Raw genomic sequence first — 115,343 nt, 5'->3', positions numbered from 1 at the left:
GGCTTCCCGCTTCATCTTGATGCTTTTCTTTTAAAATCGGGAATAAGTGATAGACGTATTCCAAGGAATCCTTGATCTCCGCTTTTTTCTTTCGATGCACATAGGCACCCATCCGCAGATTTTCCTGAACGGTCATCTGTGGAAACAGTTTACGTCCTTCGGCACACTGAACGATCCCCTCCCGGACATTCTTATCCGGGGCACGGCCCCCTATCGGCATGCCCAGAAAATGGATTTCCCCCTTGGAAAGCTTACTGATTCCGCTTATGGAACGAAAAGTCGTGCTTTTTCCTGCCCCATTAGCTCCTAGCAAAACAACGATTTCTCCCTCGGCAACTTCGATATTCACATGGTTTATCGCAGTGAAACTTCCATAATTCACGGCGACATCTGTTAACTTAAGCACTGGCACTCCCTCCCAAATAGGCTTTAATGACCGCTTCATTTCCGCGGATTTCCTTAGGTGTGCCCTCGGCAATTTTTTCTCCGTAATTAAGGACCATGATGTGGTCTGCCAAGTTCATGATCATATGCATTTTGTGCTCGATTAAACAAACGGTCAGTCCCGATCGATTCAATTTTTTAATCAGTTCTGTCAAACCTTCCGTTTCATCCGGGTTGATTCCCGCAGCAGGTTCATCAAGAAAGATGATTTCCGGTTCTGTCGCTAGGGCTAGGGCAATGGCTGTCCGTTTCTTTTCCTCCTGCGAGATGCTCGAGACCATTCTGTCAGCCGATTCCGTTAATCCGACAATATCAAGCACCTCCATAGCCTTATCCCTGCAAGCCGCTTCCTCCCGTTTTAAACGTTTTGTTCTTAGAATGGCATCCACCAAATTGGATTTTGTTCGCAGTCTATGACCGACAATGACATTATCCAACACGGTCGATTGATCGAAAAGGCTTGTCGTTTGAAAGGTTCTTGAAATTCCGAGCCCCGCAATTTCATTGGCAGGAAGTTTGGTGATATCAATCCCTTTAAAAAGGACCATCCCGGAAGTTGGTCGATGAAAGCCACTGATCAAGTTAAAAAAAGTGGATTTCCCTGCACCATTTGGCCCGATTATTGCATTGATTCTACCTTTTTCAATTGAAAAATCCACATTATTGACGGCCGCCAATCCTCCGAAACGCTTTGTCAAATTCTTAGTTTCGATTAGCAAATTCATCCCTCCTCAGCTTTTATGTGCAATTCGCCCCTAACCCCGGACAGCGCATTATCTTTTCGCTTTCTTTGCCAATCAAAGAAGGCACCTGCTATTCCGCGCGGATAAAAGATAATGATCACCGTAAGTAATGGTCCGAATATCAACATTCGATATTCTTGAAGGAATTGCAGATTCTGCGACAGAATTACTAATAATAATGTTCCTACCAATGGACCTGAAAGTGTCCCGATTCCACCAACCAATAAATACATCAATAGATCGAACATGATGGCAGTTGATCCGATATCAGGTCCAATGAAACGAATGAATGAAGCATACAAGGCACCTGCCAAACCTGCGAAGAATGTGGATAGGACAAATGCGGTTAACTTATTCTTCATTGTGGATATACCAATCGTTTGTGCAAGGTCCTCGCTGTTCCTGATGGCTATATACGTTCTGCCGGTCAACGAGCGAATAATTCGATACACGATTAAAATCACTGCAAGCAGGAAAATGAGAACGAGATAATATTGGGATGCTGCAGTATCAAATGTGACCGGCCCTATATTTCCAGGAGCAGGGATCCCGATTAATCCCCTAACCCCCTCTGTAAGTCCCTCCCATTTATCGATCACCAGATATATGATGTAACCCACACATAGGGTATAAATCGCGAAAAAGTGTTCCTTTGTCCTCAGCGCAATCAAACCGATTAAAAACCCAATGGCACATGTGATTAAACATGCACATATTAGTGCCAGCCAAAAGTTCATTCCCGCTTTTACTGTGAGCAGGCCAAGAGAATATGCTCCAATAGCAAAAAATCCAGCATGTGCAAGCGAGAGATATCCAGTATAGCCTGATAATAAATTGATTCCATAAACAGCTATCGCCCAGATGAACGAAAGTGTCAGCATATGGAGATAATAATCGTTTTGCGCGATATAGGGGAATGAAAAAGCAAAGACGATAAGAGCGATAATCCCATTTCTTTTCGTTAATATCTTCACACTACCTCTCCCCCTTTGCAAAAAGACCTGTTGGTTTCACCGTTAATATGATGACTAAAAGTATGAATGCAATGATGTCTTTATAATCATTTGAAATATAAGTTGCACCTAGGCTCTCACTGAAACCTAGGATATATCCACCTACGATCGCCCCCGGGATGCTGCCCATCCCACCCAATATGATAATGACGAAGGCTTTTAGGATGACTAAATGCCCCATGCCGGGAAAAACAAGATTAATCGGTGATGCAAGGGATGAAGCGATGGCTGCTAATCCCCCCGATATCATGAAGGTAAGCATCGCGACTTTATTAATGTTGATTCCTACTAATGACGCCCCTTCACGGCTTTGGGACATTGCAATTATCGTCGAACCGGCATAAGTTTTCTTTAGGAAAAGGTAAAGTAAAACCATCACTGCGATAGCTGACACGATGATCAATAATCGCTGAAGTGTGAACGTCAGTCCCAGGATATTGACGACTTGACCATATGGAGAAGTCATAGTATGGAAGTCGGCACCCCAGACAAATTGGGCAAAAGCTTCAAGAAAAAGGAGAATCCCGATTGCTGCAATCTTATCGTGCAACGGAGGTGCCTCCCTTAACAGGCGGAACACGAAACGTTCCAAAAGGACTCCCAACAAACCAACAACGATAATGGATACGAACATGGCAATCCAGTAATTGACCCCATATAATGTCATCATTGACAACGTGATATATCCTCCCAACATATATAGGGCACCGTGTGCAAAATTCGGAATATGCAAAATTCCATATACTAGCGTCAATCCCAGTGCAACAAGACTATATACGCTGCCAATCGTCAAACCATTAAAAAGCTGCTGGATCAAAATCTCCATTTACTTCCTCCTTGAAAATTAATGAATTTCACTTTGCTGTTCATTCCCTGGCTCACATCCTGTCCATATTTTGAAAGCACACCTCTGCGATGAAAAACACTTTCAATTTTTTCCTCACAGGCTCAAACTCCCGGGGTGGAACAGTAAGTTTTATTTCCCTACATTCTCCGCCTACAGATATAGCTTAGGTGTAGCGAAAAAAACACTCGATTGGTTGTTAGCGCTTTCATTTATAATAACAACTTATTAAATACATGCACCTTACGTTTTTTCCTCATTCTATCTGGATTCTAGGCGGTACGATTGTGTAGACAAGCATATGCTGTTTTTAGGGATAGCAAATGATCCATCTTCTCTTTAATAACGGTTTACCTATACCTATGGTAAACGTCTGATTCTTTCACCCCTTCCACACCACTAAAGGACCATTACGTAGATTAATTTCCTGTATGTAGATTATTTCCTGTATATAAATGCAAGTGCCGTGCCAACATTAACTCACCGACAATAAGGCTATTCATCATTAAGTGAATTCATTATTGAATTGTAAAAATCAAAAGTAACGATTCCATAAGGGATGTCCGTCATTCACTATTGACTGAAAAAATCATTTTTGAATCAATAAAGAATTAAATGAAGACATAAAATGAAAAGGATTCAAAAATCCCCTTCATAACTACAATGTTTTCATGCAATAGCAGTTAATCATGTACAAAAAAACAACTTTACAACCCATAATATCTTAAAAATTCTTTAAAGATTAGGTAACTCTATCTGTACTGTTTGTAAAGAAGGCTACCTACCAAGATGAGGTGATTTAATCATAAAAAAGTATTACTTCGTTCTTTAGTAATGGGCTCTATATCTCTTAAGAGAATAACTCAAACCCTAGAAACACTGATATATCAGTTTTCTTTCTCTCCTGATTAGTAGAAGAATGTAAAATAACCTATCTACTGGGAGAGGGAGGTTTCAACACTTCCGTTATAAAATAAGTTTGTGGGCTGACGCTTTTTTTTACGTCGAAAAAGGGGGTCTTTTTAAAAGTCAAAGATGGTGTGGACTCGGTTGCAAATATATCGAAATGAATTGCTTACGTACAAAAAAAGGATTATGAAAAGTGTAGGAAAGCTAAATAGGAAAATAAAAGTCAAGGAAAAAACAAAGAAAAGCCCTCGTCGAAGAGGGCTTTCATTACTTATTCAACTAGTTTTTTTTATCAACATCACCATTCATGAAATATATTAACAATATAATATTAACAAATATTATACCTGCCAAAGAAAAAATCCCTTGCAATAAATATCTAATATTATAAAAAGCTTCCGTTCTATCTTCTTTAGCCAATGGATATATTGATTCTAGCAGACTAGGAATTTGCAAACTTCCAATAATTATTATAAGCATAAAAATTATAATTATATATTTTTTTTTCATTTAAGCTTCAATCCTTTATTTATAGGTATAAACTTTTTTATAAGATACACCATAAGCTTTTTTTGCTGTGCCTGTTCCTTGTTTAGTCCAACTAAAGGAATTCCATGGCATTTTATATACATCATATAGTTTAGTTTTATATACAGGATATGCTGTGAATTTTAATGATTTAACACTTTTCCCATTTACCTTACTCGGAACTTTAAATGTACCAGAAATCGTTATAGTTGTTGTACCCGTAACACTATACCCTAGAGCCCCTGATAGTGCAGCATTACTAGCACCAAAATTCGCACTAACTGTGGTAGCTACTGATTTATTCTGGCTAATATTTAATACTACTCCTGGACCACCAATAGCAGTGGCAAGTCCGCTAGATCCTGTTGCATCAGACCCTCCCCGTACATTTTGAACTTTATACTTATTAATTATAGCACGTGCGTTAGTGCTAGGGCCATTCTCTATAACATTACTCTCTATTAATAACGACTCATCAAGAACAATTAACTCATCTATATTTGGATCACTTAGATACTCATTAATTATTGAGTTTTGTTCACTAACTGTCATGGTATCGTCTAAAGTTAATACTGTACTTTCTGTACTTATTGATTCATTGTTCTTTTGGGCATGTCCCACACTCGGTAAAATTCCTCCAACTAGCATAACCACTGATAAAAGCATGATTACAGTCATCGATAATTTCTTACACATTATGTTCCCCCTTATTTTTTATAGTACATATGCAACACAACCTTAACAAACAATGATGCATATTCCCTAAAATTTTGACTTTTAATGGTACATAAGTAATAATATGCAAAATATACAAAAAAGTAAAGGGTTAAAACGAGGAATGTTTGAGTAGAGTAATATTTTGATTGATATTGATCTTATACAAGGTGTGACTTCATGTATTTAAATGAGTTTATGAAGTTCCACCTCGAGCCCATTATTGGTCAATAGAAGCTCAAGGGGTAATCAGAGGTACGGTGACATTAACTTAAAGTGCATATTGGGGAGTTAGATTTAAAAATAGAGCATCTGAAAATTCAAAATTGACAGTTGCAAGAGTATATACATGGGTTGTTAAAGACAAATATTGGTTAGAGACTACTTATTGAAAAAAAGAAGGTGATTACATGATTGTATATATTTTGGATAATTTAAAACCCTAACTTGATCTTGCTAACACGATAATATTTCTACTTATTTATTTGAATATTAGAAAAAATAATAAAGATAAATTATGAATATAAACTGAATAACAATCTATAAAATGATGAAGCTTTTCCTTCCAAGCACTTAACCCCATGTAATTTTTCGCCTATCGTAATTTTTAGTCAAAAAACAGCACCCTCCATTGTTGGATGGTGTCCAACAATGGAGGGTGCTGTTCAAACTCATCTATTCTTTTCCACTGACCTTTAATCGATATTTTTTAAGTTTCCTTACGATTGTTGCCTGACTGGATTCCAGGGCTTCTGCTATTTCATATGTAGTTTGGTAAGTTTGAGCCGCTTTCGTCAATATTTCCTTTTCGGCTCTTTCCACCGCTTCTTTTAAAGTTAAGGTAGCATTGTGGTTCGGTTGATTCCGATTTTCCGGCTGATATTCTTCCGGAAGGTCGTTAATCGATAATATTCGATTATCCGTCAGCACGACGAGCCTTTCCACTATATTAATCAATTCACGGACATTTCCTGGCCAATCATGTTGATAAAAATATTCTTTCAACCGCGAATCTATTTCTTTTGAGAATTTATATTGTTCGTTTGCTTTTGTTAAAAACAAGTCAGTCAATGCCAAGATATCCTCTCTTCTTTCCCTTAGAGGAGGGATCGTGATCGGAATGACATTCAACCTATAAAAGAGGTCTTCTCGAAAATCACCCGATTTGACCATTTCCGTAAGATTTCGGTTCGTGGCTGCTATTATGCGAACATCGATTTTCTTTGGTTTTGTACCCCCGATTCTTTGAATCTCCCTTTCCTGAAGGGCCCGGAGCAGCTTCACCTGAAGTTGCAGGGGAAGCTCACCTACTTCATCCAGGAATAGGATACCACTCTCTGCCAGTTCAAACATCCCTGGTTTTCCTTTTTGATTGGCTCCGGTAAATGCCCCTCCTTCATATCCAAAGAGCTCGGATTCCAATAAATCAGCGGGAATTGCCCCGCAATTTATTTTGATGAAGTCTCCTTTTTTAGATCGGATGCTCCGATTATAGATATTTCGGGCAAGGACATCCTTTCCAACACCCGTTTCCCCCAGTATGAGTACTGTCGCATCAATATCCGATATCCTTTCTGCTATCTCATAAATCATTTTCATTTTATCACTGACGAATACGACTCCATCTTTGCTCGTTATCTTCCGCAGTTTCTCAATTTCCTGCTTATATTGATTATTCAGTTCATTAGCTTTCGTCAACTCATGCATCAGTTCATTTAAATCAGATAAATCCCTTATATTCGTAACGACTTGCTCTATTTCCCCTTCTGCATTAAAAACGGGACTCCCTGTTATCAATGTTTCCTTTCCCGCAAAATTATCCTGTACGACTGATACCGTTCGTCTCAGCTTCACTACCTTATGAGTCACCGACGCATTCAGTATGCCTCGTTTAATCAATTGGTCCACAGATTTTCCGATATAATACTCTTTTGGTATGCCTGTGATCCGTTCAATTGCCGAATTGGTATAAAGTGTGATTCCATCTTGATCGGTGATGTATATTCCATCATAGGAATTTTCGATTATTGCATCCAGTGCGCGATTCAATTTATCCGTTTCATGAGCATCAATCAGTAAATCGTCCAAAAATTCTGTTTCCCTGCCTATATAAAGAATATTGTCAGCATCCATTTGTTTCATTAATAAAAATAAATACCGTTTATCATGCAGCCTTGCAGCTGCAAGCCTTTTATTATCGAGAAATTGCCACTCATCGAATTGTTCGGTTAATGTATTATTACCATCCTGGCTTAACAATTGATTAAAATAGTTTCCCCAATCCTTAATCCGATTTGCAGAATCCACGACTAGTGCAGGAAAGGTCCACTCTTTGAGCAAATTAAGCTGAGAATCCTGTTTCACTTGATTCATTACTATTCACCGCCGCAAAAAGAATTCTTTTTAAGTACAATTCTGGATAATTTTCGAAACTCCTTTAAAATTGTCGAATTTCGCTCCTAAAAAAAGTAGTGATGAAATAATTTTCATCACTACTTTACCTCAGTAAGTCTTAAAAATAACCTCTCCACTGATCGTTTCCTTACCTGACTGGTTAGTGGCCGCTACGTTGAAAAAATATCTATTCCCATTTTTTTCTTTTAGATCCGCTTGAAGAGTTATGACATCATTCAGGAAAACCATGCCTTTGAAACGAATCTTGTATTCTTCGATAAATCCAATTTCATAAAGATTACTGAATAGCTTTGCGAGGTTTCCCATCGTCCACATCCCATGTGCGATGATACCTGGAAGACCAGCATTTTTTGCTTCCTCATCAATGGTATGAATGGGATTGAAATCACCTGATGCGCCGGCATATTTAATGAGGTCCAGTCGCGTTACAGGTGCAAGCTCGATAGAATGTAACGAGTCACCAATATGAAGTTCGGTTAATGTCGTCACTTACTCATCACCATCCTTCTGATCGTTTCATTTAAAATGACAAGCTGTTCAGCAGTGAAGACAATTTCCCCATTTGCATCCGTCCCATAATTTTTAAAGGCTAGAAATCCCATTTCCCCTTGTTTCCCTTTTTTCTCATAATAGTCTTTCACTTCCGTATAACAGGTGATTTCTTCCCCTACCTTCAGCGGCCTGTTATAGCGATATACCTGCTCACCGTGAATCAAGCCTTTATTCGGGAGATTTAAGCTTTCAATCGTCCCAAAATCAAAGACCCTTGGGAAAGTTGGTGGAGCGATATTCGTACCGTACCTTGATTGCCTGCCTGTTTCTTCATCAATGAAAATCGGGTGGGGATCACCAATCGATAATGCGAATTTTTTAACGGCTCCCCGTTCAACTATATTTTTAACGGGTTTGGATCGTTTTCCAATACTATCGTTGAACATAACATCCCGCCTTTTCCCTTAATTTTTTGGACCGCCCGCAACATATAAAACCTGCCCGCTAATGAATGAGGATGCCTCATCGGCAAAAAATGCAACAGCATGAGCAATATCACTTGGCAAACCGCTTCTGGCAACCGGAATACTATTTGCCCTATCCTGGATGAATTGTTCAAAACTCACTCCCACCCGCCTAGCTGTTTCTTTCGTCATTTCGGTTTCTATAAAGCCTGGTGCGACCGAATTAGCCGTTATCCCATATTTTCCAAGTTCAATCGCCAGTGTTTTTGTTAACCCCTGAAGCCCAGCTTTTGCGGCTGAATAATTAGCCTGCCCGCGGTTCCCAAGGGCCGAAGTGGATGATATATTGATGATTCTTCCGTACTTATTTGCAACCATATGCTTCTGGGCGGCACGTACTGCATTGAAAGTACCTTTTAAATGCACATCCATTACCGTCTGCCAATCTGAATCGGTCATTTTAAAAAGTAAATTATCCCGGATGACCCCAGCATTATTCACGAGAATATCAAGCGATCCGAATGTGTCGGCTATTTCTTTTATCGATGCTTCCACCTCTTCTGGATTGACCACGTTGGTCACTTTGGTAAAAATGGTATAACCCTTGTCCCTTAATTCATTTCCTGTTGCTGTCAAAACCTCTTCGTTGATATCAATAATCGCCACGTTTGCGCCTTCACTGGCAAACAGTTCGACGATCGCCCGGCCAATCCCCCTGCTTCCACCTGTAACTAAAGCTGTTTTCCCTGAAAATCTCCCTGACATAATCGTTTCCTCCTAATCTATTATAAGAATTGTCCTAATTTAACATGACCCTTAATCAAATTTCGGGAAATGATCATACGCTGTATTTCATCCGTACCATCATAAATCCTCCAAAGCCTTGCCTCGCGGTACCAACGTTCGATGGGAAGCTCCTTCGTATAGCCCATGCCACCATGTATCTGCAATACTCGATCCACGACACGATTCCCCATATTGGCTCCATAGAGTTTAGCCATTGAAGCTAAATGGCGGTTGTCTTCTCCATTATCAAGTGTAAAAGCCGCATTCAATACAAGCCATCTTGCCGCTTCAATCTCTACAGCCGAATCAGCTATCTGCCATTGAATGGCCTGGCGCTCAGCGATCGGTTTACCGAATGTGACTCGTTCTTTAGCGTATTCTATTGCCATTTGCAGCAATCTTTCTGCAGAACCGACAGCGCGTGCGCCTACGATCCATCTTGCAAACCCTATCCATTCCAAGCCTAGTTTATAACCGCCATGCACTTCCCCTAAGATGTTTTCTTCGGGTACCCTGACATTATCAAAAACTAAACCGGCCGGTCCCCATTCTCCCATCGTATTGATATACTCTGATCTCCAGCCCATATCACGGTCTACAATGAAACAGGTTACCCCTTCCGTTCCGGTCGCTTGATGACGTTCTTTGTCTGTTACGGCAATGACCATGACGAAATCGGCATCATTTCCTCCGGTAATGAACGTTTTTTCACCGTTCAGCACCCATTCGTTCCCTTCTTTTACTGCCGTCATTTTAATATTTCTCGTATCGGACCCAGCTCCCGGTTCCGTCATGGCAAAACAGGACTTTTTATCACCATTAATCGTAGGGATCAGATATTTCTGTTTCTGTTCTTCATTTGCATAATAAAGGATGTTATCAGCCGAACCTCCAAAACTGAATGGTACAAACGTTTTTGATACTTCCATCAAGACAATTGCCATCATGAGCTGACCTAGGTCTGCCCCGCCAAATTCCTCCGGGGTATTAATGCCCCAAAACCCGGCTTTTTTTGCTTTTTCCTGTAAATCTTTCAATGTCCCCTCTGGTAAACTAGGTTTTCCTGCCATTTCATTGCGAAGTACTTCATTTTCCAATGGAATCAATTCATTTTCCACGAACTTGCGTATTGTTTTTTGCACCATTTTTTGTTCATCTGATAGTCGTAAATCCATTTTAACCCCTCCGCTTTCCAATTAGACTAGTTTTGATATTTCTTTAATTGCCCGGTAATGATATTCTTTTGGATTTCGGACGTACCTTCATATATTCTGGTGATTCGGGCATCCCGATAGAAACGTTCAACTGGATAATCCTTCATATATCCCATCCCGCCATGAATCTGAACGGCCTTATCAGCGATACGATTATATACTTCCGAACCATACAACTTGAGCATGGCCGCTTCTTTAATGATTTTTTCTTTCTGATCGACCATCCATGCGACCCTGTATGTGAATGAGCGAAGTGCTTCTATTTCCATTGCCATCTCTGCAATCATATGGGATACGGCTTGATGATCAATGATCGGGACATTGAATTGTTCACGTTCTGTGGCATATTTGGTAGAAAGATCGAGCAGGTATTGACAGGACCCTAAATTACGGGCAGCAAGGCCTGCCCGACCATTTGCAAGGATTTTCAAGGCATTTACATACCCTTGGCCGACGTCCCCCAGTACATTTTCAGCAGGAACCTCGCAATCTTCAAAAAATAATTCGGCCGAATGTGAGCCTCGAAGACCCATCTTCCTTTCCAGGCTACCAACTCTAAAACCCGGAAAATCCTTTTCTACTATAAATGAGGTGATCCCTTTCGCTCCTTTATCTTTGTCTGTAACGGCCATAACTGTAAAAATATCTGCTACATCTGCATTCGTTATATAATGCTTAGTACCATTTAAAATATATTTATCGCCATTTTTGACCGCCGTCATTTTGAGATTCGTAGCATGGGACCCCGCAGCAGGCTCAGTTAAAGCAAAAGCGCCAATTCTATTACCGCTTGCCATATCTGGTAGATATTTTTCCTTTTGCATTTCAGTGCCCATTTCAACTATCCCTACCGTCCCTATACCGGTGTGGGCCCCAATCAGAGTGGTATATCCATTATGTGTTTTGCCGATTTCCTCATATAAAGCACATTTTCCCACCATCCCGATTCCGAGTCCGCCATACCTTTCCGGGATACTAAGTCCGAATAGCCCGATTTCCTTCGATAAACTTATGATGGATTCCGGGATATGATCTTCATCCTCTATCTGCATGGAAAATGGATCGATTTGTTCTTCGATAAACTGGCGTATATTTTCTTTAAGTAGCAGGATGTCTTCATCTAAGCGAAAGTCCATTTGCATTCCCCTTTATCTGCGAATTGGTTGTTAACGCTTTCATATCTAGTTCGAATGAGCGATATGTTTTTCTTGAAGCTTGCGTTTTAAAATTTTACCGACCGCCGTCTTCGGAAGTTCACTTTCAAATGTGATTGCTTTTGGGACCTTGAAGGCAGCGAGCTGCTTTCGGCAATAATCCTTCAATTCGTTTTCAGTTATTCTTTCACTTGGTTTTAGAACTACCGCTGCATGTACCGTTTCACCGCGATATTGATCGGGAACGCCAAAGACGGCAGCTTCCAGAACCTTAGGGTGGCTGTATAGTATATCTTCAATTTCAATTGGATAAATATTGAATCCGCCTGCGATGATCATCTCTTTCTTCCGTCCCACAATGTAAAAGAAGCCATCTTCATCCATCTTGGCCATATCACCGGTATGCAGCCATCCGTTTTGAATCGTCTGCCGCGTCTCTTCAGGCATGCCCCAATAACCTTTCATTACCTGTGGACCCTTAATGACCAATTCACCTGGTGTATCAACCAAGAGGGCTGGCTCTCCTGTAATGCTGTCAATTATGGCTGCATCCGTATTTTGTATCGGAATCCCGATACTTCCGGGTTTTTGCAGGCCGCTGACTGGATTCCGGTGCGTGACTGGTGACGCCTCGGACAGTCCATAGCCCTCAGCAATCTTTGTTCCACTAAGTTCGTTAAACCTTGACAATACATTCAATGGCAATGGTGACGAACCCGAAACGCAAGATTTCAAAGTATGCAAATCAAATGGATGGGACTGGTAATATTGTAATAAAGCAATATACATCGTCGGTACCCCTGGAAAAATAGTCGGTTTAAGATTAGTGATAATATCGACGATCTCCGTTACCTGAAATCGGGATACAAGAATTAATTCCCCGCCATTATAAAACGTCAGGTTCATCCCTGAAGTCATGCCGTAAACATGAAATAATGGGGAAACGCCCAGTACCCTTTCCTTCCCCTTTTGAGTATTGGTTCTTGAAGTGGCTGCACTTTGCAGCGTATTGGCTACGATATTACGATGGGTTAGCATCGCGCCTTTAGAACGCCCTGTCGTTCCTCCAGTATATTGGAGGACGGCGACATCTCTAGCAGGTTCAATCTCCACAGTGAAATCCGCCTCTGTTACAGATAGCAGTTTTTTTGTCATTTCACATTTTCCCTTTTCCAGAGACACAATCAATACCTTTTCAACATCGGTTTCAGCTATGACGGCTTCAACTATGGGCAATAAATCGTCGAGTACAATGATGTGCCTTGCACCTGAATCCTTCAGTACATGCATTAATTCGTTCGCCTTATACATTGGGTTGATTTGGACAACAATGGCTCCATTCAAAAGAGTTCCAAAAAAACCAATTGGATATTGGGGACAATTAGGAAGCATGAGAGCCACACGATCTCCCTTTCCAACCCCTTCATCAGCAAGCAATCGGGCACATCTTTTCACTAACTTCCCCAACTCTGAATATGTATACCTTTCCTCCATGAACGTTACTGCTGTATTATCCGAATACTGTTCGACTGATTGAAAAAATAGTTCTGTCAATGAAATTTCAGGAATATCAATCTCGATTGGATTTCCGGACGGGATATGCTTTATCCAAGGTCTATCCATTGGTCCTCCCCTTTCTTCATTCAAAAATAAAGAAGTCATACTAACAATATGCAAGGAGTGTGCCAAAAATAAATCGTTTTGATACGTTGATTCAGTTAATGCTAAAATTCAAAATTGAATTATTTGCTGCGTTCTTAATAATATTAGGTTCATAATACTAGGATTTAAATTTGACTCAATAAGTCATTTTTGAATTAAGACAATGCTTTCGTAAAAAGACTCAGCTGTAGTGCTGGCCTGTGGATATAACTGCATTTTCAGGAAAATAAAACGGGATGCTGATCAAGGCCAGCATCCCGTTCAAAAAAATGATTCACTGCTCTATGGCGGTGTCATCTTCCAATGATATTTTCCATAATTCTTTCGCTTTTCCACTAACCGTTTCATCAAAAACAAATGATCCATTCGTATATCGATCATGATTTTTTAATGAAGCGGCATGAATCGTTTCAATGGTTCCCTTTTCGGATAGAATGAATAGACTGTCGGTTTTGTTAATGATATCGAAACCAATGACCCTATGAGGATTCGATTTCAATTCCCTCAAGACCACGACACCGCGTTTTGCCCGGCTCGTTTTTTCAAACTCGGTTAATTTCATTTTCTTTATGGCCCCGCGCTGTGTAACGATAAAGATTGATTCTTTACTATCCTTGGCCAAAACTTTTCCGCCAATGACATAGTCATCTTCTTTCAAGTTAATCCCTTTGACTCCGGCTGCCCGGACACCGACAACACTTACTTCTTCTTCATCAAACCATAAACCATAGCCATTATGAGTGACTAGGAAAAGGTCAGCCTGCCCATCGGTATGATGGACATCGACCAGTTCATCGTCACCTTTTAAATTGACACCAACCAGCGGTTTTGAATGACGCTGGGCTTTATAGGAAGCTAATTCTGTCTTTTTCACCATACCATTTTTCGTGATGAACACTAAGAATTCCGGCATGGTAAAATCTTTGATTGGAATCGCTTTTATGATTTGTTCTTCCCTGTCAATTGGAATGATGTTCGCGATATGCTGTCCGGTTTCCTTCCAGCGAATATCAGGAAGCTGATGAACTGGACAATAGAGGTAGTTCCCTTTGGATGTGAACAGCAACAGGACATCTGTTGTATTCATCTCAAGCCTCTGGAGCAGGCGATCGGAATCCTTCATGCCAAAATCAAGACCTCCTGACGCTGCATAAGATCGTAACGATGTCCGTTTGACATAGCCTTCTTTCGTAACGGTAACCATCACGTCTTCACTCGCAATCAAGACTTCAAGATTTATTTTGATTTCTTCAATCTCTTTTTCGATTTTGGAACGCCGTCCGTCATCAAAGCCCTTTTTAATGAATCGAAGTTCTTTTTTAATTACTTGAAGAAGAACTTTTTCACTGCCAAGAATCTTTGTCAATTCCTCAATTTTGTCCTTCAATTCCGCTGCCTCTGCTTCAAGTGCTGTAATATCCGTATTTGTCAGCCTATATAACTGCAAGGAGACAATGGCTTCAGCTTGCGCTTCTGTAAAAGCAAATTTAGCTATAAGGTTATCTTTAGCGTTCCGTTTGTCTTTAGATGCCCGGATGACAGCGATGACTTCATCTAATATGGATAAAGCTTTCACTAATCCATCGACGATATGTGCCCTGTCATGTGCCTTTTGCAGCTCATAACGTGAACGGTTCACGATTACCTCTTTACGGTGTTCGATATAAGCATCGAGCATTTTAGGCAGGCTCATCAATGTTGGCCGTTTTTTATAAATCGCAACCATATTGAAATTGTATGCAATTTGGAGATCGGAATTTTTGTATAAATAATGCAGGACTCCATTTGCATCTGCTTCTTTTTTCAGTTCGATGACAATGCGCAGTCCTGTACGGTCGGTCTCATCCCTTACTTCGGCGATACCTTCCACTTTCCGGTCTAGACGGAATTCATCCATTTTCTTAACAAGGTTTGCTTTATTGACTTCATATGGGATTTCAGTGATGACGATTTGCTGTTTGCCGCCCCGAATCGTTTCCACTTCCGCCAACCCGCGAATGATTATTTTCCCTTTACCTGTTTCATAGGCCTTACGAATGCCCTCAATTCCTTGAATGATACCGCCAGTAGGAAAATCCGGCCCTTTAATGACAGTCATTAAATCAGCGACTGTCGCTTCCGGCTTATCGATTCGCATAATGGCAGCATCAATGACTTCACCTAGTTGATGTGGGGGGATTTCAGTGGCATAGCCGGCTGAAATTCCTGTAGAGCCGTTTACAAGCAGGTTAGGGAACATTGCAGGCAATACAATGGGCTCTTCTGAAGTATCATCAAAGTTCGGTACAAAATCGACCGTCCTTTTTTCAATATCCCGCAGCATCTCGGAGGCAATCGATGAAAGCCTTGCTTCCGTATACCGCATCGCAGCAGGCGGATCACCATCAATGCTACCATTGTTTCCGTGCATTTGGACCATGACCTTCCGCAGCTTCCAGTCTTGGCTCATCCGAACCATTGCCTCATAAACGGATGAATCTCCGTGAGGGTGATAGTTACCGATTACATTACCGACCGTTTTTGCGGATTTCCTGAATCCTTTTTCCTGAGTGTTTCCTTCGACATGCATCGCATACAATATCCTGCGCTGCACCGGTTTTAAGCCGTCCCTTGCATCAGGAAGTGCCCGATCTTGGATAATATATTTACTATAACGGCCGAAGCGGTCACCAATTACCTCTTCAAGCGGCAAATCCCGAAACGTTTCTTCAAATACCATCGTTAATGACCTCCTCTTCAATCGACATATTTTCATTATCTAAAATATTCGATTCCTCTTCGAGACCAAAAGCGACATTGGCTTCAATCCACTTACGACGCGGTTCAACCTTATCTCCCATCAAAGTTGTCACACGTCTTTCTGCACGTGCTCCATCATCGATCTTCACACGTATCAATGTCCTTGTTTCCGGGTTCATGGTGGTATCCCATAATTGATCGGCATTCATCTCACCCAGCCCTTTATAGCGCTGAATCATATAGCCTTTCCCTACCTTGTCTATCGCTCCCTGGAGCTCCTCATCGCTCCAAGCATATTCAATGACTTCTTTCTTCCCTGTCCCTTTGCTCACTTTATATAAAGGGGGCAAGGCAATGTAAACCTTTCCTGACTCTATTAACGGCTTCATATATCGGTAAAAGAAAGTCAGCAGCAGCACTTGGATATGGGCCCCATCCGTATCGGCATCAGTCATGATGATCACTTTATCATAGTTAGTGTCCGGCGTATTGAACTCCGCCCCGACACCTCCGCCGATGGCATGGATGATCGTATTTATTTCCTCGTTTTTAAAAATATCCGCCAGTTTTGCCTTTTCCGTATTGATAACTTTACCCCGCAAAGGTAGAACTGCTTGGAAACGGCGATCCCGCCCTTGTTTAGCGGATCCCCCAGCAGAGTCACCTTCTACAAGATACAATTCATTTCGTTCGGGATTTTTCGATTGGGCTGGTGTTAATTTCCCGGAAAGGATGGCATCGGATTTTTTCCGTTTCTTCCCGCTTCTTGCGTCTTCACGGGCTTTACGTGCCGCTTCCCTTGCCTGGAACGCTTTAATCGCTTTTTTAACCAATAGGGTACTCGTGGTCGGATCTTCTTCAAAAAAGTAGGCTAGGTGCTCTGATACGATGGAATCGACTGCAGAACGGGCTTCGCTGGTTCCAAGCTTGCTTTTGGTTTGTCCTTCGAATTGAAGAAGTTCTTCAGGGATGCGCACTGAAATGATTGAAGACAAGCCTTCACGTATATCGGTACCTTCGAGGTTTTTATCTTTTTCCTTTAATAGCCCCATTTTTCTGGCATAATCATTAAATGCCCTTGTCATGGCCGTTTTTGCACCAATCTCATGGGTGCCTCCGTCTTTTGTACGAACGTTATTCACGAAGCTTAGAATATTTTCTGAATAACCATCGTTGAATTGAAAGGCAAGTTCGACTTCAATCCCATTTTGTTCCCCTTCTAAGCTGACTACACTATGGAGTGTTTCTTTCTCTTCATTTAAATAATCGACAAAAGCTTCAATGCCATTTTCATAGTGGAAAATTTCATTATGGTCGTTACGCTCATCCGTCAATTCTATCTTCATGCCTTTTAAAAGAAAAGCTGATTCGCGAAGACGCTCACACAGAATCTCATAATTAAAAGTCGTCACCGAAAATATTTTAGGATCGGGCTTGAAGTGGATTTTGGTCCCAGCTTGATTTGTTTTGCCGATTTTCTCCAGTGTGGTTTCTGGCTTTCCGCCATTGAAAAAACGTTGTTCGTAAATGAACCCGTCCCTCTTGATTGTCACGACAAGCCATTCAGACAACGCGTTAACGACCGAAGCACCGACTCCATGAAGGCCTCCACTCGTTTTATATCCGCCTTGTCCAAATTTACCTCCAGCATGAAGAATCGTTAATATGACCTCAGGCGTCGGTTTACCTAATTTATGCATGCCAATAGGCATTCCACGCCCTTTATCGGACACACTTACACTGTTATCTTTATGTATTTTCACACTAATTTGGTCTCCATATCCAGCTAAAGCCTCATCTACGGAGTTATCTACAATCTCGTACACTAAATGATGAAGTCCGCGTGCATCAGTACTGCCGATATACATACCGGGACGTTTTCTGACCGCTTCGAGTCCTTCCAGTACCTGAATTGCATCATCATTGTACTCGATTGTTTTTACTTTCTTTGCCACAGAAATTCCCCTTTCCTTACTAAACACAATTTCCGGGCCAAATCATACTGCAATGAAATGACTCACTAGCTTAACAAATCCATTAATACGTTATTATCATTATAACAAGTATAATACTTTCACGAACAAAGAACAAGTGTTCTATTTTTTTGTCCTTTTTATTAGCGTTAGCACATTTGTATGGAACAAAACGTATCATAGCTACCATTCTAATTGTAGCGGTAAATTTTCATTTGGCAAATATACTTTTATTATTTTAATCAAATTAAGCTTTAATGGCTTAATTTTGCCCGACCGCTCAATGCCCGCTATGGCTGCCTTTTAGTTTTTCTCCAGAAATAAAGCGATACCTTAAAAAAAGAGCGGAAGTTCCGCTCTTCATTTTACTTAGTAAGGGCGTGTTCGACTTTTATACATCGATTCATGATGACAGTATGTCCTTTTTCTTTCAAAAAATTATAGGCTTCTTCATTTTCCACTCCTAGCTGCGCCCAAAAGATATCTGCATCGATTTCTGCAAATTCCTTGGCTATCTCCGGAAGGAACTCTGAACGGCGGAAAACATTGACGATATCGATGTGCCCTTCAATATCTTTCAGTGCCTTAACTGCCTTTACACCCAGCACTTCGGATACAGCAGGGTTTACAGGAATGATTTCATATCCGCTATCCTGCATGGCCTTCGATACCATATAAGAAGTGCGCTCAGGGTTATCAGATAAACCAACGACAGCGATGCGCTTCGATTTTTTCAACATCTTTCCCATTTCTTCTCTGCTTGGATTTTCTATCATTCTTTTCAATCCCCTTTATAATAAAATGTAATATTTGATTAAAGAGTATTCCTAACAAAGGTATTTTACAGAGAAAAGCTGTTTATTACCATTATTAAGAAAAATCATTATACAAGAAAGAATAAGTTTCGAAAAGGCATGACTCATTTAACTTTCTTATGTTCATACAGACTACCACGTATTGTAACAATTTATACAAGGAGGCATCGTTCATTTTATATTTACGAAAATAAGGAAGTCTAAACCTTTTACCGTTCATGAACTTAACGTATATCAAAAGATGTAGGTCCATCAAGGAAAATTCATTTTTTTAGTGGATTTTTTTTGGACAGCCGTACCATTTTGTCACGAAAATGTTACAATAAGAGAAGCTTAACAGGTATTTCAGGCTGTTTTTAGCTATTTCTACACGTTTATTTTTGAAAAAGGGAACAATCTTCCTTAAACGTGATAAAAAAAGAAGATTTTTCTTAAAGAAAGGGTAATAGAATGCTTACATTTATCACTATACTGGCTGCCTACCTGATCGGTTCGATTCCGTCCGGTTTAATAATCGGTAAAACATTTTACAAAATCGACATCCGGGAGCATGGCAGTAAAAATCTAGGCGGGACAAATACCTTCAGGACACTTGGTTTCAAGGCAGGACTAACCGTTACTACCATGGATATTCTTAAGGGTACCCTAGCAACTCTTCTGCCGGTTCTGCTTGGCCTGGGAATGAATCCATTGCTAGCCGGAGTATTTGCGGTCATCGGTCATATGTTTCCCATTTTCGCAAACTTTCGGGGCGGTAAAGCTGTTGCAACTTCTGCTGGAGTCATTCTTGCATATGAACCATTGTTTTTCGTTTTTGCCGTTTTCATATTCTTCATATCCTTATATATATCCAAATATGTCTCGCTTTCTTCCATGATTGCTTGTCTACTTGCTCTCATCTACAGTTTAGTGTTTCATACTGGTGATTTGCCGCTCATTATTGTAATCGGTATAATAACGATCTTCATTTTTTACCGGCATCGTGCAAACATCAAGCGGATTATCGATAAAACTGAACCTAAAGTAAAATGGTTATAAGAACATGTGCATTACCATGTGAAGATAGGCCCGTACATGGGCCTATTTTACTTTCTACAATTCATTTGCCGTGTTATTCAGGATACCGGCATGCCTCGAAACCTTTTCAGTAGCGTTACCGATTTCCTGGATGATTGACACTAATCCCTGAATTGTCATTTCCATTTCTGCAGAATCCGTTATATTCCCTTTGATGACTCCGATTATTTCATTGAAGGAATTTTCCGTTAATCCAGATTCCTTCTCACCTGCTTGAACCACTTCTTTGACCCTTAGGACAGAATCAACAACATCTTTCATATATACATTTGATGATTGCACGATTGCATCTATTTCAGCTATCGACTTTTTAGTCTGTTCAGCAAGTTTCCTGACCTCTTTCGAAACAACCGCAAATCCATTACCATGTTCACCTGCCCGTGCTGCCTCGATGGCTGAGTTCAAAGATAGTAAATTTGTCTGGTCGGCCATTCCCTGTACAAGCTTAACAAACTCGGTGATGCTTAAGAAAGATCGGTTTAATAAAACGATCTTTTCATCAACATTTTTCATGAAATTAACAAGGTTTTGTATCTTTTCCGTTAAGATCTGCATACGCTTCTGCCCCTCTTCAGCCATTGTTTTTGAACGAAGTGATTGTTCAGCGCGCGTTGCGATCTGCATTTTGACAAATTGCCCGTTTTCAATCAATTGCTTAACGGAAGCATCCGTTTCTTCACTTAAATACAAGACTTCTTCACTAACCAACGAGATTTTCCTTTTTACTTCATCTTTTATTTCTTTATATTGATTTTCCCTAGCCTTTAAATGTTCCACTTCATATGCCTCAAGGACTAATTGCTGTTCGAGATTGAGTATCTTTCCTATCGCTGATATTAATGCCCGCTGCTCATCTTCATTTTTGGTTTGTTCAAAGACAATTCTTTGCAAGTGATTCTGTACATTTTGAAAACCGGATGAATACCACCGGGGCTGTAAGCCAATACGATAATGAGTCTTCGCCACCTTTGTCCGCAATTTAACAAAATCATCGTCAATCACACCATTGAATAAAGATAACATATGAGTAATTAACGTTTTTCTCAATCTTCCCACTGTGCTGTGCGCCGTTATAATCCCTTTCAATTCAGGAACCTGCAGAATCGATTGATAAAAGGCATCCACAACTCCCTCGACCTGGGGTTCGATTGCCTCTCTAAAAGCATGGATCAGCTTTAAATCGTATTCCGTTAAATCGATGATATTAACCTGAAGTTTCACCTGTTCACTGCTTACATCCAATATGCCATCTGTTTCATTTGCTTTTTGAAACCAGTTTGCTTTTATTGGCTTCACTTTATGAAAATCCCCATATCCCACTCCCCCTGATTTTGTAAATCACGACAAAGCTAATCCATTATATCCAAACAAAGAAACGTGAATCTTTATACCCATTTAATTGAAAGGAAGTCAGACCATCCTTGAAAAAATGAACTATTTAGACTATTTATATTTCATTGTGGACTCTGCACGATTCTTTTGTCAAGGTAAAAGGACCTAAACCATTTCTACATTACTTCAAATCGAAAGAATGGTTTGGAATTCGTTTATTGGAGAAAGAATCAAGTAAGGATTGAATAATTGTTGAACAGAGGCTACACTGGAACTAGTTATTACATATCGATAGGAGAAAGTGCCATGAAGCCACTGCAAATATCACCGGAAACTGCATTAAAGTTATCCAAGTCACTTAACTTGCCTTTAGAGCAAATCATGCATATGCCCACACCAGTCTTGCTGAAAAAGCTTGCCGAGGCTGAAGCAAAAGAAAAAGGCAATACAAAATAGCTGCAGGAATCTGCAGCTATTATTGTGTGTGCTCATATGTGTACGAAACGATCTTACGGGCAATACCATTCCGTATACCCTTTTACCGGCCCCGTCTTTATGAGGAAATTAATTAGATGGCATTTCGTTTTATCCTCACAATATATAATTTCAGAGTCTTGTATAACTCATAAATATATCAATAGTCCGAATATTCCCCTGCCACTTTGTTAGATGGCTCAGGAATCAAAAAGGCGGTTTTCAATTGTAAGTCAATTCTTTTGCCATATCAGGCAGAGGCTTCTTTTTGACTGATATTAAATGTTCATTTTCATAGGTGCATGCAAATTCTTGTGGTGGTTCATCCTGTAATATATCTTTCAGGTAATACTTTATGTTGGACACTACATCACTTGCCTCCATAACCCATTGAAATGGCTTCCAGGCAAGTTCCCCTTCATCACAGGCAGATAGCCCTCCCCCTGCATCTTCAGCTCTGTAAACATACATTCCACCTGTTTCATTCCATGTCACGATCCCTCGAAAGCTCATCCCCTTTACTTTCAAACCAGTTTCTTCAAGAATTTCGCGTTCCATCGATTCATCGATGGTTTCACCTTTTTCTATTTTCCCGCCTATGCCATTCCATTTATGCCGATTGGGATCCTTTTGGCGAAATAGCATCAACACTTCGACTTCGTTGGATCTTTTTCGAGTTATGAAACAAATATTGTATATAATATTCATGGTTGTTTCCTTTCTTAAACGCACATTATTAGCATCTACCGCATAATTACTTTATACTTAAATAACCAACCTCTAGGAAGGAGAATGAGTATGAAACTGACCATTTCCGATCAAGCAGCTAAGTGGTATATTGATGAGCTAGGGCTTCAAGAAGGCTCTCATTTGCGTTTTTATGTAAGATATGGCGGGCATAGTACCGTCCAAAGCGGCTTTTCATTAGGTATCATGCAAGAAGAACCGGAAAATGCAGCGGCCGCAACGACTATGAACGAGATTAATTTTTATGTAGAAGAAAAAGATTTATGGTACTTTGATGGCCACGATTTACTTATTACTTTTAATGAAAAACTGACTGAACCAGAATTTCAATATGAAAAGAGTGCTTGACAATAAAGCAGCGGTGTAAACTGCTGTTTTTTCTTGTTCAATCGAGCAGGCGCTCTTCAATATCTTCCGCCCTAAGAATTTCCGCTTGTTTATCCCCTAAAAGATCAAAATGAGAATAGCCATCCTTCCTGTGATGAATCCACTCTTTTTTTAGCCCGTATTGCTTACCCCACTCCGATAAGCGCCTTAAATCCTTGCATCCGACTTTTGTTACCGTCTTGCAACCGGGAAATCGGTCATCCAGCCAATAATGAGTTAAAAAAGCTATTTGGCCTTGATCGATTTTCTGCTTCCAGGCTACCACGTCTACCCGTTTAATCCCAAAAGCCATTTTTGATCACCTCAATAATTGTAATTAAACCAATTCATCCTGCTTTTTATTTTTCTCATAGGCCTCATGCCATTCAGGATACATGCGTTTAATGGATATCGGGCGGAAGCTCTCCTTTTTAACGCAAACGTGGGAAGAATGACCTGTAGCCGCCACTTCATTTTTCCCATTAACGATCTCATACCCATAAACGACGCGTAAACCATCATATTTTTCAATCCAGGTTTTAATTTTTACCTTATCACCATATCTAACAGGGATTTTATAAGAAGCCTGAATATCCATAACAGGTGAGAGGATGCCATCCGCTTCCATATCAGCATAATAAAACCCTAAATCATTTATCAATTTTGTCCTGCCTAGTTCCATCCATATTAAATAATTCGCATGGTAAACGACACCCATTTGATCTGTCTCTGCATACCGCACTTCAATTTCGTTTTGAGCTATGAACATTTTGTTTCCCCACTTTCATTTCTCTTGCAATAAACATTTTACCATAACAATTGTGCAAATTTCATTTAAGCTGTCTTTATAGACTTGCGTTGAAACTAAAATGAAAGGGGAGAAAGATTTCTCATCTCTTTCTCCCCTTTTTGTTTAAATATTATCGTTACTATAACCGCTTTCCCGTGCTTCTTGCTCATCTTGCATTTCTTCCTTCATTCCATCAATGCTCTTTCTTCTTCGTTCATTTTTAGCCTGAATTGCCTGTTTTTCTTCCCCTGAAGAGAATGATAACGTTTCATTTGCAGCGGTTATGTTCTCTTCCGTATTTTCTATTGCATCTTGAATTTTTTCAACATTATCCAAACGATTATCCGGATTGTGCTTATTTGTGCCCATTATTTTCACCTCATGTTTTATTATTTACATAATATTATTACGATTACTTTATTAGCTTGTCCCTTGATTACTCGCCCTTAGTTTGAATGACCTGAGCATGTTTGCCGGATTTGTCCTGCATTTTCTTACCATTGTTCCCACCCGCTGCTATTGGCTGTGTTCCTTGATGGCTCGGTCTAAAGTGTTTGGAATCTTTTTTTGGATTACCCATTCTATCGCCTCCTTCTCTTATCATGGATATAAAAGAGGAAATTCATGAATGCCATTTTTTGAAATAGTTATGAAAAAAGAGCCAGCACCTTGAAGGAACCTTCATGGCACTGACTCTTTTTAAGCAAAGACTATTCAGCCTTTTGCATATGTTTTTTTTCAAGACGTTCTTCAAGTCTTTCCATTTGTTTAACGTCCATCAATAATTCCCTTTTATTTTCTTTAATTAATTCTTCAAATGTCCTTTTTCTTTTTTTCATGCTTTTCACCTACTTATTTTTAATATACAATTCAGCATTGCCAAATTAACGTAAAATTATGACTATATGGTTTCCATCCCTTTAATTGTCATAATTATCAGATTTTTATCCTGATAAAAATTCCATTTCTCCGCTCTCTATACTTTAACCCTTTTTTCATAAACTTTAACCATAATTTTTTAATTTTTTTGATTTTTCCATTAAAATTTGACAACTTTGTTAACATACAATAAAAACGGAACCTCATAAGGTTCCGTCTTGTAATAAAAAACGTTCCTTTTTTTCAGAAATCGTCTGTCGCCTAGTAACATGCCGGGTTTTCGGCAGAAGTGTGTCGCAAACCACTTCAAACTTCATGAGATTACCCTACTGCATACTATTTATATTTCGTTCCATATCTTTTAATGTCATGGCTGAAATTACCTTATTCCTGATAATGCCTTTTTTGTCGATGAAATAAGTTGTCGGTATGCTAAGAATTTTGTAGCGCTCATTCACTGGATTTTTTGCACTTTGACTGTCCAGCGGTATGGTAAATGTAATTCCATTATCCTTCACAAATGCTTGTACATCATTTTCAGGGTCAATATTGACTGCAAGTACGACGACATCATCACCCGCTTGTTGTGTGTATTTCTCCATATCCGGCATTTCCTTCTTGCAAGGCGGGCACCACGTTGCCCAAAAATTCAGCATTACCTTTTTACCCTCATAATCCGATAATTCAACTTGTTTACCATCCAAAGTTTTCAAAGAGAAATTCGGTGCTTTAGCTCCAATTTTCAATCCGCCCAAAGCATCTTTTTCGTCATTTCCCTTCGATTCATTATCCATCGCCTGCACGATCGCTACAGTAATAAGTGATAGTAAGGCCACCGAAGCAATAATTTTTTTAAGCATACTCGTCCTCCTAGTCCCATTACAATAAAAATATTAGTCCATTTCCAGAATTAGAACAACTTCCCTATTCCATCTTAACAATAAAAGGGTATGCGGAAAAGTGCAATTCCTATAAATCATATCATGATATCTCATTGTTTCATAAACTTGACACAAAAAAAGCGGTAAACCTATTATAGGTTTACCGCTTCCCAAAAGCTGAAATCAGCCTTTTAATTTATTACGTAATACCATTTGAAGGATACCACCGTGACGGTAGTAATCGATTTCGATTTCGGAATCGAAACGAACAAGCACATCAAATTCTTTTACGTTTCCAGCTTCATCAGTAGCTGTAACTTTTACGATATCACGCGGTTTAACCGTTTCGTCGATTTTAACTGCGATCGCTTCTTTACCAGTCAATCCAAGCGTTTCAGCGTTTTCGCCTTCTTTGAATTGAAGTGGAAGAACACCCATTAATGCAAGGTTAGAACGGTGAATACGTTCAAAGCTTTCAGCGATGACTGTTTTGATGCCAAGAAGGTTAGTACCTTTCGCAGCCCAGTCACGAGAGCTTCCCATACCATAGTCTTTACCAGCGATTACTGCAAGACCTGTTCCATCAGCTTTGTATTTCATACAAGCATCATAGATAGCCATTACATCGCCTGTTGGCCAGTAAGTTGTGTATCCACCTTCTGTACCTGGAGCAACTTGGTTACGGATACGGATGTTTGCGAATGTTCCGCGCATCATCGCTTCATGGTTACCACGACGAGAACCGTAAGAGTTAAAGTCACGCGGTTTCACACCGTTTTCACGAAGATAGATACCAGCTGGTGTATCTTTACCGATTGCACCTGCAGGAGAAATGTGGTCAGTTGTAACTGAGTCACCGAATTTACCAACTACACGCAAGCCGGAAAGTGGGTTAACTGAACCCGGTTCTGGTGATAATCCTTCAAAGAATGGAGGATTTTGAATGTATGTTGATTTAGAATCGAAAGCATAAATCGCTTCGTTGCTTGTTTGGATTTCATTCCAACGTTTGTTATCGTTGAATACTGTTTCGTATTCTTTACGGAATAATTCCGGTGTAACTGTTGCTTTAACAGCAGCGTTAACTTCTTCTTGTGATGGCCAGATATCAGCAAGATATACATCGTTACCATCTTTATCTTTACCAAGTGAATCATTGTTAAGATCGAAGTCCACAGTACCAGCAAGTGCATATGCAACAACCAAAGTTGGAGAAGCAAGATAGTTCGCTTTAACTAGTGGATGAATACGGCCTTCAAAGTTACGGTTACCAGAAAGTACTGAAGTTACCAGAAGATCTGCCTCAGCAACAGCTGCTTCGATTTCGTCAGCCAATGGACCTGAGTTACCGATACATGTTGTACAGCCGTAACCAACTACGTTGAATCCTAATTGATCAAGGTATGGTTGAAGACCTGCATCACGAAGGTAACCAGTAACAACTTTAGAACCTGGTGCCAATGATGTTTTTACATAATCCGGAACAGTCAAGCCTTTTTCAACTGCTTTTTTAGCAATAAGACCTGCTCCAAGCATTACGTACGGGTTAGAAGTGTTCGTACAGCTTGTGATTGCAGCAATTGCAATCGCACCTGTTTTCATTACCGTTTCTTTGCCATCGGCAAATTTAACAGTTACTTCTTTATCCAATTCAGAATTGTCCATGCCAAAACCTTGGTTGCCCATAGGTGCATTGATTGCGTCATGGAAAGATTTTTTCATTTGAGAAAGTGGAATCAAATCTTGCGGGCGTTTAGGGCCTGAAAGGTTTGGTTCAATTGCTGAAAGGTCGATTTCCACAACATCATTGTATGCTGGATCTTCGTTTTCAGGAGAGTAGAACAAACCATTTTCTTTGCAGTATGATTCAACCACTTTAATTTGTTTTTCATCACGGCCAGTTAAGCGCATGTAATCGATCGCTTCTGCATCAACAGGGAAGAAACCAACTGTAGCACCGTATTCAGGAGCCATGTTAGCGATTGTTGCACGGTCAGCAAGTGGAAGGTATCCTACTCCTGGGCCGTAGAACTCAACGAATTTACCAACTACGCCGTGTGCACGAAGAACTTGTGTTACTTTCAATGCAAGGTCAGTAGCTGTTGTACCTTTAGGAAGTTGGCCAGTCAGTTTAACACCAACGACTTTTGGAACTGGGAAGTAAGAAGGCTGTCCAAGCATGCCTGCTTCTGCTTCGATACCGCCGACACCCCAACCAAGAACACCAATACCGTTGATCATTGTAGTATGTGAATCTGTACCGAAAACAGAATCAGGGAATACTTCGAAGTCACCGTTTGGAGTTTCAACAGCATGAACCACGTTCGCAAGGTACTCTAGGTTAACTTGGTGAACGATACCAGTTGCCGGTGGAACTGCACGATAGTTGTTGAAAGATTTTTGAGCCCAGCTTAGGAATTGGTAACGCTCTGCATTACGTTCGAATTCAAGATCCATATTGGCATCTAGGGAATCCATTGTACCCGCTTTATCAACTTGTACAGAGTGGTCAATTACAAGGTCAACCGGGATTTCCGGGTTGATTTTGTCAGGATCTCCACCAAGTGCTGCGAAAGCATTACGTAAAGAAGCTAAATCAACAACAACTGGAACACCAGTGAAATCTTGTAGGATTACACGTGAAGGCTTGAACGGAACATCTATATCTTGTTGCTCGCTTGTTCCCCATTTAGCAAGGTTCGCAACGTGTTCTTTTGTGATTACTCTTCCGTCTACTTGGCGAAGTACCGCTTCAAGTAATACTTTAATGGAATATGGAAGGCGTGATACTTGGCCATCCCCTGCTTTTTCAATAGCGTCTAGGCTGTAGTAGTTGTAGCGTTGCCCATCAATTTCAAAGGACTTACGCGCTTGGTATACGTCATTTTTCGTCATGAATATTACCCCCTATTAAACTGTCAGAACGTATTCTGCACATGAAAGTAAAACCTGGTTCACTGAAACCATGTTTACTATAAATATAAGTAAAAAAGTTAGTTTGTCGAATTTTCTCTCTCTTCTCCCACCCTAACTCTTCCTTCAACTTAATACTAATATAGAAATGAGTATAAGTAAATAACAAGAAAGTTATTGTTTTTGATAAGTTTCTCTTATAGAAAAAAATCCCCCACATATTAAAGTGCATTTAAGAAGCCTTGCTGATATGCATTTTCTTGAAAATACCCCTATTTTCGGCCTGATAAATTATTCCAGCAAAACATATTGATACTTCATACATAATCATTCGACATTATCGCATTCTATGGGTGGAGGTGTCGAAATGACAAAACAAAAAGCAAATCATGTTATACCAGGTATGAATGCAGCAAAAGCGCAAGGTAATGGGGCTGGATACAATGATGAACTGGGAAATGAACCGCCATTATCGGAAATGCAAAGGCAGAACAATAAAAAAAGAAAGAAAAACCAATGATTCCCCTCATTTCTAGGCTTTAAATAGGATAGGCTTTTTGAAATGGCAGATGTCCTGCATTTTTCAAAAAGCCTATTCCTTTCTAAAATCAGGAAACGCACAAGTAAAACGCGCAAAACTCACGACTAATGCGCATGGACTCATGACGAAAGAACCTGTCACTCAATAGTCCTCAGAATTGACCTCATTGACGATTGCCTGGATATCCTGTTCGAATTTTTTCAATTGTTCTTTCTGATGTTCGGAAGCGGTGACTAAAGCAGATTGTATTTGTTGATAGGCCTCGTTCACTTCCTGCTTCACATGTTTCAATTCCGTTCCGTAATTCGGTGCGCTTTTCTCAATGGATGAGTAAACATCAAATACTTGTTGATAACTTTGTTGGGCTTCCTGGAAAGTCCTTCGCTTATCTTGTTTATCCTGCATTTGGAATCAGCTCCTTAAATATAGTGTCCATCAATAGCATGTACGAGGTTTGCAAATATATGTATGTGAATAAAATTTCACGGACTGATTATCTTAAGAGATAGGAGGGATCGAACATGAACAAAAACGATGGTAAAGATATGCGAAAAAATGCTCCTAAAGGAAATAACCCAGGTCAACCAGCACCGTTAAGCGGTTCTCATAAGGTGAAAAACAGGCAGCACTCCCGTCAGAAGCATAATAGCAGTCATGATATGTAAGCTGCTTATATAATCGTTCCATAACAAAGCGGTGCCGCCCCAAAAAGGCAGACACCGCTTTCGTTTTATATTTCTGAAGCAAATAAGTCACATTGGGAAAATGTTCGATACCTTCCTATTATAAGGGCATCTTTTTTTGGCACTCTTTCACGGGTATAAACGTGAATTGCAAGTCGGTGCCATTTCAGCCAAAATAACGATGATATAACGTTTTTGCTTCTGCAATATCTTTTGTTCCATGAATCAACGCCCGCCCGTCTTTAAAAACGACCAACCGATGGGTTCCAATGGTAAATGAAAGTAAATACGGATTCCTGTCGATCTTACCACCTTGTGCGATAAGATTATTTTCGAGTTCCGCTAAGTCTCTTTCAACCTTCACTGCCGGCCGGATTTGGACAGAATCCCTTCCGCATAAAACGGCGGTCTTTGTTCGATTTGAATAAGAGAGGTGGGGATACGTTCGATTTGCCCCACATGACAAACAAGTATCCTTTTTTAATTTTGCTACATTTATGGATGAATGTTCATTTTTCCAAAGATCAAATGAAACGATTTTGTTTCTCAGCGATTCATGATCTTCGACAAGGATTTTTAAAGCTTCCGCCATTTGATGGGCAACGACCGTTTGAACGGCAGGGCTGATGATTCCCGCCGTATCACAAGTCAGTCCTCCAATCGGGACCGTTTCCAGCAAACAATTCAAACATGGTGTCGTCTCTGGGATTACCGTGTAACTTATCCCATAACTCCCTACACAGGCACCGTAAATCCAGGGAATTTTATATTTTTGTGCAGTATCGTTAATAAGCATCCTTGTATCGAAATTATCAGTGGCATCCAATATCAAATCCACGCCTTCAACAAGCTTCGCCAATTCATCAACCGAAACATCCGCCACAAGTGATTTTACGATTACATCTGAATTTAGCGCATTCAGGCGATTCTTTGCTGCCACTGCTTTCGGTATTCTTTTTTGTGCATCATCTTCACAATAAAGCTGTTGTCTTTGAAGGTTGCTCCACTCTACATAATCCCTGTCAACAATGGTGAGTTTCCCAATTCCGGCTCGTACAAGGCCTTCCGCAGTTCCCGTACCGAGAGCACCCGCTCCAATCACCAAAACGTGTTTTTCGCGAATTTTCATTTGCCCTTCTTCCCCAATAGGACCAAATAGTTCTTGACGTGAATAACGCTCATTCATCCAATGCTCAATCCTTCAACCGGGCTGCTTGCAATCGCGTAATCATTTTTTTCGATTCTTCCTGCTTCATACCCCAATCGCCCTGCCTCAATGGCAAGTTTCATTGCCCTCGCCATTTTGACTGGGTCTTTTGCTCCGGAAACAGCAGTGTTAAGTAATACACCATCCGCCCCTAATTCCATGGCGATTGCTGCATCAGAGGGTGTTCCGATCCCTGCATCAACAATTACCGGCACCTCTGATTGTTCCATGATGAACCGTAAGTTCAGTGGGTTTATAATGCCTTGACCAGAGCCAATTGGTGAAGCTCCGGGCATGATTGCATGGCACCCCACTTCTTCCAGGCGTTTAGCGAGCAAGACATCATCCGAAGTATAAGGTAATACGGTGAATCCCAGCTTCACTAATTCTTCAGCAGCTTTCAATGTTTCAATCGGGTCAGGCAGCAGTGTTTTTTGACAGCCAATGACTTCAACCTTAATCATGTCACATAAGCCAGATGCTTTTGCAAGCTGGGCTATGCGCACTGCTTCTTTGGCTGTTTTAGCTCCTGCCGTATTGGGAAGGAGTGTGTATTTCTTCAAATCAAGCTTTTCCAAAAAATTGGGCTGACTGGCTTCAAAAATGTTCATTCTCCGGACCGCGAATGTTAATATTTCCGTCTCCGAAACCTCCACTGATTGTTTTTGAATATCGAAATTTGGATATTTTCCAGTACCTAATAATAATCTTGAGGAAAATTCATAAGAACCAATCTTTAACATATCATCCGCCTCCTACAAAATGTACAATCTCTACCTTGTCACCATTTGACAAAAGTGTTTCACTTAGACTTTCTTTTGCTAATATTTCATCATTCAATTCAACGATCACTACTTTTTGATGTAGATTAAAGTGTTGTAAAAGCCCTGTAACTGTTGATTCTTCAGCAGGAATCCGTATTTTTTCCCCGTTAATAATCAATTCCAATTCATCCACCTCCATCAAGAAAAAAGGGGCTGTATCGAACGGTCCAATCGAAAAGGGGACCATTCGGGATTTGCCTTCCTTTCCAAAATATCCGCTATAAGTACACCTGTAATCGGAGAAAGCAAGATGCCATTCCTATAGTGCCCCGTTGCAATGAAAAGTCCTTTGCATGCCGGATGTTCACCAAAGTACGGCAAGCCGTCCCCAGTTTGGGGGCGTATACCTGCCCATGTCTTTTCCAATTCGGTACCTTTAATCGCCGGAAGCAATTGCGTTGCTCTTTCTATTAACGTAGAAATCCCCTCAAGACTTACCTTTTGATCGAAAGTGTTCGCTTTAACCGTTGCCCCGACAATGATTCTTCCGCCAACTTTGGGCACAAGATAGCAGCCATGTGTGAAGATTGTCTTTTCAAGCAATGGACGATCGGTCAGGACGGAAAAGCACTCTCCCTTTACTGGATAACTGTCGAGCCTGATCCCTGATTTTACTAGAAGGAAAGCACTCCAAGCGCCACCTGCCACGATGACATTTTCACTTGAAAATCCACCTATGTCCGTGACAACTCCCGTTACACATCCGTTTTCCGTAACCAAATCGGAGACATGAACAAATTCCTTTATATCCACACCAAGTGCAGCTGCAGATTCAGTAAAAGCGAGCGATAGCCTCGTGGCTGAAACTTGTCCATCATTCGGAATGAACATGGCTCCTTTTATCTCATCCGATAAAAGCGGTTCCGTTTTCCTTATTTCGGCGGTCGATAGCCATTCAGCCTCAAGCCCCGCATCTTGCTGGACTCTGATCATGTTCTTTAACTCCGCTACTTGATCACTCGATAGCGCCACCTTAAACATGCCCTTGTTCACTAATTCGATGTCTATTCCACTTATGTCTTTTAATTCTTCCGCCAGTGCAGGAAACATCCCCCTGCTTCGGCTTGCCAATGTAAAAAGGGGATTATCAGCATCTAACTCGGCTTGTGCCCCTAACATCCCGGCTGCAGCACTGGATGCTTTACTGGCAAGTCTGTCTTTTTCCAATAAAAGCACCTTTTTACCTCGCTTGGCTAATTGAAATGCAATGGACCCACCAATTACTCCTCCCCCTACAATGATTGCATCATATATGGAATTCATCTTATGTCTCCTTTCCCAAAGACTTCGCATATTCTTTAACGGCTTCAATCGGATTTTCAGCTTCAAGCACACCTGACATGACCGCAATTCCGCGTGCCCCCGCATCCAGCACGACTTGGCAATTGAAAGGTGTTATTCCTCCTATCGCAATTATCGGAAGATTGGCATTTCTTGAGATTGCATGAAGCTCCTCAACTCCCCTGGGAGGAAGGCCCATTTTTGAAGCCGTTTCAAAAACATGTCCATAAATTGCGTAATCGGCCCCTTTGCTGAATGCAGCTTTCGCTTCATCCATGGAATGGATCGAACAGCCAACATTCATCCCTGGAAAAGCTCCTTTTACGACTTCTGCATCTAAACTATGAAAAGCCAATTGCACACCAAATACTTTGTGTACCCAGGCTACATCCACCCGGTCATTAATGATGATCTTAGAAAGCGGAATCTTATTATCATGTAATAGCCTCACTGCTTGATAGAGTTCCGATGCACTCCTATGCTTTTCCCTTAGATAAAAGAAATCGACATGTTCCTGAATGTTTGAAGCGATTTCCACAAACTTTTCAATTGGCTGTTTCCCAGTGGAAATAATATGCAATTCATGTGCATTCATACTAGAACCCCCAACTAGTAAAGTTACAATCTCATAAAATCAAATGGATACTAACGGGAATTGAATCGATAGATAAAAGCCGGCCAACAGCAGGATGATAAAATACAGAATGAAACCATGGTCCTTTATTGAAAACCCGAATTCATAATAGTATGTTCGATCCCGACTGTCTGTAAATCGCTTTGCCTCCATCGCAACCGCGATTCGGTGTGCACGTCTGATGCTTCCGGATAACAACGGGATGGAGTAGGCTTTCATTTTAAAATATACCGATTTTATTCCTTTTCCCCTTTCGAAACCGCGTACCTTCATCGCGTTCCGTATCGTTTGGAACTCCTCCATCATGATGGGAATCAGCCTTAATGCCGCCATGAAACTATAGGCATATTTCGGTTTAAGCCTAACTTGCTGCATTAACGAATAAAACAAGTTCACTGGTCTCGTCGTTAAGGAAAAAGTTAAACCAAGGACCGCAAAGAACAAAGCTCGAAAGCCTACGAGTAATCCCCTCATGAAACTTTCTTCCGTAATCGATATGAGTCCCCACTCAAACCAAAGCTTTTCACCTTGCCCGAATAATATCATGGCAGACGAGGTGGATATAAAAATGAAACAAAAGGGAATCGACAAAAGCAGGATGCGTTTTATCGAATGCCCGGTAAAAAACAAAAATAAAAGTAAAACGCCAATGGTGATATTCATCATATAATTCAGGTCGTGAATGAATAACGCCACGATGCATAACACAATCAGCACACCAAGTTTAAGGCTTGGATTAATTCCATGGAGCCATGTTTCCGCGTTTGAAACATTCATCTACATGACACTCCTTTTAACTTTGGTCTCAACAAATCCGGCTTGCGCGATGTTTTCATCACTTATTACGTTTCCGTCCTTAACCGTCCAGATCCTGGTTGCAAAGTTTTTTGAAATATGATCGTCATGAGTTACCATGATCACTGTTATTCCACGTCTTCGATATTCCTCAAACCATTCCAGTAATGCAAAGGTATTTTTCGAATCTTGACCAAAGGTCGGCTCATCCAGGAGAATGATTTTTTTGTCTATTACGATTGAGGCTGCTACGCTTAAGCGACGCTTTTGCCCCATTGATAATTGAAATGGATGTTTATCCCGATGTGCCTCAAGACGGAAAACTTTAAGCAATGAGCGGACTCTCTCATCTATTTCTTGTTGCCGCCTTTTATCAATACGCAATGAATAAGCAATCTCTTCATATACAGTATTTGCAACGAACTGAAACTCAGGATTTTGAAAGACAAACGTCATATGATCTGTTGGATTTTTCACCATTTTAATGGGGTTCCCCAATAATTCATACGTACCTTTCGTTTTTATGAATTGCATCAATGCATGCAAAAGTGTACTCTTGCCCGCGCCATTTTCTCCCCTGATCACAATCCATTCTCCTGAATGCACCTTCAGCTCTTCAACCTTGAGTTTTTCCTCTTTATTCCGAAAACCGCTAAATCCTTGCACATCCAGAAGGGGTAAACCATCTGTAAAATGGTATTCCCTAGTGGGTGCATTACTCTGTATATATTCATCCCAAACACCAGGGAACCAAATTCCATGTTCTCTCATTTCATTTTTATATAGGGAAAGAATGGTGTCTCTTGGACCATCAGCTATGATTTGACCGTCATCGTTTAAAAGCACGATTCGTTCGATGAATTCTAAAACATGGTCAATTTTATGTTCGACGATAATAACCGTTTTGTCTTTTCCGACTTCCTTCAACAAGTCCCAGATTTCTTTCGTTCCTTCTGGATCAAGCATGGCGGTCGGTTCATCTAAAAATATAACTTCTGGTTCAAGGGCCAATACTGAAGCAATTGCCAGACGCTGTTTCATCCCGCCTGATAATGTGTCAATACTTGTATGGTCCAGGTTCAATCCTACTTTACGGAAATGATTTTGAATCTTCTCTTTCATTTCTTCTTTAGGGACGGAAAGATTCTCTAGGACAAAGGCAATTTCCTCATCGGCAAATGGCATGCAAAACTGGCTATCAGGGTCTTGAAAAACATACCCCCATGAAGAAGGGCATTTCAATTTCTCCGCTTTCATCGGGACTTCGATGGAATTCGGAATCAATCCGCTTAACACTTGCAACAGAGTGGACTTACCACATCCAGATGGTCCCAACAATAACACTTTTTCTCCCTGATCAAATGATAGTGATAGGTCCTTGAATATCAAAGATTCATCACCGGGAAATTTCATTCTTAACTTTTCAACAGAAACGATTGGTTCCATGGCCCTCAACCTCTTCTTTTAATCAAGTTCTGCATAATCTTTATTGGAAACCGGACGCACAAGATTAGTTACCCCTGTTGCTTCCAGGACTTTAACTAGATAATAAGCGGTCACACCTGCAAAGAATATGGAACCCACAAACCTCGCTATCATGAATAACGATAGATTCCAAGTAGAAAGCGCACCTATTTCCCCGTATGCAAAATCCATGATAACTGATGCCAGGCAGGAAGCCATCGCAGCTAAAACGGCCACCGGCATATTGAATTTTTTATATTTGAACCCCATGAACACCAGTTCCGCGAACAAACCTTGGACCACCCCATATAACAGTACAGTCAGCCCCCATGGGGAACCTAGAAAGAATTCCCCTGAAGCTGCAGCTATCTCCGCCAAAAGTGCCACACCCGGTTTCCGTAAAATGAAAAAGGCGACAGGGCCAGCTATAAACCACATTCCATAAATAAGTTGATCCAGATGTAATCCTAATGGTTTAACGGAATAATAAATCGAACCCCAAAGGATATAAACGATTCCAAATGCTACCGCAATCACGATCGTGACTAATATATCCGTTAATTTCAATCCTTTTTTCATTGTTTCATTCTCCTTTTATACTTCTAATGTTTCCTTATGAACGGGCCATGTCTCTAAACGATAAGCCATTTCCCAAAATGAGTATTCATATTGGCTGCTGAGAATAAAATGCTCTTTCATTCTCGCCTTATCTTCTTCAGTTACTTTTTCAGCAATCTCATCCAGCCTCGCAATTTGTTCTTCCACCAAAGTGCGGAACCACTCTCCTCCGTAAGCCGCTATCCATTCTTGATAAATCGGCTCTTCGGGCATGCACCCTTGCAGCTTTTCACCTATCTCATAATACAGCCAGTAGCACGGCAAGATAGCTGCAATAACATCTCCTAAATGTCCCGAATAAGCCGCACGATACATATGGGAAGTATAAGCATAGGCAGTCGGGGCAGGCTTGAAATCTTCCCGTTCTTCTTTTGTGATGCCTAATCTCTCGGAAAAATTCTCATGAAGCTTCAACTCCGCTTCATATGTTCCTTGTGCATGGCCGGCAAGCCTGCTTGTTGTATGTAAATCTGTAGCTTTGACTGCCCCTAAGGCTTGAACTCTAGCAAAATGAGATAAATAATAGGCATCTTGCATGACATAAAAACGGAAACACTCCAATGGCAATGTGCCATCTCCTATTCCTGCTACAAACGGATGATTAAAACTAGCTTCCCAAATGTGATCAACTTCCTTACGGATTTCCTCTGAAAACTTCATGTCCATTACCTCCAAATTGTATTTTTTCATTGAACGATACAGAAAAAAACACTTATCACCCCTTTTTTTGCAAACAAAAAACCACTTTCTTAAACGTAAAGAAAGTGGTTGTACAAGAAATAATACAGAAATGTATAGTTCCAGACCCCACTTCCCTACGCTGGTATAAACCAGATCAGGTTCTAAGGGTCTTAAAGTCATACTTTAATCTCAGCTTTTGTGGGTAAAAAATCAACTTTTACCTATAAAGCACCCCTAGTGGTACAAATTGTATATTAAAATTCATTTGCCTTTATATTAACACGATAAATCCAATTGTCAAACGTATTAGAAAAGTTTTCTTGATTTAGGGTTACTAAACTTTCAATCTTCCATACCCACATAACCACGATCTATTAAACCATTGTTAATCCACCATTTACGGAAAGAGTTTGCCCCGTAATATACCCTGCCTCTTCCGAAACGAAATAGGAAACAGCACTGGCAATGTCCTCTGGTTGTGCTAGCCGGCGGAATGGAATCGCTTTTTCCAAGGCGCTAGCTATACCTTCATTATATGAGCCTATTTCTTGAAATAGGGGCGTATCAGCAGGACCTGGCGCTATACAATTGATGTTGAGTTTATGACGTGCCATTTCTCTTGCTATCGTTTTTGTAAAGGCAATAACCCCTCCTTTAGCAGCCGAATAAACTGCTTCTCCACTTGATCCGACTCTAGCTGCATCGGATGCAATATTTACTACCTTACCGTATCCATTTTCAATCATGAGAGGTAAAATTTCCTTGCATGTATGGATCTGCCCAAGTAAATTAATATCGATAATCCTTTTCCATGTGCTGGGATCACTTTTTAAAAATGGTTCCACCTTATCCCAGCCTGCATTATTAACCAATATATCTATTCTATGATAATAGTTCACTGATTCTTCGACGGCTTTTTTTACACTTTCTAATTTCGTTACATCACAATGGACCGCTCTGGCTTCAAAACCCGACTTTTCGATTAAAGAAACCGTTTCCTCTGCATTTTTAAGATTAATATCAGCCACGATGACGTTAATATTGCGAGAAGCCAATTTTTTTGAAATTTCTCTGCCAATTCCGCTTCCAGCACCTGTGATAAATGCCATTCTTTTTGTCATCATATTCCCCTCCACTTTCACTATTTCGTCAATATGGATTTATTTAAGCTGCTTGCTTATATATTGTCAGTTATCCTTTCATTAATCATTTCCCGGAGCCGGAATTTCTGAATTTTCCCGCTTGCCGTACGAGGAAAGTCATCCATTATTTCAATAAATTCAGGCCAATATTGTTTTGCCAATCCCTTTTCCAGGAGAAATTCCTGCATGGAATCCAGCGTGATCGGGCTCTTCCCCGTTTTCATACTGATACATGCACATGCTTTTTCCTGAAGACGGGAATCTGGAACCGCAATAACCTGAGCACTAGAAATATCCGGGTGTTCATACAGTACATTTTCTACATAAGCGACTGGAATATTTTCACCGCCACGTATGATTATGTCTTTGTTTCTTCCAGAAATCCGGATATACCCGTCTTCATCAATGAATGCTCGATCACCGGTAATGAACCATCCGTCACTATACTCAGCTAACGTATCATTGATTCGTTTAAAATAGCCGACAAAAAGAGCCGGACCCCTTACTAATAAAGAGCCTTCTATATTCGGGGCACAGATTTCCCCTTCAAAATCCACTATCTTTAACTCCATACCCGGAAACGGGATTCCGTCGGTATTCGTCAGTTTTTCTTCTGTATCTTCAAGTCTCGTCAAGGTTACCAAGCCATCTTCCGTTTGTCCCCACCCTGACAATATCTTGAACGGTACTTTTTTCACGGCCTCCTTTACTAAATGCCTGGGAATCGGGGCACCCAAAGCTACGAAGACTCGCAGCGAATTGAGGTCATACCTTTCTATCCCCTCCATCTGAACCGTATCTTGCAGAAAAGGAGTGGCACCCGCCGTAAACGTTATCTTTTCCTTCTCAACCCATTCAATAAACTCTCTCGGATTCCAAATGTCTTGATAGATTCCCGTACCTCCAATATGTGTTGGGAGCCTGACTCCATAACCAAAACCCGTTTGGTGAGCGAACGTTGACGCCATGAAAAGAACGTCATCGGATTTTAAATGTAAGCGGTCAATCCAATAATTTGTCGATATACAAAGGGTATTATGTGTATGCATAACTCCTTTTGGACTTCCCGTGGTTCCCGAGGTAAAGATAATTTCAGTCACATCATTGGGGTCATGTGTGATTTCATCCAAAATGGAAGAATCCATCCGGTCTTCCCAAGGTTCATCAAATAGGGAGGAGAACAGTTTCATCCCATTCGGGGCATTTTCCCCAATCACATATATATGTTTCATTGAAGGCCATTGATGGCTTAGTCTCTCAATCATGTCAGGGTAATAAAACCCACGGAAATAATCTGGTACAACAATCATTTTAGATTCTGCCATCCCAACCATATAGCCAATTTCCCTATCTCGATAAATCGGTATCAAGGGATTGCTGATGGCACCGATTCTTGTAACAGCATAGTGTAAGATTATAAATTCATTCCAGTTAGGCAGTTGAAAAGAGACAACATCCCCCTTACCCAATCCTATATGCAAGAGACCCAATGCGATTCGATCGACCAACTTACCAAGCTGCTTGTAAGTAAAACTACTTTTTTTATCGATAATCGCTATCTTCTCTGGATGCTTTACTATAGCATCATTCAAATAATCCAAAATCGTTCGGTTTGGCCAAACGTCTTGATATTTCTCCACATATTGCTGAGTCAAAATCGTCTCCAATTTCACTAGTTTTCTTCCCCCTCATCAACCTCTGAATTTAATAAAATCAACAGGCCTCTTTTCCAGGAAGGCATTTTTTCCCTCTTCCGATTCTGGTGTATTGTAAAACATCGCTAAACTGCCCATCGAAAGTTGTGAAATCCCTTGAATGTTGGCACTATCTGCATTAAAGGAATATTTGAGCATTTTTAGCGCAGTTGGACTATTATCAAGGATCTTTCTTGCCCATTCTTCTGCTGCCTCGAGCAATTGTTCTGGGGCAACGATTTTGTTCACAAGTCCCATTTCCTTTGCTTCTTGTGCAGAATATTGTTCACACAAATACCAGATTTCCCTCGCTTTCTTTTCTCCGACAATTCGTGCTAAATAAGCTGAACCGAAACCTGCGTCATAACTACCGACCTTTGGCCCGCTCTGGCCAAATTTTGCCGTATCAGATGCAATGGTTAGGTCACATATGACATGAAGGACATGCCCGCCTCCGATGGCAAACCCATTAACCGCTGCAATGACCGGCTTAGGAATGTTGCGGATCGTTTGATGCAGCGTTTCGATTTCCAGTCCCATTCCACCACCTAAACCACCAGAATGACTATATCCTCCTTCTTCTCCCTTTTCCTTTTGATCTCCACCTACACAAAATGCCTTCTCGCCAGCTCCAGTCAGAATCACTACACCCACACGATTATCATCCCAAGCGTCCCGAAAAGCCCAAATTAATTCTTGAATTGTTCTGGCACGAAAAGCATTGTAAACTTTAGGTCTGTTCATTGTTATCTTTGCAATGCCGCCTCTTTTTTCATAAATTACATCTGTTAATTCCATCGTTCTCATTCCCTTCGTTTTCTTGACTATTAAGGATGATCTGCCTTGCATCACATCAATTCTCTGTTCGTACCCAACACGACTGTAATAATGCTAATCCCTTGGATTAATGCGAACGAAACTCCTTTCCTATTATGTCCTTTGCTATGACCATCATATTGGCTTGTGCAGTGCCATCACCTATTTCCAACCCAATCACATCACGCAAGCGTTGCTCAAGAGGCATTTCCTTCGTATAAGCATAATGACCATTAAGCAGCAAACATTCATGGATAGCTTCTACACTATATTTAGGCCCTAACCACTTAACGGAAGCCGATTCTTTACTATGATTCAACCCTTGGTCACGAAGCCAAAGGCCTCGATAGGCTTGCCACTTCACCAGTTCTAATTGGGTAGAGTGGGTCACAATTGGGAAGGAGACCCCTTGATATGTCGCCAACGGTTTACCAAATGAATGTCTGATTTTCACATGTTCGATGGTTTCATCGATACTTTGTGAAGCGGTGCCAACACATTGCAGCCCTATTAACAGCCGACTTAAATCAAACCCATTCATCACTTGGGAAAACCCTTTATTTTGAAGACCGATCATATTCTCTTCCGGAACCTCGACATCGGTTAAATATATCGAACCTCTTCCAATGGGGATATTCCCCATGTCTGCGTACCCTCTACATTCAACTCCTGATATATCGGCAGGAACCATGAAAGCACTTATCCCTCGATTTCCCCATCCAGGTTCTGTCTTTGCAAATAAAACAAATGCATCTCCACACATAGCTACACTAATTCCAGACTTTTCTCCATTAAGCACATACTTATTTCCTTTATGTACTGCTGTTGTTTTAATTCCGCCTGCATCCGTACCTGCGGATGGCTCCGTAATGGCAATGCCGACAATTTTTTCACCACTTGAAATTTTGGGAAGCCATTCCTTTTTCAGTTCCTCGCTAGCATGATTATTGATAATTTCACCGATTAATGCATTCAACATCACCGCATAAGTAAGATTGAAATCACCACGCCCTATCTCCTCAGCAGCTATCCCCGTTGTCACACAATCTGCACCGCTTCCGCCATATTCCACAGGAATCCGAAGACCATTTACGCCAAGGTCCCCCAGCTTTTTCCACAAATGTTTTGGAGTAATCTCTTCGCGATCCCATTTTGTATAATGTGGAAGCAGCTCTTCCTTAGCAAATTCCTTCAATATTTTACGAAAATAATCTTGCTCTTCCGAAAAAGAAAAATTCAGCATATCATTACCTCCTTGTATACTATTTATCTGTATTTTGGACATTCCACTAAACACGAAACCTCTTACTTGACAACTATAATTGCAATTTGTGTGCCAACTTGAATTGGCTACAAATTTGGCTATAGTTTCCTAAAACTTTCGCAGGTTTGCATTTTTTCGCAATACTGCAAATCAAAGTTGCGAATTTCAAAAAAAATACACACTTTATAAGTGTGCCCTAATGGTTTACCTGATGATATTTCATTAGATGAAACTATTATTTCAATTTGTATTTGGCAATTTTTCTATATAAACTAGCAACATGAATTTTCAGCTTTTGAGCTGCTAAAGAACGATCCCCTTCCGAATCTTTTAATGCTCGCTGAATGGCTGATTTTTCAGCATTACCTACAACTTCATCCAACGTACCGGAAAAAGGATTATTGATTCCAACTGAGGGAACCTCCAATATGAAATTAGGTGTAAAATATAAAGATTCCAGCGTTAGAGTCCCACCATCTACGATATTCATTCCGCGTTCGATTATCGCTTTGATTTCACGGATGTTACCAGGCCAATCATATTGGATCAACCAATCTTGGAGTTTAGGATCAATTTCCTTCACATGGGACCCTAACTTGTTATTGAAATACTCGACGAAATGATAGGCCAGAGGAAGAATATCTTCCTGTCGCTCCCTTAAAGAAGGAATTTTCAATTCAAAAACATAAAGTCGATAATATAAATCTTGGCGGAATTTCCCTTCTTGAATAAGGGTTCTTAAATCCCTGTTCGATGCAGCAATAATACGTATATCAACATTTTTAGTTCCCGTCCCGCCTAGCCTTTCCACTTCCCTTTCCTGTAAAACTCGTAATAGCTTACCTTGAGCCTGATAAGGCAATTCAGAAATCTCATCTAAAAACAACGTACCATGTTGAGCTAATTCTATTTTTCCAGGCTTACCTTCTTTTTTCGCCCCGCTAAAAGCGCCAGCTTCATAACCAAAAATCTCCGATTCAAATAATTCATCTGGAATCGCAGCACAATTTACTGGCACAAAAGGCTGTGCTTTTCTTGTACTCAAACCATGGATCGCCTGGGCAAAAAGTTCCTTTCCCGTTCCCGTTTCCCCTGTAAGCAGTACTGTTGAACTGCTGGTAGCTATTCTGGCGGCCAGCTCTTTTACCCTCTCAATCTCCTTACTCTTTCCAACAATCTCTTCGAAGCTATATCGACCTTGAACCACGGAATTTTTCTTGATTTTATTCTTCTCCAAGGAGTTGGTAAAATACACTAAATCACTGTATTCCAGTTCGTCTTGACGGATGATTATGGTATAAAGGGTATCAGCTTCTCGACGAAATACCCTTATGAAACAAGCATGTCCGCTGATCACACCAGAAAACACATGTTTATGGTCAATACCTTTCAAAGAAAAGCTGGAAGAAGTGTGAATGATCCTCGTAATGGACTTTCCTATCAAATCAGTCGGCATAATCATGAAATATTCATAAAAATCAGCTGTTGCGCCTATAACTTTTCCATTTTCGTCAACTTCAATCGATCCCCAATTCCTAATTACGTTTTTAACATTTTCCATTCACATCACCTAGTATCTTGATTACTTAAAACAAAAATGACAACTTGCCCCTTAATGACTTCTATTCCTGCTTGATTAAAGCAAGTCACCTTTTGCGTAACCCAATCTCTATTCAAATTAATATCAATGACCTCGAGTTCCGCTGAAATTATATCGCCTATATGTACTGGATGATAAAAGACCAATTCCTTTTGTAAAAGTATACAGGCACTACCAGGGAGTTTTTCACTGATTACTTGAGTGATTAGGCCTTCCGTTAACAAACCAGGTACAACCGGCCTGCTGAAATTACTTTTCCATGCTTCTTTATTCACTTGATAAATAGGACTGTAATCTTTTGTTAATTCATTACATAATTTTACGTCAGATTCATTAAATGTGCGTTGCATACTAGCAACCTGGCCGATGAACAAATCAGTGATTGTTAAACTCATAACACCGCTCCTTAATTTTTCCGAATATTCAATTTTAATAATACATAACTTTCCAAGTAATTACCATAAAAGGGGTCCTTTGTTGGTTTATTCTTGAATTCAGCTGCATTACTTGAGTTTAGCAATTTTACTCGTGAATTTAATGGTTACTCGTGAGTTTAACCGGTTTGCTCGTGAATTCAGCTGTTTTACTCGTGAATTTGACCGGTTTACTCGTGAATTTGGCTGTTTTACTCGTGAGTTTGGCCGGTTTACTCGTGAATTCAGCTGTTTTACTCGTGAGTTTAGCAATTTTACTCGTGAATTTAATGGCTACTCGTGAGTTTGGCCGGTTTACTCGTGAATTCAGCTGCTTTACTCGTGAGTTTAGCAGACCCCATTTTCCCTTGATAAAAAGTAAGCGCTTCCAAATTTTCGAAATGTAACTCCTGGATTTCACCGATGAATAATACATGATCACCAGCACCGTACTCTTTCCATGGTGTGCATTCCAGCCAGGCAACACTACCATTTATTTTTGGTGAAATCCCCTTGTTATCCCAGTCGATTTCAAGTATTTCCTGTTTGCTTCCCGCAAATTTCCATGCAATGGATTCTTGTTCATCCGACAAAATATTAATGGTAAAAGCCTTGTCTTTCATGCTAGTGCAGGCTTTTGCTTCTTTATGAATTGATATTAAAGCAAGCGGGGGATCCAAGGAAACCGAGGTAAAAGAATTCACAGTGATGCCCTTTTGAACTCTACCATCAAACCAGCTCACTATCGTGACTCCGGTTGGAAATTTACCAAAGCAATTTCTCAACTCGCGCCCATCCATCTTATCACCTCCTACTCTTTTATTATGAATTCATTATAGTAAACCTTAATCATTTTAATAATCATATAATTTCATATTATGAAATTTAAGGAAAAATTTTTTATAGCTCTTTTTAATTGTGAACTATTGTATAAAAGAACTCCCCGAATAAAAGACTTTCATTACCGCATCATCAAAAATCAGTGTTAAACTAACCATGATCATTCATATTTCCAGCATAGTTAATAATGGTCTTTTTTTGGTTCTTGACTCGAATATTTGAAAGTGGTGAGGGAAGTTTCAATTTTGCGTTCCTTTAGAAAGTTCTACCAGTTAATTGTGGATATTCCTTTAAAAAAGAGTGTGGTTTTGAATTACCGCTACGAGGTAAAAGCTGTAATCGGAACAGGAAGCTACGGTATTGTTTATCGTTGCAATGATTTGAAAATGAATGAAAATATAGTGATCAAACAGCTCCGGAAAAGTAAACGCCGCAGCAAAAAAGAGCTGAAACAGTTTGAAAATGAAATTTCCATATTACGAATGTTAAACCACAGAAATATCCCTAAATTTCACGAGGAATTTTCGCAAGGTGGAAATGTTTTTTTTGTGATGGATTTCATAGAAGGGGATAATTTAGAAGATCATATTTTCTTGAATCAATTAACGTTCAATGAGAAAGAGTCTCTATATTTTCTAAATAAGCTGGTGGATTTAGTATCTTATCTACATGAGCATGACATTTTCCATCAAGATTTACGTATACCGAATATTTTACTTAAGAACCATCAGCCCATTTTGATAGACTTTGGTTTGTCTAAAATGATCAATTCGGCCGATTTTACTAAAGAATCCATTTTGCAGCTCAAAAGGCAGGATTTTTACGACTTGGGGGAAATACTTCTATATGTACTTTATACGACGTACGCCTCCAAAAGTAAAAAGACTCTTCCTTGGACAGAAGAGCTTTCGTTAGAAAAAGAAACCGTGCATTTACTGAAAAGGTTATTAAGCATCCAAGAACCTTATTCAGATATTAAAGAAATCTCAATGGACCTGCAGGCTGCATTGAAGTCAAAGAAATTGAATTAGCTGCTACTGCCGCGCCCTTTTCTCTTGTAGCGGTCACTTCCACTCATGGGATACCTTTTGTAACCTCGGCTGCTGCTGCTGCTGCCTCGGCGATAATGACCATGTCTTCGCTCACTGCTGCCTTGGGAAAGCTGTTTGATTTTTTTCATTATTTTCTTCAGCATATCTTTCACCTCTTTTATTTTGGTTTTAAAACTTGTTATTACTTAGCCTAACATAGTCACAGTATAAACCTTACTAATAAGTACTATAATTTTTTTTCATTTGTGTTACATTCCATTACCGCTTAATGGAGTGGGCTTCTTCCATTGTTGGTCATGAGAACGCCCTATACGCCTCCGTTTGAAAATGGCACCGAATATATAAAAATGACTGTCATTTACTGCTTTTCGAAGCGCATGACAGTAAACAAAAAAACCTGGCGAATATCGCATCGCCAGGTTTTTTTCGTTACTCATTTATTTTACAGCTTCTTTTAATTCCTTACCTGCTTTAAAAGCAGGTACTTTACTAGCTGCAATTTGTATTTCTTCGCCAGTTTGCGGGTTTCTTCCTGTACGGGCAGCGCGGTCACGCACTTCAAATGTACCAAAACCAACTAATTGGATTTTTTCTTCTTTAGCAAGTGTAGCCGTGATTGTTTCAAACAATGCGTCCACTACTTTTTTTGCGTCGTCTTTTGTCAGTTCAGCTTGTGCTGCAACACTGCTCACTAATTCTGTTTTATTCATATGAACACCTCATCCTTTTATTTTGTATAAAGTATGTAGAGTAGACAACATAACATATCTTGTATGTCTCTGTCACTTAAAATGGCTAAATAAAAGGAATTATCGCTCTAAATTGATCTTTTTTAAAGGTAAAAGGGCTTTGATCAACATTAACCTAATGACCTTTTCAACTTTCTGCAGTTTCCAGCTGCAGCCATTGATAGATGGTATCCATATCAATGTTTTCTTCCAGATGGGAAGCCAAGAGATTATACGCTTCCTCCCTGCGCTCCGAGTCGCTTTGAACGTTTTCTTTCACTTCATCCAACCCCTTGTTCCGTCGAATTTGGTTAACCAGTAATCTAGTGAACAAGCGATTATGGAATATTCCATGGAGATATGTTCCCATAACTTGGTTGTCATTGGAAATGGCTCCATCCTCTCTTCCATCCTTCAATAATAGAAAGGGCCTTACTTGTGACTTCAATGTCGTTCTGCCTAAATGTATTTCGAAACCGTTAAGATTCATTTGACTTTCCATTATCCCAGCAGAAAGGACACCTTCCATTTGTACCGTCTTCTTTTCTGCTTGAAAGACGGTTTCCACCGGAAGAAGCGAAAGCCCTTCTGCGTTCTCACCGTCACCCTCGACCGCGTCGGGATCGAAAAGTTTAGTCCCAAGCATTTGAAAACCGCCGCATATGCCGAATATCATCGTTCCTTGTTTCCGCCGTTCATCGATGGCCCCATCCAATCCCATACGTTTCAACCACTCTAAATCTTCCATCGTGTTTTTTGTACCCGGCAAAATTAGCAGATCGGGATTACCTAACTCATGGACACTTCTAACAAGTCGGACACCTACTCCGGGTTCATCGAAAAAAGGATCCACATCTGTAAAATTGGAGATCCGCGGAAATCTCAGGACGGCTACATCGATCGGAAACTCAGCCTTTTTAGGTTTTTTAAAACGTAAGGAAGAGAGGGCAAGTGAATCTTCCGCTTCAATATTCACGTCTAGATAGGGCAGCACCCCGAGGACCGGAATCCCGGTTTCCTTTTCCACCCATTCAATGCCATCGTCCAACAATTCACGCATGCCACGAAATTTATTGATGATGATCCCCTTTACACTATCTCGTTCTTCTTGATCCAATAAGGCAAGTGTCCCGATAATGGACGCAAATACTCCACCACGATCAATATCGGCCACTAAAATGACAGCCGCATCCGTGAGTTTAGCCATTCGCATATTTGCAATATCCCGGTCCTTAAGGTTAATTTCAGCAGGACTTCCTGCCCCTTCGAGTACTATGATGTCATATTCATCTTGTAGTTTTTCCACCGATTTACGGATGATGGGCATGGCTTCCTGGACAAATTGGGACCGATAGCTTTTTGCATTCATATCAAGAAAATGCTTTCCGTGAACGATCACTTCCGAAACCATATCCTGCTTTGGTTTCAGTAATATCGGATTCATATCAGTCGTTGCCGTTATCCGTGCTGCTTCCGCCTGTACTCCCTGTGCCCGTCCGATTTCACCGCCATCCAAGGTTACATAAGAATTCAAAGCCATGTTTTGTGATTTGAAAGGGACGACACGTAATCCTTTATTGGAAAATACCCGGCAAAACGCCGTACAAATCAAACTTTTCCCTACATCGGATGACGTCCCTTGTATCATGATGGATCGTGCCTTCATTACGCTCACCCCCTAAAACTCTAATCCTTTGACTGCACCGATACCCTCGGCATAATAATGCTTGGTCGCCTCAATCGATGAAACCAAATCCGCCATTTCCATAAGCTCTGGCTTGGCGTCCCTACCGGTAATGACTATATGCATATGAGCGGGACGATTTCGAATTGCATCGATGACTTCAGCCAATGGCAAGACATCATCAATCGGGAATTTGGAAATGGCTAAAGCATTGTTCAGCTCATCCAAAACAAGTAAATCAATGCCCGGATCAGCAAGGGCCAGCTTCACCTTTTCCCAAGCTAACGCCAATGCATTGCGATGCTCTTCCGGGGTTTTGGTCCATGTGAAACCAATACCTAGCTGTTCCATTTTAACTCCTAATTTTCCCAATGCCAATGCTTCCCCATATGTACGCTCTGGAGATTTTATGAACTGAAGGTATTTGACATTCATTCCTCTGCCGATTGCCCTTAAAGTCACCCCTAATGAGGCAGTCGTCTTCCCTTTCCCGTTTCCCGTATAAATAAGCATTAATCCTCTGCGTGCCACTCACTCACCTACCCTCATAGCCAAACTGTTTTTTCTATGTATGAAGTCCTTTTAGTAGCAGGAACCGGTTGATCTCCTTTAGGGTATCCGACAAAAATGGTGCCGATCACTTTTTTGTTATCCGGTGAGCCGATAAATTCGTGCAGGCGTTCATCCCTGACAAGACCCACTCCTCTAGTCCGCCAAACGAATCCAAGACCTAGCTCTTTTGCGGCAAGCCACATCGAATGGACAGCGCAACAAGACGCGAATACATTGTCTTCGGATGAATCTGGATCATCCGGCAAAATATCAGAAGTCACGACAATGATGAGCGGTGTCGTCTTAACAACTTCCAGTGAACTTTCAATCAATTTTGGTTTGGTAGGGAAGCGCTCATGTAGATACCTTTCTGCCAAACTTTCATACCGGTGCTTCGCTTCTCCCTTGATTACATAAAAACTCCAAGGTTCACGCAATCGGTCGTTAGGGGCATACGTAGCCGCTTCCAATAACTGCCTGATTTTTTGATCTTCCACTTCTTTTTCTTCGTAATTCCTTATCGCCCGGCGTTCCTTCAATTCTTGAATGATGGACATTCCAACTCATTCCCTTCCATAATGGACTCTGATTCAATCACTCTTTCAAACCATTGGATTTTTTCTCTTAATTGGACGACATCCCCTACTAGAAAGATTGACGGATTTTGAATTTCTTCTTTTACAGCCTTCGAAGAAATCGAACTCAAAGTACCGGTGATTGTCCTTTGTTTATCTGTCGTGCCCCATTCAATGACGGCCACTGGCGTTTTACCATCCCTGCCATGCTCCATCAATTTTTCACAGATGAACGGCATATTACCAATTCCCATATAAAAGGCAATGGTATCGATGCCTTGAGCCAACGCCTGCCAATTCAGGTTATCCTGCCCCTTGTAATCACGGCCATGGCCTGTCACAATGGCATAACTTGAGGCATGTTCACGGTGGGTTACCGGGATGCCCGCATAAGCCGGTGCTGCGATTCCTGCTGTGATTCCTGGGACGATATCATATTCAATCCCGTTAGCAGCCAGTATCTCCGCTTCCTCACCGCCCCGCCCGAAGACAAATGGATCTCCACCCTTCAGACGGGTGACGTTTTTCCCCTGTAAGGCTTTCTCCACTAAAAGTTCATGTATTTCATTTTGAATGAGATGGTGTTTCCCTGGTGATTTCCCGCAATACACCAGTTCTGCATCTTCTTTTGCATAGTTTAATAGTTCTGGATTGACAAGCCTGTCATATGCAATGACATCCGCCTTTTGGATACATTCCAGTCCATATACCGTAATCAGTTTCGGATCTCCGGGACCCGCACCGACCAGATGAACTTTTCCCGGTTTCATGCTCGCGCCTCCTCTTAATCTTCAAAAAATGCCTTTTCCTAGTTGATTGTTTCATGGGCAGATCTGTTTTTTCGTTTTAAGCAAGCATTGATCCAGTTCTTTGCTAGTGTTGGATTTGAAGCAAAATGAAAGTGAGTATACCCTGCAACAAGGTTACCTAATACACACCCCTCTTGTTTCGAACCGAATCTGCCTTTGGCTTGATAGGCATGTGTAAGATCATCATCCGCTTCAAATGTCGAGTAGTGGAATTCATGACCTTTTGCCTGCTCGATTTCATTGATTAAAAAATTGCCTGGAGTTCCTGTAATTTCACGATATCCTAGTGCTGCCAGTTTTTTCTGCATTTTAATCCTGCCCGGTATGATTCCTGCCATCTGATGCGTCTCTCCGGAAGTCGTTTCAATCGATTTGCTCAAAAACATGAAACCGCCACATTCCGCTAGAGTCGGCATCCCCTTTTCAATGGAGGTTCTGATGGATTTTATGGCACCCATGTTACCGGAAAGTTCAGCTGCAAATTCCTCAGGAAAACCGCCACCAAGGTATAAACCATCGGCATCCAATGGAACTTCTTCCCCTTTTAAAGGAGAAAAATATTTGATGTTCGCCCCAAATGCTTCAAGTAATTCAAGGTTTTCCTGATAATAAAAATTGAAGGCTGCATCTTTTGCGACGGCAATGCACACGTCACTTTCATTTTTGGGTTGAAAAATATTTGAGTTCCCACTGGAAACGGGATTTGTCTTTGACAATCGGTACAACTGATCGATATCGATCGTTTCCATGACCAATTGTGCAAGCTTATCGAAAAAAGGGTTAAGTTCACCGCGTTCAATCGCAGGAATCAAGCCCAAATGACGGCTTGGAATATCAATATCCATTTCCCGTTTCATATATCCCAGCACCGGTACATCGCATTCTTGCTCAATGGCTGATTTGACGATTTTGTAATGGCCTACACTTCCCACTTGATTGGCAATGACCCCAATGATGTTAGGACCGGTCGAAAAGTCCTGAAATCCTTTTACGATGGCAGCTGCACTCCGAGCCATACTTGCACAGTTGACTACCAACAGGACAGGGCTTTGCGTGATGATGCTGATTTCAGCCGTCGATCCTGTATTAGCTAACGGACTTTTGCCATCGAAGAAGCCCATGACCCCTTCGATGATCGATATATAAGCTCCTGCATTTGCTTTGTTAAGAATTTCTCGAACAGTGTCATGTTCAAACATCCAACTGTCAAGATTGCGTGAAACCCGTCCTGTAACTGCAGTATGATAAGTAGGATCAATATAGTCAGGACCACATTTGAACCCTTGAACCGTATAGCCTTTCTTCTGGAGGGCTGCCATGATTCCGATGGTCAATGTCGTTTTACCGACCCCGCTTCCGGTACCCGCAATTACCAATCTTCTATCATTCATATTTCTTCTCCCTCCTTAAAAAGGAATGACCCCAACTGAAATGGTTACGTTCCCCGATTTTTTCTTAACAAGCTCCAATTGTTCAGCTTTGGTATAAATCCTCACAGCCGGTTCACTCACACCATATGCACTCGTGTATTTAAACACTGTATCCGATGGCGCCTCGATTTTGGCTTGATTAAGCTCTTCGGGTTCATAATGTACGAATTCCCAGCCGTATTTTTCAACTACTTCAATCAAGCCGATTTCGTCTTTCTTTAAGGAAATTGTACAAATCGCTTTAACGCTCTTTATTGAAAATGATAATTCGGCTAATGTTTCTGTAATCACCTGCTCAATTTCAGCCGCCGCCGTTCCCCTATTGCACCCGATACCGAGAGCGATGACCTTTGGACGATATACGATTCCATTTTCCAGGATCCTCTTTTCCGACTGCTTAAGCATGCGGTGAGTCACGACCAGAGCAGCTTGCGGCTTTGCTTGAAGCGCTTCTTCAATGGATGCGTATACGATAATTCGTTCAGGTAATGCCGTATCATAATGCCACCAGTTCCGTTCCCCTGATTCCTGTACAACGGCAACATGCTCTTCATTTACAACGGACGCACTTACTGGTGTCAATTTTTCTGCGGAATCCCAAATCCAGCCGAAGCGCTGGCCGAATAAGTCGACAGGAATCGTTTTTTGTACATCCGAAGCCGTCGTGATTATGGCTCTTGCGTCAAGCGCTGCAGCCACTTCCTTTGTCAGTTCATTTGCCCCTCCCAGATGCCCTGAAAGTACACTGATAACATTTTCCCCTTTATCATCAATGACTACGACACCTGGATCCGTTTTCTTATCCTTCAAAATGGGTGCAATCATCCTGACTACTGCCCCGAGAGAAATAATTAGTATGATTCCTTTATATTCCTTGAATAAAGCTGGCAATAGCATACGGACGCTGCCCGAAAAAAGCTGGATCTGTTTATGCTCTTCGTCCCCTTTTTCAAACTTGCTCATGTAATATAGATCGGAATTCGAAAAAACGGTATGTAATTTACGTGCCAGCTCGACACCATGCTTTGTAATCGCTACGATCGCATAAGTATGGGACCGTTTAATGGGAGCAAGTTCCGTTTCTTTCAATTCAATGATCATGGTTTAACACCTTTTCTGAAACCGTGGGTGAAACTCGCATCATATAGTTTGGAACGGTATTCATCTTTATCATGGATGTCAGGGTCCAAAGCCCATCCAGCCAAAATCATCGCGTGCTTCCGGATACCGTTTTGACGCATGGCATCATCTAAGTTCACTAATGTGGTACGGACAATTTTTTGGTCCGGCCATGTTGCCCGTTGAATGACTGCGACCGGTGTTTCATCCTTCCAACCGGCTTCCTGGAGTTCTTTAACGATTTTTTTGGTCAAGGTCGCACTCAAGAAAAGGGCAATCGTACAATGATGACTGGCCAAATCACGTAATTTTTCAAATTCCGGAACAGGTGTACGTCCTTCAGCCCTCGTTAATATGAGTGTCTGGGTTAAATCTGGGATAGTCAGCTCTGCTCCTATTGCCGCTGCTGAGGCGAATACCGAACTCACTCCAGGGATCACCTCATAACCAATACCCTCTTTCTTCAATAGGACAATTTGTTCCATGATTGCACCGTACATGGCAGGATCCCCTGTATGGATTCTGGCAACCATCTTTCCTTCTTTAACACGATCGACCATGATTCCAACAATTTCTTCCAAATGCATTCCTGCCGTTTTTAGCACCTCGGCATCGGGTTTTGCCTTAGCAATCAATTCTTCATTCACTAATGAATCCGTATATAAAATCACATCGGCCGTTTGGAGAATGTTCAATCCTTTTACAGTAATCAAATCCGGATCACCCGGGCCGGCCCCTACAATATATATCTTCATTTTCTCACCACCATCAATGTTAAGTATTCTAGTTCAAGTCCTTCCAATTCACTCACTTTCCAAATCACCTCTTCATCGGAAGTGACTTTGGTTACGACCGAGGCCTTTTCAAGTAAGTCCAGATCTTTTAAAACGGAAATCATTAAATCGATGACCTTTGCCACTTTGATGAACACCACGGCATCATGATCCTCGATCGCCTTCTTCATCGCTTCATAATCATCCCTTGCAGGAACTATCGCAACATGATCATCACCATCAGCCAAAGCGATGCCCAGCCTTGACGCTGATCCATTAAAGGAAGAAATGCCCGGGACCGTCTTGATTTCGACTTCGGGATGCAACTCCTGCATCAATTTCATCATATGTATGAACGTACTATATAAAAGCGGATCGCCTTCCGTAACGAAAGCTACATCTTTACCTTCATTTAATTTTTGCCAAACTTTTTCAACCGTTCCGCTCCATTCCCGATCCAAGATCGTTTGATCTTTCGTCATCGGAAAAACAAGGCCAAGCATCTCCTTCTCTTCAGGACGAATGTAAACTTCAACAATGCGATGGGCGTAGCTTTTACTCCCTTTTCTTTTTTTGGGATACGCAATGACCGGAGATTCCTGAATCACGCGAAATGCCTTTACCGTAATAAGTTCTGGATCGCCTGGGCCCACGCCAAGGCCATATAATGTACCAAGATTACTCATTCATGTCTTCCTTTCGTTGTGCAGTAATGATATAAACCGGATTAAGCGGTACAAATCTGTTCATTCCCAATATTGGCTTACTTCTGGAGATTTGCGCATGCATGATGGAAGTGTGAAAACCAGCTTCAGCAAATGCCTCATTAGCCCTGTAAAGATTCTCAATCGTCGCAGCATTCAGAACGATCCTGCCGCCAACTTTAAGCCGTTTGCAGCAAGTATTGATCAGCTCTCCCATTTCGCCGCCGGTCCCGCCAATGAAAATCGCATCAGGATCTGGAAAAGTTTCCAATCCCTGCGGGGCTTTCCCATGAATCGCCGTTATATCGGTACGGAATTTACGTTGGTTTTGATAACAGTTTTCTAAATCAGGCTCATTTTTTTCAATTGCGAAGATTTGACCTTCGGATGCAAGCTTGGCCGCTTCAATTGCCATTGATCCCGTACACGTCCCAACATCCCAAACTATGCTGTTTTTCCTTAGATTCAACGCATGCAGACTCAATACTCGAATTTCCTTTTTGGTTATGAGGCCTTTGTCCGGCTTACGCTGCGAAAATTCTTCATCTTCTATCCCCAAGGACCAGCTTGGACCTTCTGATTTTCTTTTCAAAATGACGACATTCAAGGGAGAGAATTCCCGCTCCATCATTTCATCAAGTTCATACCAGCCAGAGTCTTCGGTTTCTCCTTGTAGGTTTTCAGCCACAAATGCCCGGTATTCAGTCATTCCGAATGAAAGGAGATATTTAGCCAGTTGATTAGGACTATTTTCACTGTCTGTAAGTAAGGCCACTTTCGCTTTCCCATCAATCCTTTGGGCCAGCCCTTTCATACTGCGGCCATGAATGCTGACGAGGAAGGCATCTTGCCAGCTTTCCCCCATTTTTGCGAAAGCAAGCTGAATCGAACTGAAATATGGGTAAACCTCCATGTTGATTTTGCTGGAAAGATAGCCTCCCATTCCATAAAACAGTGGGTCACCGGAAGCTAAGACAACGGTTGGACGAGTTTCATCCTGCAGTTGTTCCACGACCTTTTTCAAGCCGCCCTTTATGGCAATCTTCTTGCCAGAATAGTTCGGAAAGAAGGATAAGATCCGTTCACCTCCGACCAGCACTTCACTTTCTTCTATCCATTGGGCATATTGAGGCAGTAAGCTTTCCTGACCGTTATCCCCTATCCCAATTAATTTAATCGATTGACTCAATTCCAACAGCCCTTCCCAGTAATTGACCTTTCAACGAATAAATCGCCGTTTCCATTTCAATGCCGCCCTTCACTTGGTTTATCGCAGAGTGACAGCAAGATTCACATAGTTTATTAAAAAAATCAAAATTATTAATGGCTGACATCATGTCCCCGACTTGTGATGCTGTGTTTGCATTCTTGATTTCAAGAACAAGGTCATCATCGGCTCCAACGCTTTGGGCTATTTCCGATAGAAAACCGAAGTCGACCGGGGCACTTTTTGAATGCACCATCATCACACCTTGGGCCACTTTGGAGAATTTACCCATCATGCCGACCAGTGAGACCTTTTTAATTCCCTGCCTCTTACATTGCTTAAGTGAGAAGCCTACAAAATCACCCATTTCAATAAAGGCTTCCTCAGGTAAATCTGGAAGTAGGCCCATTGCATACTTTTCACTGCGCCCGCCAGTCGTTAAGACAAGGTGCTCACACCCACTCGCTTTGGCGACACTGATGGCCTGGACGATACTTGCCATATAGGCGGAACTGGAAAAAGGGACGACAGTGCCCCTTGTTCCCAAAATGGAAATGCCTCCCACAATCCCTAAGCGGCCATTTAATGTTTTTTTCGCTATTTCTTCACCTGCGGGTACGGAGATGACGATTTTCACTCCTCTATTGATCTTGAATTCTTCCAATGTTTGCTGCACAGTTGTTAAAATCATCTTGCGCGGTACAGGATTAATGGCTGCTTCACCTACAGGAACGGGAAGCCCGGGTTTTGTCACACGACCAACTCCGGTCCCTCCATCCAGGATAATCCCGGGTGCATCCGACCAGCTGACAGTAGAGATAATATGGGCCAGATGTGTGGCATCGGGATCATCTCCGGCATCTTTGATCGTTTCAGCACTAACCGCATTATCTGATATATCATATTTCTCAATAGTGAAAGTGGCATCTCGGCCGATGGGCAAGGAAATCGTTGCCTCCTCAAGTGCATCCCCCGTGATCAAAGCGGTCAATGCCGCTTTGGTCACGGCAGTTGAACATGCTCCCGTCGTATATCCATGACGCATTTGTGAGGGGTCTTTTTTCACTTTCTTTTCCATGTTTTTTAACTATCAGCTAAAAGGGAAATCGCGTTCAATGCAGCAACAGTGACAGTACTTCCACCTTTTCGGCCAATATTCGTAATGAATGGAACTTCTGTGATCTTAGCGAGTTCCTCTTTCGATTCTGCTGCAGAAACAAACCCAACAGGCATTCCAATGATTAAGTCCGGTTTTGCAATCCCTTCTTTAATAAGGCGAATGAGCTCAAGTAAAGCGGTAGGTGCATTGCCAATGGCATAAATGCCCCCTTCATTTTCCTTTACGGCTTTTTGCATCGAAATGATTGCCCTTGTCGTATTCAAACGTTTTGCTTCGACCATCACATCCGGATCTGAAATATAGCAATGAACGTCCCCGCCGTGTTTTTGAAATCTTTTTTTGCCTGTACCGCTCTCGATCATTTGCACATCAGCAATGACATGCCTTCCTTTGCGAATGGCTTCCACACCAGCTTGAATGGCATTTGGATGGATGATGACACTTCTTCCCAATTCAAAATCCGCTGAAGCATGAATGACCCTGCGGACAATCTTCCATTCATCTTCAGAAAAATCATGATTGCCCATTTCTTCAGCAATGATTGAAAAGCTATAATCATATATTTTGTCAGGGTCTACCGTTAGTGGTTTAAAATCTGTTTTAAAATCCATCTTGCATTCCTCCTATTTTTCAATTAGCTGTTTATTCAACTCGGCAATGACATGATCAAAACTGGAATGAACATTTTGATAGTCAACATCCGGTCGTGATATCATGATCGTCTCTATTCCACATTCCAACGCGGCTTCCAATTTCTCATCAACCGCACCGACCTTGCCACTTTCTTTCGTTATCATCAATGTGACCCCATACTGTTCATATAGAGCTTTATTTAATTCTTTGGAAAATGGCCCTTGAATCGCAACGATATTTTTTTGTTCAATGCCCAACTGCGCACATTTTTCCATATTGTCCATTCGTGGCAGCATTCTCGCTATGACTCTGGTATTCTCGAGCCCCACCAATTCTTTTGCAAACACGGCTAGGGTTTTACTTCCGGTCGTGAGCATGATGACTCCCCGTTTTTCTGCGGCAAGCTTGGCAGCTTCCTCATAATCACGGACAACTATCAATTTATCATTCTGAAACCGTTGACTTTCACGCTCATAACGAATATAAGGAACATTTGCTGCCTTTGCTCCAATAAGGGCGTTTTTGGATGCTTCTTCGGCAAATGGGTGACTTGCATCGACTACAGCCTGAAAACCTTTTGCAGAGATTAAAGATGTCATATCTTCTGCAGATAATCGGCCAATCCGGGTGGATATCCCTGCATCCTGCAAACTCTTGGCCGCCGATTCGGTTACAACAGTTGCCAAAACCTTGAACCCAACCTGCTGCATCTCAATCGCTAATTCCCTTGCATCACTTGTACCCGCCAAGAACAAAATCATTTTGATGTCCCCACCGCTTGCCCATCATGATCGTGGTGATGATCATGGTCGTGATGGTGTTCATGGTCGTGGTCGTGATCGTGATGGTGATGATGGTGAGCATGTCCATGTTCCTCGACATGTTTACGATAGTTTTCCAAATCACGCGCCCCGCTTGATTTGCCTTCACTGGCTTCAATTACTCGTTCTTGCAGAATGTTCTGTAAGGTTGGATGATATCCAAAATACTTTGCCAATATGAATTCTCGATCATGATATTGCTCTTGATAGCCTTTCAGCATATCCTCCATTCTTTCCATCAACACCCCAGTGAAGAGGAAATATGGCAGCATCACTATTTTTTTTGCCCCTAAGCGGATGCATCGTTCAATACCTTCATCAACGTGAGGGTCCGTTACACCCATGAAGGCTGTTTCGACCCATTTAACGTTTAATTTTTCCCATAATAATCGTGAAATTTTATATATATCACTATTTGCATCAGCATCACTGCCGCCTCGGCCAATTAGCAATATCGCTGTCTCAGAATGTTCAGAGGTCGTATCGAATCCCGCTTCCTCAAGACGGTCTGTCAGGATCGTCAATACATCATGGTGGACCCCGATCGTTTGGCCATATGTGAATTTCACTTCTGGATACTTGGTTTTCCCATCCTCTATTTCAGCTGGGATATGTAATTTCGAATGTCCTGCATGCAACAAAATGATCGGTATGACGATAACTTCAGTAGCCCCTCGTTCTACACAATTATCAATTCCTTTGGATATATTCGGTGCCGCAAATTCCAAGAAGCACGTTTCCACTAGGAAACGCCCGTCCATTGCCGGAATCATATTTTCAATAAAATGACGGACTTCTTCATTTCCCGAAGCCAACCGGCTTCCGTGTCCTACGAACAAAACTGCTTTCATTTACTTTCCCCCTCTTGATTAGTCTTCACAAGGCGCAGGCTCTATGTTTATTTTGGGAGCGATGTCCTGATAAGAAAAATTCTGTATCTTTTTCGAACGTTTGAAGTATTTAAAAAGCCGCTCATTTGGATGGGCATTTTGCTTATACTCGCCGACAATGTCCGTGATCAGTTCTACAAGCTGTTCCGGTTCAATGCCTTCCGCTACCGGCTGACCCGGATGGGCTGTTCTTCCAACCGGTTTAGCTCCAAGAAATAAGTCGAACTTCCCTTTTCGGAAGACAATCCCGATATCATCCATCACAGCACTATAACAAGCCATCCCACACCCATTAAAACCGATGTTCAGTTCCTTGGGCATGCTCATTCCGCCAAGCACCCGGTGTATTTCATCTGCATAAGGAATGGATTCCGCTTTTTCACCATCACAGAAATCACAGGCTTTTAATGTCAGTACATCTCCAATTGGCGACAAAAGAAAGTTTGCTGATTGCAATTTCCCCGTAATGACTTCCGGATCCGTTGTCGGAATCTTTAAGACAATTTTATGATTTGGCGTGTATTCCATCGTTCCCTTTTCCCCGACAACTTCCGCAAGTGTCATCATTTGTTTGGGAGTGAATTGTTTATTCGCCACACCTGGACTAACGGCAAGTTCGAACACCGACTCCATTTTTTGCTGAACAACCGGCTTAATGGATTGCTGAACGGCTTGACCCTTGACTCTGGACAGAGCTTCCATTGCCATTTCAAAGGAAGCTTGCTTCTTTTCAGGTGCTTTTGTAAGTAAGCCAACTCCTCCAGCGGACTCGGGTAAGGCTTCTTGATCTAATGCCCACGGTTCCGCTTCTTTTTGCAGTCGCTGATGCGGCTTCAAAGTTTGCTTTTCCGAATTCAACGTATATTTTCTTTGATAGCCTCTCGGTGTGATGATTTTGTCGTCATATAAAAAGGTGGATGAATTACCGATAATGACGGTGGTCAACATTCCAATATCGTGATTCAACATATCCTTCAAATTGGTAATGACAATATCCTGCCTATCGCGATAAGCACTTTTCACCAACCCGACAGGTGTATCCGGCGAGCGGTAGCGAAGGAGAATTTTCTGTGTTTCAACAATTTGCCGGGTCCGCCTGCCGCTGCGCGGATTATACAGTGCAATGACAAAGTCTGCCATTGCAGCTGCTTCAACCCTTTTAGCGATCAGTTCCCAAGGAGTTAAATGATCACTGAGGCTGATCGTACACGAATCGTGCATGACGGGCGCCCCAAGTAAAGACGCACATGAGTTGATTGCTGAGATGCCAGGAATGACTTCTATGCCCACTCCAGTTTCTTCTTTCCAGCCTTTTTCAATCAATACTTCATAAACCAACCCTGCCATCCCGTAAACTCCGGCATCCCCACTGGAAATCACCGCCACTTTCTTTCCCAGCTCCGCTTGTTTCACTGCTTCCTGTGCACGTGATACCTCTTCGGTCATCCCCGTACTAATGATCGTTTGATCTGTTAGCAGTCCCTGAATGAGTTCAACATAAGTTTTATAACCAATGATGTAGTCACTTTCTTGAAGGGCTTCGACGGCACGTTTGGTAATGTGTTCAAAATTCCCGGGCCCAAAGCCCACGACGAATAATTTACCGTTTGTACTCATTAAGACATCTCCTTTTACGCTTTGTTCTTTGAAATACCCGTATGAGCAGGAAAATCTGGATTAGGGGTCATTTCCCCGTCTTTGTATTGATAGATCATCTGTGGAACAAACTCACCATCATCGATATTACTGACGATCTGCCGACCGAAATCAGGCGTTTCCACTCGATACCAGTTTCCTTGGGGATAGGCAATCACTACGCAGGCATCCTTACATCTCCCGTTACAGCGTGTCCTCGTTGTATGGATTTTCAGATCCAGTCCTTTTGAAGCAATTTCATCGCGAATCGCTTGGGTTACTTCTTCCCCGCCCTTTTTCATGCAGCTGCTCCCATTACAAATCAACAGATGCGTATTTGTACCCGTCAAGTTCCAAGTAGTCATTTTCTTCCTCCTGAGTCCAGGGAAAAGGCAAAATAAAAAACCTTAACATAAGAGTCAAGGTTTAAAAAAACTATATGAATGAGGAGCCAAAGGCAAGCTTGCCAAACCCTCCCAAAATCGTCATAGTCCTTCTACCTTTCCCTCCGAAAAGTATCATGCAATTTTAAAAGCAGGTTTCCTGGCTTACGCTTCATTTTACTTTGTTCCTTCCCGGCATCATGCCAGTGGCTATCGACAATTTCATCAGCGTTTACAGTAGCGGGGGCTGCATCGGATTTTCACCGATTTCCCTATTATCCCTTGCTTATTCACACAAGGGCACTTTTAAAATGAAATATTTGGTTTTATTATACATTTCCAACTAACTTAATCTATCATATAACAACTTTGTCAAAATTCAATAGTTTATTCCGACTGTTTAGAAAAGTTTAAACGTGTAAAACCAGTTACAATCCTTTCCTCGCAACAAACTTCGACCAAAAAAAAAAGATAGTGTAGCTGGAATTATTTCTTTATGGTACACTATACGAGAATTTTCTAAATAATTACATAAGTTTCATGGTGTTGAATTTCTCGGAATTCAGCTTAAAAGGGAAGCCGGTGAAAATCCGGAGCGGTCCCGCCACTGTAAAGGGAAGTTCCATTACTTTAACTTTAATCCACTGTCAAATGAGATGGGAAGGATGTAATGGGATGATGAACCAAAGCCAGGAGACCTGCCATGAAGCGTGAAACTGTTTCAGCCTACGAGGATGGGCGTGCGGATCAGGCAGAATGGCCCAAGGTTGGTTCATGCTGCAAAATTCCTGTTCATTACGCACTTCTTTCCTTTGAGAGAAGTGCTTTTTAGTTTGGGCGCCGCTTTTCTTCTCAAGATTGATCAGAACAATTAAAAGTGTTGAAAGGAGAAAGAATGAAAAGAACCAATTGGAAAATTATTTATTTTGTCATTTTACTGCTTTTTGTCCCGAAACGGGCATTGGCCATGCATATCATGGAGGGCTTTTTACCCATAGAATGGGCTATATTCTGGTGGGCCGTGTCGCTTCCATTTTTAATCTTGGGGTACCGGTCCATTAGGTCCAAAGTAAGGGAAAACCCAGAAACAAAAATGATACTAGGCCTATCGGGCGCATTTGTATTTATATTATCGGCCCTAAAGATTCCTTCCGTTACGGGAAGTTCTTCGCACCCTACCGGAGTTGGTTTAGGTTCCATACTATTCGGACCATTGGCCATGAGTGTCGTCGGCTCCATCGTTCTGTTATTTCAAGCTGTTTTACTGGCACACGGAGGATTGACAACATTAGGGGCCAATGCATTCTCCATGGCCGTTTGCGGACCGTTCATTGCTTACTTTGTCTTCAAGGGCGCAACTAAATTGGGGTGGTCTTTTTCACTTGCCGTATTCTTGGCAGCTGCTTTTGGGGATTTGGGCACCTATGTAGTAACTTCCGTTCAACTTGCTCTTGCTTTCCCTTCCGAGGTTGGAGGATTCATGGCCTCTTTCAGTAAATTTGCAGGGATTTTTGCCCTGACCCAAATTCCCTTAGCGATCAGTGAGGGGTTATTGACAGTCGTCGTGATGAATTTCTTGAAAAAATACAATCTAGGCGAATTGAAATTGCTGCGAGTTTTATCTAAGGAGGCCCGTTAATATGAAAAAAAGTTTACTGCTGCTTTTCCTGGTCGTCATTCTTGCTACCATACCGTTGATCACCCAACAAGGAACGGAATTTGGCGGTGCCGATGGCGAAGCTGAGGAAGCCATCACTAAGATCCATCCGGAATACAAGCCATGGTTCAACAGTATTTGGGAGCCGCCAGGTGCAGAAACCGAAAGCTTATTATTTGCGCTTCAAGCTGCAATCGGAGCCGGTTTCATTGGATACTTCATTGGTGTGATGAGACAAAGGAATAAGCAAACCAAACAAGAATTGGCCGAAAAATCGAAGCATGTTACTCATTGATAAATATGCCTATTTCAATGGGCTAAAGGATGTACATCCGTTGGAAAAGATGGTTTTTGCACTCTCCCTTTTGCTGTTTTCGTTAACGGTAAGGGATATGGCCGTTTCGCTCATCACTTTTACGGTTATGAGCGCTTTAATCATTTTCGCGGCAAAAATCCCGCTTTCTTATTATCTTAAATTACTCCTATTACCAGGATTTTTTATACTATCAGGAACCATTACCATCCTTTTTTCTTTCACTAGTAAATTCACTTCGATTTCGAATATATGGTGGTCCTGGAAGATCGGGAATTGGCAAATATTCATCAGCGATGACAGCTTTGGTACGGTGGCCAATTTGATCACTGTCGTATTCTGCAGCATCAGCTGTTTATATTTCCTTACCTTAACTACACCCATTACCGTCATCCTATCCGTGCTGCGAAAACTTAAAGTGCCTTCGTTATTGGTCGATTTAATAGAATTGACCTATCGATTCATCTTTATTTTTTTAGATACGGCTCTGGCCATTCACCAATCACAAGCTTCACGGCTGGGGTATGGTTCATTTAGGAAAGGCATTCGATCTCTCGGATTACTAATTTCATCATTATTTTTAGGAGTATTGCAGCGCTCTGGACAGTTGACGATGGCCATGAACGCAAGAGGCTATCAGGAGAACCTTTCCTATATCGAGGATACTTACACCTATTCCTCACGCAATTGGCTGATCGCGATTGTCATACTAGGAAGCTTAATCCTTATTAATGGATATTTGTAAATTGGAGGCAACCCAACAATGGACGAGCATATTTTTCATATAGAAGGCCTCACCCATCAATTCGCAGATGGAACCTTCGCTTTAAAAGGACTTTCGCTAACGATCCAACAAGGTAAAAAAATTGCATTATTAGGAAATAATGGTGCTGGCAAATCGACTTTATTCCTCCATTTAAATGGTCTATTACAACCTACTGCAGGAAAGATCAGATTTAAGGGCAAGAAAATAAAATATGACCGGAAAGCATTATTATCATTACGAAAGCAAGTCGGTATCGTTTTTCAAGATCCCGACTCTCAGCTCTTTTCCGCTAATGTACAACAGGATATATCGTTTGGACCAATGAATTTAGGATGGGATAGAATTGCAGTCCAGGAGAAAGTAAATTGGGCAATGGCTGAAACGGAAGTAACCGAACTAAAAGATAGACCTACCCATTTTTTGAGCCTTGGGCAAAAAAAACGGGTCGCCATCGCAGGGGTACTTGCCATGGAACCCGATGTCTGGCTCCTGGACGAGCCTACCGCTGGATTGGATCCTTATTTCTCAAGACAGATCATGAATCTGCTGGACAGTATTCACCACCCTGACAAAACGATAATCCTCTCAACTCATGATGTTAATTTAGCTTACCAATGGGCTGATGAGGTCGTGGTCATGAACGATGGTAAGGTCATATATCATGGGGACCCTGTTTCCGTTTTCCATGATGAAGACGTTTTGCTGCAGGCACATCTGGAGAAACCGTGGGTTTTTGAAATGTTTCAAGCCCTTCTTCAATCAAGGAATCTTGCAGAAAGGGACCTTTTCCCAAGAACGAAGGAAGAATTGCTTCAAAATTTGGAGACAGAAAAGATTTATTAATTAATTATCCCCTAGCTTCTGCTTTCCTGAAGCTAGGGGATCTAACCGATATATCTTAAAAATAGCGGGCGATAATCCTTCCTAAAACAAAAATCCCAGTATTACTTTTCTTCCTTTTCTTTTGTAATCTCAATATCTCTTCCATTTACATCATCAATGACTGCCTTTATCTCGCCTTCCACATAAGTATCCGAGACTTGTTCGTGGGTTCGAGCCAGTCCAGAAGATAAAGGGTCTTCCCGTTTATAATCGCTGACATCATATATTCTCCCGGCAACTTCTGAAGATTCATTTTTTGATTGCTTGCTATCCATTTTTTCACTCCTAGTTTTTAAATTATCATTGCAGTATTAAAGACAAAGGTATTTTGTGTAAAAAACGAAGCAATATTCAATAATGATGAAAAAAGGAGGGAAAAGACAAAAAAGCTTACAAGTAAAAACCCCTTTCAAGGACTTACTTGTAAGCTTAATGAGAATTTAGGCTTCCTTCTTCACATCCACATTATCGGATGGGTCACCCCAACATTCCACATTCTTCAAACCTTTAATATTGTTCACATGGAAAACTGGATTTTTCCCACTTTTCTTTTGCTTTTGATAATCCGCCAATGCAGCAAAAGCAATTTTCCCTAGCAATGCTATGGCAATCAGGTTGATAATGGCCATAAGGGCCATAAGCAAGTCAGCCAGTCCCCAAACAAAATCCAGTGAGGCAAGCGAACCGAATATCACCATCCCTACGACTGCGACACGATAGACATTCAGCCAAACCTTATTTTCATTGATGAAGCCGATGTTCGACTCTCCATAATAATAGTTGCCCACAATGGAACTAAAGGCGAATAAAAGTACGATAATGGCAAGGAAAATTCCTGCCCAAGATCCCAATGCCGTTCCGAGGGCATTTTGGGTAAGGACGATACCGTCCGTTTCCTTCGATGTATAAAGACCGGAAAACAAAATGATTAAGGCTGTCGAGCTGCAAATGATGAGCGTATCGACAAAAACACCTAGAGACTGAATGAGCCCTTGTTTGACGGGATGACTGACATCAGCCGTCGCACCAGCATTTGGTGCACTACCCATCCCGGCTTCATTTGAAAATAGGCCGCGCTTGATTCCCTGCATCATGGCAGCTCCCAGTACTCCGCCAGCCACTTCTTTTATTCCATCGAATGCACTTTCAAAGATCAAAGCAAAAACACCAGGTAACTCGGTAATGTTCATGATGATGATAATCAACGCCACTATTACATAGGCTCCTGCCATGATCGGAACGATGACTTCAGAGACTTTTGCAACCATTTTGATCCCGCCAAAAATGATGACAGCCGTGACCATAGCCAAGATGATTGCCGTAACCCACTTTTCAATCCCAAACGATTCATTGAATGCGCTTGTAATCGTATTGGCTTGTACCGAGTTGAAAGCCAATCCAAATGTAAGCGAAATCAACACAGCGAAAGTGATTCCCATCCAACGGGCATTCAATGCCTTTTCCATATAATAAGCAGGACCGCCGCGGAATGCATCCCCATCCTTGACTTTATAGATTTGAGCAAGTGTACTTTCAATGAATGCGGAAGCAGATCCGATCAATGCTATTAACCACATCCAGAAAACGGCTCCAGGTCCGCCCGTCGTGATCGCGATGGCAACACCCGCAAGGTTACCCGTTCCTACCCGCGATGCCGTGCTTATGCAAAATGCCTGAAAGGATGTTACACCTTTTTTATCCGCAGTGGCCCCTTCTCCCAAAAGCCTGAACATTTCCCCTACCATTCTGAATTGGACAAACTTCGTGCGGATGCTAAAATAAAGACCCAATCCAACCAACATGATGATCAATATGGAAGACCATAACACACCATTAGCCTCACTAATAAATTTTTCTAAGAATTCCATTAAAACAAACCCCTCTACTTAACTCTGATTATTATTATAAAAACATATACAACTATAATTTATTTCCCCGTGCATCGAGAAGATAAACAAAAGAAGCCCGTAAAAAAAAGGAAATTCCACAATGAATCTCCAATACAATAATATATTATATCCTAACACTTCATTTTTTTCATTCATGAATTGGTGGAATCAATCGAAAAATAAAATATATCAGTATCATTTCCTATAGATAATACTCATACTTCCTCACTTCATTTAACGTTCACTGCAACGTTAATTATACTCATATTCCAAACACATCTTGGATATAGCACATAAAAGCCTCACACGTCCTGATTCCAGGTAAACGTGCGAGGCTTATTTGCATTCCTCTGCTCTATCTTATATTTGCTATAAGTCTCAATTTTGCTAAATGGTTAGAATACCTTGTGAAAACATCTTTCTTAATTCTTTTTTATCTATTTTTCCAATAGGCGTTAATGGGAACTTATCAAGAAAATAGGCAATTTTAGGAACCATATACTTAGAGGTCCGTTGTTTGCAGAAATCAATTAATTCCTCACTAGTACAGCTCAATCCTTCATGCAATGCTATCACGACACACACTACTTCTCCCCAATCTGGATGGGGAACGCCAATGCATGCGCTCAATGCAACAGAAGGGTGCTGGTTCACCACTCGCTCCACTTCTGAAGAATATACGTTCATCCCGCCTGTAATGATCATATCTTTCTTCCTGTCTACAATATAAAGGTAACCGCTTTCATCCCATTTACCAATATCCCCCGTGTAGAACCAGCCATCACGGATGTATTCACGGGTAAGATCCGGTCTTTGATAATATCCAACCATCATGGCTGGTGACTTTACGATGATTTCTCCAAACTCGGTTGGTTTTACATCATTTCCATTCTCATCAATCAGTCGAACTTCGGTAAGAATGCACGGTTTTCCACAGCTTTTCAAAACTTCCGGATTATTATGATAAGCCCATACATGAGCGCTCTTCGATAGTCTTGAAATGACAATATTACATTCTGTCATGCCGTATTGCTGGCGCATGATAGGCCCGAATACTTCAAAAGCTTCTTTTAGGCGCTTCTGTGAAATAGGTGACGCACCGTAGAAGATATTGCGCATGGAGCTCATATCATATTCCATCTTCTTGGTCTGATCAAGAAGCCTGTATAACATGGTCGGTACCATGAATGTCGTCGTAATTTTGTGTTCCTTTATCGCCTGTATGAATGCTGCAGCGTCGAATGAGCCCATCACATAAACATGGACGCCCGAAACAAGGGATCTCCAAAGTAGTGAACCGGCTGAATGCACAATGGGCGTACTTAGCAATACCCGGTCACGGTCGTCCAGCGGGTCTTCGATAGCTGCAGAAAGTATCGCGGCGCCGAGTCCCTTCTGGGAATGCATGACGCCTTTGGGTGTACCCGTCGTCCCGCCTGTATAGGACAGAAGGGCAATGTCATCTTCTTCAGCTATTGGCAAGTCTAAATTATTTATTTCACCAGGCCATTTAAACAGTTCAAACTCCTCCGGATAATTACTATTAAAGCCAGGGAGCCCAATAACATGGACATCCTCCTTCTTTATTTCTTCCAAATACTCTAAGAAGGTGTCAAAGTGTGTCTGTGTAGCAATTATGACCACTTCTGGTTTTGCTTCCTTTAAAATGAATTGTATTTCTCGTTTTCCGAGTTTTTCACTTAATGGCACCAAGGTAGCCCCGCATTGCTGGACGGCCAAACCAAACATCACACTTTCCAAACTGTTTGGAATGATGGTCGCTATGCGGACGCCCCTTCCTGCACCTAAACGCAGTAAATAAGAAGTGATAAGTTCTGTTTTCTTCCATAACTCGTCGTAGGTTATCGTTTCTCCGTTTGGCAACAAGGTAATAGCCGGCAGGTCGCCGAATCGTTTCATTCCTTTATTCATCAGTGACTGAAATGTCAACTTATGCAGCATGTATTTTTTCCTCCCCCGAAAAGGTTTTCACCCTTTTAATAGTGCTTTGGCAATTGTATTTTTTTGAATCTCTGAGGTTCCGCTCAGAATCCGATACATCCTTGCACTCCTGTACATTTTTTCTACTGGATGCCCTTTTGCCAAGCCTTTGGAGCCAAAGATTTGGATGGCCTTGTCAGCCACACGGCTATTTACCTCTGAAGCAAACAGCTTGGCCATGGACGTACCGGCCCGATCCTCTTTTCCTTGATCAATTTTATCAACCACATCATAGACCATGCACTTTGCTGCATAGATTTCCGTCGCCATTTCTGCGAGCATATGCTGAATTGCCTGGAAGTCACCGATGGGCCGGCCATGCTGGACTCTCGTTTTAGCATGTTCAATAGATAAATCGAGTAGGTGTTGAGCCATTCCGATGAAGCCGGCGGCATGGGATGCGCGATTTGTGTTTATTCTTTTTAATCCGAGCAGCAATCCTTTTCCTGGTTCACCGATTATATTGGCGGCAGGTACCCGACATTGATTGAAATTCAATTCAGCATGTATGCGCTCTCCTGATAGGGGAACTTGGATGTCTCCTAGTTCAAACCCCGGCTGTTGGGGTGTTTTTTTATCAACTAGGAAAGCAGTGATCCTTTCTTTTTCTCCTTTCCGGATTTCTTTCGCTATGACAATGGCGAAATCAGCATAGGGGGCAGCACTGATAAAATGTTTTTTTCCGTTTAATATATAATCATTGCCGTCTTTAACGGCTGTTGTTTCGATAGCGAAGGCATCGGATCCGGCATTTGGTTCTGTAAGGGCAAAGCAGCAACTCACTTCTCCCGTCACAACGGGCATCACATATTTTTCTATTTGCTTCGGTGTAAAACTTTCCAACATCTGACCAATTCTTAGCGGCCCGCCAATCTCCCCTATAACCTGCCCCCATAAAACCGCTCCGGAACGTGCCAATTCTTCCTTGAACATGCATAATCCTTTTAAGCTTACATCTTGTCCACCATATTTTTCAGGGAGGTTAATTCCGTAAAAGCCCAATTCCCTGGATCGTTTCCTTGCCCATTTTATGGCTTCCATCGGAATATCCTCTTCAGCATTCAAGCCATGCTCCTGTTCATATGGAAGCAGTTCATTTTGGATGAAATCCTGCAACTTTATTTGAAGTACCTCTAATTTCTCTTCCTGGGTCGTAACCATAAGTTTCCCCTTTCGCTTTTTATTTTCGTCTTACTTTTTAAATATTTTAAATGTTATAAAATTAATTTTAAATGTAAATAATATTTAAGTAAAATAAGGATATATGATGTAAATATAAAAAAAATTGATGTAAACAAAAAAAATATTAGTTCCCTATCATCATAGGAAACTAATATTTAAGAGTGGTGTAAAATTCGAGACATTTAATAAACTCCCTGGCAGCTTTTGAAAAATACTGTTTCTTAGAGCGAACGTAACCGAATTCCATTGTACTATTTTCCAGCTCCACCAAAGGAATGGCCACAAGTTCCCCGCTTAGGAAATAGGGGTCGCTGTTAACTCCAATATCATAAGAAAAGGCAATCGCTAACCCCTCAGCGACGGTTTTTTTGATGATCTCTGTATTATTTGTGAAAAACAAAATATTCATCTCACCGTAATGATCAAAAAAAACTTTAATGAACGACTTCATTCTTGGTCCATTGTAAATGACCAAATTTTGGTCCATCAGCTCTTGTGGGGTTATGCTTTTACGGTTCACTAAAGGGGAGTTCTTACTGACCATCACAATCACTTTTGCTTCCATCAAAGGTTGGAATTCCAACTCAATTTCTTTGGGTTTAACCTTTGGGATATTCAATAGCCCGATGTCTATCTTACCATTCCGTACTTCTTCGGTTATCTCTTGTCCCCCTTTTTCTTCAATGACAATTTTCACCTCGGGATACTTCTTCTTAAATAAGGCCAAGGATTTAGGCAAAACCGTTAGAAATAAACCTTGTGTTGATGAAAGGCGCAACTCTTTTTCCATCGTATCTGAATGTATTTGGGCACTGTCTCTTATTTCTTCCAATTTGCTTAATACTTCAAGAGCTTTCTGGATGATTTCCTTTCCGTCTTCTGTAGGTATGGTTCCTAACCTTGACCGCTTGAAGATTTTTATACCTAATTCCTTCTCCAAACTCGTAATGGCCATACTGATTCCAGATTGAGAGATATGGAGGCTTTCTGATGCCGTGGAAATCGAGTTAACCTCGGCTACCTTGATGATATATTCCAATTGTTCAATATTCATGGTTTATTCTCCTTCTAGCCTAATACTACTATCATACCTCGAACAGAAAGCCCTTTCAATTTTAGAGAAGTGGAATCAGAACACCTCAAGCTGTATTCTCAAAAGCAGAATCCAGTTTTAAACAATGGTAGATGTTTTTTCGTATTCTTTAGCGGGTTGTGCCTGATTATTTTTAATAGATACGGCAACAATCGTTCCCAATAACGCTATTATCACCAAAAACAGGAAAGCGGCATTATAGGAGTCATTAAACAGACTGATAATCAAACCGAGGGCTAAAGGAGATACCGCACCTGCAATTTGACCGGCGAAAGTTACGAGTCCGGAGGCAGAGCCCGTTAGTTCCTTTGGTGAGTATTTTATGATGATCGTATATAGAACGGTTCCAAAGAAAGACAGTGCTACGGAGTTGAGGGTGAGATACGTGATGATAAGTCCTATAGACGTGGCGTTAGACATTAAAAAGAGAAAAATTGCCGATAATAAAGCGCCTGCAGCGGCAAGATACTTCTCCCGGTTAGCCATATGTTTATCCAGAAGCCACCCGCTTACATTAAACATCAAGAAACCAAAAATATAAGGGATTGCCAATAAACCTCCGGCGGCTATTAAATCCACTCCTTTTTCTTTAACCAAATATATAGGCATCCAAGTGATCAAACCATAGTTGATAATATTTGATATAAACTTGAATGTTATGAGTTTCCAAATATTTTCGATTTTAAATAACAGTTTCAGAGCAACCTTTTTTTGTTTCGGTTTGTCTTTTTTAACCTCTTGATTTCCTTGAGGCTTGAGAATGAACCAAGTTCCGAAAGAAGCCAATATCCCTAGAATTCCGGCAATGGTAAACATGCCCCGCCAACCGAATGCCACCACCATGGAAGCAGCAAGTGCAGTACCTAATATCCCGCCAATATTTTGGGCAGACAGGAAAAACGAATTTGCCCGGCCCCGTTCTTCTTCCGGGAAGTTATCTCTTATAGTGGACATACTGGCAGGATAGAAAGGCCCTTCACCTAACCCGAACAGAAAACGGATGAATAATAAAGACATAAATGACCAAGCAAACCCAGTCATTACAGTGAACAAGGACCAACTAAACAAAGAAACAGTAACCATGACCCTGGCGCCATACTTATCGGTCATCCATCCACCAAGCGGTTGCATGAGTGAGTAGCTAACAAAAAATATACTAATTAAAATACCTGTCTGGGATGTAGTGAGATGAAACTCTTCTGCAATAGGAATAATCCCGACATTTATGGCAACGCGATCAAAAAAACTTAAAATCATTCCAACAAATAAAAGGCCGCTAATCATTATTTTTCGTTTATTACTTGCATATAACTGCATTCCCCATCACTCCATTTTTTCATATTTTCACAAAACCTCAATCGCATAGGAAGCGCTTACAATTCCTTTCGAATTACAAAACTTGAAATTTTCTTTTTACGGTTATTGACTTTTGTTCTGTAACTATTAGGAGCGTTTTATAAAAAAATAAAAACGAAACAGGATGCCTACAGGAATAATTAATACATTCAAACCCACGAGACTGCTAAGTAGACTCGTGGGTAACCGATCCATCCTGGTTTCAGAATATGAAGTGGTTGATTATCACGGAGTTACGATATTAACCTTTGGTTGGAATTGATCCAGCAAAGTCAGGAAATCTTCAAACTGATTTTTATCACCGGAAATCGCAACTTTACCGGCTGCTTCCATTTTGGATAAATCTTCACGTCCCAGAGCAATCTGATAGAAGGTCATTTTATCTAATGTTAATGTTGCATCAGGGGTGGACGCCATTTTCCCTTTTCTGAAGTTTAAAACAGAATTATTCAGATCGATCGTGTAATTGGTTTTCGAATCTGTAAATGTTAAATGGAATGCCATATTTTTATTTTCCGCTTTTATTCCGTTTAATTTAATGGACAAGAATTTCAGGAAATCATCCATTGGCATATTGAGCAGCGTATCGAGATTCATCATTCCGCCACTTCCCTTCGAGTCCGCCACGCCGTTCCTTAACTCATCTGCGCCGGTAAGATAGAAATTACGCCACACAGAAGATTCTGCTGTGTATCCTAATTGCTCATAAGCTTTAGCCAGTAAATTTTTTGCTTCTGTATTTTTGGGGTTAGCCATGACTACATGCTTTAAGACTTGAGCCACCCAGCGATATTCCCCTTTTTTATAATCAAGTTTTGCCTGTTTAATGACCTTCTTTTCTCCACCCATATATTGTACATATTTAGCGCCCGATTCCTCTTGTGGTAATGGATCCAAGTCGGATGGATTACCGTTGAAATATCCTAAGTAAAAGTTGTAAACCGCCTTTACGTTATGTTTCAATGTTCCGTAATACCCCCGATTGGCCCAGACTTTATCCAACTTTTCAGGAAGCTTTAACTTTTCCGCGATTTCGTCGGGTGTGAGACCTAAATTAGCTAATCGTATGGTTTGGTCATGAATATATTTGTACAAATCACGCTGACTCTCCAACTGCTCCAAAACATTGTCCCTTCCCCATATGGGCCATGTATGGGCCGTAACCATAGCATCTATATCCTCGTTTCCAAACAGATCAACTGTTTCATCAAGTGCTTTCACCCATTTTAAAGTATCTCTGGTTTTAGCTCCCCTTAATGTATAAATATTGTGTAACGTGTGCCCGGTGTTTTCCGCTACCACTAAAGTTTTGTAATCATTGATATAATAATGCATTTCAGATGGAGCTTCCGAATCCGGCGTCAATAAAAATTTAAATGTTATTCCGTCTATTTCCACCGTTTGAATATCATCCTTCACTTCCATTGTTGGAGGTAAATAGCTAAAAGTTCCGTTACTTAATCCAGGGCCAATACCAGAAGTAACAAATCCCCTTTCATTTGCGGGTAAGAGATTTCCAAACATATAACCTGCACGGCGAGACATTATATTGCCTAAAAGAATGTTTTCACTTAACGCTTCTTCGTTAAAACCTGCTGGGACAATAATCGGCACTTTAGCTGGATTTTCAGCATATTGAGCAATGCCTTTTATACCACCAAAATGATCCGCATGACTGTGACTAATAACAATTGCACTTACTGGGTATTTGGGCCGATGTTCAAAATAAAGCTCCATGGCTGCTTTGGCTGTTTCAATAGTAGAAAGTGTATCCAAAACTATTAATCCTGTTTTTCCTTCCACAATGGTAAGCACTGATAAATCCTGACCCCGAACTTGATAAACGCCATCCACCACTTTAAATAAGCCTGTTATATTTTGTAACTGAGCTTGCCTCCACAAGCTTGGGTTTACAGTAAAGCTTGCCGGCTGATCTTCTTTGATGAATGAATATCGATTACTATCCCATACCACGTCACCTTTTGAATTTTTAATGGGATTCATATTCAAAGGCGCAATGAATCCTTTATGTGCATTCTTGAAATCATCCTTGTCTGAAAAATTCAACAGTTCATAAAAAGCCTTATTTGCTGAGATTGTTGCATCTGTTGCCGGCATTGGCTTATCTGAAGCAGCATTTGTAACAGAAGAACCTGCCAGTAAAGCAAAAACAATGGGAACGGTTACAATTCCTTTTATAAAAGATATTTTGGACATTTCATACCCCTTTCTAAGTAGATATCATGTATCTATTCCGAATTTTGCAGCAGTAAACTTTCTCATTTTTTAGAAATTTTTAGAATAATATGAATTTATTTTATAATTAATTTGACTTTAAGTATATTTCCTATTTTTAATGGTAACTTCAATTTTATTTATATAAAAGCTATGTTAAATTCTAATGTTGATATTTGACCATTAGAAAACCGCCTTGGTGAAAAGGCCGTTCATTGAGCTATCGTCCCCGTAGTTAAATAGATTAGTTGTGTCTGTTTTATTGAGTGTCTGCGTCGCTTTTGTACTCCAAAAAGAACCTGGCTGACAATCCAAAGTCTTACATATCCGTTAATCATTTATTTTTTGACATTATATCTGGGGCATTTTTTAATGGCTTTTGAAGTGCGTCCACAATGGCTGCGATGATACTTGTTGCTAAAATACCCATTAGACATAATGATGTAGGACCCGCTGCATCATCACTACCTGTAACTTTAGCAAGCACCCTTAAGCTTACTATTCCTAACAAAATGAGGAAAATGACTGTAAAAGTACATTTCTTTATAATCTTCAAAGATTTAAGGGATAATTCAGAGAAAGCATTGTTCTTTTCGATGTAGGTTAATAGTTTATATGCTTGATACAACGCAACAGAAAACGCAATACAGAATCCGTATGCACATACTAAAAAGGGGATTAGGAAGTAAGCCGTATCTGGATGTACCCTTGCATCTCTAACGGCTATCTCAGGCAACCAGATACACAAAGCAAGCACTGCAATTCCAGCCAGAAAAATAATTACCTTTAAGAAAGTCGTTGAACCTCGTTTAACATTCATTTAAAACACCTCACTTATTTAATGACAACATGATTTTAGCATATTATTTATTGTATTACAGTAAATTTATATTGTTTTTATTTATATTATTATTGTTATTGAAATATCTTTTTAATTTTGACAAAAATAAAAAGCACTTCTCATTACAAAGAAATGCTCTTACTTTAAAATGTTAAATTTACAACTTGTTCAACAAAACTGCCCGTTTAGATTTATGTGGTCTTCTGGTGCATTGAAGAGGTGTGTTTGTGAGGTCGTTGAAGGTTTGATGGCAGGCTTTACAGCGGTAACACTGTTTCACCTCTCCTGTTTTGATAACGCATTAACCAAATCGCACAAAAAAATGGCTGTCGCAATGTGGGCAGACAAGACTAGCTTTATGCTTTTGTACCTGGATTTCATCAATAGCACGAATAGGAGCCGACATCGGTTTCGTTCGAGACTGCAAGAATTATACAAGTTGCTGTTTACCGCTTTCATTTAATGCTTCGGCGAGCTTCTTTATTTCCTTTAACTCCACGCTATATCATCTCCGAACCATCATTATATCTTTTATTATGCCCATTAATCCCTTTGTTTGTCTAACCGAAGGCTTAACAACCAAATTCAAAATTCCCCTCCCGATAGACAAGAGCTTTTATAATCAATGCGGTATATTCAATTTACCATGACTTTTGCTTGCTACCGGGGCTACGCCGTTAACCACGAAACTGAAAATGCTGCCAATTATAAGTGTGAACAAAGGCAGCGTCCCATCCTTATTGAAGAAAATCAACAAATTTAGACACTCCTATTTTATTAAAACGCTTGTTTTTCCTGACTAGCCATAAATTTCTTGCCATATTTATTCTGTATATATCCACTTCCCGCAAAAAGCCTTGCTCCAATTCTCTGGCCACTGTCAACCTTGGCAAAATGCTGATTCCAAGTCCAGCTTCAACCGCACTTTTTATCGCTTGTGTACTGCCAATCTCCATGTAGCTTTCAATTTTTTCTAAAATCCCATGCTCCCTTAGCATATTTTCTACGATAAGCCGTGTTCCGGAAATGGATTCACGCCAAATCATCCTTTCATTTCCCAATTCCTCTAGCTGAATTTCTTTTCTTTCTTTCCATGGGTGGTCGGATGGACATACCAATATCAATTCGTCTTCGGCGAACTTGTCTACAATAAAATCTGTGTTTTCCACAAGTCCTTCCACCAAGGCCAAATCAATGACATCGTTTGAAAGATCCTCCAAAACCCGGGGCGTATTTTTTATCGTCAATGTCACTTTTATTTCTGGCTGTTGTTTTTTGAATCTCCCAAGCAAGCTAGGCAACAAATACTCTCCGATAGTCAAGGAAGCCCCTACAATGAGATTTGCATTGTATTTACCCGTCGATTGCTGAATCACTTCTTTTGAATGGTTGAAGTCATTTACTATGGCTTTAGCAAAAGGGTATAACAGCTTTCCTGCTTCTGTAACTCTCAGCCTTCCTTCCTCACGGTCGAATAACAAAGTGTTATAATAATTTTCCAGTTGATGGATCTGCCGTGTTACAGCGGGCTGAGATAGGAAACTTAACCTCGCTGCCTGGCTTATACTTCCTTCATCCACCACTAAACAAAACATTTTCAGATTTTCCAATTTCAAGAAAACGACCTCCATGTTTTTAGATAGTTTATTAAAATGATAGCATCATTAGGTAAATGGTGAAATGAAAATAGTGAGATACATTCTAAGGCTATTCATTTATTGGCGGCATTCTTTATAAAACGGATGAATCTTCTGGGTATAACGTTTTGTTATACCCGATGATTTTGTTGCAATTTACCCAGCCCTTTTTCTTTGATATGTTAATGATAAGAATTAAACAAAGCATGCAAAGGAAGTGACTGATGTCAATGAAAGGACAATGGAAAACTCTATTCCAATTATTTTGGACCTTTTTTAAAATAGCACCTGTCACATTCGGAGGCGGGTTTGCGATGATCCCTTTAATCGAAAATGAAGTGGTCGAAAAGAGAAAATGGATGAAAAGCGAAGAAGTTACGGATGTTTTTGCTTTATCTCAGTCCGTACCGGGAGCTGTCGCCATTAACTCCGCCACCTTTATCGGCCATCGAATTGCCGGAATGAAGGGGGCAATGGCAGCCATGATCGGTGTTTCATTACCTACCTTTTTTATTGTTCTGCTCCTGGGCATTGTGTATTTTTTCATTCAGGATAATCCGAAGGTAGAATCTGCATTCATATCGATCAGAGTTTCCATAGTAGCCATCATTGCATATGCGGCTATCAAGATAGGAAAATCGGCAGTTGTAGACAAATCAACTTTCTGTATTTTAATAGTAGGAATTCCTGTCCTCTTCTTTCTTCACCCTGTGATGGTTATATTAGCGGGAGCTCTAGCGGGTATTGTGACCATCTCCATTAAGAGAAAATTAGGTTACGATGTCAAAATGGACAAAAAGGATAGGAAAATAGAAGAAAATGATTTCGAACCGTTCATGGGTGCTGGCATATAGGTAAATCAAAATAGGGTCTAACTAATTTTTAAGAAAGCATGTGATGGAATGATGGAATTGTGGGAGTTGTTTAGCACCTTCTTTATTATCGGCTTTGTATCTTTCGGAGGCGGATACGCCATGATTCCCGTAATAGAATCGGAAGTCTCACAGCATGGATGGATGACAACGCAGGAATTCACCGATATAATCGCCATTTCCGGAATGTCCCCAGGGCCTGTCACCGCCAATAGTGCCATTCTTGTTGGCTATTCGACTGCTGGGTTAGCAGGAGCCATATCATCTGCTCTAGGAATCTTGCTTCCTGCCATTATATTCGTAACCGTTATAGCCACATTTTTCAGCAAATTGAATCATTATCCAGTTGTTCAATCCATGTTTTATGGATTAAGACCGATTGTCACTAGTTTGATCATCTTTGCAGCGATCAGTTTAGCACTTTCCAATCATATGATAGCCGTGAACTTTTCATGGCATACGATAAGCTTATTACTCGTTTTTGGTTTATCGTTATTTGCCCTAATGAAATTACGCTGGCATCCAGCCTATGTAATTATTCTTTCCGGTTTAGTTGGTGTTGTCCTCTATTCATGACAGTTGTCTCACACACAACCATCATTAATTTGGACCGGAATTAAGCAGAAAAATTGAAAAATGATTGATACTATATAAGTGCGAGAAAACTTTATTATGTTTATGTATTTACCATACAGAAAACACCCTGCATCCAATGATTCAGGGTGTTCAGACTGTAGACAAACTCAATGAAATTTTAGGGGTTTGTTTTAACTTTTAGTTCTTCGATCCATCATTTCCCGGCTGCAACCGTGGAAAACCAATCAGGATGGCAAGGACGCCACAAAGTCCAATCAGGATTGGGTAATATGAATACGGCAAGATGCTTAACGGAGAAATTTTTGCTACCCCTGCTGCAACAAGCAGTTGTGCTCCATATGGGATCAACCCTTGGATACAACATGCAAAAATGTCAAGGACGCTCGCCGATTTCCGCGGATCAATCCCATACTTTTCAGAAATATTTTTGGCAAGTGGCCCGGCAATGATAATCGAAATCGTGTTATTTGCCGTTGAAAGGTTCGTTAAACCAACAAGCCCCGCAATGCTGAATTCCGCCCCTTTTTTTGATTTGCTATTTCGTGTCACAAGGTGGAGTAGATAATCGATGCCGCCATTATGTTTGATTACAGCAACCATACCTGCAATTAAAATGGCAAGGAAGGAGATTTCATACATTCCCGCCATTCCTTCTCCGATTTTTTGAATGACACCCAACGGTTGATAACTACCATCAGCCAAGCCGATGATTCCGGCAAATACGATTCCGATGGAAAGGACCAAGAACACATTGACTCCTGCCAATGCAGTGACCAATACGCAAAGATACGGAAGAATCTTCACCCAATCATAAGACTGTTGGGAAATGTCAGCTTGTTCACCCATCGTTAAAATGCCTAGGATGGCACATGTGATGATGGCTGCAGGTAAAACGATGAAAAAATTCACTTTAAACTTATCCTTCATTTTCGTTCCCTGAGTTCGAACAGCAGCGATTGTCGTATCTGAAATGAATGAAAGGTTATCCCCAAACATCGCACCACCAATAACGGCCGCCATTGAAAGGGCAAGCGAAATATCTGTTTGCTCACTAATTCCAACCCCGATAGGTGCCAGGGCAACAATCGTTCCCATGCTTGTCCCCATGGATAGTGAAATAAAACAAGCGATGATGAAAATTCCTACCATTAATAGATTTTGGGGAAAAACAGCTAAGGCAAGATTCACTGTTGATTCAACTGCCCCCATACCATTGGCAACTTCGGAAAAAGCTCCGGCTAAAAGGAAAATGATTACCATTAACATAATATTGGCGTCACCGGCACCTTTACAGAAGATATCAACCTTTTCATTGAATGTCTCTTTCCGATTCATCGCCAATGCAGCTGCCGATGCAATGGATATCGCTACAATCACCGGAAATGAATAAAAATCTTTAGTGATGATTCCGGATCCAATAAATAAAATTAAAAATACGACAAATGGGATCAATGCCCATGGATTCCCTTTATTGTTTGCACTCATGATGTACACCTCTTTTTATTTTTCCCGCGACATGTGTCACAGCTCTATTCTATTAACAGTTTTCGCAAATAACTCCAATTTGAACCTACCTGATTATCCAGTCATGGAGCTGTAGCAAAAAACTGGCATAAAAAAGACCCCTTCTATTTAACAACAAGAAGAGGTCTTTTAATTTATAAAAAACACCCTCCTTATCTTTCAGGCGAAAATCAGCCTGCTGGATTTGGCACAGCACTCCATTTAAGTCCGCTGCCGAGACATCTTCGGGCCAGTCCCTCCGTCTCTCTTGATAAGAAGATTACATTATATAATTTATCTAAAATTACGATGACTGCCAGAAAAGTGCCACGCTAGAAACTTGCCTGAGTTCGTGACATCGAAAGTCGTTTTGAAAAGCAAATATAACAGTACAGCATTTTGTCTATTTTCGCAAGGGTTAATTTTTAAAGTGTTTCACATGCACTCCTTACTGTTCATAAAGAGAATCTAAGTTGATTGGAGCGGGTGTACGAGACTTCTGCGGAAAAAGCGAGTGCCTGGAGGCAACGTCAAATTGTACAAACCATAAAAAAAATGTAGACAAACTCGATTTTCATCAAGTTGTCTACATTCTGAGAGGTCTAATGAACTCTCAGCAAATTTGTTGGATTAGGTTAGGTGTATTATTTTTAGTCGAGTTTACATCTGTCGATACTTCAAATGCTTCCATCTGTTCCGAATCGAATGACTTTAAATACTGTTGCAGATATGCAGGATCATTAATGGAAGGATTCAACCAATCTTTTTCATCTTCTGGCTTTAGGATGACAGGCATGCGGTCATGAATGCTGGTCATTAGCTCATTTGGCACGGTTGTTATAACGGAGCACGAATAGATGCTGATGCCTTCAGGAGATTTCCAGGATTCCCAGAGACCGGCCATTCCAAATGGAGCATGATTCTTCAGTTTTATTCGCATCGGTATTTTTCTTTCTGGTGTCTTCTTCCATTCATAAAAAGAGTCAGCGATTATCAAGCATCTCTTCTTCTTATACGCATTCCTGAAGCTTGCTTTCTCAGCAATGGTTTCCGCTCTGGCATTGATCATTTTGTAGCCCGCTTTTTCGTCTTTTGCCCAGAAAGGAATGAGTCCCCACCGAAGATATCCAAGCCGGTTCCTTACCCCGTCATTAATGACGGAGAGCACGGATTGGGAGGGAGCAATATTGTAGCTGAATTGGTATTCCTCATCAAATGACCCTCGAATATCAAACCGTTCTTTTATTTCTTCTATGTCAGTGAAAAGAGTGAAACGTCCACACATAATATCGCCACCGTATTAAGATTTATTACAGTGTATCAAATGGAACGGGCAGCCACAAATCAGCGTTCTAAAATCCTGATATCAGTAAATGGTTGATTAAATAATTCGCTGGAAATCAAAAGAGTGCCAAGGACTTCTCTTTCATCTTCAGCTTTAATGATTTCCGACAAAATTAAGGTACTGCCATTCCTGACCGTTACTTTATATTCATTCATGGAATCCCTCCTCAAAAGGCTAGATGGTTGTTATTATAAACCAAAAACCCACAAGTATCAGTATTGAACTTAGCAGAGTCATGGAAAATCCACATGCCTTTATATTTTAAATGGTTAGTCGAACGAAGCAATGCCTGTGACCATGATTCCTTGTGAAGGAGGCGTAAAAAACTGTCCATGAATGATTCATGGACAGTCTGGGCGCTTTAAAGGTTTTTCGCTTCAATACTGAAGATAACATTAAGGAAAGCCCCAACAGTCGATACGAAAAAAAGCGCTCTTTCCGGGAAGACCGAATTGAAGTTGCGGCCATCGCATGTCCATTATTTAAAATGCAGCAAAACCTCATTTATTAAATGCCCTGCCAATGTAACGGTCTTATTATTTTCGTCCAATGCAGGGTTTACTTCAGAGATATCAAATGAGAGGATCTTTTCATTCGATACGATATGCCTAATAATGGCACGGACCAATTTCGGATCCAGTCCAAACGGCGATGGTGCACTTACCCCAGGTGCGTAGGCTGAATCAATAACATCCGTACATAATGTAAGCATGATATAGTCATTTTCCTTAGCGAATTCATTTATCCTCCGCTTCGTTTCATCCATTTCGTATAATGACAAATCTTCTTCCAATATGTAGTCGACCTTACTCCTCTCTGCAGTTTCAAACAGTGCCTTCGTATTCCCCTGCTTCTGAATTCCGACACATAAATAGCCACAACTTTGATCTTCGTCCAAAATCTGCTTAAACATCGTTCCAGATGAAGTTTCATTTTCATAAGGTCTCATATCAAAGTGAGCGTCAATATTAATAATCCCTAGTCTAGCTTTTGGTCCAATGGATTTCCTAATCCCAAGATAATGGCCATACAGGGTTTCGTGACCTCCCCCAAGTATGATAGGAATCGCTTTACTCTCCAAAATCCGGGCAACAGCTGATCCCAGTTGAGATTGGGCGGCTTCCATATCTGTACTTTCACATATTACATCGCCAGCATCCACCAGCTCGGTTTGGGAAGGTAAATGACAGGGTAATTTTGCCAACGACTGCCTAATATGATCAGGACCCACGGCAGCACCAACCCTGCCTTTATTCCTTCTGACTCCTTCATCACATTTAAAGCCAATGAGTCCAAAAGTTCGTGATGCATTGGAAGAGGTGGCTAATTCTGAAATTGGTGCCAAGCGCACTCTTTGGTGGTATCTGAAGCTATCTAGGTTAGTTTGGGAATCAATTCTTCCATTCCAATATTTTAAAGTCGGATGAGTATACATAATTTCTCCTTTATTTTAAAAATTCCGAAATATCTTTCTTAAAAATTATAATGGAGATAATGTATAATTACCAATACAAAAAATTAATATTTCTATAGAAGGTATAGCCGCTTTCAGCGTACATTTATGATATTGACAGAGATATCTGTTGGAGAATATCTTCCTCTTATCCGTTTGACATTGCTGCTCAAGCCAGTAGATTTAGCAAGAGATAATCGATTTTGCCTATAAATAAAATCCACAAAAAGCCCAATTTCTCGGTGTTGTAAGCGAGAAATTGGGCTTTGGCATCATATAAAATCAACATTTAACAGAAGGCTCGATCTTAAGATATTCTTACTAAACTTTAGTATCAATTTTCAGTTACTGCCCCCTTATATGACCTAGTGACAAGGGGCTTTGCCATAAACCGCAAAGTATCATGATTTCACTGATTCTCCTAATTCGAAAGTATTTCTATATAACCTTCTGTTCCATTTACTCGAATACGTTGCCCATCTTTTATCAGCTTGGTGGCATTTACCACACCGACAACAGCAGGTAAGCCATATTCACGTGCGATGACTGCTCCGTGGGTCATCAGCCCGCCAACTTCGGTGACGAGTCCTTTTATGGATACAAATAATGGTGTCCAGCTAGGATCGGTGAAGGTTGTAACCAGTATATCTCCATCTTCTAGATTTGCATCTTCCATGTTTAAGATGACACGTGCTCTGCCCTCTATAACTCCGGAAGAAACCGGTAGACCTACAATAGCTTCGGCCATGAGATTTCCTCGTTTATACTCCCCTACAATGATTTCACCATCAGACGTGATAACACGTGGTGGAGTAAGTTTTTCATATAATTTGTACTCGTCTTTTCGTTTGCTGATCATCTGGTAATCTAGTTTATTTGTGCGTACGACTTCTTGAAGTTCTTCAAAAGTGAGATAATATATATCTTCTTTTTCATGAATAACGTTGGTTTGTACGAGTTGTTCGGCTTCCTTGAGTAAAGCCTGCTTATAAATGAAGTAGCGGTTAACCATGCCGTATTTTGGATATTCCCGATAACCGATGAAATTCCGGATTAGGCTGATCATTCGTTTTGTTTCTTTGGCTTTTTGTTCACCATCCGGTAATTGCTTCAATCGATCTAATATCTCTTGTTCTTTTTTCAAAGCTTCCTGTCGCCCTTGCTCAAATTTCCGATTGCTAGCATTAGGCTCAAAGTTTTTGATATTACTAAGAATCACGGGGACAAGTGTAGTTGGTTTTTCGCTCCAACGAGTCTTAGTAATATCGATTTCTCCAGTACATCGCATTCCGTATTTGCCGAGATAATCATAGAAAGCATCCTGGGTTTCCTGTCCACCATCAAACTTAACCAGTTCATCCATAAAATTATCATCTTTTACTTGTTGTAAATAATCAATTACTCCTGGATAAGGACGTATTACATCTGCGACATCCAATAGCGCCAGACCCATTTCTGAAGTAATATTGTTTGGTACAGATTGAGAAAGTGTGTCGGCTGCGTTTTTTTCACCTAACCACTTATTCATTTTTTCATTGATCCATGATGATGCATCTATAGCAGCCATAAACACAGCTGAACTTTGTGGGTCAAATAAAATCTTCTTTAATATCTGGATATCTTCCAGAATGAAATCAAATAAATCCGATCCTGATTTCGTTTGGATGTTTTGTTTTAATTCTTCTATCGATGTTTGACTACGCTTAATCAAGTCAGAAACGATTTTCGGGTCGTTTTCAATTTGTGCCCTAGAATCCGCAGACAACACACTTTTATTGCTTTTACCGGAACTCTGTTCTTGCTTATCATTTGGTAAAGATTTTATGAAATCTCCTCGCTCTATTATGTTAATGAGTGCGTCTTTCATGAGCGGGTCATGTTGTCCCATGGCCTCTACTAACATATTTCTGCTGTCAGATGAAGCTACCATATGTGTGACATCAACAAACAGCCTTCCGCCAGCCTTACGCATGGGTGCAGGAGTCGTTAACAGCCAAAAAGATAATCCCAATGGTTTCATGGCGTCAGTCATCATTTGTTGATGACCGACAGATACATAGACGTGATTCTCTTGATCATTCGCTTCAGGGATGGGGTATAAAGTAGTGATTGGACGGCTCTGGACAATATAAAATGTATCATCAACCAAACACCATTCGATATCTTGCGGACAGCCAAAATGCGCTTCAAGCTTTCTGCCGATCCTTTCAAACTCCAACACTTGCTCATCTGACAGGGTCGATAAAACCTGCTGCCCCGGCTCAATTTCCTTTTCCACCGTTCCGCCTTCTTTTCGTGCATATATAGCCAACTTTTTGGTAGAAATCTTCTTCTCCACAATCCTACCTTCTTGAACTTTATAATTGTCCGCAGACACTAAGCCAGAGACAAGTGCCTCACCCAGCCCAAAGCTAGCATCGATCGAAAGCACCTTGCGGTTTGAGGAAACTGGATCAGCTGTAAATAGTATTCCGGAAGCTTGCGGAAAAATCATCCTTTGAATAACAACAGACAGATAAACCTCGCGATGGTCAAAACCGTTTTGCATTCGGTAAATCACAGCACGATCAGTAAATAGCGAAGCCCAGCACTTACTAATATGTTGTAAAATTGCATCTTTTCCTTTGATGTTTAGATAGGTATCCTGTTGACCTGCAAAGGACGCAAATGGAAGATCTTCGGCTGTAGCGCTAGAACGAACAGCATATGCATGCTCGAAGCCAAAAGTTAAGAGACATCGGTCGATATCTTCTTCGATTCCCTTGTCGATCTCGATTCCCTCAATCAGATCACGAATCTTCCTGCTAATTTCACTTATTCTTTTTCGTTCGTCCACTTTTTGTACTGCAAGCTGATCGAGTAATTGATGAAGCTCATCATTTTCCCCAATGACTCTTTTAAATGCCTCAGTGGTAACACAAAATCCTTCTGGTACAAGAATTCCATCTATCCTCGAGCATTCGCCCAAATTCATCCCTTTGCCACCGACCACCATTTGTTTCGTTTTATCGATCTCCCGAAACTCCAGTACATATGGTTTCATTTCTTTCCCTCCCATTTATCGCTCAATACCAAGACAATCATATGACAAAAATTGTTCATTTGATCAACCATTCACGCTGTCCAGTCGTTCTTGCTCCTACTGAAGTTCCATGTTCCTTCTCAGTCAATCCTTTTTAAAAAAAGGATTGACTGAGAAGGAATTTATGTTGTATAATTATAATAGGGTATAAACTATACAAAAATATAAAATTAGTGTATCTTTATAAATTTATCACAGTTTCTCATTTTTTTCAATGTATTTCCATGACCCCAATTGTAGTAAATGCAATGGCAGAAAACACCATTTTACAAGGTAACTCACTCACAATAAATGATATTCAATCATTTATTGCAGCGTCAGGGGAAATACGGATTTACAACCTTACAGAAATCCCAATAGTAAAAAGCCCGATTTCTTAATAAGAAATCGGGCTTTTTTGGTTACTCCATTAAAGCGTCCGAGTATTAATCAGGATTTTAAAAATTTTAACCTTCCCAAATAATTGTACTTAAACGACTTTACAAAGAAGGATGTCTTCTGGATTTAGATTCAAGAATAGTTTTAATTGACAGTAAACATCCATGAAACACCAAATTTATCCTTCAACGAACCGTGAAGTTTAGCAAAGAATGTTGCACGAAGATCCATATGTATAGATCCCTCTTCTTTTAATATGTTCCATGCCTTTCTAGCTTGTTCCTCAGAGTTAAGCTCCACACTTACAACCACTTTGTCACTATCCTTCAATTCACGGTTTGAATCAGAACCCATTATAATTCCATCTTCTGTTAATCTTAATTGCGAGTAAAGAACAAGGTCTTTATCACTCTCTTCAACAGGAAAGTCCGGGCTTGATGGGATTTCACTATATTTTTGCATAGCAATAAGTTCCCCGCCAAATGCTTCTATATACAGTTTGAAAGCCTCTTCACATTCTCTGTTAAACATTAAATATGGTTTAATCATTTTCATTCTCCTTTGAATCAAGTTTGGAATCCTTAATAATAACCGGTACCTAGATTATCATCGTTACAAGCATACAAGAACATTAGTTCTGTTTTCAAATAAAAATCATTCTTTTTTATAATAAAACTTAAACCTGTATCATTATGCACAAAAATAGTATTGTTAAATTCTCGACGTACAGCATGATAAACGGTTTCCAAAAATTGAACGTGATTTCATCAACAAAACTTATAATAATTTCCACAATGTGGCACTATCCGGAACAAGGATCAGCGCTCATTTTTCATTTTGAAGGATATTATTGGTACCGCCTCGTGTAGGACAACAAAACAAGAAAACTACCTCCCCCTGCTACATGAAGTTAATCCGAGATAAATATTTTCTCCAATATTATTTGACGGGAATATTCCTGTTTGTTTATATCTCACCCAAAGGACTATAATTCTAATAAAACGTGGGGTAAAGATGAATACTACATTATTAATTACTCTTCGAGTGGGGGTGGTGACCTCATTAGAAACGGCCCTTTCACCGCGGGAGAATATGCAGAACGACTTCAAATTCGGCACCCATTGGCATCCAAACATCTAAGTGGGCTTCATAAATCAGGATCGGTGGAATTTATGCGGAAGCAATTCGTCGAATTTACAAGCTTCGCCCAGAGCCATTTAGCATTAAACATTTGGTTCGAACAGTATTGTGAAATATGGGAAGAAAGACTCGACAGCTTGGAACTTTATCTGAAGAAACTACAAAAATTATGATTGGAGGAATAAAATGTTTCCAAAAACCGAAATCACCCGCAGTTTCAATGCTCCTCGCGAGCTTATATTTAAGGCTTTTACCGAATCAGAACATCTGCAGAACTGGTGGGGCCCAAAAGGATGGGCTTTTGATATTTCTAAGTTCGAGCTTCGCCAGGAAGGTGTCTTCCATTACAGTCAGACATCTCCTGATGGTAATGTAATGTGGGTCAAATTTGTTTATCATGAAGTAAATGCCCCAGATAAACTCGTTTACACCTCTTTCTTTTCTGATGAAATGGGGAACATCGTACGTGCTCCTTTTAACGACAACTGGCCATTGGAAACTCTCAATACTTTTACATTCACCGAGCATGAAGGTAAAACAACACTTACGATGATTGGGGTACCTGTATCCCCAAGCGAGGAGGAAATGAAAACTTACGAGGAGTCGCGGGAAATGGTTCAGGAGGGCTTTTCAGGAACCTTCGTTCAACTGACTGACTACCTCTCTACTATTTCATATAACTAAAAAACAACCCCAGACCTCTCTTTACATAGAGAAATCTGGGGTTTTCAAGTTTAGGTTCATTTAGAATTCAATTTCCCGAGCAGACTTAGAAAGGCAATCAATTCGTGACACTGCCATCTTCGTCCGGATCTTCAATATCCGCCGGATCTTTTTCCAATAGGGCCTCTTTGTCTTTTTCGTTCCATTTTGTTTTATACCCTAATGATTTCGCTACTCCTAACACAGGTAGATACGATTTTTTATCTGGTTTAAATGTTTCTAAATCCCCTGTTTGGATTACACCCAAACCTAGTAGCAATTTATCTGATTGGATATAGGGTTTCTCATCGATCAGTTTCATTTGATCAGCTGTATAAGGATAAACGGCTCCATTCACTTTTAAGGTAAACGGTCCCTTTTTTTCTTCTTTTATTTCTTTTGGCTTTTTCGATTTATGGGAAACATTATACACACCTTGAACAGTTCCTTCTCTCGTATTATCGGCTCCTCCATACATTTTCCCCTTTTCATAATCATAAATAACAGCTTGCACATTTCCGATATGTTGCGGTTTTTCTTCATAAACATGGCCTTTAGCCATTAACTCCAGTCTTGTATTTTGTTCAATTCCCGGTTCCCATCTTACTGTCGGATAACCAGCAGAATAAATACGTGGCGCATATATGGCATCTTGAATGAGCATTTTATGATCAAGCACGTTCATGATCGTTTCAGATACCGATGCGATTATCGTCGCTCCTCCTGGTGAACCAATGGCCATGAAGGGGTTCCCATCTTTTAATACGAAGGTCGGGGACATACTGCTTCTCGGTCTTTTTCCCGGTTCCACCTGGTTAACTCCACCTGGTGTGGCATCAAAATCCGTCATTTCATTATTTAGCATGAATCCATAATCAGGTACCATGATACCTGATCCGAATACTTGCTCGATTGTAGTCGTATAAGCAACCATATTTCCCCACTTATCCATTACAGAAAAGTGAGTCGTTTGTCCGATTGGGGTTTTCTCTTCTTTTACCATCTTCATTGCAGTGGGTTCTTTGCCCTCATACTTCCATGGATCGCCTGCTTTGACATCAGCTGTTGATCTATTTGGATTGATGAGTTTTCTTCTTTCTTTAATATAATCTTCATCTAATAGTCCTTCTGTTGGTACATCATAAAAATCTTCATCCGCCATATAGGCAGCGCGATCGGCAAAAGCCAGATGCATGGCTTCGGTTAGATGATGAAGATACTCAGGCGAGTTGGCCCCCATCTTTTGCACATCGTATCCTTCCATAAGCTCCAGGATTTGCAGAACAGTCAAACTGCCTGAGCTTGGTGAAGCTGCCCCTACCACTTCAAATCCCCTATATTCCGTTTTAATCGGCTCTCTTTCTTTCACTTCATAGTTTTCCAAATCCTCAGTTGTCATCGTTCCTTCACGCTTTTGAACTTCTTGGGTAAGTGCTTCCCCGATTTCACCTTTATAAAAAACGTTAGAACCTTGTTTTTTTATTAACTTAAGAGTCTTTGCCAGATCTGGCTGAACGAGGATGTCTCCCTCTTCCAATGGCTTTCCGTCTGGTACAAAAACTTTTGCAGCCGCTTGGTTATTTTTAAGCTTTGTTACATTTTCATCGATATATTGTGCTGTTGCCCAATTGACTTTCACCCCTTCTTCAGCCTGTTTAATGGCCGGGCCAGTGACTTGTGATAATTTCAATGTTCCATATTTCTCAAGAGAAGTCTCCACCCCCATCAGAGTCCCAGGAACTGCAACCGCTTTCCCTGATGTGTGCCGCTTACTAAAAGGAATAGGTTTTCCCTTTTCATCTAAAAAAAGTTCAGGCGTAACATTTTGAGGTGCCATTTCGCGATTTTCGATCATCGTTATTTTATTTTCCTTTTTATTATAAATCATGATAAAACCACCGCCGCCGATTCCAGACATCATTGGCTCAACTACATTTAATGATAATTGAATGGCAGCTGCTGCATCGACTGCATTTCCGCCTTGTTTTAGTATCTCTATACCCGCTTCAGCTGCTAACGGATGAGAAACTGAGACGATTCCATTTGTAAAACCCTTTCCCATTGACCCATCCACTCCAGGGACACTTGCAAAAGCCGGTGTGATCATACAAAAGAAACTGAAAGTAACTAAAATAAAACTTTTTAAAAATTTCATGAATTAGTCTCCTTTCAAAATAGAACAAATTAGGGTTTTATCATAAGGCGGGTGGATATACAAGCAGATGTCTCTAGTAGGAATATGCTGGTTGTCTCGATAAAAAGCAGTCTGCACATTCCCATTTGGCGTTGCGTTCTCAATGATGCTTCACTTCAAGAAATCACCCCCCTGAATGGTACAGCTCTACCCTTTACTTCCGGATCGATATCCGCAGGCTCAATTTTTCTCAATGCTTTGGTTATTTTCCAAGATTTTGGAGCTGTCGTGATTGTCATTTTTCCAAAGATATTGTAAAGCCAGCAACACGATAAAAGCGGATATCCCAATGATGTCCGATACCGTTTCAGGGTAGATCAATAGTAAACCTACGATTATGGCGAGGGCTCTTTCTAACCAGTTCATTCCCCTCATCCAGTAACCTATGACACCCGCCCCAATCGCAATCATACCTGCCATTGCAGTAAGTACTACCCACGCAACCTCCATCCATGTTGTATCGATCATTAGCATTTGCGGGGAGAGAACAAAAATATATGGAATGATGAATGCAGCGATGGCAAGTTTCGATGACTCAATCCCCGTTTTTATTGGCTCGCCTCCCGCTACCCCTGCCGCTGCAAATGCCGCTAAAGCAACAGGAGGAGTTATATCTGCTATAATGCCAAAATAGAAAACGAATAAATGTGCAGATAAATCGGGAACACCAAGCAAAATTATCGCAGGCGCTGCAATCGTCGATGTGATTACATAATTGGCGGTCGTAGGTGAACCCATTCCTAATATAAGTGCTGCTACCATAGTGAGCATCAGAGTTGGAATCAAATATCCACCAGATAAATCGATCAGGCCATTAGCCAGCTTAAGTCCTAGTCCAGTTTTCGTGACGATACCGACAATAATGCCCGCTGCTGCGGTTGCAGCTGCAACCGCAAGTGCTGTCCGGGCTCCATCCACCAATGCATAAATGATATCGATGAATTTCATGCGGACATCCTTGTTAATGAAACCTACAAGAACCGAGATGGCAATGGAATATAATGCTGCATGTGTAACCGTGATATTCATCATGAGCAATAAAATAATGGCAAGGATCGGTATTAATAAATAAAGCTTGCCGAACACTTCCTTTTTACTTGGCATCTCTTCTTGAGTTAACCCTCGCAGCCCAAGTCGTTTCGCTTCAAAATGGGTCATGATCCAAATTCCTGAAAAATAAAGGATAGCTGGAATCGCAGCCGCCTTTGCTATATCCCAATACGTAATTCCATTCCCAATGAACTCAACCATTAAGAATGCCGCTGCCCCCATTACCGGAGGCATCAATTGCCCCCCTGTTGAAGCAGCCGCCTCCACTGCCCCGGCAAATTCCTTCTTATATCCAAGATTTTTCATCATCGGTATCGTAAATGCTCCTGATGTGACAACATTAGCCACAGAGCTCCCGCTAATCGTTCCTTGAAGAGCACTTGAAAAAATCGCAACCTTTGCAGGTCCTCCTATCCTTCTGCCGGCAATGGCGGTAGAGAGATCATTAAAGTATTGACCGACGCCTGTTCGGACCAGAAATGATCCAAACAGTAAAAATAGGAAGATGAATGTCGATGACACCGCTAACGGAGTACCCAAAATGCCCTCTGTCGAGAAGAACATCGTTTGCACCAGACGCTCCAGAGTCAAACCGCGATGAGCAAGGAATCCTGGCATATACTGTCCAAAAATCCCATAGAAAATGAATAATATAGCAATGACCATGATAGGAAGACCAACTGCACGCCTGGTTGCTTCCAAAACCAGCAGAATGGCCATAAAACCGACAGCAAAATCCAATACGCCTAAACGCCCTACATTCATGACGATATCTTCGAAAAATAAGGGCCAATATGCACCAACCCCAATACTAAGGATTGCTAATATGATATCGTACCAGGCAATTTGAAACTTTCCTTTTTGACGCTTCTTCCGGTTTGCAGGAAATAGTAAAAATACTAAGGAGAGTGCAAACCCTAAATGTATCGTCCGTTGGATTTGTGCTGTAAAAACACCAAATATGGCAGTATATAATTGGAATAGCGAAAAAGCCAGGAGTCCAAAAAACGCAATGTGGCCCAAGACACCAGTTAATTTCCTTGTCCCGGCTTCTGGATCATATTTTTCCAATAACTCCTGCTGCTCTGCTTCGGTTAAATATTTGATTTTTTCATTATCAGCCACTAATCTTCACTCCCTTCAACTGTTCCCACAATGAAATCCTTTCCGATGAAATCCTGACCCATGTCCCTGGTTTCATGAAGTCTGCCAATGTGTATGTTTTTTCATCATATATTAATCGATGATTGGCTTTAACTTGTCCTACCCGTAAATCTATATAGGTGAAAGTGCGTTGCATATTTTTTATGAAGTAGGTATCGTCTTTTACTTCAAACACTTCCTCACCCTCTGCATTGGAAGGCATACCGACCGCAAAATCATCATAGGCAAGTTCGGTTTGTTCGATTTGCTTATCCGATAACCGGTATGATTCCACAACATCTGTGAGGTGGATGGAGTGTGTATATTTAATCTTGAATTCTTTTTCTTTTTTCAAAGGAAAGTATGCCACTAATTCCCCTTGATCCTCGAAGGAAAAGGCTATTACATGCTTATAAGGAAAAAAGAATAAAAAAGCGATGAGCAGAGGTATACCAAAAGCCATGAATTTCTTGAATATCATAGGTACCCCTTTCACAACCAGTGTCCCATTTAGAAAAAAATGAAGCCGATAGGCCACATAAAGCGAGCTACCGACCCAATTGCATTACTTGGAAACACCTTTTTCTTTAAAGTATTTTGCTGCTCCAGGATGCACTTCCATATCCCCTAATCCTTCAAGTGCAGTCTTTGCTGTAAGGAACTTGCCTTTTGCATGTGTGATTTGATCTGTGTTTTCATATACAGCTTTAGTCATTTCATAAACTAAATCTTCATCAAGATCCTTTGTAACCACTAACATCGCTTTAACAGCAACTGTCTTCACCTCGGATTTGATTTTGTACGTACCACTTGGAATGGTATCTTCAGCATAGTATGGATACTTTTTAACCAATGCTTGAATTTTGTCATCTGCAATAGGCAGAACCAAAATATCATTTTGGACGGATAGCGCCTCAACTGCACCAGTAGGCGTGCCTGCCGTGATGAAAGCTGCATCAATATTGCCTGCTTGGATTCCTTCGGTCGACTCATCAAAAGATAGATTCTGCCCTTTAATATCCTTTTCAGACAACCCATGAATCTCCAAGATTTGCATGGCATTAATGTAAGCACCTGAACCCGGAGCACCTACCGATACCTTTTTACCCTTTAAATCCTCGATTGATTTAATTCCGCTTTTTGCAGTCGTTACAATTTGAACAGTTTCAGGATATAAAGAGCTGATCGCCATTATATTGTCAATGGGCTTCCCGTCGAACATTTCTGTTCCTTCAATTGCATACGCGGCGATATCCGTTTGCGAAAATGCGATTTCAGCCTCTCCAACCCTTAACGTTTCCATATTTTCAGCGGAGGCGCCAGATGTCTGAGGTGTTATGTTTGCTTTTGTTTTATCGGAAATGATTTTTCCAATTTGTCCTCCAAGCGGATAGTATGTACCTCCCGTTCCACCAGTCAACAGGCTCAAGTTTTGGTTACCGCTTCCTGAGGCACCTTCATTACTGTCTTTACAAGCCGTGATAATACCGGTGACCGTCAAAATCATGACCAATAAAAAGCACTTATGAAATTTTTTCATAAAAATCCCCCCTCATGTATATTCATCATCTGCAAAAGATGATTATGTTATTATTCTACCGACCGACTCACTTTCCCTTTTTTTACAAAATTAGACACATCACCCATAAGAACTAGTAATACATTAATAAGTTTTATAGAAATTAAATCACCAAGCTTAAATGTGTACAAAAACCTATTAAAAACAGGGGAAATCTGCTATCCAATAGTAATATTTTACCGTTTATTACCTATTCTTCCTTTCTTTAAGGATAATATTGACTCTTCCATTTTAGAAATATATTATTGTTATAAACTTATAAGTAGATGTTATAAAATTACAGCTTTTGTTTGAGAGGGAATTTTCTTAACCTTGTATTTTCAAATCCGACTGAAGTGGGTGATTGTTTGAATTACCTATCCCTCCGCTATTTCATAGAGGTTTCCAACCATCTTAGTTTCAGTGAGGCTTCCAAAACCCTGCATATATCCCAGCCCGGACTTAGCCAACAGATTTCATCCCTCGAAAAACAATTAGGCTTTAAACTATTGAATCGAACGACAAGAAAAATTACATTAACGGAAGAAGGAGAATACATCTATAAAAAGCTTGCGCCCTCCTTTGAAGATATCGAGAAAACAGTGAATTACATAGTTGAAAACAAAACCATCCCCAAGCCTAAACTGAAGATTGCTACCGTACCCTCTGCAGCTAGTATATATATCCCGAAGTTATTGAAAAAGATCGTGGGGCAATACCCGGAAACAGAGTTTTACGTGCATGAAACAACATCTTCAAGAGCAGTAAAACTCGTAAACCAACAAAATTATCACATCGGTTTCATCCGAACGCCCATTCACAGTAACATCATCGCCAATGAAGGATTAAGCATGATTGAATTCATGAGGTTCCCTTTACAATTAGTCGTCTCCACGAATCATCCACTAGCCCAAAAAGACGCTATACATTTATACGAAGCAAAAGACGAACCTTTTATCCATTATGATGCCGTTCAAGCACACTCCCTTCAATTCCTTTTGGAAAAGGCTTGTCTGACGGCTGGATTTTCACCTAAAGAATTATGTAAAGGCTCTGAATTACTGACGATTGCCAATCTAATATCCAATAACTTAGGCGTAGCCCTCATGCCGAAAGATATGGTGAGTTTGTTGGGAAAAAGCCAAGTAAAATCCTTGAACATCGATAACTCGGAATTAACCAGTTCGATATCGGCAGTTTGGAAAAACACGGATGCCTCAATTCTGACTAAGCATATTTTGGAAACGTTAGAGAATGATGATGATTTTAACAATATATAAGATTCTTGGTTGGAGAAATGCCGCGAAACGGGGCTGTTAATATTGGATCATTTCACCTTTTAAACTTCTTATTGGCGATGGGGCGTTCACCCTTATATAACTTATGAAAACCTTATCAAAGGACCCTTGTGCTTATTTGATCCGTATTTCCTGTAACTTTAATAAAGATTAACATTATCCAAAAATCGCTATAGGGGCGTTACTTAAACCAATCTAAAAAGTCGAATTCCTAACTGTGGAGGAATTCGACTTTTAATTTTAACAGTCATATTAACCTGTTCCCTTATTAAGTAACAAAACATGTAAAGCCTCGAAATATATCAACTTTACTTTTTTTCGATTTAAACCTGGACAATCGAAACCCACTATCCATCACTTTTATCTCAGGGACCCCGCCTATGTACTTTAGATTCTTTTCTTCAGAAGTTTTGTTGTTAGAAAGAGGTCATCCAAATAATGATGTACTATGCAGCGGCTGAACTTTCGCCAAAGGATCAATATAGGCTTTGGCATTATTAACTGCCGTAGGACCTTCACCGAATCCGGAAGCAATTAATTTAACCTTTCCATCATACGTACAAATATCCCCGGCTGCGTAAATGCCTGAAATATTTGTTTCTTGTTTGGAATTAACGATAATTGCATTTTTATTGATGTTTAGACCCCATTCTTTAATCGCTCCAAGAGAAGAGACAAAGCCGTAATTAATAATTAAATCATCTACGTCAACCACTTCTTTTTGTTGAGTCTTAGTGTGTTCTAAAACTATTTGCGTAATGTGATCTGTTCCTACCAATTCGGAGGGAATATAAGGTGTTTTGACCTCAACAGAGGAATTCACTAATTTTTCTACACTATGCTCATGGGCACGGAATTTATCTCTTCTGTGTATCAATGTTACCTTTTCAGCAATCGGCTCTAACATAAGGGCCCAATCAACAGCAGAATCCCCACCGCCTAGAATCGCCACTTTTCTTCCTTTAAATCGGTTCATATCATTCACGAAATAATGCAAATTCTTATCCTCGAACTGTGTTGAATCTTCCAATTCTAGTTTACGAGGCTGAAAGGCCCCATTTCCAGCAGTAATGATCACTGATTTAGAGAAATGAGTATCGAGGTTTGTGGTGATCTTAAATGTTCCGTCTGCTTGCTTTTCCATTTGTTCAACTGCCTCTTCAAGACAAATGGTTGGTTCGAATACTTTCATTTGTTCTTTTAAATTCTCTATCAATTCCTGCGCCCTTACTTTTGGAAAACCAGCTATATCATAAATGAATTTTTCGGGGTAAAGAGCCGAAAGCTGTCCACCCAATTGAGGCAGACTTTCGAGGATTTTCACCTTCGCTTGCCTCATTCCGCCATAGAACGCAGTAAACAAGCCAACTGGGCCGCCGCCAATAATAGTTATGTCATAGACCTTCTTTTCTTTTGTCAATGCAATCACTCCTTGTTCTTCTAGGTTGGTTGTTCATACTGAACATGATCTACAGGTTGTAAGAGATCGACTTGTAATGTTTTCACAAGTAATTCTTCCTTTTCCTTTGATTCAGAAATGATGGATAAAAGCAATTGAATATCCACCCTTTCAAAGACAATCTGGATATGTCACCACATTAAAAATCTATATAGCTACTAGTCACAAACGCACCTAAAATTATTATTCAAATTTATTAGGGTTACCATCAAAGGATGCTTGAGCCACTTTTATAGAATCGGTTGGACATCCTTCTGAAGCATCTATCATATCTTCCTCGAGTTCTTCAGGTATAATCGCTGCCCCAACATTATTATCCAATAAAACGAACGCAATCCCTTCCTCATCGTAATCATAAATATCCGGAGCTGAAGCACCACAAGCCCCGCAAGCAATACACGTTTCTTTATCCACGATTGTATAATTAGCCATTTTTCCTATTCATTCCCCTCTTAAATCTCAGTCCTGTTTTTTCCTTACTCATTCCCGTTCAAAAATTCCAATATGCTCGAATTAAACTTCCTTGGATTTTCCTGGTAACACAAATGACCGCCATCTGGAATAATCACTAGCCGGGAGTTCATTAGCTTTTCATGAATGGCTTCTGATTCCTTAATGGGAGTTACAGTATCCAACTCACCACAAATCACAAGAACAGGAACAACTATATGAGATAACATACTCATTTGATTTAGATGATAAAGTGAATATGCTACCGAACGATATCCTGCCGGTCTTATCTGTGTCATAATCTCTTTGACTCGTGTATGGACATTTTCTGAAGCATGGGGAGATAGCAGTGCTTGTATCCTCTTTTCCGCTATCTCCTTAGTAGAAAGGTTTTCAATTGAAAATAATCGATTTTTCAATTTCGTCTCGTTCTCTTCTGGGGATAAAGCAGCTGCCCCCCTTGTCGAATCTGCTAATATAAGTTTATTAACCTTATTAGGGTACAGGCTGCAGTACTCTATCGCAATTGCCGCTCCCATTGAATGGCCGAGCAGATCGATTTTTTCCAGCTTTAGCTGATCTAGCATACCGTTCAGAATACGTGCGAACTCTTTAAAATTTCTATATTCTTCTGATGGATCTGAACTTTTCCCATAACCCGGAGCATCCCATGCGATTACTGTATAATGCTCCTTTAATTCCTGGATTTGTTCCTTCCATGACTGTGAATTATTGCTCATACCATGTAATAATACTAAAGGTTCTCCATTACCTTCTATTTCATAATGAATACTTAAATCTTCTACTTTTACGAATGGCATACGATCAGTCCCCTTCTAAAGGTAAGTCTCTAACTCTTAAAGCCCCCAAACTTGATATAACTTTCTTAAATTAGAGAATGATTTACTATTTTTATATTTTGCTTGAAAACCCTATAAAGAAAGTGCTTTCTTTCCCGACTTACAATTTAGCTAACGTATTCAAATACCTTGCCAGCTTAGCCAAGGCCCCGCACTGACAATCCGCCGTCGCTGGAAATGACTTCACCGGTGATTGCTCGTGATTCGTCAGAAGCTAACAGTACATATGCCGCAACGTGATCTTCCGGCATCTGGGCAAGTTGAAGAATATTCCGTTTTTTAATGCTGCTTGCTTTCGTATCATTATCTACGATTTTCACAAATGGACGCAGCGGTGGAATCACCGTGAGTGCTGTCAATGTACCCCCTGGGGCTACGGCATTTACCCGGATGGAAGGCGATAGTTCGAACGCAAGCTGGCGCATCAATCCAATTTGGGCGTGTTTGCTCGCTGTATACCAAACACCGCCGCCATCTGGATAAAAACTTGCACCGGACACGGTAAAAATAATATTGCCATTTGTTTTTTTCAGTTCTTCAAGAGCAGCTTTAGCTCCGAAAAAAGAGCCTTTTACGTTAATATTGAATAGAAAATCATACGCTTCGGAAAGCGCCTCGGGAGTCACATCGGCAAATTTGGCAAATCCATCGAACACGCCTGCATTCGCAACGAAGACATCTAACTTTCCGAATTGCTCAACAGTAGCTTGGACCGCTTGCTCATTGTCTTCGTATTTGCTTACATCTCCCTGATAAGTAAGGATATTTTCACCAAATTCTCCTTTCATTTTCGCTAATGTCTCTTTAGAGCGGCCGATAATGCTCACTTTTGCTCCTTCTTGTATAAAACGACGCGTGACAGCTTCTCCTATTCCAGAAGCTCCCCCTGTAATCAAAACGACTTTATCTTTTAAGGCCATGCCCATTGTCTCCACCCCTTCTAATATCTCTCAAACATGATGAACGGTTATCCAAAGATCGGTTCAATTCAAGTATACGGTCTTGTAGCGAGGACATAACCCCAATAAACGTTTCATATATAAAACTATGTTTTTTTATATAAACAATTCTAAAATGTAATCGCTTCATTGTCAATGTAAGCTGTAAAAAAACTGAAACCATCGTTCGGGAATACGTGCCTTGTTCTATATCAAGCTGTGGTCATTCTTATTCCTGTGTACACGTCAATGAGTTATTCAAGATTTATTGTGGTTCTCAGTAAGAATCTAGCGTCCCTTCTTACTAAGAAACACTTTCTAAAAAATGTATGATAAGTACCTTTTTTGCTCTCTATAAAGTTACTTTGTTTCCTGTCGTATTACTTAGGTGATTTTCGGCAACTTCTTGTTTAATCATAAATAAGTACGCGACAAACCCCAGGGTGGCTGCTACAATCAGCATGGCAATGGAGGGACCAAAATCACCGCCAGACATATCGCGGCTCCACCCCATGATATAACTTGAAAATCCACCCATAATATTCGTGAATCCCATTAAACCGGCAGCACGTCCCGCTGTTTCAGGTGTTGAAAATTTGATGATGAAGAAATTGGTCAGATGAAACATTCCTCCCTGAGTTCCCATGGCGAGCCCCATTGAAACCCCGGCCATAATAGGACTAGGTGCAAGGACAGCAATTGTCAAAAATACAGCTGTTAGTATGAAAAGAATCGTCGCAAGCAAACTCGGGCGTTTCGTTTTGTCCGCCAGAAATCCGCCAGCCAGGACAAATCCTAGCGCGAATAGCCATGATAATGAGGTAATCCCAGTCATTGCATCTCTTTCAAAGCCTTTGGCCTCCACGAGATAGGTAGGAAGCCAAATACTGATTCCAAAGAAAAGAAAGGACGACATCAAATTGCCAAACCAGACAATCCAATAACGATAATCCTTTGCGAAGAATTGCTTCAACTGCACATCATGCGCTTCGTCCTTTTGGCGAATATAGGAGACTTCCTCTTTACTCATGCGTGGATGTTCTTCTGGCGTATTACGAGCCAAATACAAGAACATTGGAATATTTATAAACAAGTTAAAGGCGGCGAGAGCAAAGAACGCGGCCTGCCAATGAAATGTTGAAATAATGAGGATCAGCATAACGGTACCCACTGCCGGGCCAAGATAGTTTCCAGTAATCCAGAATGACTGTGCCCTGCCAAGCTCCCTTTTATTAAACCAATTCGATATGAATTTACCCGATATCGGGATCATCATGCCTTCCCCGATTCCGAGGATGACCCTACTAATTAAAAACATTTCGTATGAAGTGGACAGTCCTCCCATGACCATTGTCGCAGTCCATACCAGTAAACCTAAAACTGCTGTTTTCCGCGCCCCTAACTTGTCGATAATAACTCCCCAAAAAATGTTGGAACAGGAGTATGAAATCATGAATATAAAGGAGATCAAGCCAATTTTCGCATTTTTATCCGGACCAGTCAGACCAAGATCACTTAAAAATCCCGGATCGGTTTGGATAACAGAGATACCTACTTTATCAATCTGACCGAAAAACCAGAAGAAAAAAATAGGAATCGCAATGTACAACCATCTTTTTTGACCTTGTAACATGTTATTTCCCCCTTATAATAGGCTCATTTGAATGCGCTTTCATGATTTTCGATACGAAAATGACTATCATGCTATCAAACTTCACCAACTCCCCCTTTCAAAAGATAACAGCAACTCTTGTTTCATATAAAAAACATTGTTACCAATATTTAATGTTATATTGAATTTTCGTAATAGTCAATAATATTCAGAATAATATTTTTCCAACAGAAAAAGTAGTTTTATATACAAAACTAAATAAGGTATTGTTTCGATGAAAACAACCCGAAACAATACCTTGCCCATCTATCACATAAAACCGGATAACGTTTCTGCAAATCCTCGTAATAACTCCATAATTATTTGAAACATCATTATCTGCAGCAATAAAAATGTCCATCATGAGACTGAAGCACTGCTAAGTCTAGTTCCGTTCAAGTAGAAGATGAAAAAGGCATACAATTCGTGACGCCAACCAACGATTCCTTAGATAGGTAAACTCAAAATTGAAGAATGATTCTTCTTCCGCTCATTCGGTTGCCGTCTTTCCTTTTATAACGATTCTTTATAAATATATAAAAATTAACTATTTTTATTATTTATCACTCAATGTTAGCATTTTGTTATAAGTTATTTGAAAGGATGAGAGATAAATGACTATCCAATATTCTGAATTCGCAGTATTCGGGCTCGGTCCCATCGGAATTGAAATTCTACGCAGTGCTTATCAAACGAATCCTCAATCGATTATCGGTGTTGTCGATATTGATCCCGATAAGGTAGGGAAGGAAATTGGCTTCCTGATCAATGAAAAGGAAACGAACAAATGTGTAGTTCCACATATCCAGGAAGTACATACTGAAGCTGACCACCCTATCGCCCTACATGCAACCGGTTCCAATGCACAACTAGTATGGCCTCAAATCAAAGAGCTGCTAGATCACGGCTTTTCAGTTGTATCCACCTGTGAACAGCTTTCCTTCCCTTGGCATCGCTACCCTTTACTTTCAAAGGAAATAGATGATTATGCTAAAGCAAAAGGACTTAGTGTCATCGGGACCGGAATCAATCCAGGGTACATCATGGATACTATGGCCATTTCTTTTACAACAGTATTGACCACTGTTAACCAAATTAAGGTCATTCGTAAAGTTGATGTTTCGAAAAGGCGCCTCCCTTTACAAAAAAAGGTCGGAATCGGGATGACCAGAGAAGAGTTTGAATTATTGGCCCAACGGAATGAAATTGGGCATGTAGGTCTTGAGGAGTCTGTAAGGTTAATCGCTTACGGGCTGAATTGGAAACTTTCAAATGTTATCAATACAATTAAACCAACGATTGCAAGCGAAAATATGACCGTTCCGCTAACTACCTTAAAACGAGGGGATGTTATGGGGCTTCATCAAATTTCCACAGGCAAGACTGTGGACGGAAAGGAAATTTCCTTGGATTTAACGATGTCTGCAGGTATTAAACAGGAAGATGAAATCGTTATTGAGGGGAACGAAACCCAAAGGTTGATTGTTCCAAACGGCATTTTTGGAGATACTGCAACCGCAGCAATGATCATCAATACCGCTAAGCAAATTGATGCCCTCCGTAAACCAGGTTTACTTACAATGGCTGACATCGGGGTGCCAAGAAATATAAATCAATCACACTTTGTGCGTATTTAAGTGGGTGACTAACAATTTTGCGATAAAGTATTACGATATAGGAAAAGGTGAACCCCTAATGGTTCACCTTTCAGTTTGTAGACAAAAGGGGTTCGGAATTAAAAAATTCTGAACCCCTTTTGAAATTCCCTTTGAATTTTAGCCTAAAGTTAAGAGATTGCGACTCTACGAGCCCACATGTTAGGCCATTTTTGGACCTCGCCATGTCCAATTGGCCATCTTCTTTAAATTAATGGCAGCGAAAGTAAGCATCGCCTGCATTGACAATTTTTTAAGTCCCCTTAAAGTAGTCCAACGCATACCATGCTTTTCTTTTGCATCTGCGAATACACGCTCAATCGTTTCTTTACGTTTTGCATATATAGGTTTTACATCTTGATGATAACGCAGATGATCTGCTTCTTCCACATGTGTTTGCCAGATATGCCGGGTCACCACTTTTTGACAGTCTTTGCTTTCTGTACACCGAGATAAAAATGAGCATGTTGTACAAATTTGTTTTGGCGATTTGTACTCGCGATAGCCCTCTTTATTAGTTGTTGAGTACTTTAAAGTTTCGCCCGAAGGGCAAAGGTAACAATCAAAATGTTCATCGAATACATAGTCCTGTTTGCGGAAAAATCCTTCTTTGGTGCGAGGACATGTATAAGGTAAAGCCGGTATGATTTCTTTGTTAAATAGGTAGCTTGTAATCGCTGGTGTTTTATAAGCTCCATCTGCGGCAACGGCTTCCGGTTTTCCAACTTTCTCAATCACTTGTTCAACTAGTGGCTCTAAGATCTGACTGTCATGTGTATTTCCAGGTGTTACAATCGTTCCCAATACAAAACCGTTGCGGTCTGCTGCCGCGTGGAATGAATAGGCAAACTGTTTTGTTCGTTCATCTTTCACATAGTTGCAACTCTCAGAATCCGTTATACTTTCTTTAATCTCTTTGGTCTCTTCTTTATCAAATTTATCTGGTGGAAAAGGCTTTTTTCCATGGTTTTCACGATCTTGTTTGATTTTATCTAAAAGGTAAGACAAAGTTGATTGGAACGGAAGGTACGAGACTCCTGCGGGAAAAGCGCGTCTAGGGGAGACCCCGCAGGCGAAAGCCGAGGAGGCTCCCCGACCGCCCGCGGAAAGCGAGTGCCCTACGTTCCAATCAACGTCCAAATTGTACAAGCCATAAAAGTAGACAAACTCGATTTTCATCGAGTTTGTCTACAGTCTGAAAGTTGAACCCGGAATGGTTCACCTTTTCGTTTTGGTTCAGCTGGGCATGCAAACATGACAAAAAACCACCATAAGCGGTGGCTTTACTCCCTATGCAAGAATCGACTATCTTATGTAAGTTATCTTATTTCAGAAAAATATATTCCGAAAATGAAATGACTTTTCTATTTTCATTAATGTGTTTGAGAACCAAGTTTCACGGAAATGGCTTTGGCAGCTTTCGTTACTTTGTCAATCAATTCAGGCAAGCGATCTTCCTGAAATCTTGCTTCAATCCCAGCGACACTAATACCAGCTACTATTTCACCTTTACCATTGAGTATCGGTGCACTCACCGCTTTCGTATAATCCTCAAGTTCTGATGAAGTTATCGTGTAACCATTCGATCTCGCTTCATCCATTGCATGACGGAGTTTAGTTTTATCCGTAATCGTTCCCATGGCGATTGGTTTTAATTGGATGTTTTCCAAATAATTTTCACGCTCTTCTTGTGGCAAAAATGCCAGGATGATTCGAGAATCGCCAGCGTACAATGGCGAACGCCTTCCAATGGATGTATAAAGTCGAACAGGATGCAGGGTGTCCACCTTTTCAATATACATCGCTTCATCCTTATCCCTCACAATTAAATTCACTGCTTCTTCAACTTCATCCCGTAGGTCTCTCATGATCGGATAGGCGATTGACCTGATATCCAAACGCTCCCCTACCAGTTGACCAAACTGCAGGAATATCAATCCAAGTGAATAGTGCCCATCATCGTCCTTTGTTAAAAACCCCATTTCCTCCAAAGATCCCACCATACGGTGTAACGACGTTTTCGGCAAATTGGATAGTTCCATCATTTCATTAAAGGTCAGTTTTGGATGATTTATGAAAAGGGTTAGGATTTGCATGGATTTCACGACCGTTTTGTTATGTGCCTGCATACAATGTCTCCTTTCATGATACATGTTTTCCTTAACTATCATTCTATTATAAAACATGGAAGAAAGGATGTAATGAAAATAACCGTATTGATTGTTTTTCGAAATGCTCTGTCTGTATTCTCATTTGATTTACCGGCATTTTTTAAAATTAATCGAATCATTTTATCATCCCGCAAGCCCATAGAACGAGTAATAATGTCAAATGCTGAAGCGTTTAAGGATAAAGTTACTTGATCATCCATCCACTACAAAGGCATTTTCAATATTACTTTTGTCCCTTTCCCTTCACGAGAATGAAGGATAAGGTTTCCGCCGCAAACTCTGGCTCTTTCCTCCATACTGAATAAGCCAACTCCACGGGTAACTTTTTCGATATCAAAGCCCTTTCCTTTATCTTCTATTTCTACACGAACTTCTTCCTCTATTTCCTGGATCGTTACTGTAGCTTCTTCGGTTTCAGCATACTTCCTAATATTTGTTAATGCCTCTTGAATAATACGGTAAATGGTAATTTCTTTGTTTGCATTCAAACGGCAATTCAAATAGCATTCAAAATGGACCTTGATATGATGATGCTCTAAAAATTGCCCCACTAAAGAGCGTATGGCAGGGAACAGTCCAAGATCATCAAGTACCGATGGCCTTAATTCCCAGGATAGATGCCGGAGTGATTCGATAATTTCGGTCGCTTCATCTTGCATTTGATCTAACAAGGGATGATCCATTTCTGTCTGCAGTCTGTTAATCGTTATGAGGTGGCTGTATAAGTTTTGTCCGATATCATCATGAAGCTCTCGGGAAATGCGTTTTCTTTCTTCTTCCTGCACATCAATGATTTTCCCGGTCATTTTCTGAATCTCTTCTTCCGCAAGCTTACGCTGGGTCACTTCATAACGAATCGCTAAATATTGGTAAGGTTTCTGAAAATCATCAAGAAATGGAACGATTGTCGTATCCACCCAATAATAAGTATTATCCTTGGCCTTATTTTTAACCTCGCCTTTCCATACTTCCCCTGATGATATTGTTTTCCAAAGATTGTTGAAAAATTCTTTCGAGTGAAATCCCGAGTTAATAATTCGATGATCCTGTCCGATCAGCTCTTCTTTTGAAAACTTTGAAATCCTGCAAAATTGATCATTGACATATTTGATCGTCCCGCTTTGATCTGTTATTGCTACAATCGAGGAAGCATCCAAAGCAAATTGGAAATCGGCCATTTTATTTACGAATTTCCCCAATTCCTCTAAAACTCGTTTATATTCGGTAATTTCCTTGCGAATTGCCAGGTATTTATAAGGGTTCCCTTTTTCATTTAAGAAAGGGACAATTGTGGTATCGACCCAATAATAAGTTCCATCCTTCGCTTTGTTCTTGATTTCACCCCGCCAAACGCTTCCTGATGAAATTGTCCTCCAAAGCTCTTGCATAAATTCCTTTGAATGATAACCTGAATTGATAATTCGGTGGTCCTTCCCGATAAGCTCTGTTGCCGAATATTTGGATACCTCACAAAATTTCTTATTAAAGTTTATTATCTTGCCCTTTTCATCCGTAAATGCAACAATCGTTGATTCATCAAGTGCGTAAATTAAATCAACCAGTTCATTGATCGGATAGGATTGCTGCTGGTTAATCCGTGATTGGTCTTTCACTTTATGGACTACAATTAAGTAATAAAGCTCTTTCGCAAGCTGAAAGGAGTTCACCCTGAAAAAAAGCGAAAAAGCATGACCATCCCGGTGGATCCCCAACTGGTGGATAATCTCCCCTTCCCCGCTGTGCTGCAGGTTTGCCCCTGGTATAAGTTTAAGAAGCTTTTCCCCGTTCAATTCATGATGTTCATAACCAAAGTTTTCATATACCTGTTGATTCGCAAAAGAGATGACTCCAGATTCATTGACAAGGATTGTCGCATCGCTAGTTCCAGGTGTAACCCCTTTTTCCATTTCCAAATGTTTATTCAAGTCCATACATAATCCTCCTTGTTGCCATTAAATTGAGCTGTTCAATTCCTTTTCCAATTTTTTCGCTGCATCAAGGATCTTATGCTGGTCGCTTTCAGAAATAGGCTGAGCTGTTCGTTTACCTACTAATAATACCCCTTTGGGAACACCTTTAAATTGAATCGGAACTGCGAAGGCGCAACTGAGATTTTCCGCAAGCATGATGGGATAATCTAAAGCTTTGCCATGGATATTATTGGGGAAACCTTCAATTTTCATCGGCGCCCCCGTTGATATGACCCTGCCTGCTATTCCTTTTCCATATCGAACAGTTATCCTTTTGTACTTATCATTTCTGTTTCCGGCTGCATAATGCCAGCATATGTCAGGACCTTCTCTGTTTTGTAAGGCAAGGCCTACAAAATCACCGTTCATTTCTTCTAATACATGTTCACACGCTTTTTTAAATGGTTGATCCTCTTTCGATTTACTGTCCAAGTTAAATTCCATACCCTAATAACCCCTTTTTTAAAGCGAATGCAACAAGTTCATGCCTTGTTTTCATCTTGAGCTTTTCCATTAGGTTTCCTTTATGGCTTTCAACCGTTTTCACGCTTATGACAAGCTGTCCGGCAATTTCTTTATTGGAAAACCCTTTCGCAATCAATGTAAGCACCTCTTTTTCACGGTCAGACAACAGATTGATAGAATCAGCGGTTCCCTGCTTCACACTGCCTAAATATTCTTCCATTACCCTTTTTGTTGCAGATGGATGAAGGTAAGCATCTCCGTTTGATAAAGATCGGATGGCCACCAATAGTTCTTCATGGGGAGCACTTTTTAAAATACAGCCTGAAGCCCCGGCTTGAATGGTTCTGAACAAATATTCATCATCATCATGCATGGTAAGTATTAATATGGCTACCTCAGGCATTAGTTTCTTCAGTTCGGAAGTAGCCGATAAGCCATCTTTCCCATGTGGCATGCTTAAATCCATGACTACCACATTAGGCTGAAGCTCTAGTGCTCGTTGTATACCTTCATTCCCCTCTGAAGCTTCCCCTATGACTTCCATATCAGGATGATTATTTAGTAGCATCTTTAAGCCCATTCTTACAACGGCGTGATCATCGCAAAGCAAAATTTTTATCAAAGCAGCTCCCCCTAGCATTGTTCTTGTTTGTATCGTTATATGAAACAACAAGGGGGATTGCACAATTCGCAAGCCCCTTGTTTAGCATTTTAATATAATGGCAGAGAAATCTCTATAGAAGTCCCATGATCTATTTTTGAAAAAATGGTACAATTCCCGCCAATCAAATGCATTCTTTCACACATGGCAGCAAGCCCGCTCAGCTTATTCATGGCAGCTTCAACCTCAAATCCTTTCCCTGAATCTTTTATCATAATTAATAACATGCTTTTTTCCCATTTGAATAGTATGCTTGCTTTTGTTGTATCAGCATACCTTGCTATATTCACCAATGCTTCTTGGCAGACCCTGAAAAGTGTAATGCTATCTCTATCAGAGATTTGCGATTCAATTCCCAGATTCTCCATCTCAACCTCAATTCCATAGGTTGAGGTGTATATTTTTATGTAGCTTTTAATAGCTGAAATAAGCCCAAAAGTCGTAAGGGTAGGAGGATGCAATTCTACAGCCAAAAGCCTGATTTCTTGAATTGCCTTCTCCAATAGCTGTTTCATATCACCTGCATAGATTTTCATGGCAGGCTGTTCGATTGCCGTTTCAATGAGCTGCATTCCGGAAAAGAGACTGGAAAGGGACTGCCCCACACCTTCATGAAGCTCCATCGCAATTCTTTTAATCTCTTCTTCATGTGTTTGTATGATATAAGAACTGATGTTGTTTTTAAGTGGCTTAGTATTCATTCCCACCCTCCTTCTTCAATTGTCGCTGATTATTGGCCATTCAAAGTGCGGCATGCTCCCCCAATTACACTTTCGGCAAAGTGGTGAGAAAACTGACGTATACCTTCTTTCCCACCAGAAACCTAGCATTAGAACTTCTTGTTTTTGAAATCTCAATTCAGCCTTCAAATCCAATCATTTCATGCGCGCAGTCCATTTTATGCTTTCTTCACTCTATGACTTGAAATGTCACTAAACATACCTGCATATTGAACGACATCCCCCGCATCATTCTTTATCGAACTTATGGTCAGCCATTGCAGATATTGCTGCCCATCCTTTCGGCTATTCCAGATTTCACCCTGCCAAAATCCATTTATCTCAATGGATTCCCACAAATCCTCATAAAAAGTTCGAGACTGTTTACCCGACTTAAGTATACTAGGGTTCTTACCAATTACTTCATTTTCCTGATAACCCGTAATACTGCAAAACGACGGGTTTACTGAAATGATCTTACCGGTGGTATCGGTAATTAGAATCCCTTCTATTGTATGATCGATCACTTCTTTGGCAAGCCCCATTTTGCCTTGGAAATACATCCAAACAACTAAAATCAAACTTGCAAGGGCAACTTCTGACAACGCCATGAACCCGATTGCATAATGTCCTGTGATATTGAATAACAAGGATAAAATTAATGGCGGAAAAAACCCTCCCAAACCGCCCATAGCGGAAACGATCCCATTCACAATACCAGCCTGCTTTTGGAAATACATCGGCACCAGTTTAAAAATAACACCATTTCCCATTCCGGCACATAGGGCAATACTCAAACAGCCAATAGTGTACCAGCCAATTGATGGAGCAAAGGATAGGATCATCGCTGAAACTGTATACACTCCAAAAACGAACATGAGCAGAATGAGAGAATGAAAACGATCTGCAAGCCATCCGCCAATTGGTCTCATAAGGGTAGCAAGTACAATAAAGCCCGCTGTCCTTAAACCGGCATCAACCTTATCCAATCCAAAGTTAGCTACAAGAAAATTTGGCAGATAGATAGTAAATGCAACAAAAGAACCGAATGTTATAAAGTAAAATAAACTTAGCAGCCATAGTTTTTCATTTTTGTAGACACTCTTCACTTGTTCTAATAGCGGTGTTTTTACTTTCAGCTCTTTTTTATCCCCTAACAGAAAGTTACCTGCGATAAAGACCCCCAAAATCACAAGGTAAAGCTGTACAGTTGTTGACCAGCCAAAATTCTCAGCTACAACGGGTGCTGCAAAAGCCGATACTGCCGTACCAAGGTTTCCAGCACCGTAAATTCCGTTTATAAAACCATGACGTTCCTTTGGATAATACTTAGGTAAAGAGGTTACACCAACTGAGAATACGGCTCCTCCAATACCAAGGAAAAGTCCTCCAATCAACAAATCGACAAGGGAATCGGCAATGCTGATATAATAAACAGGGAACAATAGTAACATAAAGCTAATCAGGAAAATTTTCCTGGCTCCGAACTGATTGGCGTAAAAGCCAAGGGGGATACGAAGTACAGATCCCAAAATGACCGGAACGGCTGTCACCAGGGCAAGCTGACTCTCCGGTATAGCAATATCTTCTTTAATAAAGGGCATCAGGGAAGAAATTAATACCCATACCATAAATCCGACTACTAAGTTTAAAGTCTGTAATGGAAGCTGTATTTTCTTAATCATTCTGATCACTCTCTCTTCTAATTACATATTGTAAACCCGTGTTTGCGTCAAAAGCTGACCACTCATTTTTGTTTCGTACCATATTGCATGTCAGGGGAACAGCGAAAAAATTCAGGTGATCAAAATAAATGCGTAGATGGGTCATGTCAGGACAAATCTCCACCTTATCTATCGTTTTAGTAACAAAAAGCGCTTTATCCTGCCCATCATCATCCAAGATTGCCACTCTGGCTTTTTCCGAGACTAATGATTGTAAACCTTCCAAATTAATGTGTTCCACATGTATTGCACCCTCTCTTTGCACTGTATACATTCATTTGAAAACCCTGCAAATATTCCCAGAATGTATCTTCTGCATGATTCTCGATAAATTCAATTGTTTCCACTACAGACTCCCAATTGCTCATTCCCTTTACTTCGGCAACTACAATATCGGCCCCATCTATTGACTTTTCATCTAAATACCAGTTAAGACGGACATCTTTAAAAAGGTCTGAAAGGAGCTTATCGATTTCAGCAGCAAAATTTCCAGATGCTTCTTTTACAAAACAAAAATCAAAGTATGTTTCACTGTTCATTTGATTCACGCCTTTTCGTTTTTCGTTTTTTTATAAGTAAATAACGCTAAGGGAAACACCACTATGTTTAATCCCCCAAACATTAGAACATTTACATAATTTTCATAATAATATTGATGAACCATAAATTGGGTAAATACAATATTCATCATAAAGAAGGCACAAAGCAACGCGACACCGATGTACTTAAACTTCATAACGCTTCACCCTTACAGCGTATACTGCGCCATTTTCAACTTTCACTTGAATTTCAGGCAGGGGCCTCCTTGGCGGTCCAGCAGTTGGAGCACCTGTTTCAACATCAAATTTCCCATGATGGCAAGGACAGATCATTTCACCTTCTTCTTTCACCCAAAACACCGGGCAACGAAGATGTGTGCATGCATTTTGGTATGCTACGTATTTCGTTTCAGACAATCTGATCAAAATGGCATCATCATGATCCCCTGGAAATTTAAACTCCACTGCGTCACCAATTGGAAGTTCGCTTACATTAGTTATTTTTTTGTGAGGATACTCCTTTTCCCCAAGACCCATCAATTCTTTAGCCGCAATCGCTCCCCAAGGAAGGGATGAAATCGCGAATACTCCTGCAGCTCCCACTAGTGTTTTCATGAACCCCCGTCTGTCGAGCTTTCTTTCATTATCCCGTTCAATATTATGGGTGTAATTATCTTCATTAAAGGGGATTTTATTATTTTTATCCGACGGCATATAAATCCCTCCTAAAATAGCTTTTCAATTCCTTGTAAAATACCAGGCAAATTTACCTTAACGTTCGTTTCACTTTCAAGATAAGGCAGGCTACTCACCCATTTTCCATTATCTAGATTAAATTGTTTTTTTCTATTTCCAATTTCCTCATCGGTGAGCCACTGAAGTGTATTGGATGGACAAACACTTGCACACATTGGCGGGATACCTTTTTTTGTCCGGTCAATACATAAATCGCATTTGTACATTAAGTTTTGCTCTATGTCAAATTTTGGTATGCCATATGGACAAGCGATCGTACAGTTTTGGCAGCCAATACATTTTTCAACTAGAGCTGATAAGACGGCCCCTGTCTCATGTATTTGGATTGCCTGGGCAGGACAACTTCTTGCACAGGCCGGATTCACACAATGGAGGCACATAAGAGGCATCGTCTGCCGATTGACCAGAGGGTTTACATCATAAACGTAGTTCCTGTTCCGCTCTTCATGCCCTCCGCATTGTGTACAAGCAGCAAGGCATGACCGGCATCCTATGCAGTTTTCAAGTTCTAAATAGAGCCTCTTTTTCATTTATTACACCTTCTTCATTTCGACTTTTTCCAATTGAGCCGCACAGACCTTAAACTCCGGCATACGGGATATTGGGTCAAGCGCTGCAATCGTTAATAGGTTGATAGATTGCTCGTGCCCAAAGTGGTATGGAACAAATACAGTGTCCTCACGAATTGCTTTTGTAATTTTCACTTTATAGATTGCCTCGCCTCTCCGGGTGTACAGGCGGACCTTATCCTCATGGTCCATATTGTATTTTTTTGCTGTTTCCGGATGTACTTCGACGTATGGCTCCGGACACATATCACGCAGGAACTGGATTCTTCTCGTCTGGTTTCCAGATAAGTAGTGGTAAACGACACGCCCGGTTGTTAAACGAAGTGGATATTTTTCATCTGGCTCCTCAGCAGGGGGACGGTAAGGAAGCGCACAAATTTTCGCTTTGCCGTCTGCGTGATAGAATTTCTTATCCAGGAACATATGGGGCGTTCCCATATCATTTTCATCCTTACAAGGCCAAAATACTCCGTCCTGTTTGTCGATTTTATCCCATGTAGCACCATAATAATCGGCATTTCCTCCTTTACTAGCCAGTCTGAATTCATCAGCTATATCTTTTGCTGTTTTCAAATGGGAAAAGTATTTTCCTCTTCCAAGACGTTCTGCAAGTTCTACTTGTATTTGCCAATCGGGCTTAGATTCACCGATTGGTTCTTGTGCCTTATTTATCTTAATAATTCTTCCTTCAAGGTTTGTAACTGTTCCTTCATCTTCTGACCACGTTACAGATGGCAGGATCACATCCGCAAACTCTGCTGATTCAGAAAGATAGAAATCCGAACACAACATAAAATCAAGATTTTTCATCGCACTTCTGACGAAATTCAGATTCGGCGCAGACACTGCAGGATTAGAACATAGCAGATACAATCCGCGAATCGTTTTTTGTTCCATCAATTCAAACATTTCATATGCAGAAACACCCGGCTGGGGCATTTCTTCCGGAGTGATTTTCCATACTTTACAAACTTCTGCTACCTGTTCAGGGTTTGTAATTTTACGGTATCCTGGCAATAAATCGGCTTTCTGGCCATGCTCCCGTCCCCCCTGCCCGTTTCCTTGACCAGTGAATGTCGCTACACCAGACTTGGGCCGTCCGATTTTACCTGTCACAAGCGCCAAGTTTGTATATCCAGATACATTGTCAACACCCTTATGCTGCTGTTCGATTCCACGGGCAAACATGACAACTGCATTTGGTGATTTCCCATAAATTTCTGCTGCACGAATGATTTTTTTCGGTGCCACACCTGTAAGCTCACTCGTATATTCCGGTGTAAATTCTTTTACAAGTTCTTTTGTTTCTTCAAACCCGTTCGTATGATTATTAATGAAATCTTCGTCAGCATACCCGTTTTGAATTAATAGATTTAAGATTCCATTAGCAAGGGCAAGATCCGTTCCCGGTTTCAAGTCAAGATGAACATCTGCTCTTCTTGCAATAGGAGTTTCACGGGGATCTGCCACGATAATGTATCCTCCTCTTTCTTGTACGTTCCAAACACGGAACATAGAAGTTGGATGGCATTCTGCTGTGTTGCTTCCTGCAATAAATAAGCAATCTGTTTCATGAATATCAGTCCAAGGTAATGTTGAACCTCTATCAACTCCAAAAGAACGAAGGAATCCCCCGGCTGCACTTGACATGCAAAATCGGCCATTATAATCAATGTAGCGAGTTCCAAGAGCCACACGTGCAAATTTCCCTGTTAAATAGCATTTTTCATTTGTCATTGATACCCCGCTGAAAACGGATAATGAATCTTTTCCATATTTAGCTTGAAGTTCCCTGAACTTATTTGCGATTAAATCATACGCCTCATTCCAGCTTGCTTCTCGGAAGCCTTCCTTTGTTCCCTTTAGTGAAGCATCATCCCGAATAAGCGGTTTTAAAATACGATCTTCATGATTCGTCTGCTGGTAAGCTGTAACCCCTTTTGGACACATTTTCCCAACGGTTACAGGCCAATCATAACGGGGTTCAACCCCAATGATTTTATTCGTCGCTACATTTACCCTTAAATTCATTCCGCATTGCATTCCGCAATAAGCACAATGGGTTTTGACCAATGTTTCATTCGGGTGCATCACATTACTTTCTGTTTTAAAAAACTTATCCTTTTGCATCCTGGTTTGCCTCCTTAACTTTTACTTCATGGATGGGGAACCCGGAAAATTGGGCAATCCTGTATTTTCTTCGACAAGGAAGGCACATTTCAGCGAGATGGTGGCCTTCTTTCGCTTGGAATTCTATATCATTCCTGCCGAGAACCTCAATGACATCTTTTGATTGTTCTGTTGAAACAAACTCATTACCGCATACTTTGCATCCTTTCATGGATTGTTCCGCATAATGCTCTCTGTAATTTCTTGCGAATACACTCATTGGGCGAAAAGGTATGTGCGCAAGTTTTCCGAACGGAAGATAAATCAATGTAATGATGACTGACCATTGGTGTATCAGGGACATGGCTGGCTGTCCTGCACCATGCATAAAAATGTTCATGAAGGTTAGTGCCAGTCCTGTAACGCTGACCAATAACAGCATAAATAATGGAAGGAAGTCATACATGAATTGTTGTTCTGCCCTTGCCTGCATATTTTTCAAACGGCGATAAAGGGCCATGCATACACCGGAAATGACCATCACTGCTGTAATGTTCAGTGCGTTATATGATAACGTCGCTATAAGCCCATCAGCTGGTACTGTCATTACCTGGATCCCCATGGCGATGATGTTGTAGTAACCGTTCTCGTCCATTGTGAAGTACATCCATCCAAATACTAGAGGAAAAGTCACGAAGCAGGAGAGAATGCAGCCCCAGCCCATTAGAACGTGCTGAGTCCATCGGTAAATTCCCCTGTTCCAGATGAAATTGTATGTTGCTAAATGTTCAACTGTTGTTTTGGGCGTTGATCTTCTTAAGAGAATTTTAATTCCTTTTTTTATAAAAACCTTTGTTGGCGGCCTTTCCCCCCAAGCGATAAATCTGTAAAAGAAACCCCCAATAAAAATAAACGTCCCCACCATATAGCCATAAAGGTTTAAATCCACGTGTGTAAACATTCTCGTACCAATAAACGATAAGAATACAAGTCCGCAAACTGCTAGAAACATAGACTTGGCAAAATGTGATGCAAAAGCATCATCAATCGATTTTCCTGTTTTTTGATTTACGGCGACTTTTGCCTGCATTATTATTCCTCCTCATTACAAACAATTACCATACCCTTATTGTAAGATCTTGCCTGATTGTTCGATATCGGGGAACTTCCCCATCCTATTGGAAAAATCCCCTTAACCTTTGAAAATAAACAGAAATTCAGACGTCAGAATGGTGATTAGTTCGAATTTCCATCATTCCGATTTCATAACTTCTTATTTGGGATTGGGGTAATAAATGTAAATAAGTACGTATGAGGATGTTGGGTTTCAAGATTTTTTGGAGAAAAAATGCATTTCAACGTCTCCTCTCTTTCGAAATTGCAAACCGGTTTTGGAAGACATTATTGGACATAGTGGAAGAAAGGAAGCGTCTTTATTATGGACTTCGTTTAATGAAATAAAAAAAGAAAGCACTCTTTAAGAGTACTTTCTCCAGTTTG

Annotated in this window: 112 protein-coding genes, 2 pseudogenes and 4 riboswitches (1 of these 118 running past the window's edge); of the genes and pseudogenes, 17 read left to right on the top strand and 97 right to left on the bottom strand. The window is 40.7% G+C overall.

The genetic code is table 11. The annotated features are described in order from the left end of the window. The 16 genes from MKX49_RS09730 to MKX49_RS09655 all read right to left on the bottom strand — a co-directional run. Positions 1-406, bottom strand: partial view of an ABC transporter ATP-binding protein gene (locus MKX49_RS09730; protein ID WP_340876251.1) — the 5' portion only. It extends 302 nt beyond the left edge of the window; 406 of the gene's 708 nt are visible here — the first part of the coding sequence; the start codon lies at positions 404-406; its stop codon lies off the left edge, out of view. Beyond that, on the bottom strand, positions 399-1,169 hold the full coding sequence (locus MKX49_RS09725; protein ID WP_445670121.1) for an ABC transporter ATP-binding protein: 771 nt from the start codon (positions 1,167-1,169) through the stop codon (positions 399-401). The genes MKX49_RS09730 and MKX49_RS09725 overlap by 8 nt, the downstream gene beginning before the upstream one ends. Further along, positions 1,166-2,161, bottom strand: coding sequence for a branched-chain amino acid ABC transporter permease (locus tag MKX49_RS09720; protein ID WP_048678571.1), 996 nt, complete (start codon positions 2,159-2,161; stop codon positions 1,166-1,168). The genes MKX49_RS09725 and MKX49_RS09720 overlap by 4 nt, the downstream gene beginning before the upstream one ends. A gap of 1 nt (position 2,162) precedes the next feature. After that, positions 2,163-3,026 (bottom strand): branched-chain amino acid ABC transporter permease, encoded by an 864-nt coding sequence (locus tag MKX49_RS09715; RefSeq protein WP_048678573.1) that lies wholly within the window; start codon positions 3,024-3,026, stop codon positions 2,163-2,165. Positions 3,027-4,232: 1,206 nt separating this feature from the next. After that, entirely contained in the window at positions 4,233-4,463 is a 231-nt protein-coding gene (locus tag MKX49_RS09710; RefSeq protein WP_034312370.1) for a hypothetical protein, read from the bottom strand. Positions 4,464-4,478: 15 nt separating this feature from the next. Beyond that, entirely contained in the window at positions 4,479-5,177 is a 699-nt protein-coding gene (locus MKX49_RS09705) for a hypothetical protein (protein ID WP_258833698.1), read from the bottom strand. Between the two features lie 693 nt (positions 5,178-5,870). Continuing rightward, entirely contained in the window at positions 5,871-7,568 is a 1,698-nt protein-coding gene (locus tag MKX49_RS09700) for a sigma-54 interaction domain-containing protein (protein ID WP_323597998.1), read from the bottom strand. A 129-nt stretch (positions 7,569-7,697) separates the two neighbouring features. Beyond that, complete coding sequence (locus tag MKX49_RS09695; RefSeq protein WP_323597999.1) at positions 7,698-8,099, bottom strand: MaoC/PaaZ C-terminal domain-containing protein; 402 nt, start codon at positions 8,097-8,099, stop codon at positions 7,698-7,700. After that, positions 8,096-8,548 carry a MaoC family dehydratase N-terminal domain-containing protein gene (locus tag MKX49_RS09690; protein ID WP_252269861.1) on the bottom strand — a complete coding sequence of 151 codons (453 nt, stop codon included), beginning with the start codon at positions 8,546-8,548 and terminating at the stop codon, positions 8,096-8,098. Before MKX49_RS09690 ends, MKX49_RS09695 begins: the two co-directional genes overlap by 4 nt. An 18-nt stretch (positions 8,549-8,566) precedes the next feature. After that, the gene (locus MKX49_RS09685; RefSeq protein ID WP_048678590.1) at positions 8,567-9,331 is read right to left on the bottom strand and encodes an SDR family oxidoreductase; all 765 of its coding nucleotides are present in this window, start codon (positions 9,329-9,331) and stop codon (positions 8,567-8,569) included. 20 nt (positions 9,332-9,351) lie between these two features. Then, positions 9,352-10,527 carry an acyl-CoA dehydrogenase family protein gene (locus MKX49_RS09680; RefSeq protein ID WP_323598001.1) on the bottom strand — a complete coding sequence of 392 codons (1,176 nt, stop codon included), beginning with the start codon at positions 10,525-10,527 and terminating at the stop codon, positions 9,352-9,354. 26 nt (positions 10,528-10,553) lie between these two features. After that, the gene (locus tag MKX49_RS09675) at positions 10,554-11,702 is read right to left on the bottom strand and encodes an acyl-CoA dehydrogenase family protein (protein WP_340876248.1); all 1,149 of its coding nucleotides are present in this window, start codon (positions 11,700-11,702) and stop codon (positions 10,554-10,556) included. 45 nt (positions 11,703-11,747) lie between these two features. After that, positions 11,748-13,343: a long-chain-fatty-acid--CoA ligase gene (locus tag MKX49_RS09670; RefSeq protein WP_340876247.1), complete on the bottom strand. Its 1,596-nt coding sequence runs from the start codon at positions 13,341-13,343 to the stop codon at positions 11,748-11,750. Between the two features lie 313 nt (positions 13,344-13,656). Then, positions 13,657-16,101 (bottom strand): DNA topoisomerase IV subunit A, encoded by a 2,445-nt coding sequence (parC, locus tag MKX49_RS09665; RefSeq protein ID WP_048678599.1) that lies wholly within the window; start codon positions 16,099-16,101, stop codon positions 13,657-13,659. Beyond that, entirely contained in the window at positions 16,091-18,076 is a 1,986-nt protein-coding gene (parE, locus tag MKX49_RS09660; protein WP_048678600.1) for a DNA topoisomerase IV subunit B, read from the bottom strand. The genes parC and parE overlap by 11 nt, the downstream gene beginning before the upstream one ends. 383 nt (positions 18,077-18,459) lie before the next feature. After that, positions 18,460-18,870: a CoA-binding protein gene (locus tag MKX49_RS09655; protein WP_289349827.1), complete on the bottom strand. Its 411-nt coding sequence runs from the start codon at positions 18,868-18,870 to the stop codon at positions 18,460-18,462. 489 nt (positions 18,871-19,359) lie between these two features. Between MKX49_RS09655 and plsY the strand changes: the two genes are divergently transcribed. Further along, complete coding sequence (gene plsY, locus MKX49_RS09650) at positions 19,360-19,947, top strand: glycerol-3-phosphate 1-O-acyltransferase PlsY (protein WP_048678604.1); 588 nt, start codon at positions 19,360-19,362, stop codon at positions 19,945-19,947. Between the two features lie 54 nt (positions 19,948-20,001). On the opposite strand, the gene MKX49_RS09645 is transcribed toward plsY, so the two are convergent. After that, complete coding sequence (locus MKX49_RS09645) at positions 20,002-21,282, bottom strand: globin-coupled sensor protein (protein WP_340876245.1); 1,281 nt, start codon at positions 21,280-21,282, stop codon at positions 20,002-20,004. Between the two features lie 342 nt (positions 21,283-21,624). Here MKX49_RS09645 and MKX49_RS09640 point away from each other — a divergent pair, with 342 nt between their 5' ends. After that, positions 21,625-21,774 (top strand): YycC family protein, encoded by a 150-nt coding sequence (locus MKX49_RS09640; protein WP_082609358.1) that lies wholly within the window; start codon positions 21,625-21,627, stop codon positions 21,772-21,774. Between the two features lie 240 nt (positions 21,775-22,014). On the opposite strand, the gene MKX49_RS09635 is transcribed toward MKX49_RS09640, so the two are convergent. Then, positions 22,015-22,500, bottom strand: a complete 486-nt coding sequence (locus MKX49_RS09635; RefSeq protein WP_048678614.1) for an NUDIX hydrolase — start codon at positions 22,498-22,500, stop codon at positions 22,015-22,017. Between the two features lie 90 nt (positions 22,501-22,590). Here MKX49_RS09635 and MKX49_RS09630 point away from each other — a divergent pair, with 90 nt between their 5' ends. Continuing rightward, positions 22,591-22,887, top strand: a complete 297-nt coding sequence (locus MKX49_RS09630) for a HesB/YadR/YfhF family protein (RefSeq protein WP_034312410.1) — start codon at positions 22,591-22,593, stop codon at positions 22,885-22,887. A 37-nt stretch (positions 22,888-22,924) separates the two neighbouring features. On the opposite strand, the gene MKX49_RS09625 is transcribed toward MKX49_RS09630, so the two are convergent. The 7 genes from MKX49_RS09625 to acnA form a co-directional block, all read right to left on the bottom strand. Beyond that, positions 22,925-23,218 carry a hypothetical protein gene (locus tag MKX49_RS09625; RefSeq protein ID WP_054396157.1) on the bottom strand — a complete coding sequence of 98 codons (294 nt, stop codon included), beginning with the start codon at positions 23,216-23,218 and terminating at the stop codon, positions 22,925-22,927. 24 nt (positions 23,219-23,242) lie between these two features. Further along, entirely contained in the window at positions 23,243-23,674 is a 432-nt protein-coding gene (locus MKX49_RS09620; protein WP_340876243.1) for an acyl-CoA thioesterase, read from the bottom strand. A gap of 144 nt (positions 23,675-23,818) precedes the next feature. Next, positions 23,819-24,064, bottom strand: coding sequence for a small acid-soluble spore protein Tlp (tlp, locus tag MKX49_RS09615; RefSeq protein WP_048678618.1), 246 nt, complete (start codon positions 24,062-24,064; stop codon positions 23,819-23,821). A gap of 67 nt (positions 24,065-24,131) precedes the next feature. After that, on the bottom strand, positions 24,132-24,275 hold the full coding sequence (locus tag MKX49_RS09610; protein ID WP_048678620.1) for an acid-soluble spore protein N: 144 nt from the start codon (positions 24,273-24,275) through the stop codon (positions 24,132-24,134). Between the two features lie 130 nt (positions 24,276-24,405). Beyond that, positions 24,406-24,534, bottom strand: coding sequence for an FbpB family small basic protein (locus MKX49_RS09605; protein ID WP_072272906.1), 129 nt, complete (start codon positions 24,532-24,534; stop codon positions 24,406-24,408). A gap of 366 nt (positions 24,535-24,900) precedes the next feature. Beyond that, the gene (locus MKX49_RS09600; RefSeq protein ID WP_048678622.1) at positions 24,901-25,434 is read right to left on the bottom strand and encodes a redoxin domain-containing protein; all 534 of its coding nucleotides are present in this window, start codon (positions 25,432-25,434) and stop codon (positions 24,901-24,903) included. Between the two features lie 204 nt (positions 25,435-25,638). Continuing rightward, complete coding sequence (acnA, locus tag MKX49_RS09595; RefSeq protein ID WP_048678624.1) at positions 25,639-28,350, bottom strand: aconitate hydratase AcnA; 2,712 nt, start codon at positions 28,348-28,350, stop codon at positions 25,639-25,641. Between the two features lie 385 nt (positions 28,351-28,735). Between acnA and sspO the strand changes: the two genes are divergently transcribed. Next, the gene (gene sspO / locus MKX49_RS09590; protein ID WP_034312428.1) at positions 28,736-28,888 is read left to right on the top strand and encodes a small acid-soluble spore protein O; all 153 of its coding nucleotides are present in this window, start codon (positions 28,736-28,738) and stop codon (positions 28,886-28,888) included. Between the two features lie 162 nt (positions 28,889-29,050). Here sspO and MKX49_RS09585 read toward each other — a convergent pair whose 3' ends face one another. Next, the gene (locus MKX49_RS09585) at positions 29,051-29,314 is read right to left on the bottom strand and encodes a hypothetical protein (protein WP_048678629.1); all 264 of its coding nucleotides are present in this window, start codon (positions 29,312-29,314) and stop codon (positions 29,051-29,053) included. 116 nt (positions 29,315-29,430) lie between these two features. Here MKX49_RS09585 and MKX49_RS09580 point away from each other — a divergent pair, with 116 nt between their 5' ends. Further along, positions 29,431-29,574, top strand: a complete 144-nt coding sequence (locus MKX49_RS09580; protein ID WP_063576391.1) for a small acid-soluble spore protein P — start codon at positions 29,431-29,433, stop codon at positions 29,572-29,574. A gap of 184 nt (positions 29,575-29,758) precedes the next feature. Here MKX49_RS09580 and MKX49_RS09575 read toward each other — a convergent pair whose 3' ends face one another. The 15 genes from MKX49_RS09575 to MKX49_RS09505 form a co-directional block, all read right to left on the bottom strand. Beyond that, positions 29,759-30,778: a thiazole biosynthesis adenylyltransferase ThiF gene (locus MKX49_RS09575; protein ID WP_340876242.1), complete on the bottom strand. Its 1,020-nt coding sequence runs from the start codon at positions 30,776-30,778 to the stop codon at positions 29,759-29,761. Continuing rightward, positions 30,775-31,542, bottom strand: a complete 768-nt coding sequence (locus MKX49_RS09570) for a thiazole synthase (RefSeq protein WP_048678633.1) — start codon at positions 31,540-31,542, stop codon at positions 30,775-30,777. The genes MKX49_RS09575 and MKX49_RS09570 overlap by 4 nt, the downstream gene beginning before the upstream one ends. Position 31,543: 1 nt before the next feature. Then, on the bottom strand, positions 31,544-31,747 hold the full coding sequence (gene thiS, locus MKX49_RS09565; protein ID WP_034312438.1) for a sulfur carrier protein ThiS: 204 nt from the start codon (positions 31,745-31,747) through the stop codon (positions 31,544-31,546). 14 nt (positions 31,748-31,761) lie between these two features. Continuing rightward, positions 31,762-32,886 (bottom strand): glycine oxidase ThiO, encoded by a 1,125-nt coding sequence (thiO, locus tag MKX49_RS09560; protein ID WP_340876240.1) that lies wholly within the window; start codon positions 32,884-32,886, stop codon positions 31,762-31,764. A gap of 1 nt (position 32,887) precedes the next feature. Then, the gene (tenI, locus tag MKX49_RS09555) at positions 32,888-33,499 is read right to left on the bottom strand and encodes a thiazole tautomerase TenI (RefSeq protein WP_323598011.1); all 612 of its coding nucleotides are present in this window, start codon (positions 33,497-33,499) and stop codon (positions 32,888-32,890) included. 39 nt (positions 33,500-33,538) lie between these two features. Then, entirely contained in the window at positions 33,539-34,315 is a 777-nt protein-coding gene (locus MKX49_RS09550) for an energy-coupling factor transporter transmembrane component T family protein (RefSeq protein WP_048678639.1), read from the bottom strand. Beyond that, positions 34,316-35,779 carry an ABC transporter ATP-binding protein gene (locus tag MKX49_RS09545; protein WP_340876237.1) on the bottom strand — a complete coding sequence of 488 codons (1,464 nt, stop codon included), beginning with the start codon at positions 35,777-35,779 and terminating at the stop codon, positions 34,316-34,318. Between the two features lie 18 nt (positions 35,780-35,797). Next, positions 35,798-36,376, bottom strand: coding sequence for an ECF transporter S component (locus MKX49_RS09540; RefSeq protein ID WP_034312445.1), 579 nt, complete (start codon positions 36,374-36,376; stop codon positions 35,798-35,800). A gap of 15 nt (positions 36,377-36,391) precedes the next feature. Beyond that, entirely contained in the window at positions 36,392-37,075 is a 684-nt protein-coding gene (gene tenA, locus MKX49_RS09535) for a thiaminase II (RefSeq protein ID WP_063593338.1), read from the bottom strand. 135 nt (positions 37,076-37,210) lie between these two features. Next, positions 37,211-37,342, bottom strand: a riboswitch (TPP riboswitch). 128 nt (positions 37,343-37,470) lie between these two features. Further along, positions 37,471-38,217 (bottom strand): SDR family NAD(P)-dependent oxidoreductase, encoded by a 747-nt coding sequence (locus MKX49_RS09530; protein WP_340876236.1) that lies wholly within the window; start codon positions 38,215-38,217, stop codon positions 37,471-37,473. 56 nt (positions 38,218-38,273) lie between these two features. Continuing rightward, positions 38,274-39,911: an AMP-binding protein gene (locus MKX49_RS09525; RefSeq protein WP_340876235.1), complete on the bottom strand. Its 1,638-nt coding sequence runs from the start codon at positions 39,909-39,911 to the stop codon at positions 38,274-38,276. Between the two features lie 18 nt (positions 39,912-39,929). After that, positions 39,930-40,730, bottom strand: coding sequence for a 1,4-dihydroxy-2-naphthoyl-CoA synthase (menB, locus tag MKX49_RS09520; RefSeq protein ID WP_340876234.1), 801 nt, complete (start codon positions 40,728-40,730; stop codon positions 39,930-39,932). A gap of 106 nt (positions 40,731-40,836) precedes the next feature. Next, positions 40,837-41,991 (bottom strand): acyl-CoA dehydrogenase family protein, encoded by a 1,155-nt coding sequence (locus MKX49_RS09515; protein WP_340876233.1) that lies wholly within the window; start codon positions 41,989-41,991, stop codon positions 40,837-40,839. A 256-nt stretch (positions 41,992-42,247) separates the two neighbouring features. Further along, positions 42,248-43,573 (bottom strand): sigma-54 interaction domain-containing protein, encoded by a 1,326-nt coding sequence (locus MKX49_RS09510; protein WP_340876232.1) that lies wholly within the window; start codon positions 43,571-43,573, stop codon positions 42,248-42,250. A 5-nt stretch (positions 43,574-43,578) separates the two neighbouring features. Next, a complete protein-coding gene (locus tag MKX49_RS09505) occupies positions 43,579-44,007 on the bottom strand; it encodes a MaoC/PaaZ C-terminal domain-containing protein (RefSeq protein WP_318291668.1) in 429 nt (142 codons plus the stop codon). 112 nt (positions 44,008-44,119) lie between these two features. Here MKX49_RS09505 and MKX49_RS09500 point away from each other — a divergent pair, with 112 nt between their 5' ends. Beyond that, positions 44,120-44,329: a hypothetical protein gene (locus MKX49_RS09500; RefSeq protein ID WP_340876231.1), complete on the top strand. Its 210-nt coding sequence runs from the start codon at positions 44,120-44,122 to the stop codon at positions 44,327-44,329. On the opposite strand, the gene MKX49_RS09495 is transcribed toward MKX49_RS09500, so the two are convergent. Next, positions 44,313-44,825 (bottom strand): flavin reductase family protein, encoded by a 513-nt coding sequence (locus tag MKX49_RS09495; protein WP_340876230.1) that lies wholly within the window; start codon positions 44,823-44,825, stop codon positions 44,313-44,315. The two genes, MKX49_RS09500 and MKX49_RS09495, sit on opposite strands and share 17 nt — an antisense overlap. Before the next feature lie 285 nt (positions 44,826-45,110). Between MKX49_RS09495 and MKX49_RS09490 the strand changes: the two genes are divergently transcribed. Then, positions 45,111-45,896, top strand: coding sequence for a serine/threonine protein kinase (locus tag MKX49_RS09490; RefSeq protein WP_340876229.1), 786 nt, complete (start codon positions 45,111-45,113; stop codon positions 45,894-45,896). A gap of 269 nt (positions 45,897-46,165) precedes the next feature. On the opposite strand, the gene MKX49_RS09485 is transcribed toward MKX49_RS09490, so the two are convergent. From MKX49_RS09485 to MKX49_RS09405, 17 genes are all read right to left on the bottom strand, one after another. Further along, entirely contained in the window at positions 46,166-46,354 is a 189-nt protein-coding gene (locus tag MKX49_RS09485) for a hypothetical protein (RefSeq protein ID WP_340876228.1), read from the bottom strand. Next, positions 46,355-46,627: an HU family DNA-binding protein gene (locus tag MKX49_RS09480; RefSeq protein ID WP_063233522.1), complete on the bottom strand. Its 273-nt coding sequence runs from the start codon at positions 46,625-46,627 to the stop codon at positions 46,355-46,357. 166 nt (positions 46,628-46,793) lie between these two features. Beyond that, positions 46,794-48,311, bottom strand: coding sequence for a cobyric acid synthase (locus MKX49_RS09475; protein ID WP_340876226.1), 1,518 nt, complete (start codon positions 48,309-48,311; stop codon positions 46,794-46,796). Between the two features lie 12 nt (positions 48,312-48,323). Next, positions 48,324-48,860, bottom strand: coding sequence for a cob(I)yrinic acid a,c-diamide adenosyltransferase (locus MKX49_RS09470; protein WP_063593326.1), 537 nt, complete (start codon positions 48,858-48,860; stop codon positions 48,324-48,326). Between the two features lie 14 nt (positions 48,861-48,874). Continuing rightward, complete coding sequence (locus tag MKX49_RS09465; protein WP_057275916.1) at positions 48,875-49,438, bottom strand: nitroreductase family protein; 564 nt, start codon at positions 49,436-49,438, stop codon at positions 48,875-48,877. After that, a complete protein-coding gene (cobA, locus tag MKX49_RS09460; protein ID WP_063593325.1) occupies positions 49,417-50,226 on the bottom strand; it encodes a uroporphyrinogen-III C-methyltransferase in 810 nt (269 codons plus the stop codon). Before cobA ends, MKX49_RS09465 begins: the two co-directional genes overlap by 22 nt. Positions 50,227-50,264: 38 nt before the next feature. After that, entirely contained in the window at positions 50,265-51,656 is a 1,392-nt protein-coding gene (locus tag MKX49_RS09455) for a cobyrinate a,c-diamide synthase (protein ID WP_340876225.1), read from the bottom strand. 15 nt (positions 51,657-51,671) lie between these two features. Then, positions 51,672-52,796 carry a cobalt-precorrin 5A hydrolase gene (locus tag MKX49_RS09450; protein WP_340876224.1) on the bottom strand — a complete coding sequence of 375 codons (1,125 nt, stop codon included), beginning with the start codon at positions 52,794-52,796 and terminating at the stop codon, positions 51,672-51,674. Then, complete coding sequence (gene cobM / locus MKX49_RS09445; RefSeq protein WP_048678465.1) at positions 52,793-53,569, bottom strand: precorrin-4 C(11)-methyltransferase; 777 nt, start codon at positions 53,567-53,569, stop codon at positions 52,793-52,795. The genes MKX49_RS09450 and cobM overlap by 4 nt, the downstream gene beginning before the upstream one ends. Beyond that, the gene (cobI, locus tag MKX49_RS09440; protein WP_323598028.1) at positions 53,566-54,273 is read right to left on the bottom strand and encodes a precorrin-2 C(20)-methyltransferase; all 708 of its coding nucleotides are present in this window, start codon (positions 54,271-54,273) and stop codon (positions 53,566-53,568) included. The genes cobM and cobI overlap by 4 nt, the downstream gene beginning before the upstream one ends. Continuing rightward, positions 54,266-55,480 carry a precorrin-6y C5,15-methyltransferase (decarboxylating) subunit CbiE gene (gene cbiE / locus MKX49_RS09435; RefSeq protein ID WP_340878509.1) on the bottom strand — a complete coding sequence of 405 codons (1,215 nt, stop codon included), beginning with the start codon at positions 55,478-55,480 and terminating at the stop codon, positions 54,266-54,268. Before cbiE ends, cobI begins: the two co-directional genes overlap by 8 nt. After that, positions 55,464-56,576 carry a cobalt-precorrin-5B (C(1))-methyltransferase gene (locus tag MKX49_RS09430; protein WP_340876223.1) on the bottom strand — a complete coding sequence of 371 codons (1,113 nt, stop codon included), beginning with the start codon at positions 56,574-56,576 and terminating at the stop codon, positions 55,464-55,466. The genes cbiE and MKX49_RS09430 overlap by 17 nt, the downstream gene beginning before the upstream one ends. Before the next feature lie 5 nt (positions 56,577-56,581). Then, positions 56,582-57,229 (bottom strand): precorrin-8X methylmutase, encoded by a 648-nt coding sequence (locus MKX49_RS09425; RefSeq protein ID WP_034312499.1) that lies wholly within the window; start codon positions 57,227-57,229, stop codon positions 56,582-56,584. Positions 57,230-57,241: 12 nt separating this feature from the next. Next, the gene (gene cobK / locus MKX49_RS09420; protein WP_252297846.1) at positions 57,242-58,012 is read right to left on the bottom strand and encodes a precorrin-6A reductase; all 771 of its coding nucleotides are present in this window, start codon (positions 58,010-58,012) and stop codon (positions 57,242-57,244) included. Continuing rightward, positions 58,009-58,923, bottom strand: a complete 915-nt coding sequence (locus MKX49_RS09415) for a sirohydrochlorin chelatase (protein ID WP_323598029.1) — start codon at positions 58,921-58,923, stop codon at positions 58,009-58,011. Before MKX49_RS09415 ends, cobK begins: the two co-directional genes overlap by 4 nt. An 18-nt stretch (positions 58,924-58,941) precedes the next feature. Continuing rightward, positions 58,942-60,579: a precorrin-3B C(17)-methyltransferase gene (gene cobJ, locus MKX49_RS09410; protein WP_048678454.1), complete on the bottom strand. Its 1,638-nt coding sequence runs from the start codon at positions 60,577-60,579 to the stop codon at positions 58,942-58,944. A gap of 14 nt (positions 60,580-60,593) precedes the next feature. After that, the gene (locus tag MKX49_RS09405) at positions 60,594-60,962 is read right to left on the bottom strand and encodes a (2Fe-2S) ferredoxin domain-containing protein (protein ID WP_048678453.1); all 369 of its coding nucleotides are present in this window, start codon (positions 60,960-60,962) and stop codon (positions 60,594-60,596) included. 151 nt (positions 60,963-61,113) lie between these two features. Then, positions 61,114-61,303: riboswitch (cobalamin riboswitch) on the bottom strand. A 201-nt stretch (positions 61,304-61,504) separates the two neighbouring features. Further along, a riboswitch (cobalamin riboswitch) is annotated at positions 61,505-61,700 on the top strand. On the opposite strand from MKX49_RS09405, the gene MKX49_RS09400 reads away from it, so the two are divergent. The 5 genes from MKX49_RS09400 (at position 61,684) to MKX49_RS09380 (ending at position 64,559) form a co-directional block, all read left to right on the top strand. After that, entirely contained in the window at positions 61,684-61,812 is a 129-nt protein-coding gene (locus tag MKX49_RS09400; protein ID WP_260088844.1) for a hypothetical protein, read from the top strand. (Overlaps the previous riboswitch by 17 nt.) Before the next feature lie 63 nt (positions 61,813-61,875). Then, complete coding sequence (locus MKX49_RS09395) at positions 61,876-62,619, top strand: energy-coupling factor ABC transporter permease (RefSeq protein ID WP_048679235.1); 744 nt, start codon at positions 61,876-61,878, stop codon at positions 62,617-62,619. Between the two features lies 1 nt (position 62,620). Beyond that, positions 62,621-62,932, top strand: coding sequence for an energy-coupling factor ABC transporter substrate-binding protein (locus MKX49_RS09390; protein ID WP_137018444.1), 312 nt, complete (start codon positions 62,621-62,623; stop codon positions 62,930-62,932). Next, entirely contained in the window at positions 62,919-63,695 is a 777-nt protein-coding gene (gene cbiQ, locus MKX49_RS09385; RefSeq protein WP_034312519.1) for a cobalt ECF transporter T component CbiQ, read from the top strand. The genes MKX49_RS09390 and cbiQ overlap by 14 nt, the downstream gene beginning before the upstream one ends. An 18-nt stretch (positions 63,696-63,713) precedes the next feature. Beyond that, the gene (locus MKX49_RS09380) at positions 63,714-64,559 is read left to right on the top strand and encodes an energy-coupling factor ABC transporter ATP-binding protein (protein ID WP_340876220.1); all 846 of its coding nucleotides are present in this window, start codon (positions 63,714-63,716) and stop codon (positions 64,557-64,559) included. 101 nt (positions 64,560-64,660) lie between these two features. Here MKX49_RS09380 and MKX49_RS09375 read toward each other — a convergent pair whose 3' ends face one another. The 10 genes and pseudogenes from MKX49_RS09375 to MKX49_RS09330 all read right to left on the bottom strand — a co-directional run bounded on the left by MKX49_RS09375 (position 64,661) and on the right by MKX49_RS09330 (position 76,811). Then, the gene (locus tag MKX49_RS09375; RefSeq protein ID WP_289351859.1) at positions 64,661-64,873 is read right to left on the bottom strand and encodes a YozQ family protein; all 213 of its coding nucleotides are present in this window, start codon (positions 64,871-64,873) and stop codon (positions 64,661-64,663) included. 165 nt (positions 64,874-65,038) lie between these two features. Next, positions 65,039-66,466: an alanine/glycine:cation symporter family protein gene (locus MKX49_RS09370; protein ID WP_340876218.1), complete on the bottom strand. Its 1,428-nt coding sequence runs from the start codon at positions 66,464-66,466 to the stop codon at positions 65,039-65,041. A 408-nt stretch (positions 66,467-66,874) separates the two neighbouring features. Then, positions 66,875-68,449, bottom strand: a complete 1,575-nt coding sequence (locus MKX49_RS09365) for a class I adenylate-forming enzyme family protein (protein ID WP_340876216.1) — start codon at positions 68,447-68,449, stop codon at positions 66,875-66,877. A 27-nt stretch (positions 68,450-68,476) separates the two neighbouring features. Then, positions 68,477-69,649, bottom strand: coding sequence for an acyl-CoA dehydrogenase family protein (locus MKX49_RS09360; protein ID WP_340876214.1), 1,173 nt, complete (start codon positions 69,647-69,649; stop codon positions 68,477-68,479). A 169-nt stretch (positions 69,650-69,818) separates the two neighbouring features. Next, the gene (locus tag MKX49_RS09355; RefSeq protein WP_323598037.1) at positions 69,819-70,724 is read right to left on the bottom strand and encodes a LysR family transcriptional regulator; all 906 of its coding nucleotides are present in this window, start codon (positions 70,722-70,724) and stop codon (positions 69,819-69,821) included. Positions 70,725-70,841: 117 nt separating this feature from the next. Then, a complete protein-coding gene (locus tag MKX49_RS09350) occupies positions 70,842-72,080 on the bottom strand; it encodes an MFS transporter (RefSeq protein WP_340876213.1) in 1,239 nt (412 codons plus the stop codon). 264 nt (positions 72,081-72,344) lie between these two features. Then, complete coding sequence (locus MKX49_RS09345) at positions 72,345-74,336, bottom strand: alkyl/aryl-sulfatase (RefSeq protein ID WP_340876212.1); 1,992 nt, start codon at positions 74,334-74,336, stop codon at positions 72,345-72,347. Positions 74,337-74,688: 352 nt separating this feature from the next. Beyond that, positions 74,689-75,174: a DUF2975 domain-containing protein gene (locus tag MKX49_RS09340; RefSeq protein WP_323598039.1), complete on the bottom strand. Its 486-nt coding sequence runs from the start codon at positions 75,172-75,174 to the stop codon at positions 74,689-74,691. Between the two features lie 214 nt (positions 75,175-75,388). After that, positions 75,389-75,694: pseudogene (locus MKX49_RS09335) on the bottom strand (transposase); the annotation flags it as partial. 238 nt (positions 75,695-75,932) lie between these two features. Then, positions 75,933-76,811, bottom strand: coding sequence for a LysR family transcriptional regulator (locus tag MKX49_RS09330; protein WP_252269780.1), 879 nt, complete (start codon positions 76,809-76,811; stop codon positions 75,933-75,935). 245 nt (positions 76,812-77,056) lie between these two features. On the opposite strand from MKX49_RS09330, the gene MKX49_RS09325 reads away from it, so the two are divergent. Together MKX49_RS09325 and MKX49_RS09320 are read left to right on the top strand one after the other, a co-directional pair. Continuing rightward, the gene (locus tag MKX49_RS09325) at positions 77,057-77,686 is read left to right on the top strand and encodes a chromate transporter (RefSeq protein WP_340876210.1); all 630 of its coding nucleotides are present in this window, start codon (positions 77,057-77,059) and stop codon (positions 77,684-77,686) included. 48 nt (positions 77,687-77,734) lie between these two features. Then, positions 77,735-78,280, top strand: coding sequence for a chromate transporter (locus MKX49_RS09320; protein ID WP_226990396.1), 546 nt, complete (start codon positions 77,735-77,737; stop codon positions 78,278-78,280). A 198-nt stretch (positions 78,281-78,478) separates the two neighbouring features. Here MKX49_RS09320 and MKX49_RS09315 read toward each other — a convergent pair whose 3' ends face one another. The 6 genes from MKX49_RS09315 to MKX49_RS09290 form a co-directional block, all read right to left on the bottom strand. Continuing rightward, positions 78,479-79,786 (bottom strand): Na+/H+ antiporter NhaC family protein, encoded by a 1,308-nt coding sequence (locus MKX49_RS09315; protein WP_340876209.1) that lies wholly within the window; start codon positions 79,784-79,786, stop codon positions 78,479-78,481. A 188-nt stretch (positions 79,787-79,974) separates the two neighbouring features. After that, positions 79,975-80,082, bottom strand: a riboswitch (SAM riboswitch). Positions 80,083-80,417: 335 nt separating this feature from the next. Next, positions 80,418-81,089: an SOS response-associated peptidase gene (locus MKX49_RS09310; RefSeq protein WP_340876208.1), complete on the bottom strand. Its 672-nt coding sequence runs from the start codon at positions 81,087-81,089 to the stop codon at positions 80,418-80,420. A gap of 59 nt (positions 81,090-81,148) precedes the next feature. Continuing rightward, complete coding sequence (locus tag MKX49_RS09305; RefSeq protein WP_153246094.1) at positions 81,149-81,304, bottom strand: hypothetical protein; 156 nt, start codon at positions 81,302-81,304, stop codon at positions 81,149-81,151. Between the two features lie 323 nt (positions 81,305-81,627). Continuing rightward, a complete protein-coding gene (gene hutG, locus MKX49_RS09300; RefSeq protein WP_340876207.1) occupies positions 81,628-82,584 on the bottom strand; it encodes a formimidoylglutamase in 957 nt (318 codons plus the stop codon). Between the two features lie 439 nt (positions 82,585-83,023). After that, positions 83,024-85,645 carry a phosphoenolpyruvate synthase gene (gene ppsA, locus MKX49_RS09295; RefSeq protein WP_340876206.1) on the bottom strand — a complete coding sequence of 874 codons (2,622 nt, stop codon included), beginning with the start codon at positions 85,643-85,645 and terminating at the stop codon, positions 83,024-83,026. A 561-nt stretch (positions 85,646-86,206) separates the two neighbouring features. After that, positions 86,207-86,611, bottom strand: a complete 405-nt coding sequence (locus MKX49_RS09290) for a VOC family protein (RefSeq protein ID WP_340876205.1) — start codon at positions 86,609-86,611, stop codon at positions 86,207-86,209. Between the two features lie 777 nt (positions 86,612-87,388). On the opposite strand from MKX49_RS09290, the gene MKX49_RS09285 reads away from it, so the two are divergent. After that, positions 87,389-87,886: an SRPBCC domain-containing protein gene (locus tag MKX49_RS09285; RefSeq protein WP_340876204.1), complete on the top strand. Its 498-nt coding sequence runs from the start codon at positions 87,389-87,391 to the stop codon at positions 87,884-87,886. Between the two features lie 97 nt (positions 87,887-87,983). Here MKX49_RS09285 and ggt read toward each other — a convergent pair whose 3' ends face one another. The 4 genes from ggt to MKX49_RS09265 form a co-directional block, all read right to left on the bottom strand. Further along, entirely contained in the window at positions 87,984-90,059 is a 2,076-nt protein-coding gene (gene ggt / locus MKX49_RS09280; protein WP_340876203.1) for a gamma-glutamyltransferase, read from the bottom strand. Positions 90,060-90,278: 219 nt separating this feature from the next. Beyond that, the gene (locus tag MKX49_RS09275; RefSeq protein WP_340876201.1) at positions 90,279-92,273 is read right to left on the bottom strand and encodes a TRAP transporter permease; all 1,995 of its coding nucleotides are present in this window, start codon (positions 92,271-92,273) and stop codon (positions 90,279-90,281) included. Beyond that, positions 92,266-92,772: a DUF1850 domain-containing protein gene (locus MKX49_RS09270; RefSeq protein WP_072272887.1), complete on the bottom strand. Its 507-nt coding sequence runs from the start codon at positions 92,770-92,772 to the stop codon at positions 92,266-92,268. Before MKX49_RS09270 ends, MKX49_RS09275 begins: the two co-directional genes overlap by 8 nt. A gap of 84 nt (positions 92,773-92,856) precedes the next feature. Continuing rightward, positions 92,857-93,831: a TAXI family TRAP transporter solute-binding subunit gene (locus tag MKX49_RS09265; RefSeq protein ID WP_048679174.1), complete on the bottom strand. Its 975-nt coding sequence runs from the start codon at positions 93,829-93,831 to the stop codon at positions 92,857-92,859. Positions 93,832-94,217: 386 nt separating this feature from the next. Between MKX49_RS09265 and MKX49_RS09260 the strand changes: the two genes are divergently transcribed. After that, positions 94,218-95,129 (top strand): LysR family transcriptional regulator, encoded by a 912-nt coding sequence (locus tag MKX49_RS09260; protein ID WP_340876200.1) that lies wholly within the window; start codon positions 94,218-94,220, stop codon positions 95,127-95,129. Between the two features lie 445 nt (positions 95,130-95,574). Here MKX49_RS09260 and MKX49_RS09255 read toward each other — a convergent pair whose 3' ends face one another. From MKX49_RS09255 to MKX49_RS09235, 5 genes are all read right to left on the bottom strand, one after another. Next, complete coding sequence (locus tag MKX49_RS09255; RefSeq protein ID WP_340876199.1) at positions 95,575-96,567, bottom strand: NAD(P)/FAD-dependent oxidoreductase; 993 nt, start codon at positions 96,565-96,567, stop codon at positions 95,575-95,577. Between the two features lie 222 nt (positions 96,568-96,789). Then, positions 96,790-97,038: a ferredoxin gene (locus MKX49_RS09250; protein WP_048679242.1), complete on the bottom strand. Its 249-nt coding sequence runs from the start codon at positions 97,036-97,038 to the stop codon at positions 96,790-96,792. A 44-nt stretch (positions 97,039-97,082) separates the two neighbouring features. Further along, entirely contained in the window at positions 97,083-97,877 is a 795-nt protein-coding gene (locus MKX49_RS09245; protein WP_072272885.1) for an alpha/beta fold hydrolase, read from the bottom strand. A 176-nt stretch (positions 97,878-98,053) separates the two neighbouring features. After that, positions 98,054-98,842 carry an SDR family NAD(P)-dependent oxidoreductase gene (locus tag MKX49_RS09240; protein WP_244889683.1) on the bottom strand — a complete coding sequence of 263 codons (789 nt, stop codon included), beginning with the start codon at positions 98,840-98,842 and terminating at the stop codon, positions 98,054-98,056. Between the two features lie 364 nt (positions 98,843-99,206). Continuing rightward, positions 99,207-100,487, bottom strand: coding sequence for an MFS transporter (locus MKX49_RS09235; RefSeq protein ID WP_340876196.1), 1,281 nt, complete (start codon positions 100,485-100,487; stop codon positions 99,207-99,209). 632 nt (positions 100,488-101,119) lie between these two features. Between MKX49_RS09235 and MKX49_RS09230 the strand changes: the two genes are divergently transcribed. Further along, positions 101,120-102,142 carry a hypothetical protein gene (locus MKX49_RS09230; RefSeq protein WP_340876194.1) on the top strand — a complete coding sequence of 341 codons (1,023 nt, stop codon included), beginning with the start codon at positions 101,120-101,122 and terminating at the stop codon, positions 102,140-102,142. Positions 102,143-102,322: 180 nt separating this feature from the next. Here MKX49_RS09230 and MKX49_RS09225 read toward each other — a convergent pair. The 13 genes and pseudogenes from MKX49_RS09225 to MKX49_RS09165 form a co-directional block, all read right to left on the bottom strand. Continuing rightward, positions 102,323-103,138, bottom strand: a pseudogene (locus MKX49_RS09225) (transposase); the annotation flags it as partial. A 395-nt stretch (positions 103,139-103,533) separates the two neighbouring features. Further along, positions 103,534-104,289: an IclR family transcriptional regulator gene (locus MKX49_RS09220; protein ID WP_340876193.1), complete on the bottom strand. Its 756-nt coding sequence runs from the start codon at positions 104,287-104,289 to the stop codon at positions 103,534-103,536. Positions 104,290-104,534: 245 nt separating this feature from the next. Beyond that, positions 104,535-106,262 (bottom strand): sensor histidine kinase, encoded by a 1,728-nt coding sequence (locus MKX49_RS09215; RefSeq protein WP_340876192.1) that lies wholly within the window; start codon positions 106,260-106,262, stop codon positions 104,535-104,537. A gap of 21 nt (positions 106,263-106,283) precedes the next feature. Next, positions 106,284-106,745 (bottom strand): GAF domain-containing protein, encoded by a 462-nt coding sequence (locus MKX49_RS09210; protein WP_340876191.1) that lies wholly within the window; start codon positions 106,743-106,745, stop codon positions 106,284-106,286. Beyond that, positions 106,735-107,388, bottom strand: coding sequence for a response regulator transcription factor (locus tag MKX49_RS09205; RefSeq protein ID WP_283778898.1), 654 nt, complete (start codon positions 107,386-107,388; stop codon positions 106,735-106,737). Before MKX49_RS09205 ends, MKX49_RS09210 begins: the two co-directional genes overlap by 11 nt. An 89-nt stretch (positions 107,389-107,477) precedes the next feature. Continuing rightward, on the bottom strand, positions 107,478-108,128 hold the full coding sequence (locus tag MKX49_RS09200) for a sensor histidine kinase (RefSeq protein ID WP_340876190.1): 651 nt from the start codon (positions 108,126-108,128) through the stop codon (positions 107,478-107,480). A 197-nt stretch (positions 108,129-108,325) separates the two neighbouring features. Next, the gene (locus MKX49_RS09195) at positions 108,326-109,831 is read right to left on the bottom strand and encodes an MFS transporter (RefSeq protein WP_323598059.1); all 1,506 of its coding nucleotides are present in this window, start codon (positions 109,829-109,831) and stop codon (positions 108,326-108,328) included. Beyond that, the gene (locus MKX49_RS09190) at positions 109,824-110,111 is read right to left on the bottom strand and encodes a hypothetical protein (protein ID WP_249593811.1); all 288 of its coding nucleotides are present in this window, start codon (positions 110,109-110,111) and stop codon (positions 109,824-109,826) included. Before MKX49_RS09190 ends, MKX49_RS09195 begins: the two co-directional genes overlap by 8 nt. Further along, complete coding sequence (locus tag MKX49_RS09185; RefSeq protein ID WP_034312618.1) at positions 110,098-110,409, bottom strand: hypothetical protein; 312 nt, start codon at positions 110,407-110,409, stop codon at positions 110,098-110,100. Before MKX49_RS09185 ends, MKX49_RS09190 begins: the two co-directional genes overlap by 14 nt. A 186-nt stretch (positions 110,410-110,595) precedes the next feature. Continuing rightward, complete coding sequence (locus MKX49_RS09180; protein ID WP_063593202.1) at positions 110,596-111,123, bottom strand: Rieske (2Fe-2S) protein; 528 nt, start codon at positions 111,121-111,123, stop codon at positions 110,596-110,598. Positions 111,124-111,134: 11 nt separating this feature from the next. Continuing rightward, the gene (locus tag MKX49_RS09175; RefSeq protein ID WP_340876186.1) at positions 111,135-111,695 is read right to left on the bottom strand and encodes a 4Fe-4S dicluster domain-containing protein; all 561 of its coding nucleotides are present in this window, start codon (positions 111,693-111,695) and stop codon (positions 111,135-111,137) included. 3 nt (positions 111,696-111,698) lie between these two features. Then, complete coding sequence (locus MKX49_RS09170) at positions 111,699-113,864, bottom strand: molybdopterin oxidoreductase family protein (RefSeq protein ID WP_340876185.1); 2,166 nt, start codon at positions 113,862-113,864, stop codon at positions 111,699-111,701. After that, positions 113,851-114,933: a hypothetical protein gene (locus MKX49_RS09165; protein ID WP_134781365.1), complete on the bottom strand. Its 1,083-nt coding sequence runs from the start codon at positions 114,931-114,933 to the stop codon at positions 113,851-113,853. The genes MKX49_RS09170 and MKX49_RS09165 overlap by 14 nt, the downstream gene beginning before the upstream one ends. Positions 114,934-115,343: the final 410 nt, after the last annotated feature.

It is taken from the genome of Peribacillus sp. FSL M8-0224, from assembly GCF_038003055.1.
GTDB classification, from domain to species: domain Bacteria; phylum Bacillota; class Bacilli; order Bacillales; family DSM-1321; genus Peribacillus; species Peribacillus frigoritolerans.
This window is presented reverse-complemented; position numbering and strand designations above follow the sequence as displayed.

Bases quoted from the DNA above. Each gene is read 5' to 3' on its own strand.
- MKX49_RS09455 (WP_340876225.1), bottom strand. From the start codon at position 51,656: ATGAATGATAGAAGATTGGTAATTGCGGGTACCGGAAGCGGGGTCGGT.
- MKX49_RS09390 (WP_137018444.1), top strand. From the start codon at position 62,621: ATGAAAAAAAGTTTACTGCTGCTTTTCCTGGTCGTCATTCTTGCTACC.
- cobK (WP_252297846.1), bottom strand. From the start codon at position 58,012: ATGATTTTGTTCTTGGCGGGTACAAGTGATGCAAGGGAATTAGCGATT.
- MKX49_RS09605 (WP_072272906.1), bottom strand. From the start codon at position 24,534: ATGAAAAAAAGAAAAAGGACATTTGAAGAATTAATTAAAGAAAATAAA.
- MKX49_RS09415 (WP_323598029.1), bottom strand. From the start codon at position 58,923: ATGAAAGCAGTTTTGTTCGTAGGACACGGAAGCCGGTTGGCTTCGGGA.
- MKX49_RS09640 (WP_082609358.1), top strand. From the start codon at position 21,625: ATGAAGCCACTGCAAATATCACCGGAAACTGCATTAAAGTTATCCAAG.
- MKX49_RS09370 (WP_340876218.1), bottom strand. From the start codon at position 66,466: ATGGAATTCTTAGAAAAATTTATTAGTGAGGCTAATGGTGTGTTATGG.
- parC (WP_048678599.1), bottom strand. From the start codon at position 16,101: ATGGTATTTGAAGAAACGTTTCGGGATTTGCCGCTTGAAGAGGTAATT.
- MKX49_RS09515 (WP_340876233.1), bottom strand. From the start codon at position 41,991: ATGCTGAATTTTTCTTTTTCGGAAGAGCAAGATTATTTTCGTAAAATA.
- tenA (WP_063593338.1), bottom strand. From the start codon at position 37,075: ATGAAGTTTTCAGAGGAAATCCGTAAGGAAGTTGATCACATTTGGGAA.
- MKX49_RS09585 (WP_048678629.1), bottom strand. From the start codon at position 29,314: ATGCAGGATAAACAAGATAAGCGAAGGACTTTCCAGGAAGCCCAACAA.
- MKX49_RS09570 (WP_048678633.1), bottom strand. From the start codon at position 31,542: ATGTTAAAGATTGGTTCTTATGAATTTTCCTCAAGATTATTATTAGGT.
- MKX49_RS09465 (WP_057275916.1), bottom strand. From the start codon at position 49,438: ATGTCCATCATTCAAGAATTGAAGGAACGCCGGGCGATAAGGAATTAC.
- thiO (WP_340876240.1), bottom strand. From the start codon at position 32,886: ATGAATTCCATATATGATGCAATCATTGTAGGGGGAGGAGTAATTGGT.
- MKX49_RS09405 (WP_048678453.1), bottom strand. From the start codon at position 60,962: ATGACTACTTGGAACTTGACGGGTACAAATACGCATCTGTTGATTTGT.
- MKX49_RS09610 (WP_048678620.1), bottom strand. From the start codon at position 24,275: ATGGGTAATCCAAAAAAAGATTCCAAACACTTTAGACCGAGCCATCAA.
- MKX49_RS09180 (WP_063593202.1), bottom strand. From the start codon at position 111,123: ATGCCGTCGGATAAAAATAATAAAATCCCCTTTAATGAAGATAATTAC.
- MKX49_RS09675 (WP_340876248.1), bottom strand. From the start codon at position 11,702: ATGGACTTTCGCTTAGATGAAGACATCCTGCTACTTAAAGAAAATATA.
- MKX49_RS09185 (WP_034312618.1), bottom strand. From the start codon at position 110,409: ATGAACAGTGAAACATACTTTGATTTTTGTTTTGTAAAAGAAGCATCT.
- MKX49_RS09430 (WP_340876223.1), bottom strand. From the start codon at position 56,576: ATGGAAAAGAAAGTGAAAAAAGACCCCTCACAAATGCGTCATGGATAT.
- MKX49_RS09400 (WP_260088844.1), top strand. From the start codon at position 61,684: ATGAAGCGTGAAACTGTTTCAGCCTACGAGGATGGGCGTGCGGATCAG.
- MKX49_RS09175 (WP_340876186.1), bottom strand. From the start codon at position 111,695: ATGAAAAAGAGGCTCTATTTAGAACTTGAAAACTGCATAGGATGCCGG.
- MKX49_RS09340 (WP_323598039.1), bottom strand. From the start codon at position 75,174: ATGAATGTTAAACGAGGTTCAACGACTTTCTTAAAGGTAATTATTTTT.
- MKX49_RS09315 (WP_340876209.1), bottom strand. From the start codon at position 79,786: ATGAGTGCAAACAATAAAGGGAATCCATGGGCATTGATCCCATTTGTC.
- MKX49_RS09310 (WP_340876208.1), bottom strand. From the start codon at position 81,089: ATGTGTGGACGTTTCACTCTTTTCACTGACATAGAAGAAATAAAAGAA.
- MKX49_RS09395 (WP_048679235.1), top strand. From the start codon at position 61,876: ATGAAAAGAACCAATTGGAAAATTATTTATTTTGTCATTTTACTGCTT.
- menB (WP_340876234.1), bottom strand. From the start codon at position 40,730: ATGGAATTAACAGATGTAATTTATGAAAAAAGAGGCGGCATTGCAAAG.
- cobJ (WP_048678454.1), bottom strand. From the start codon at position 60,579: ATGAGTACAAACGGTAAATTATTCGTCGTGGGCTTTGGGCCCGGGAAT.
- cobM (WP_048678465.1), bottom strand. From the start codon at position 53,569: ATGAAGATATATATTGTAGGGGCCGGCCCGGGTGATCCGGATTTGATT.
- MKX49_RS09690 (WP_252269861.1), bottom strand. From the start codon at position 8,548: ATGTTCAACGATAGTATTGGAAAACGATCCAAACCCGTTAAAAATATA.
- MKX49_RS09170 (WP_340876185.1), bottom strand. From the start codon at position 113,864: ATGCAAAAGGATAAGTTTTTTAAAACAGAAAGTAATGTGATGCACCCG.
- MKX49_RS09655 (WP_289349827.1), bottom strand. From the start codon at position 18,870: ATGATAGAAAATCCAAGCAGAGAAGAAATGGGAAAGATGTTGAAAAAA.
- MKX49_RS09495 (WP_340876230.1), bottom strand. From the start codon at position 44,825: ATGGATGGGCGCGAGTTGAGAAATTGCTTTGGTAAATTTCCAACCGGA.
- MKX49_RS09235 (WP_340876196.1), bottom strand. From the start codon at position 100,487: ATGTTACAAGGTCAAAAAAGATGGTTGTACATTGCGATTCCTATTTTT.
- plsY (WP_048678604.1), top strand. From the start codon at position 19,360: ATGCTTACATTTATCACTATACTGGCTGCCTACCTGATCGGTTCGATT.
- MKX49_RS09230 (WP_340876194.1), top strand. From the start codon at position 101,120: ATGACTATCCAATATTCTGAATTCGCAGTATTCGGGCTCGGTCCCATC.
- MKX49_RS09630 (WP_034312410.1), top strand. From the start codon at position 22,591: ATGAAACTGACCATTTCCGATCAAGCAGCTAAGTGGTATATTGATGAG.
- MKX49_RS09195 (WP_323598059.1), bottom strand. From the start codon at position 109,831: ATGATTAAGAAAATACAGCTTCCATTACAGACTTTAAACTTAGTAGTC.
- ggt (WP_340876203.1), bottom strand. From the start codon at position 90,059: ATGAAATTTTTAAAAAGTTTTATTTTAGTTACTTTCAGTTTCTTTTGT.
- MKX49_RS09355 (WP_323598037.1), bottom strand. From the start codon at position 70,724: ATGAATATTGAACAATTGGAATATATCATCAAGGTAGCCGAGGTTAAC.
- MKX49_RS09475 (WP_340876226.1), bottom strand. From the start codon at position 48,311: ATGAAGGCACGATCCATCATGATACAAGGGACGTCATCCGATGTAGGG.
- MKX49_RS09580 (WP_063576391.1), top strand. From the start codon at position 29,431: ATGAACAAAAACGATGGTAAAGATATGCGAAAAAATGCTCCTAAAGGA.
- MKX49_RS09365 (WP_340876216.1), bottom strand. From the start codon at position 68,449: ATGCTGCATAAGTTGACATTTCAGTCACTGATGAATAAAGGAATGAAA.
- MKX49_RS09265 (WP_048679174.1), bottom strand. From the start codon at position 93,831: ATGAAAAAATTTCATAAGTGCTTTTTATTGGTCATGATTTTGACGGTC.
- acnA (WP_048678624.1), bottom strand. From the start codon at position 28,350: ATGACGAAAAATGACGTATACCAAGCGCGTAAGTCCTTTGAAATTGAT.
- MKX49_RS09220 (WP_340876193.1), bottom strand. From the start codon at position 104,289: ATGCAGGCACATAACAAAACGGTCGTGAAATCCATGCAAATCCTAACC.
- cbiQ (WP_034312519.1), top strand. From the start codon at position 62,919: ATGTTACTCATTGATAAATATGCCTATTTCAATGGGCTAAAGGATGTA.
- MKX49_RS09620 (WP_340876243.1), bottom strand. From the start codon at position 23,674: ATGTTCATAGCTCAAAACGAAATTGAAGTGCGGTATGCAGAGACAGAT.
- MKX49_RS09505 (WP_318291668.1), bottom strand. From the start codon at position 44,007: ATGAGTTTAACAATCACTGATTTGTTCATCGGCCAGGTTGCTAGTATG.
- MKX49_RS09270 (WP_072272887.1), bottom strand. From the start codon at position 92,772: ATGATATTCAAGAAATTCATGGCTTTTGGTATACCTCTGCTCATCGCT.
- MKX49_RS09685 (WP_048678590.1), bottom strand. From the start codon at position 9,331: ATGTCAGGGAGATTTTCAGGGAAAACAGCTTTAGTTACAGGTGGAAGC.
- MKX49_RS09710 (WP_034312370.1), bottom strand. From the start codon at position 4,463: ATGAAAAAAAAATATATAATTATAATTTTTATGCTTATAATAATTATT.
- MKX49_RS09600 (WP_048678622.1), bottom strand. From the start codon at position 25,434: ATGCTTAAAAAAATTATTGCTTCGGTGGCCTTACTATCACTTATTACT.
- MKX49_RS09425 (WP_034312499.1), bottom strand. From the start codon at position 57,229: ATGGATTTTAAAACAGATTTTAAACCACTAACGGTAGACCCTGACAAA.
- MKX49_RS09165 (WP_134781365.1), bottom strand. From the start codon at position 114,933: ATGCAGGCAAAAGTCGCCGTAAATCAAAAAACAGGAAAATCGATTGAT.
- MKX49_RS09285 (WP_340876204.1), top strand. From the start codon at position 87,389: ATGTTTCCAAAAACCGAAATCACCCGCAGTTTCAATGCTCCTCGCGAG.
- MKX49_RS09540 (WP_034312445.1), bottom strand. From the start codon at position 36,376: ATGAAAAAAGGATTGAAATTAACGGATATATTAGTCACGATCGTGATT.
- MKX49_RS09575 (WP_340876242.1), bottom strand. From the start codon at position 30,778: ATGAATGAGCGTTATTCACGTCAAGAACTATTTGGTCCTATTGGGGAA.
- ppsA (WP_340876206.1), bottom strand. From the start codon at position 85,645: ATGAAACCATATGTACTGGAGTTTCGGGAGATCGATAAAACGAAACAA.
- MKX49_RS09375 (WP_289351859.1), bottom strand. From the start codon at position 64,873: ATGGATAGCAAGCAATCAAAAAATGAATCTTCAGAAGTTGCCGGGAGA.
- MKX49_RS09625 (WP_054396157.1), bottom strand. From the start codon at position 23,218: ATGGCTTTTGGGATTAAACGGGTAGACGTGGTAGCCTGGAAGCAGAAA.
- MKX49_RS09320 (WP_226990396.1), top strand. From the start codon at position 77,735: ATGATGGAATTGTGGGAGTTGTTTAGCACCTTCTTTATTATCGGCTTT.
- MKX49_RS09680 (WP_323598001.1), bottom strand. From the start codon at position 10,527: ATGGATTTACGACTATCAGATGAACAAAAAATGGTGCAAAAAACAATA.
- cobA (WP_063593325.1), bottom strand. From the start codon at position 50,226: ATGAAACCGGGAAAAGTTCATCTGGTCGGTGCGGGTCCCGGAGATCCG.
- MKX49_RS09210 (WP_340876191.1), bottom strand. From the start codon at position 106,745: ATGGAATTTAACTTGGACAGTAAATCGAAAGAGGATCAACCATTTAAA.
- MKX49_RS09485 (WP_340876228.1), bottom strand. From the start codon at position 46,354: ATGAGTAACGAAAAAAACCTGGCGATGCGATATTCGCCAGGTTTTTTT.
- MKX49_RS09725 (WP_445670121.1), bottom strand. From the start codon at position 1,169: ATGAATTTGCTAATCGAAACTAAGAATTTGACAAAGCGTTTCGGAGGA.
- MKX49_RS09290 (WP_340876205.1), bottom strand. From the start codon at position 86,611: ATGATTAAACCATATTTAATGTTTAACAGAGAATGTGAAGAGGCTTTC.
- MKX49_RS09200 (WP_340876190.1), bottom strand. From the start codon at position 108,128: ATGAATACTAAGCCACTTAAAAACAACATCAGTTCTTATATCATACAA.
- MKX49_RS09530 (WP_340876236.1), bottom strand. From the start codon at position 38,217: ATGACAAAAAGAATGGCATTTATCACAGGTGCTGGAAGCGGAATTGGC.
- MKX49_RS09715 (WP_048678573.1), bottom strand. From the start codon at position 3,026: ATGGAGATTTTGATCCAGCAGCTTTTTAATGGTTTGACGATTGGCAGC.
- cobI (WP_323598028.1), bottom strand. From the start codon at position 54,273: ATGAGTAATCTTGGTACATTATATGGCCTTGGCGTGGGCCCAGGCGAT.
- MKX49_RS09215 (WP_340876192.1), bottom strand. From the start codon at position 106,262: ATGGACTTGAATAAACATTTGGAAATGGAAAAAGGGGTTACACCTGGA.
- MKX49_RS09345 (WP_340876212.1), bottom strand. From the start codon at position 74,336: ATGTCCAAAATATCTTTTATAAAAGGAATTGTAACCGTTCCCATTGTT.
- hutG (WP_340876207.1), bottom strand. From the start codon at position 82,584: ATGTATACTCATCCGACTTTAAAATATTGGAATGGAAGAATTGATTCC.
- MKX49_RS09350 (WP_340876213.1), bottom strand. From the start codon at position 72,080: ATGCAGTTATATGCAAGTAATAAACGAAAAATAATGATTAGCGGCCTT.
- MKX49_RS09635 (WP_048678614.1), bottom strand. From the start codon at position 22,500: ATGAATATTATATACAATATTTGTTTCATAACTCGAAAAAGATCCAAC.
- tlp (WP_048678618.1), bottom strand. From the start codon at position 24,064: ATGGGCACAAATAAGCACAATCCGGATAATCGTTTGGATAATGTTGAA.
- MKX49_RS09705 (WP_258833698.1), bottom strand. From the start codon at position 5,177: ATGTGTAAGAAATTATCGATGACTGTAATCATGCTTTTATCAGTGGTT.
- MKX49_RS09240 (WP_244889683.1), bottom strand. From the start codon at position 98,842: ATGGGCATGGCCTTAAAAGATAAAGTCGTTTTGATTACAGGGGGAGCT.
- MKX49_RS09510 (WP_340876232.1), bottom strand. From the start codon at position 43,573: ATGGAAAATGTTAAAAACGTAATTAGGAATTGGGGATCGATTGAAGTT.
- sspO (WP_034312428.1), top strand. From the start codon at position 28,736: ATGACAAAACAAAAAGCAAATCATGTTATACCAGGTATGAATGCAGCA.
- tenI (WP_323598011.1), bottom strand. From the start codon at position 33,499: ATGAATGCACATGAATTGCATATTATTTCCACTGGGAAACAGCCAATT.
- MKX49_RS09545 (WP_340876237.1), bottom strand. From the start codon at position 35,779: ATGGAACCAATCGTTTCTGTTGAAAAGTTAAGAATGAAATTTCCCGGT.
- MKX49_RS09325 (WP_340876210.1), top strand. From the start codon at position 77,057: ATGTCAATGAAAGGACAATGGAAAACTCTATTCCAATTATTTTGGACC.
- MKX49_RS09670 (WP_340876247.1), bottom strand. From the start codon at position 13,343: ATGGATAGACCTTGGATAAAGCATATCCCGTCCGGAAATCCAATCGAG.
- MKX49_RS09305 (WP_153246094.1), bottom strand. From the start codon at position 81,304: ATGAATGAATATAAAGTAACGGTCAGGAATGGCAGTACCTTAATTTTG.
- MKX49_RS09550 (WP_048678639.1), bottom strand. From the start codon at position 34,315: ATGAATGTTTCAAACGCGGAAACATGGCTCCATGGAATTAATCCAAGC.
- MKX49_RS09360 (WP_340876214.1), bottom strand. From the start codon at position 69,649: ATGGTTACGACCCAGGAAGAGAAATTAGAGGTACTTCAAATAAAGTTG.
- MKX49_RS09700 (WP_323597998.1), bottom strand. From the start codon at position 7,568: ATGAATCAAGTGAAACAGGATTCTCAGCTTAATTTGCTCAAAGAGTGG.
- MKX49_RS09450 (WP_340876224.1), bottom strand. From the start codon at position 52,796: ATGATCATTGAATTGAAAGAAACGGAACTTGCTCCCATTAAACGGTCC.
- MKX49_RS09480 (WP_063233522.1), bottom strand. From the start codon at position 46,627: ATGAATAAAACAGAATTAGTGAGCAGTGTTGCAGCACAAGCTGAACTG.
- MKX49_RS09380 (WP_340876220.1), top strand. From the start codon at position 63,714: ATGGACGAGCATATTTTTCATATAGAAGGCCTCACCCATCAATTCGCA.
- MKX49_RS09250 (WP_048679242.1), bottom strand. From the start codon at position 97,038: ATGGCTAATTATACAATCGTGGATAAAGAAACGTGTATTGCTTGCGGG.
- MKX49_RS09245 (WP_072272885.1), bottom strand. From the start codon at position 97,877: ATGCCATTCGTAAAAGTAGAAGATTTAAGTATTCATTATGAAATAGAA.